The sequence below is a fragment of the Sphingobacterium sp. UBA5789 genome, assembly GCF_002418355.1.
GTDB lineage: Bacteria > Bacteroidota > Bacteroidia > Sphingobacteriales > Sphingobacteriaceae > Sphingobacterium.
The window spans coordinates 1,038,086-1,153,428 of record NZ_DIDX01000001.1 but is presented as its reverse complement, the minus strand read 5'-3'; the positions used below and the strand labels follow the sequence as shown (position 1 = coordinate 1,153,428).

At 39.3% G+C, this 115,343-nt stretch carries 96 protein-coding genes and 1 tRNA gene (2 of these 97 running past the window's edge); 50 read left to right on the top strand and 47 right to left on the bottom strand.

The genetic code is table 11. The annotated features are described in order from the left end of the window. On the top strand, positions 1-469 hold the final stretch of the coding sequence (locus B4B65_RS04950; protein ID WP_293913920.1) for a nucleoside permease. Its footprint begins 908 nt before the window's first position; only the last 469 of its 1,377 coding nucleotides appear in the window; its start codon lies off the left edge, out of view; it ends in the stop codon at positions 467-469. 256 nt (positions 470-725) lie between these two features. Here the strand turns inward: B4B65_RS04950 and B4B65_RS04945 are convergent, their stop codons facing one another. Together B4B65_RS04945 and B4B65_RS04940 are read right to left on the bottom strand one after the other, a co-directional pair. Next, a complete protein-coding gene (locus B4B65_RS04945) occupies positions 726-1,226 on the bottom strand; it encodes a hypothetical protein (RefSeq protein WP_236581812.1) in 501 nt (166 codons plus the stop codon). 138 nt (positions 1,227-1,364) lie between these two features. Beyond that, complete coding sequence (locus tag B4B65_RS04940) at positions 1,365-1,955, bottom strand: C40 family peptidase (RefSeq protein WP_293913915.1); 591 nt, start codon at positions 1,953-1,955, stop codon at positions 1,365-1,367. Between the two features lie 105 nt (positions 1,956-2,060). Here B4B65_RS04940 and B4B65_RS04935 point away from each other — a divergent pair, with 105 nt between their 5' ends. Further along, complete coding sequence (locus tag B4B65_RS04935; protein ID WP_293913913.1) at positions 2,061-2,966, top strand: EamA family transporter; 906 nt, start codon at positions 2,061-2,063, stop codon at positions 2,964-2,966. Positions 2,967-3,033: 67 nt separating this feature from the next. On the opposite strand, the gene mtaB is transcribed toward B4B65_RS04935, so the two are convergent. Next, a complete protein-coding gene (gene mtaB / locus B4B65_RS04930; protein ID WP_201678099.1) occupies positions 3,034-4,356 on the bottom strand; it encodes a tRNA (N(6)-L-threonylcarbamoyladenosine(37)-C(2))-methylthiotransferase MtaB in 1,323 nt (440 codons plus the stop codon). A 110-nt stretch (positions 4,357-4,466) separates the two neighbouring features. Between mtaB and B4B65_RS04925 the strand changes: the two genes are divergently transcribed. From B4B65_RS04925 to B4B65_RS04910, 4 genes are all read left to right on the top strand, one after another. Beyond that, a complete protein-coding gene (locus B4B65_RS04925) occupies positions 4,467-5,288 on the top strand; it encodes a thymidylate synthase (RefSeq protein WP_293913910.1) in 822 nt (273 codons plus the stop codon). 87 nt (positions 5,289-5,375) lie between these two features. Then, positions 5,376-5,870: a dihydrofolate reductase gene (locus B4B65_RS04920; protein WP_293913908.1), complete on the top strand. Its 495-nt coding sequence runs from the start codon at positions 5,376-5,378 to the stop codon at positions 5,868-5,870. A gap of 5 nt (positions 5,871-5,875) precedes the next feature. Next, a complete protein-coding gene (locus tag B4B65_RS04915) occupies positions 5,876-7,189 on the top strand; it encodes a cryptochrome/photolyase family protein (protein WP_293913906.1) in 1,314 nt (437 codons plus the stop codon). A gap of 64 nt (positions 7,190-7,253) precedes the next feature. Then, a complete protein-coding gene (locus B4B65_RS04910) occupies positions 7,254-8,504 on the top strand; it encodes a serine hydrolase (protein WP_293913904.1) in 1,251 nt (416 codons plus the stop codon). Positions 8,505-8,579: 75 nt separating this feature from the next. Here B4B65_RS04910 and B4B65_RS04905 read toward each other — a convergent pair whose 3' ends face one another. After that, entirely contained in the window at positions 8,580-9,584 is a 1,005-nt protein-coding gene (locus B4B65_RS04905; RefSeq protein WP_293913902.1) for a D-alanine--D-alanine ligase, read from the bottom strand. Between the two features lie 162 nt (positions 9,585-9,746). Between B4B65_RS04905 and B4B65_RS04900 the strand changes: the two genes are divergently transcribed. From B4B65_RS04900 to B4B65_RS04870, 7 genes are all read left to right on the top strand, one after another. Continuing rightward, the gene (locus tag B4B65_RS04900; RefSeq protein ID WP_293913900.1) at positions 9,747-10,505 is read left to right on the top strand and encodes a PASTA domain-containing protein; all 759 of its coding nucleotides are present in this window, start codon (positions 9,747-9,749) and stop codon (positions 10,503-10,505) included. An 11-nt stretch (positions 10,506-10,516) separates the two neighbouring features. Further along, entirely contained in the window at positions 10,517-11,560 is a 1,044-nt protein-coding gene (gene mltG, locus B4B65_RS04895) for an endolytic transglycosylase MltG (RefSeq protein ID WP_293913898.1), read from the top strand. A gap of 9 nt (positions 11,561-11,569) precedes the next feature. After that, complete coding sequence (locus B4B65_RS04890; RefSeq protein ID WP_293913896.1) at positions 11,570-11,980, top strand: acyl-CoA thioesterase; 411 nt, start codon at positions 11,570-11,572, stop codon at positions 11,978-11,980. Continuing rightward, positions 11,980-12,948 (top strand): YihY/virulence factor BrkB family protein, encoded by a 969-nt coding sequence (locus B4B65_RS04885; RefSeq protein WP_293913894.1) that lies wholly within the window; start codon positions 11,980-11,982, stop codon positions 12,946-12,948. The genes B4B65_RS04890 and B4B65_RS04885 overlap by 1 nt, the downstream gene beginning before the upstream one ends. A 144-nt stretch (positions 12,949-13,092) precedes the next feature. Then, positions 13,093-15,159, top strand: coding sequence for an ATP-binding response regulator (locus B4B65_RS04880; protein ID WP_293913892.1), 2,067 nt, complete (start codon positions 13,093-13,095; stop codon positions 15,157-15,159). Positions 15,160-15,292: 133 nt separating this feature from the next. Beyond that, positions 15,293-17,227, top strand: coding sequence for a 30S ribosomal protein S1 (gene rpsA / locus B4B65_RS04875; RefSeq protein ID WP_003002268.1), 1,935 nt, complete (start codon positions 15,293-15,295; stop codon positions 17,225-17,227). 109 nt (positions 17,228-17,336) lie between these two features. Then, complete coding sequence (locus B4B65_RS04870) at positions 17,337-17,912, top strand: YdeI/OmpD-associated family protein (RefSeq protein WP_293913889.1); 576 nt, start codon at positions 17,337-17,339, stop codon at positions 17,910-17,912. Between the two features lie 42 nt (positions 17,913-17,954). Here the strand turns inward: B4B65_RS04870 and B4B65_RS04865 are convergent, their stop codons facing one another. From B4B65_RS04865 to gyrB, 5 genes are all read right to left on the bottom strand, one after another. Continuing rightward, on the bottom strand, positions 17,955-19,850 hold the full coding sequence (locus tag B4B65_RS04865; protein ID WP_293913887.1) for a RecQ family ATP-dependent DNA helicase: 1,896 nt from the start codon (positions 19,848-19,850) through the stop codon (positions 17,955-17,957). Between the two features lie 2 nt (positions 19,851-19,852). Beyond that, the gene (locus tag B4B65_RS04860; protein ID WP_293913885.1) at positions 19,853-21,925 is read right to left on the bottom strand and encodes a ComEC/Rec2 family competence protein; all 2,073 of its coding nucleotides are present in this window, start codon (positions 21,923-21,925) and stop codon (positions 19,853-19,855) included. 10 nt (positions 21,926-21,935) lie between these two features. After that, positions 21,936-23,987: a ComEA family DNA-binding protein gene (locus tag B4B65_RS04855; protein WP_293913883.1), complete on the bottom strand. Its 2,052-nt coding sequence runs from the start codon at positions 23,985-23,987 to the stop codon at positions 21,936-21,938. Beyond that, complete coding sequence (locus tag B4B65_RS04850) at positions 23,977-24,780, bottom strand: DNA-binding protein (protein WP_293913881.1); 804 nt, start codon at positions 24,778-24,780, stop codon at positions 23,977-23,979. The genes B4B65_RS04855 and B4B65_RS04850 overlap by 11 nt, the downstream gene beginning before the upstream one ends. A 128-nt stretch (positions 24,781-24,908) precedes the next feature. Next, a complete protein-coding gene (gene gyrB, locus B4B65_RS04845; protein ID WP_293913879.1) occupies positions 24,909-26,867 on the bottom strand; it encodes a DNA topoisomerase (ATP-hydrolyzing) subunit B in 1,959 nt (652 codons plus the stop codon). Positions 26,868-27,060: 193 nt separating this feature from the next. Here gyrB and B4B65_RS04840 point away from each other — a divergent pair, with 193 nt between their 5' ends. Together B4B65_RS04840 and B4B65_RS04835 are read left to right on the top strand one after the other, a co-directional pair. Beyond that, the gene (locus B4B65_RS04840) at positions 27,061-27,687 is read left to right on the top strand and encodes an OmpH family outer membrane protein (RefSeq protein WP_293913877.1); all 627 of its coding nucleotides are present in this window, start codon (positions 27,061-27,063) and stop codon (positions 27,685-27,687) included. Positions 27,688-27,805: 118 nt separating this feature from the next. Beyond that, entirely contained in the window at positions 27,806-28,711 is a 906-nt protein-coding gene (locus B4B65_RS04835; protein ID WP_293913875.1) for a CorA family divalent cation transporter, read from the top strand. Here the strand turns inward: B4B65_RS04835 and tsaB are convergent, their stop codons facing one another. The 5 genes from tsaB to mscL all read right to left on the bottom strand — a co-directional run bounded on the left by tsaB (position 28,712) and on the right by mscL (position 30,868). Then, positions 28,712-29,413, bottom strand: a complete 702-nt coding sequence (gene tsaB, locus B4B65_RS04830; protein ID WP_293913873.1) for a tRNA (adenosine(37)-N6)-threonylcarbamoyltransferase complex dimerization subunit type 1 TsaB — start codon at positions 29,411-29,413, stop codon at positions 28,712-28,714. It lies immediately after the preceding gene. 11 nt (positions 29,414-29,424) lie between these two features. Continuing rightward, positions 29,425-29,679: a membrane protein insertion efficiency factor YidD gene (gene yidD, locus B4B65_RS04825; RefSeq protein ID WP_293913871.1), complete on the bottom strand. Its 255-nt coding sequence runs from the start codon at positions 29,677-29,679 to the stop codon at positions 29,425-29,427. Beyond that, the gene (rnpA, locus tag B4B65_RS04820) at positions 29,642-30,049 is read right to left on the bottom strand and encodes a ribonuclease P protein component (RefSeq protein ID WP_293913869.1); all 408 of its coding nucleotides are present in this window, start codon (positions 30,047-30,049) and stop codon (positions 29,642-29,644) included. The genes yidD and rnpA overlap by 38 nt, the downstream gene beginning before the upstream one ends. A 62-nt stretch (positions 30,050-30,111) precedes the next feature. Next, positions 30,112-30,270, bottom strand: coding sequence for a 50S ribosomal protein L34 (rpmH, locus tag B4B65_RS04815; protein ID WP_003002285.1), 159 nt, complete (start codon positions 30,268-30,270; stop codon positions 30,112-30,114). 190 nt (positions 30,271-30,460) lie between these two features. Continuing rightward, positions 30,461-30,868: a large-conductance mechanosensitive channel protein MscL gene (gene mscL, locus B4B65_RS04810; protein WP_201678079.1), complete on the bottom strand. Its 408-nt coding sequence runs from the start codon at positions 30,866-30,868 to the stop codon at positions 30,461-30,463. 206 nt (positions 30,869-31,074) lie between these two features. Between mscL and B4B65_RS04805 the strand changes: the two genes are divergently transcribed. After that, positions 31,075-31,713 carry a response regulator gene (locus tag B4B65_RS04805; RefSeq protein ID WP_115169729.1) on the top strand — a complete coding sequence of 213 codons (639 nt, stop codon included), beginning with the start codon at positions 31,075-31,077 and terminating at the stop codon, positions 31,711-31,713. A 29-nt stretch (positions 31,714-31,742) separates the two neighbouring features. On the opposite strand, the gene B4B65_RS04800 is transcribed toward B4B65_RS04805, so the two are convergent. The 15 genes from B4B65_RS04800 to mraZ form a co-directional block, all read right to left on the bottom strand. Next, positions 31,743-32,882: a sugar phosphate isomerase/epimerase family protein gene (locus B4B65_RS04800; RefSeq protein ID WP_293913864.1), complete on the bottom strand. Its 1,140-nt coding sequence runs from the start codon at positions 32,880-32,882 to the stop codon at positions 31,743-31,745. 98 nt (positions 32,883-32,980) lie between these two features. Next, a complete protein-coding gene (locus tag B4B65_RS04795; protein ID WP_201678077.1) occupies positions 32,981-33,166 on the bottom strand; it encodes a histone H1 in 186 nt (61 codons plus the stop codon). A 165-nt stretch (positions 33,167-33,331) separates the two neighbouring features. Further along, positions 33,332-35,023 (bottom strand): cell division protein FtsZ, encoded by a 1,692-nt coding sequence (ftsZ, locus tag B4B65_RS04790; RefSeq protein ID WP_293913860.1) that lies wholly within the window; start codon positions 35,021-35,023, stop codon positions 33,332-33,334. Between the two features lie 138 nt (positions 35,024-35,161). After that, complete coding sequence (ftsA, locus tag B4B65_RS04785; RefSeq protein WP_003002291.1) at positions 35,162-36,538, bottom strand: cell division protein FtsA; 1,377 nt, start codon at positions 36,536-36,538, stop codon at positions 35,162-35,164. A 46-nt stretch (positions 36,539-36,584) separates the two neighbouring features. Then, a complete protein-coding gene (locus tag B4B65_RS04780) occupies positions 36,585-37,406 on the bottom strand; it encodes a cell division protein FtsQ/DivIB (protein ID WP_293913856.1) in 822 nt (273 codons plus the stop codon). Beyond that, on the bottom strand, positions 37,396-38,754 hold the full coding sequence (gene murC, locus B4B65_RS04775; protein WP_293913854.1) for a UDP-N-acetylmuramate--L-alanine ligase: 1,359 nt from the start codon (positions 38,752-38,754) through the stop codon (positions 37,396-37,398). Before murC ends, B4B65_RS04780 begins: the two co-directional genes overlap by 11 nt. A 4-nt stretch (positions 38,755-38,758) precedes the next feature. Continuing rightward, complete coding sequence (gene murG / locus B4B65_RS04770) at positions 38,759-39,856, bottom strand: undecaprenyldiphospho-muramoylpentapeptide beta-N-acetylglucosaminyltransferase (protein WP_293913852.1); 1,098 nt, start codon at positions 39,854-39,856, stop codon at positions 38,759-38,761. Between the two features lie 17 nt (positions 39,857-39,873). Continuing rightward, positions 39,874-41,073 carry an FtsW/RodA/SpoVE family cell cycle protein gene (locus tag B4B65_RS04765; RefSeq protein ID WP_003002296.1) on the bottom strand — a complete coding sequence of 400 codons (1,200 nt, stop codon included), beginning with the start codon at positions 41,071-41,073 and terminating at the stop codon, positions 39,874-39,876. Positions 41,074-41,111: 38 nt separating this feature from the next. Then, on the bottom strand, positions 41,112-42,485 hold the full coding sequence (gene murD / locus B4B65_RS04760; protein ID WP_293913849.1) for a UDP-N-acetylmuramoyl-L-alanine--D-glutamate ligase: 1,374 nt from the start codon (positions 42,483-42,485) through the stop codon (positions 41,112-41,114). A gap of 3 nt (positions 42,486-42,488) precedes the next feature. Continuing rightward, entirely contained in the window at positions 42,489-43,733 is a 1,245-nt protein-coding gene (mraY, locus tag B4B65_RS04755) for a phospho-N-acetylmuramoyl-pentapeptide-transferase (RefSeq protein ID WP_003002298.1), read from the bottom strand. A gap of 11 nt (positions 43,734-43,744) precedes the next feature. Next, positions 43,745-45,199 carry a UDP-N-acetylmuramoyl-L-alanyl-D-glutamate--2,6-diaminopimelate ligase gene (locus B4B65_RS04750; protein WP_201678070.1) on the bottom strand — a complete coding sequence of 485 codons (1,455 nt, stop codon included), beginning with the start codon at positions 45,197-45,199 and terminating at the stop codon, positions 43,745-43,747. Between the two features lie 7 nt (positions 45,200-45,206). Then, positions 45,207-47,333 carry a penicillin-binding protein gene (locus tag B4B65_RS04745; protein ID WP_201678069.1) on the bottom strand — a complete coding sequence of 709 codons (2,127 nt, stop codon included), beginning with the start codon at positions 47,331-47,333 and terminating at the stop codon, positions 45,207-45,209. Between the two features lie 16 nt (positions 47,334-47,349). Next, on the bottom strand, positions 47,350-47,760 hold the full coding sequence (locus B4B65_RS04740) for an FtsL-like putative cell division protein (RefSeq protein WP_115169736.1): 411 nt from the start codon (positions 47,758-47,760) through the stop codon (positions 47,350-47,352). Positions 47,761-47,777: 17 nt separating this feature from the next. Further along, positions 47,778-48,689 (bottom strand): 16S rRNA (cytosine(1402)-N(4))-methyltransferase RsmH, encoded by a 912-nt coding sequence (gene rsmH, locus B4B65_RS04735; RefSeq protein ID WP_293913842.1) that lies wholly within the window; start codon positions 48,687-48,689, stop codon positions 47,778-47,780. Continuing rightward, positions 48,682-49,155 carry a division/cell wall cluster transcriptional repressor MraZ gene (mraZ, locus tag B4B65_RS04730; RefSeq protein WP_293913840.1) on the bottom strand — a complete coding sequence of 158 codons (474 nt, stop codon included), beginning with the start codon at positions 49,153-49,155 and terminating at the stop codon, positions 48,682-48,684. The genes rsmH and mraZ overlap by 8 nt, the downstream gene beginning before the upstream one ends. Positions 49,156-49,673: 518 nt before the next feature. Between mraZ and aspS the strand changes: the two genes are divergently transcribed. The 4 genes from aspS to B4B65_RS04710 all read left to right on the top strand — a co-directional run bounded on the left by aspS (position 49,674) and on the right by B4B65_RS04710 (position 54,919). Further along, a complete protein-coding gene (gene aspS, locus B4B65_RS04725; protein WP_293913838.1) occupies positions 49,674-51,437 on the top strand; it encodes an aspartate--tRNA ligase in 1,764 nt (587 codons plus the stop codon). A 106-nt stretch (positions 51,438-51,543) separates the two neighbouring features. After that, positions 51,544-52,941 (top strand): LutB/LldF family L-lactate oxidation iron-sulfur protein, encoded by a 1,398-nt coding sequence (locus B4B65_RS04720; RefSeq protein ID WP_293913836.1) that lies wholly within the window; start codon positions 51,544-51,546, stop codon positions 52,939-52,941. Positions 52,942-53,052: 111 nt separating this feature from the next. Next, positions 53,053-53,631: an RNA polymerase sigma factor gene (locus tag B4B65_RS04715; RefSeq protein WP_293913834.1), complete on the top strand. Its 579-nt coding sequence runs from the start codon at positions 53,053-53,055 to the stop codon at positions 53,629-53,631. Then, positions 53,618-54,919: a carboxypeptidase-like regulatory domain-containing protein gene (locus tag B4B65_RS04710; protein ID WP_293913832.1), complete on the top strand. Its 1,302-nt coding sequence runs from the start codon at positions 53,618-53,620 to the stop codon at positions 54,917-54,919. The genes B4B65_RS04715 and B4B65_RS04710 overlap by 14 nt, the downstream gene beginning before the upstream one ends. Before the next feature lie 30 nt (positions 54,920-54,949). On the opposite strand, the gene B4B65_RS04705 is transcribed toward B4B65_RS04710, so the two are convergent. Beyond that, positions 54,950-55,930, bottom strand: coding sequence for an endonuclease/exonuclease/phosphatase family protein (locus B4B65_RS04705; protein WP_293913830.1), 981 nt, complete (start codon positions 55,928-55,930; stop codon positions 54,950-54,952). A 236-nt stretch (positions 55,931-56,166) separates the two neighbouring features. Here B4B65_RS04705 and B4B65_RS04700 point away from each other — a divergent pair, with 236 nt between their 5' ends. From B4B65_RS04700 to B4B65_RS04690, 3 genes are read left to right on the top strand one after another with little or no spacing between them, the layout of a single operon-like run. Continuing rightward, complete coding sequence (locus B4B65_RS04700) at positions 56,167-57,345, top strand: glycosyltransferase (RefSeq protein WP_293913828.1); 1,179 nt, start codon at positions 56,167-56,169, stop codon at positions 57,343-57,345. Continuing rightward, complete coding sequence (locus B4B65_RS04695; RefSeq protein WP_293913826.1) at positions 57,345-58,346, top strand: lysylphosphatidylglycerol synthase transmembrane domain-containing protein; 1,002 nt, start codon at positions 57,345-57,347, stop codon at positions 58,344-58,346. The genes B4B65_RS04700 and B4B65_RS04695 overlap by 1 nt, the downstream gene beginning before the upstream one ends. Continuing rightward, complete coding sequence (locus B4B65_RS04690; RefSeq protein WP_293913824.1) at positions 58,321-59,472, top strand: glycosyltransferase family 4 protein; 1,152 nt, start codon at positions 58,321-58,323, stop codon at positions 59,470-59,472. Before B4B65_RS04695 ends, B4B65_RS04690 begins: the two co-directional genes overlap by 26 nt. Positions 59,473-59,498: 26 nt before the next feature. Here B4B65_RS04690 and B4B65_RS04685 read toward each other — a convergent pair whose 3' ends face one another. Next, positions 59,499-60,380, bottom strand: coding sequence for an energy transducer TonB (locus B4B65_RS04685; protein WP_293913822.1), 882 nt, complete (start codon positions 60,378-60,380; stop codon positions 59,499-59,501). 182 nt (positions 60,381-60,562) lie between these two features. Here B4B65_RS04685 and B4B65_RS04680 point away from each other — a divergent pair, with 182 nt between their 5' ends. Further along, entirely contained in the window at positions 60,563-61,519 is a 957-nt protein-coding gene (locus B4B65_RS04680) for an energy transducer TonB (protein ID WP_293913820.1), read from the top strand. A gap of 45 nt (positions 61,520-61,564) precedes the next feature. Then, positions 61,565-62,431, top strand: a complete 867-nt coding sequence (locus B4B65_RS04675) for a hypothetical protein (RefSeq protein ID WP_293913818.1) — start codon at positions 61,565-61,567, stop codon at positions 62,429-62,431. A gap of 20 nt (positions 62,432-62,451) precedes the next feature. Here B4B65_RS04675 and tsaD read toward each other — a convergent pair whose 3' ends face one another. Continuing rightward, on the bottom strand, positions 62,452-63,453 hold the full coding sequence (gene tsaD / locus B4B65_RS04670) for a tRNA (adenosine(37)-N6)-threonylcarbamoyltransferase complex transferase subunit TsaD (RefSeq protein WP_293913816.1): 1,002 nt from the start codon (positions 63,451-63,453) through the stop codon (positions 62,452-62,454). 111 nt (positions 63,454-63,564) lie between these two features. Between tsaD and B4B65_RS04665 the strand changes: the two genes are divergently transcribed. Then, positions 63,565-67,899, top strand: a complete 4,335-nt coding sequence (locus tag B4B65_RS04665; protein WP_293913814.1) for a translocation/assembly module TamB domain-containing protein — start codon at positions 63,565-63,567, stop codon at positions 67,897-67,899. Positions 67,900-68,099: 200 nt separating this feature from the next. On the opposite strand, the gene tig is transcribed toward B4B65_RS04665, so the two are convergent. Then, the gene (gene tig, locus B4B65_RS04660) at positions 68,100-69,425 is read right to left on the bottom strand and encodes a trigger factor (protein WP_293913812.1); all 1,326 of its coding nucleotides are present in this window, start codon (positions 69,423-69,425) and stop codon (positions 68,100-68,102) included. Positions 69,426-69,504: 79 nt separating this feature from the next. Further along, a tRNA-Leu gene (locus B4B65_RS04655) sits at positions 69,505-69,586 on the bottom strand. 160 nt (positions 69,587-69,746) lie between these two features. Here B4B65_RS04655 and B4B65_RS04650 point away from each other — a divergent pair. The 5 genes from B4B65_RS04650 to B4B65_RS04630 all read left to right on the top strand — a co-directional run bounded on the left by B4B65_RS04650 (position 69,747) and on the right by B4B65_RS04630 (position 74,986). Then, entirely contained in the window at positions 69,747-70,364 is a 618-nt protein-coding gene (locus tag B4B65_RS04650) for a hypothetical protein (protein WP_002996640.1), read from the top strand. Then, entirely contained in the window at positions 70,364-70,666 is a 303-nt protein-coding gene (locus B4B65_RS04645; RefSeq protein WP_293913810.1) for a winged helix-turn-helix domain-containing protein, read from the top strand. Before B4B65_RS04650 ends, B4B65_RS04645 begins: the two co-directional genes overlap by 1 nt. 50 nt (positions 70,667-70,716) lie before the next feature. Next, on the top strand, positions 70,717-71,244 hold the full coding sequence (locus tag B4B65_RS04640) for a Coq4 family protein (protein ID WP_293913808.1): 528 nt from the start codon (positions 70,717-70,719) through the stop codon (positions 71,242-71,244). Continuing rightward, on the top strand, positions 71,234-72,685 hold the full coding sequence (gene creD / locus B4B65_RS04635) for a cell envelope integrity protein CreD (protein WP_293913806.1): 1,452 nt from the start codon (positions 71,234-71,236) through the stop codon (positions 72,683-72,685). The genes B4B65_RS04640 and creD overlap by 11 nt, the downstream gene beginning before the upstream one ends. Before the next feature lie 201 nt (positions 72,686-72,886). After that, positions 72,887-74,986, top strand: coding sequence for a S9 family peptidase (locus B4B65_RS04630; protein ID WP_293913804.1), 2,100 nt, complete (start codon positions 72,887-72,889; stop codon positions 74,984-74,986). A 105-nt stretch (positions 74,987-75,091) separates the two neighbouring features. Here the strand turns inward: B4B65_RS04630 and B4B65_RS04625 are convergent, their stop codons facing one another. Continuing rightward, positions 75,092-76,039 (bottom strand): MlaD family protein, encoded by a 948-nt coding sequence (locus B4B65_RS04625; RefSeq protein WP_201678049.1) that lies wholly within the window; start codon positions 76,037-76,039, stop codon positions 75,092-75,094. Positions 76,040-76,108: 69 nt separating this feature from the next. Then, positions 76,109-76,963: an N-acetylmuramoyl-L-alanine amidase family protein gene (locus B4B65_RS04620; RefSeq protein WP_201678048.1), complete on the bottom strand. Its 855-nt coding sequence runs from the start codon at positions 76,961-76,963 to the stop codon at positions 76,109-76,111. 216 nt (positions 76,964-77,179) lie between these two features. Between B4B65_RS04620 and B4B65_RS04615 the strand changes: the two genes are divergently transcribed. The 3 genes from B4B65_RS04615 (at position 77,180) to B4B65_RS04605 (ending at position 82,542) form a co-directional block, all read left to right on the top strand. Then, positions 77,180-79,765 carry a putative LPS assembly protein LptD gene (locus B4B65_RS04615; protein ID WP_293913800.1) on the top strand — a complete coding sequence of 862 codons (2,586 nt, stop codon included), beginning with the start codon at positions 77,180-77,182 and terminating at the stop codon, positions 79,763-79,765. Between the two features lie 38 nt (positions 79,766-79,803). Next, the gene (locus B4B65_RS04610) at positions 79,804-81,063 is read left to right on the top strand and encodes a competence/damage-inducible protein A (protein ID WP_293913798.1); all 1,260 of its coding nucleotides are present in this window, start codon (positions 79,804-79,806) and stop codon (positions 81,061-81,063) included. Positions 81,064-81,159: 96 nt separating this feature from the next. Beyond that, the gene (locus B4B65_RS04605) at positions 81,160-82,542 is read left to right on the top strand and encodes a dihydrolipoamide acetyltransferase family protein (protein WP_293913796.1); all 1,383 of its coding nucleotides are present in this window, start codon (positions 81,160-81,162) and stop codon (positions 82,540-82,542) included. 81 nt (positions 82,543-82,623) lie between these two features. On the opposite strand, the gene B4B65_RS04600 is transcribed toward B4B65_RS04605, so the two are convergent. Then, positions 82,624-83,991 (bottom strand): MATE family efflux transporter, encoded by a 1,368-nt coding sequence (locus tag B4B65_RS04600; RefSeq protein WP_293913794.1) that lies wholly within the window; start codon positions 83,989-83,991, stop codon positions 82,624-82,626. Positions 83,992-84,172: 181 nt separating this feature from the next. Between B4B65_RS04600 and B4B65_RS04595 the strand changes: the two genes are divergently transcribed. Then, a complete protein-coding gene (locus B4B65_RS04595; protein ID WP_293913792.1) occupies positions 84,173-84,676 on the top strand; it encodes a Sec-independent protein translocase subunit TatA/TatB in 504 nt (167 codons plus the stop codon). An 89-nt stretch (positions 84,677-84,765) separates the two neighbouring features. Beyond that, the gene (locus tag B4B65_RS04590; protein ID WP_293913790.1) at positions 84,766-87,003 is read left to right on the top strand and encodes a Tex family protein; all 2,238 of its coding nucleotides are present in this window, start codon (positions 84,766-84,768) and stop codon (positions 87,001-87,003) included. 260 nt (positions 87,004-87,263) lie between these two features. Here the strand turns inward: B4B65_RS04590 and B4B65_RS04585 are convergent, their stop codons facing one another. The 6 genes from B4B65_RS04585 to B4B65_RS04560 form a co-directional block, all read right to left on the bottom strand. Continuing rightward, positions 87,264-88,055 (bottom strand): GLPGLI family protein, encoded by a 792-nt coding sequence (locus B4B65_RS04585; protein ID WP_201678042.1) that lies wholly within the window; start codon positions 88,053-88,055, stop codon positions 87,264-87,266. A gap of 14 nt (positions 88,056-88,069) precedes the next feature. Next, the gene (locus tag B4B65_RS04580; RefSeq protein ID WP_293913787.1) at positions 88,070-90,835 is read right to left on the bottom strand and encodes an outer membrane beta-barrel protein; all 2,766 of its coding nucleotides are present in this window, start codon (positions 90,833-90,835) and stop codon (positions 88,070-88,072) included. Positions 90,836-91,256: 421 nt separating this feature from the next. Further along, entirely contained in the window at positions 91,257-93,026 is a 1,770-nt protein-coding gene (locus B4B65_RS04575) for a RagB/SusD family nutrient uptake outer membrane protein (protein ID WP_293913785.1), read from the bottom strand. An 11-nt stretch (positions 93,027-93,037) separates the two neighbouring features. Continuing rightward, positions 93,038-96,361 (bottom strand): SusC/RagA family TonB-linked outer membrane protein, encoded by a 3,324-nt coding sequence (locus B4B65_RS04570; RefSeq protein WP_201678039.1) that lies wholly within the window; start codon positions 96,359-96,361, stop codon positions 93,038-93,040. Between the two features lie 22 nt (positions 96,362-96,383). Beyond that, positions 96,384-97,415: a FecR family protein gene (locus tag B4B65_RS04565; RefSeq protein ID WP_293913782.1), complete on the bottom strand. Its 1,032-nt coding sequence runs from the start codon at positions 97,413-97,415 to the stop codon at positions 96,384-96,386. Positions 97,416-97,454: 39 nt separating this feature from the next. After that, complete coding sequence (locus tag B4B65_RS04560; RefSeq protein ID WP_293913780.1) at positions 97,455-97,985, bottom strand: sigma-70 family RNA polymerase sigma factor; 531 nt, start codon at positions 97,983-97,985, stop codon at positions 97,455-97,457. Between the two features lie 262 nt (positions 97,986-98,247). On the opposite strand from B4B65_RS04560, the gene B4B65_RS04555 reads away from it, so the two are divergent. The 9 genes from B4B65_RS04555 (at position 98,248) to trpA (ending at position 105,945) form a co-directional block, all read left to right on the top strand. Continuing rightward, complete coding sequence (locus B4B65_RS04555) at positions 98,248-99,618, top strand: dipeptidase (protein WP_293913778.1); 1,371 nt, start codon at positions 98,248-98,250, stop codon at positions 99,616-99,618. A gap of 94 nt (positions 99,619-99,712) precedes the next feature. Further along, positions 99,713-100,456, top strand: a complete 744-nt coding sequence (locus B4B65_RS04550; protein ID WP_293913776.1) for a lysophospholipid acyltransferase family protein — start codon at positions 99,713-99,715, stop codon at positions 100,454-100,456. A 25-nt stretch (positions 100,457-100,481) separates the two neighbouring features. After that, on the top strand, positions 100,482-101,240 hold the full coding sequence (locus tag B4B65_RS04545; RefSeq protein WP_002996703.1) for an ABC transporter ATP-binding protein: 759 nt from the start codon (positions 100,482-100,484) through the stop codon (positions 101,238-101,240). A 136-nt stretch (positions 101,241-101,376) separates the two neighbouring features. Continuing rightward, the gene (locus B4B65_RS04540) at positions 101,377-101,598 is read left to right on the top strand and encodes a DUF2795 domain-containing protein (protein ID WP_002996718.1); all 222 of its coding nucleotides are present in this window, start codon (positions 101,377-101,379) and stop codon (positions 101,596-101,598) included. Positions 101,599-101,692: 94 nt separating this feature from the next. After that, positions 101,693-102,142 (top strand): hypothetical protein, encoded by a 450-nt coding sequence (locus B4B65_RS04535; RefSeq protein WP_293913714.1) that lies wholly within the window; start codon positions 101,693-101,695, stop codon positions 102,140-102,142. A gap of 230 nt (positions 102,143-102,372) precedes the next feature. After that, positions 102,373-103,359, top strand: a complete 987-nt coding sequence (gene trpD / locus B4B65_RS04530; RefSeq protein WP_293913712.1) for an anthranilate phosphoribosyltransferase — start codon at positions 102,373-102,375, stop codon at positions 103,357-103,359. Beyond that, the gene (locus B4B65_RS04525; RefSeq protein ID WP_293913710.1) at positions 103,359-104,003 is read left to right on the top strand and encodes a phosphoribosylanthranilate isomerase; all 645 of its coding nucleotides are present in this window, start codon (positions 103,359-103,361) and stop codon (positions 104,001-104,003) included. The genes trpD and B4B65_RS04525 overlap by 1 nt, the downstream gene beginning before the upstream one ends. Next, the gene (gene trpB / locus B4B65_RS04520) at positions 103,984-105,168 is read left to right on the top strand and encodes a tryptophan synthase subunit beta (protein ID WP_293913708.1); all 1,185 of its coding nucleotides are present in this window, start codon (positions 103,984-103,986) and stop codon (positions 105,166-105,168) included. The genes B4B65_RS04525 and trpB overlap by 20 nt, the downstream gene beginning before the upstream one ends. A gap of 3 nt (positions 105,169-105,171) precedes the next feature. Next, the gene (trpA, locus tag B4B65_RS04515; protein WP_293913706.1) at positions 105,172-105,945 is read left to right on the top strand and encodes a tryptophan synthase subunit alpha; all 774 of its coding nucleotides are present in this window, start codon (positions 105,172-105,174) and stop codon (positions 105,943-105,945) included. A 243-nt stretch (positions 105,946-106,188) separates the two neighbouring features. On the opposite strand, the gene B4B65_RS04510 is transcribed toward trpA, so the two are convergent. Both B4B65_RS04510 and B4B65_RS04505 read right to left on the bottom strand, forming a co-directional pair. Continuing rightward, on the bottom strand, positions 106,189-106,623 hold the full coding sequence (locus B4B65_RS04510; RefSeq protein ID WP_293913704.1) for a PepSY-like domain-containing protein: 435 nt from the start codon (positions 106,621-106,623) through the stop codon (positions 106,189-106,191). 28 nt (positions 106,624-106,651) lie between these two features. Continuing rightward, positions 106,652-107,098 (bottom strand): PepSY-like domain-containing protein, encoded by a 447-nt coding sequence (locus B4B65_RS04505; RefSeq protein ID WP_293913702.1) that lies wholly within the window; start codon positions 107,096-107,098, stop codon positions 106,652-106,654. 149 nt (positions 107,099-107,247) lie between these two features. Between B4B65_RS04505 and B4B65_RS04500 the strand changes: the two genes are divergently transcribed. Together B4B65_RS04500 and B4B65_RS04495 are read left to right on the top strand one after the other, a co-directional pair. Continuing rightward, entirely contained in the window at positions 107,248-107,703 is a 456-nt protein-coding gene (locus B4B65_RS04500; protein ID WP_293913700.1) for a hypothetical protein, read from the top strand. Between the two features lie 83 nt (positions 107,704-107,786). Then, complete coding sequence (locus tag B4B65_RS04495; protein ID WP_293913698.1) at positions 107,787-110,987, top strand: carboxypeptidase-like regulatory domain-containing protein; 3,201 nt, start codon at positions 107,787-107,789, stop codon at positions 110,985-110,987. A 22-nt stretch (positions 110,988-111,009) separates the two neighbouring features. Here the strand turns inward: B4B65_RS04495 and B4B65_RS04490 are convergent, their stop codons facing one another. Beyond that, on the bottom strand, positions 111,010-111,591 hold the full coding sequence (locus B4B65_RS04490; RefSeq protein WP_293913696.1) for a Maf family nucleotide pyrophosphatase: 582 nt from the start codon (positions 111,589-111,591) through the stop codon (positions 111,010-111,012). A gap of 3 nt (positions 111,592-111,594) precedes the next feature. Continuing rightward, positions 111,595-112,113: a KdsC family phosphatase gene (locus tag B4B65_RS04485; protein WP_293913694.1), complete on the bottom strand. Its 519-nt coding sequence runs from the start codon at positions 112,111-112,113 to the stop codon at positions 111,595-111,597. Between the two features lie 750 nt (positions 112,114-112,863). Between B4B65_RS04485 and B4B65_RS04480 the strand changes: the two genes are divergently transcribed. From B4B65_RS04480 to B4B65_RS04470, 3 genes are all read left to right on the top strand, one after another. Continuing rightward, positions 112,864-113,865: a helix-turn-helix transcriptional regulator gene (locus B4B65_RS04480; protein WP_293913692.1), complete on the top strand. Its 1,002-nt coding sequence runs from the start codon at positions 112,864-112,866 to the stop codon at positions 113,863-113,865. 33 nt (positions 113,866-113,898) lie between these two features. Next, on the top strand, positions 113,899-114,909 hold the full coding sequence (locus tag B4B65_RS04475; protein WP_293913690.1) for a helix-turn-helix domain-containing protein: 1,011 nt from the start codon (positions 113,899-113,901) through the stop codon (positions 114,907-114,909). Between the two features lie 274 nt (positions 114,910-115,183). Continuing rightward, on the top strand, positions 115,184-115,343 hold the beginning of the coding sequence (locus B4B65_RS04470) for a helix-turn-helix transcriptional regulator (protein ID WP_293913688.1). The gene runs 818 nt beyond the window's last position; only the first 160 of its 978 coding nucleotides appear in the window; the start codon lies at positions 115,184-115,186; its stop codon lies beyond the right edge, outside the window.

The following is a 115,343-nucleotide window of genomic DNA, read 5'->3' as shown; positions in this document are numbered from 1 at the left end:
TCCTCAGGATGGATTATGGATGATTATTCTTTCCTGTATTGTGTACGGTATGGCTTTTGATTTCTTCAACATTTCAGGCTCTCTGTTTGTGGAAACTTCTACCGATTCCAAAATCCGTTCTTCGGCTCAGGGATTGTTTATGATGATGACAAATGGCTTTGGAGCGGTATTAGGCAGTCTGATCTCCGGTTGGGTGATCGATCACTACTTTACGATGTCTTTTCAGGATATCAGTCAGCTCGCTACTTTTCTGCAATCAGAAGTAACGAATATACATTTTGTAGCCTTTTTAAAAGATAAAGGTGTCGCTATAACCGCTACAGGGGCATTCGAGAAACCGTTACATCTTAAGGACTGGCATCATATATGGCTGGCTTTTTCTGCTTATACGCTTGTTATTGCTGTATTATTCGCTTTACTATTCAAGCATAAGCACGACCCGAAACAATTAGAGAAAACGTACCATTAAGACATAAAAAAAGGTAATCTGGCGATTACCTTTTTCCATCTTAAAACAAACTATGTTATGAATGTGTTTCGCAACAGATCTCTAACAATTTTAACCCTAACATTGGATATAAACAAAAATTACTCTGACACAAATGTAGAGAGCGGATATTAAGTGAGGATTAAGACCCAATTAAATGATTATTATTTCGCACTTATTACTTCATAAAAAAAGGTCACTCATGAGTGACCTTTTTTTATGAAGTATATTTTTCGTATTATCTGGCTTGTGCTTCGGCGATCATTTTAAGGATTTCATCGACAACGGTCTTAGCTGCATCTTTCATCTTCGGGTTGCCGGGATAATCCGCATCAAGTGTGACCTTTTTAGATTTGTCTTTATAATTGTACTCCACATAGTAACGCGGAATTTCTTTACCTTCATTTGCGTTTGCTCTTCTGGTCGTCATGTCATCATCCAGATTCCAGAACCCTAGCTCCATTGCTTTACGGTGCAGGTACAATAAATCATCTTTACGAAGTTTTAAGGTATCATTGATCAATGAATCACGTTTATCCAGATATTGGTAATGGTGAGTTTTGGAATTGAATTCATTAACCATATGATCGGGTTCTCCATACTTAATGACAATCGATTCGAAATCTGAAAATCTGTATGGAGCATTCTTAACCATATTAGAATAGTAATACACACAGTACAATAAAAACGGAACTACTATACATAGTCCAATAAAGATCTTTCTACTATTTAAACTCATTTCTAAATTCTAAAATTTTGACAAAAGTACAGAATATAATAAGGAATCGTCAAACTTTGGATGTCAAAACAGGAAAGAGTCAACTTTTATTGCTATAAGTTGACTCTTTTCATTGTAAACCGGAGCTTACTATTTCTATTATAATTTAATCGGACCAGCTCCGGTAAAATATTTTGCATACCATGAATCCGTCAGATCTGAAATAATTACTCCCTTTCGGGTAGATACGTGTACAAATTTATGGTTGTGAAGATATACGCCAACATGGTCTATAGCTCCTCCCCCAAAGGAAAAAAACACAAGATCTCCTTCTTTGAGCTGGCTTTCTCTCTTATTGTTTACAAGTGCTCCCATGTCTCTTGAGGTACGGGGAATTATCTTACCGTACACATCTTTATAAAGAATTCCCACAAAACCGGAGCAATCTATTCCACTCTTGGTCTGTCCTCCCAGACGATGCGGACTTCCCATCCAGTCATTAATAAATCCATAGAGATAGCGGTTGTTGAGATCTCTGACACTTACATTTAACAATTTGGCATAATTTTCCAGATTAGAACCCGTCAGATCAACTCCTCTTGCCGAACTGGCATCTGATAATACACCATTTGTACGACCTTCTCCTTTGTAGCCACCACCTACCAATACTTTCTTTTTACTGGAACAGGAGGAAAGGACTAAGAAAACAAGACATACTGAAAAAGCTAAGTAAGAGGATATTCGCTTCATAAAAAGATAAGTTGCTGTTATACAAATGTACAAAAAACGTCATATGACGACAATATATTAACGCTGCTGTTGCTTAATTCGTACATTTGCCAGGAATTTTAGAATATGGAAAAATTAAAGGGTGCTATAGCAGTTTTTTTAGGAGCAAGTAGTTTTGGTATATTATCCACCTTTGTGAAAAAGGCATATGCTCAAAACTTTACACTGGCAGAGGTAATCGGTATGCAGGTACTTTTCGGAATGGTTATTTTGTGGGCTATTTACTTTGGGGTGAGAATATTCAATAAAGCCAGATTGGATAAATATCCGAAGAAGACCAAAGTCTGGACAATATTAATCAGTGGTTTTTCAACTGGTCTCGTCAGTATTCTATATTATAAATGTGTATCTCTCGTACCGGCTTCACTGGCTATTGTTTTACTGATGCAGTATATCTGGATCGGTGCATTGATAGAATTTATTCTTTTCCGTTCCAAGCCATCCCGAAAACAGGCTATCGGAATAGTTGTCATTCTCCTCAGTACTTTATTAGCAACAGGTCTGCTCGATAAAGGAATTGCATCTTTTGATCTGGTAGGAATAGGGTACGGATTGCTTGCCGCTACAGGGTATGCATCTTTCCTTATCGTCAACGGACGTGTCGGAAACGATTATCCGCCCATCCAGAAAAGTGGCCTGATGGTAACCGGATCATGTATATTGATCTTTATTCTTTTTCGTCCCTTTTCCTTATTTACAGGGGAATTGGGCGACGGGATTTGGTACTTTGGATTGATTCTCTCTGTATTCGGAACGGTATTACCTCCTCTCCTGTTTGCTTACGGCATACCTAAGATCGGAGTTTCTCTGAGCAGTATTTTAAGTGCTGCAGAGCTACCTGTAGCTGTGTGTATGTCTTACTTCGTATTGACCGAACATGTCACTTTACTTCAATGGATCGGAGTCGTGATCATACTTTTGATCGTAGTATGGATGAATCTCAATAAAGAGAAGGCTGCTGAAACAGCCTGACAATATTAAAAAAGACCGACTGGAAATCCTGTCGGTCTTTTTCGTTTTATATGTTTATGTTTCCTTGTTAGGCGTGAATAAATACTTCCGGTAATTCTTCTATTTCCACCTCTCCCGTCTCTGTAATCGAAGTGAATCTTACCGGAATCACTTCATTCACCAGAAGAGGATCATATGCGGTTCTCACTTTTACATAATTTTTGGAGAACCCATGCATGAAACCTTCTTTTTCATCACTTTCAAACAGGACATCTCCGATTTTACTCAATTGATTTTCATAAAATGCCCGGCGCTTTTTTTCAGAAAGGATATGTAACATTTTACTGCGATCACTACGCTGTGCTCCTGGTACAGCACCTTCCATCTGTGCTGCAATCGTATTTTCACGCTCTGAATATGTAAACACATGCAGATACGAAATATCCATCTCATTCAGAAAGTTGTACGTATCCAGGAAATCCTCGCGGGTTTCGCCTGGAAAACCCACAATCACATCAACTCCGATACAACAATCCGGCATCAGCGATTTTATTTTAGCGACACGTTCAGCATACAATTCACGCTTATAACGACGACGCATCATTCCTAATATTTTATTATTTCCAGACTGTAACGGCATATGAAAATGTGGAACAAAACGTTTGGATTGTGCTACAAATTCAATAATATCATTCGCCAACAGATTTGGTTCTATAGACGAAATACGAATACGATCTATTCCTTCAACTTCATCCAGTGCCTTTACCAGATCCAGGAAGCGATCCTGACGCTCTCCGTCGCGGACACCAAAATCTCCGATGTTGACACCCGTCAATACTATTTCTTTTACTCCTGACGCAGCGATTTCTTCTGCCTGACGAACGATGTCCTCAATCTTGCCGGATCTGCTGGCTCCGCGAGCCAGTGGAATCGTACAAAATGTACAGGAGTAATCACAACCATCCTGAACTTTCAGAAATGTTCGCGTACGATCACCAATAGAATAAGCAGATACGAACTGATTCGTTTCATCTATTGGTGCATTATGAACAATCGTCTTTTCCTGCTTTGTAAGATCATTGATATGCGCTATGATATTGAATTTTTCAGCAGCACCCAATACCATATCCACACCTGGTATATTAGCGATCTCCTGAGGTTTCAATTGTGCATAGCAACCTACAATAGTGATGTAAGCATTCGGAGAATACTTCAATGCTTCTTTGACGACTTTTCTACATTTCTTATCTGCATGATCGGTAACGGAGCAGGTATTGATAACATATACATCTGCCTGACTGTTGAAAGCTGTGGTTTCATAGCCGGCATCTTTGAATATACGACCAATAGATGAGGTCTCCGAAAAATTCAGTTTACATCCGAGGGTATAGAAAGCTACTTTTTTATTCATAATAATTTTGCAAAAATACATAAAAACTTGCAAAATGTGAGTTGTTGAAAAATTGTGACACTCTAATGGTTCTAAATCCCTTATCTTCGTATGTCTTTTAAATAAAAATCATGAAACAGTATTTAGATCTCCTTAAGCACGTATATACCAATGGTGTAACCAAGACTGACCGTACAGGCACAGGTACAAAGAGTGTGTTTGGCTATCAGATGCGTTTCAATTTAAAAGAGGGATTCCCTTTGGTTACGACAAAAAAACTACATCTGCGTTCCATTATCCATGAGCTGATCTGGTTTTTGAAAGGAGAGACCAATATTCAGTATCTAAAGGAAAATGGTGTGAGTATCTGGGATGAATGGGCAGATGAGCAGGGCAATCTTGGCCCGGTATATGGTTCGCAATGGCGTTCATGGCCAACCCCTGCCGGACAACACATTGATCAGATCGCTCAGGTGATCAAGCAACTCAAAAATACTCCGGACTCACGAAGAATAATTGTCTCTGCATGGAATGTAGCCGAAATAGAACATATGGCTTTGCCTCCTTGTCATGCTTTTTTCCAGTTTTATGTTGCTCCGGCACAGCCGGAAGCCGGCATTATGAAGCCACAATTATCGTGTCAGCTCTACCAACGCAGTGCTGATATATTCCTGGGTGTACCTTTTAACATTGCGTCCTATGCGTTATTAACCATGATGGTTGCACAGGTTTGTGACATGGAAGCTGCAGAATTTATTCATACACTGGGTGATGCTCATATATACAGCAATCACTTTGAACAAACTGAATTACAGCTGAGCAGGGATCCAAAACCGCTTCCGAAAATGATCATCAATCCCGATGTTCGTGATATATTTGATTTCAAATTCGGAGATTTTGAACTTGTAGATTACGAATCTCACCCGCACATCAAGGCACCAGTAGCCGTTTAGCAATAATCTCTAATACCGGAAGAAGAATTTAAGAACAGTCACATACAAAAAGAAAAAACAGTTCTAACCGACTACATCAATACGTACATGTCACATTTAAAAATAACACTCATCGTTGCCGCAGCTGAAAACAATGTCATTGGTAAAGACAATCAAATGCCCTGGCATTTGCCGAATGACTTTAAATACTTCAAGAAAAATACGCTCGAACACAGTGTCATTATGGGACGTAAAACATTTGAAGCCATTGGTAAAGCTCTACCAGACCGTCGTAATATTGTAATCTCACGCAATCAGGATTTTCATCATCCGGATGTAGATACAGCCAACAGTCTGCAGGAAGCAATCTTATACTGCCGGGATGAGAGAGAAGTATTTGTGATCGGCGGAGCGAATGTATATGAGCAAACCCTTCCTTTTGCACATAAAGTGTTGTTAACACGTGTACATACTACTATTGAAGGTGACGCTGTATTTCCTGTATTAAACCCTGAAGAATGGGTACTGGAAAGTGAAGAGAAGCACTTTGCAGACGAGAAACATGCCTTTGATTATACATTTCAGGTTTTCAACCGTAAGTAACAGCTATGCCCGTGTTACCAACAGCAATATTTTGGTTTCGACGAGACCTGAGACTGGAGGATAATCACGCTTTATTCCGTGCCTTAAATTCTGAATCAACGGTACAGCCTGTTTTTATATTTGATTCCACCATACTGACGCGGCTGGATGATCCTGCAGACGCAAGAGTAACATTTATTTACGAGCAGCTTCAACTTTTACAGAAACAACTGAAGCCTTACGGAAGCAGTATAAGAATATACTATGGAGACCCGGCAACGGTGTGGAAAGAAATATATGAAGAATATAAACCTTCATCGGTCTATGTAAATTCGGATTATGAGCCGGCTGCGATTACCAGAGATCTTCTTATACGGGGAATTTTACAGCAATATGAAGTCGATTTTAACACATTCAAAGATCAGGTTATCTTTGAAAAAGCTGAAATCGTCAAAAATGACGGACTACCCTATACGGTATATACTCCTTATAAAAACAAATGGCTCACAACGTTGGAGGAACAACTTCCTCTACCGTCTTATAGTTCCGAACAACTCCTGAATAATCTTCGCCAAGCGGATTATACACTTCCTTCTTTAGCGGATTTTGGTTTTTCTCTGTCCACAATTCCATTTCCTGAAAAAACTTTCTTTACAGGAATAGCTGATTATGCAGACACAAGAGATATACCAGGCCTTGAGAACGGAACTTCTCATCTGGGTGTACATCTGCGCTTCGGAACGATCAGTATACGAAAATTAGTAAGCTGTGCGTACTCATCACCGGAGAAGACCTACTTGCATGAACTTATCTGGCGCGAGTTTTTTATGATGTGCCTGTGGCATTTTCCTTATACTGTAAATCAGGCTTATTACAGCAAATATGATCATATCAGATGGGAAAATAATACCGATCACTTTGAAGCCTGGTGCAAAGGACAGACCGGATATCCATTAGTGGATGCCGGAATGCGGGAGTTAAATACAACCGGATTTATGCACAATCGGGTACGGATGCTGACAGCCAGTTTTCTCTGCAAGCATCTGCTGATCGACTGGAGATGGGGAGAGGCTTATTTTGCACAAAAATTATTAGATTATGATCAAAGTGCAAATATTGGCAACTGGCAATGGGCTGCAGGTTGTGGCATGGATGCTGCACCTTACTTCCGTATTTTTAATCCTACTCTGCAGACCAAAAAATTTGATCCTCAATTCATTTATATAAAAAGATGGGTTCCTGAATTTCAGGATTTCAATTACCCTTCTCCCATTGTCGAACATGCATGGGCGAGAGACCGGGCGCTGGCCCGTTATAAAACCGGTTTTCAGCTTTCATAGCAAAACAAAAAATGCGCTTTTGTGCAATTTTTAATTAACTTCACTTAAGAATTGTCTGCAAATTATGAAAACAACCATTTTTATTATTCTGAATCTATTCGCTATGCATAGTTTTGCGCAAAAAACAGATACAACTTATCTTCAAAAACTACTCGAAAGCCATCCTGAATTATTCGGAGAGATTCTAAACCATCCTACACATCACGAAGTACAGATTATCTATACACAGATCAACAGGGATAAAAACAATATTCCGCATTTCAAATCATTCAGCTACAGACTCAATCCGCATTGGTATTTCTATCCGGCGAGCACTGTTAAATTGCCGACTGCAATCCTGGCTTTAGAAAAGATTAACGAGCTGAATATAAAAGGACTGACAAAAGACACTCCTCTGAAAATAGATTCTGCATTTGAAAAGCAAACCCGTGTAGATAAGGACTCTTCTGCAGAAACCGGACTCCCTACTGTCGCCCAGTACGTACGAAAAATCCTCCTGACCAGTGACAATGATGCGCAAAACAGACTGTTTGAGTTTATTGGCCGCGAAGAATTAAATAAGAAACTAAAGAAATACGGAACCCAAAATAGCCGGATAGTCAACCGTCTTGCCATTGGCGATAAAGGTATCTGGGCAAAACATACGAACCCTGTAACATTCTATGACGGAGACAAGACATTATATCATCAGGAAGCACGATATGATGCCAATGAGTACCCAATGAATCTGAAAAACACTATACAGGGAAAAGGATATATGAATGATAAGGATGAAATTGTAAATCAGCCATGGAGTTTTGAAGGTCTTAATGTATATACACTTGAAGATCAGCAACTCATCATGAAAAAATTGCTTTTTCCGGAAGCTTACACCTCTGCAGAAAGATTTAAATTATCAAAGACAGATTATGATTTTGTATATGATTATATGTCCCGCTATCCTTTCGAATCAGCATATCCAAAGTATGATGAAAGTGAATTTTGGCCAACATATAGTAAGCTTTTATTCTATGGCCGGGATAAGCAGGCTGTTTTGAATCCGGACATCCGTATCTATAATAAATATGGCGATTCCTATGGATACAATATTGACAATGCTTATATCGTAGATTTCAAAAACGGAGTTGAATTTCTGCTAGCAGCCGTTGTCCAGTCTAATGAAGACGGGATTTATAATGACGGGATTTATGAATACGAAACTGTAACTTATCCATTCTTAAAAAATCTGGGCCAACTGCTTTATCAGGAAGAATTAAAAAGGCCTAAGAAAGTAAAACCTGATCTGACAAAATTTGATTTCAGAAAGAAGCATTAAAAAAAACGCCATTTGGAAAAGATACGCGCTGTGTATTTTTTTCCAAATGGCGGTATAGTGCGAAACAGTATAGATTTATTTCTTTAATGCAACCTCAATCAGCTCTCCGTAGAAATCTGTTTCCTTCATTCCTGCAGCGCGTACCTGTTGAGGAATAAAACTCTGAGCTGTCTGACCCGGAATCGTATTGATTTCAATAAAGTAGAATTTGTCTGTATCTTTTTCCAGAAAAAAGTCAATTCTGACCATTCCTTTACAGTTTAGCCGGATGTATACTTCTCTGAGTAAGGCTGCTATTCTGGACTGTTGCTCTTCGGTAAGATCCGCCGGTGTAATCTCTTCAGTCAATCCTGGGGTATACTTTGCTTCATAATCGAAAAATTCACGTGTAGTTTTCACTTCAGTTGCGGGAAGAACAGTCAATAAGCCTTCTACATTTCTATAAATACCCTGTGAAAATTCCCTTCCGGTCACAAATTCTTCTACTATAACCTGCTTTCCTGTATTTTCTGCGTCAAATGCTTTATCAATTGCTGTAGCTAATTCCTCATTAGTTTTAACCTTTGTCATACCTATACTACTTCCTCCGGCATTCGGTTTTACAAAATACGGAAGTGACAGATTCGCTTGTACAGTTGCTACAGCATCTACCCGCTGTGCTTCAAACAACAATACAGATTTTGCCATATGCAAATCCGCAATACCAGCAAGGACCGCTTTGGTATAACCTTTATTCATCGTCAGTGAAGAAGTCAGTGCATCACAGGAAGTATAAGGAATATCAAGCATATCAAAATATCCCTGCAAACGCCCGTCTTCACCGGGAGATCCGTGAATCAGAATAAAAGCAAGATCAAACAGAATAGTTTCATGGTCAAGAGGAAGTGTAAAGTTTTCACGGTTGACCGTAAATTTAACGCCCGCTTCATTAACATGAAACCAATGGTCTTTAGTAATGGTAATCAGGTAGACATCATATTTATTGTGATCCAGCTGACTATACACGAATGCAGAACTTTTAAAAGAAACTTCTGCTTCTCCTGTATAACCTCCGGTTAATAATGCTATTTTTGCTTTCATAAAATTTAGTGATTCTTATTAGCAAATATAATTTGCTATGCACGGAAAAACGAATAATTTTGTTTTAATTATGGTATAATACTTAACTTAAAACCAAAGCGTGGCTTCAAGTTTGTATGTACTTTTTTGTTTATACTCAATATAGGGTCTTAGATTATTAAAATGTCAAAAATATTCACCTACTTAAGGACTGATACCTTCAGAAAGAATTTATTGTTAGCAATTGCCTTTTTTGTTGTCCTTTTTCTGGGCATTTACTTCGGATTAGGTATTTATACAAAACATAATGAAGCGATTCCGGTACCAAAGGTCAAAGGAATGATAATCGAACAGGCTATTGATGCATTAGACAATGCCGGACTGGATTATCAGATCGATTCTGTTTATCAGATGGATGCCAAGCCAGGTCTGGTCATTGAACAGGACCCTGAGCCCAATTTTCATGTTAAGAGCGGACGTACGATTTATCTGACAATTATTTCCAAGACTGCACCTGAGATTGATTTTCCAAATATCATTGACAAAACGCTTATTGAAGCTTCTGCAATTCTGAAAAATCATGGGTTCCGTCTGGGTGACACAACCTATATTGCTGATATTGCCAAGGATGTAGTATTAGATGTAAAGTTTGCCGGGCAAAAGCTAAAACCCGGTCGTATGGTACCAAAAGGCTCACGTATAGAACTTGTATTGGGTGACGGTCGCGGGGAAGATGAGATAAATATTCCGAATCTGCTAGGGCTGACCTTAACAGAAGCTAAATTTGCATTACAGGGTGTAGGACTAAATGTCGGCGTAGTACAATACCAGGGGACAATAAGTGATTCTACAGCAGCACGTGTCATCAGTCAGACTCCGGACACAACTGTAGGTTTGGTGAGTTTAGGAACTCCTATCAACCTTTCACTTTCTCAGCAATAGAAAATATAATCATGGAAAAGAAAAACAGAAAAATGCCTAAATGGCTGGGAAATATAATTGTCTTAATCTTAGTAGTAGGAGGTTATTTCGGATGGAAATATTACCGTGCTTTTTTTGGATCAAGCGTCACGGCTAATCAGGAATATCTTTATATCCGTGACAATGCAACCTATGAGCAGGTTTTACAGGATATAAAGGAAAAGAAAATCGTTGATAATCCGGACCTGTTCGATTTTGCAGCAGCACAAATGGATTATAAAACCAGTGTAAAACCCGGCCGCTACAAGCTGACACCGGGAATGAATAACCGCCGTCTAATCGGAAATCTTCGGGGAGGTTATCAGGATGCTGTCAAGTTCAGGTTTGAAACGGTACGCCTGAAAGAAAACTTTGCGGCTTTATTAGCTAAAAATTTTGAAGCGGATTCTGCTACTTTCATTCAGTTACTGAATAATGATACATTGGCGGAAAAGTACGGATTTACTCATGACAATTTTTTCACAATGTTTATTCCTAATACATACGAGATCTATTGGAATACGGCTCCGGAAAAAATTATTTCCCGCTTCAATGACGAGTATAAAAAATTCTGGAATACAGAGCGCCTGGAAAAAGCTAAAGCTCTTGAACTGACTCCTCAGGAAGTCAGCGTACTCGCTTCTATTGTAAAAGGCGAAGCACTGCACAAAAATGAAATGCCTAAAATCGCAGGATTGTACATCAATAGATTGCGCAAAGGAATGTTGTTGCAGGCAGATCCTACAGTTATATTTGCTAATCAGGATTTCACTATCCGCAGAGTACTGAACAAACACCTTCGGGTGGTATCACCATATAACACTTATCTTAACAGGGGATTGCCTCCGGGACCGATTAGTCTGCCTACCATTGCTTCTATTGAAGCTGTATTAAATTATGAACATCATGATTTTATTTATATGGTAGCAAAAGAGGATTTTTCAGGATATCATAATTTTTCCAAAACTGAAACAGAACACTTAGCATATGCCCGTAAATATCAACAGGCATTGAATGACCGAAATATTAAGAAATAATCAGAAATAATGTTTGTATTTGAAAACCAGTTACGTGTACGATATGCAGAAACAGATCAAATGGGATACATGTATTACGGTAATTATGCTGCATTCTATGAAGTAGCACGAACAGAAATGCTAAGAAGCACAGGCATCTCTTACAAAGAACTGGAAGACATGGGCGTCATGTTACCTGTGCTGGAGTTAAACTGCCGTTTTATGAAACCGGCACGTTATGATGAACTGATCACTATCAAAACAACAATAAGAACCAAACCCGGTATTCGTCTAAAATTTGAACATGAATTGTATAACGAAGCAGGCGAACTGATCAATACCGGATCGACACAACTGGTATTTGTAGATATCAAAAAGAACAAACCGTGTATGCCACCGGCTATTTTTCAACATAAAATGGCTGCTTATTTTGGAGAGTAATGAACAAATTTCACCGAATATTACTAACATTCAAGCCATACGATAATCTTATTGAATGGACTAAGTCTGTAATACTTCCGGGATTCGGTTCTCTGCCCTTATACACTGTTGGCATTTTCTTTTTTCAGGAGATCGCCAGAGAATCCATTTTAAATAAAGCTTCTTCTCTGGCCTATAATTTCCTGCTGGCTATGTTTCCGGCTATCATCTTCCTATTTACGATGATCCCTTATATTCCAATTGATAATTTTCAGGAACAATTACTGGAATTCCTAAAAGTGATTATTCCACACAATGCCTTTGGTGTTATCCAGACGACTCTGGAAGATATTATCAAAAATCAGAACGGGGGTTTGTTATCTTTTGGTTTTTTGCTGGCGGCATTCTTCTCTACAAATGGAATGCATACCCTCATGTTAGCCTTTAATAAAGCCTCCCTTACCACTGAAAACCGCAGCTGGGCAAGACAGCGTCTTGTGGCGTTAGCTTTATCCTTTACCATCATTGTTGCACTCACGGTTGGAATGGGTATCTTTACATTTGCCGGGATTGTAATCAATTATCTCAAGTCAAATATTTCAGTAGATGTCTCCTGGTTCTGGACTTTTATTATCAAAGCCGCCAGATGGATTATCTTATTCGGAATCTACTTTTTCACTGTAAGTTGTCTTTATAAGTTCGGACCAGCCTCCAATCAAAAATGGAAACTATTTAGTCCGGGAGCTACGCTGGCTACCATTCTTGCGATTCTCACTTTTTCCGGATTCGCTTATTATATCAATCACTTCGGAGCTTACAATAAATTATACGGATCTATCGGAACCATAATCGTGATCATGATCTGGATGTATCTAAACTCCTTAATATTACTGGTCGGATATGAACTTAATGCCAGTATAGCTCTCTCCAAACAAAGCATAAAAATAGTAAGACCACGTACTTACAATTCTTTTAAGCCTGTAGATTAGGCTCTACAATTTTCAATATTAAATAATAATTAACACAAGAAAAGCCTTTATTTTGTGCTGGATTTATTTTGAATGCGAAAATCGATTGTCATACACCAAAACAGTAATCGGGTAAGAAAGATTCTTCTTTTTTCTACAATTGTTTTGTTTGTAATTATATCATTAATATTTCTCATATCCATTCAACAGTACAAAAACATCCAGAAAAGACTTGAAAATATCTATCTCTCTATTAATGAAGAGAACAATGATTTTTCTGAAATCCTCACCAAATATAATGAAGCTGAAAACTACTTCAGGCTCTTCTCTATTGATTTTGATATAGAAAATTATACTAAATATGAACATAAACTTTTAGAGATCAATGGAGCTATAGATTCCATGTTACTTTCTTCCAATCCAGAGACAAATTCCTCTAAATCTTATAATGAAAACATCGGAAAAAGGAAAGTAATAGCTGACGATTTTGTATTGTTACGGCTCCGGATTTCAGAAATTCTGAATTATTCGGACACGCTAAAGCAATATCCTCAGATGTTATCCGAAAGTGAGATCTTTAACGTTCAGCCAGTTCCACATTCGGGATCCATAAAAAAAAACGACGTCAAAGATTATATTGTAGTAAGAAAAAAGCCTTTTTTCAAGAGAATATTTGACGGCAAAAATGACACTATATCTCTTCAACCCTTCGTTACCAATGAAATCAAACAGAAGGAAATCCAACTACAAAAACAATTAAATACTAACGCGACTAACAGTAGAAGTAAGCTGGCTACCCTTAAAAAATCATTCTTTGATTTACGCCAAAAAGAACGGGAATTGTTATCCACTAATTTCTCACTTTTGTATGACCTGAACAAAATAATCAGAGATATCCATGAAAATCAGGTTCTTCAGAAACATATAAACTCCAGTAACGAAACAAAAACACTATTCGAAAGAACCAGTCAATTTAAGTGGACAATGATCAGTTGTCTGTTTTTTATGTTTATAATGATCTGTATGATTATCTATTACCAGTTATACAGCAATTACTATGAGCGTAAGCTTATCGAAGAAAAATTGTATGCCAATAAACTGGCAGAAGAAAAAACGGATACCTTAGCCGAAATAACACATGAGATCAGAACACCAATCAACTCTCTGATAGGCATTATTGATTTATTAAAAAAGAAAGAAAACCTCTATACAGATAAAGATAAACTACTTCTGGAATCTGCATATTCAAGCATTCAAAGTACCTCAAAGACTATTAATGATATCTTAAATCTCAGCAAAGTAGACGATTCCAGTAATAACCTGTTGCTGAGCAACTTTGATATCAACGAATTGCTGATGGATGTAGCTGAGCAAAATCGTAATCAGGCCGAATTAAAAAATCTACAGATAAAGTATATTAAGGAAAAAGGATTGCGAACGATTGTATATTCCGACGAATTCAAAATCAGACATATCTTAAATAATCTGCTCTCCAATTCAATTAAATATTCTCAGAAAGGAACAATTACAAGTTCTGTTGTGATTGATATTAAAAACAGTCAGTTGATCTTAACAGTGGAAGATCAGGGCATTGGTATATCTGCAGATCTTGAAAAAACCATTTTCAGAAAATATTTTACCGTCAATAAGAACAATAAGGTTGAAGGTGGAGTTGGCCTGGGCTTGTTCATACTTAAAAAACTTGTCAATAGTCTGAATGGCAAGATTAGCTTCACTAGCCAATCGAATGTGGGAACCACATTCATAATAACGATCCCTATTCCACCTCCAAAACAACCTAAGCCCGGAGATACCGAAAAAGTTACGTCTGTAACTGAATTACGTAAAGATATTTCCTGGCTTATTGTAGATGACAACGCGCTTAATCTACTGTATATGAAGCACTTTTTTGCTTTACATCCTCATGTAGAAACAGCCACTAACGGGGCCGAAGCATTGGAAGTGTTACAAAAAAAGAAGATCGATATTATCATAACAGATATTAATATGCCGGTGATGACAGGTGATGAAGTACTCATGCATATTCGTAAAAATCCGAAATACAACGATATTCTTGTGATCGCAACCTCTTCTGATAATGAACAGGTAAAATCGCTGGAAATCAAGCATAATCTATGCTTTAACGGCATTTTGATTAAACCTTTCAACGAAAAGAAATTAATAGAAGTGATCTGCAACACGCTAAATTCCTGCGAGAAGGCTTCTCAATAAGCACAATCTCAAGGTGTTTCCACAAATATTTTCAAAGAAAGTCTATATTTTTTTTCACATAAATACTTGTTAATAAAAGTTTTTCGTATTTTTGCAGTCCCAACTGAGTTGGGAAAAGGAGATAAATTAATTAATGGCAAAAAAACAAGAAGCAGAAAAAGAGTTAGCGGCGAAAAACGCAGAGCTACAAGGTGCTGACACCAAAGTGGTGAAAGACACTGAAAAAATTGAATCAGAAGCTGATTCAAAATTAATCGACGAAATCAAATCTAACGCTTGGAGCACCCCTGAAGGTGAATTCGACTGGGATCTTGATGAGAAAAAATTCGGAAGTTACAGTGAAGCTGAGCGTTCTAAATTAGAAGAGCAATACGCTGGAACTTTCAACCAAATCAACCAAGGCGAGATTATTGAGGGTGTTGTAGTATCTGTAAACAACAAAGACGTTGTTTTGAACGTAGGTTTCAAATCTGACGGTCTTGTTTCACTTTCTGAGTTCCGTGATCTTCCTGATTTGAAGGTTGGTGACAAAGTTGACGTTTTCGTAGAGTCGCAAGAAGATGCTAACGGTCAGTTAGTATTATCTCGCAAACGTGCTAAAACTCAAAAATCTTGGGAAGCTATCAACGAAGCATTGGAAAATGATGCAATCATTGATGGTTTTGTTAAGAGCCGTACTAAAGGTGGTCTTATCGTGGATATCAAAGGTGTTGAAGCATTCTTACCTGGATCTCAAATCGATATCAAACCAATCCGTGACTACGATATATATGTTGGTAAAACAATGGAATTCAAAGTTGTTAAAATCAACCACGAATTTAAAAACGTTGTCGTTTCACACAAAGTGTTGATCGAAGATGATTTGGAAAACCAAAAATCTGAAATCGTAGCTAAATTAGAGAAAGGTCAAGTATTAGAAGGTACTGTTAAAAATATCACTGACTTCGGTGTGTTCATCGACTTAGGTGGTGTTGACGGATTACTTCACATTACAGATATTTCATGGGGTCGTATCGAGCATCCGAAAGAAGTTTTGGCATTGGATCAGACTATCAACGTAGTTGTATTAGACTTTGACGATGAGAAAAAACGTATCGCATTAGGCTTGAAACAATTATCTGAGCACCCTTGGGAATCTTTAGATAAAGATCTTGTGATCGGTTCTAAAGTAAAAGGAAAAATCGTAACAGTTGCTGATTACGGTGCTTTCTTAGAAATCATCCCGGGAGTAGAAGGATTGATCCACGTATCAGAAATGTCATGGTCTCAAAATTTACGTTCTCCGCAAGAGTTCCTGAAAGTAGGTGACGAAATCGAAGCTGAAATCCTGACTCTGGACAGAGAAGAGCGCAAAATGAGCCTTGGTATAAAACAATTGACTCCAGATCCTTGGAAAAACATCACTGAGCGTTACCCTGTTGGTTCACAACAACAAGCTGTTGTTAAAAACATGACTAACTTCGGTGTATTTGTTGAACTTGAAGAAGGTATCGACGGATTGATCCACATCTCTGATCTTTCTTGGTCTAAGAAAATCAACCACCCTAACGAATTCACTAAAGTTGGTGAAACATTAGACGTAGTTGTTTTAGAACTTGACGAAGAAAACAGAAAACTGAGCTTAGGTCACAAACAATTAGAAGAAAACCCTTGGGATACTTTCGAAACTATCTTCACCATTGATTCAATTCACGAAGGTACTGTATTGAAAGTTGGAGACAAAGGTGATATCGTAGCTTTACAATATGGTGTTGAAGGTTTCTGCCCTTCTAAACACTCTGTAAAAGAAGACGGTTCTTCATTGAAAGTTGACGAAGTTGCTCAATTCAAAATTATTGAATTCAACAAAGAGAACAAACGTTTAGTAATTTCTCACTCTCGTATCTGGGAAGATGAAAGAGCTGAAGCTCGTGTTGAAGAATTCAACGCACGTAAGAAAGAAGCAAAAGCTGCTACTTCTGCTGTGAAAAAAGTGAAAGATTCAGTTGAGAAATCTACTTTAGGTGACTTAGACGTTCTTGCACAATTGAAAGAGCAAATGGAAGGTGACGAAAAGAAATCTAAATAATCTTTAGATTCTCCCACATATTCCGAAACCCTGACGATATCGTCAGGGTTTTTTTGTTTATATTCGGATATCAAATTGCAAATTTTATCTTTAATCAAACAATAACGGAATGGATAAAACCAATAAATGGATAGAAGAACTTGATCTGCTGACACAGATTATTCAACAGTTTCCTCTGGAACAGACAACCAAGTGGGGTGGTCCGGTATTCACCTATCAAAATAAAAATATTCTCTCTTTCGCAGGATTCAAAAATCATTTTGCGCTTTGGTTTTATAACGGATCACATCTAACAGATCCTTATCAGGTATTGAGTGCTACACAAGGTGAAAAGACCAAAAACCTCAGACAGTGGCGTTTCACTGACCGCTCACAGATAAACAATAAACAGATCGCTGAATATATTACAGAAGCAATAGAAGTTGAGAAAAAAGGCCTGAAAGTAGTACCCGGTAAAAAAGAGTATATGCTTATGCCCCAATTACTGAAAGATGAGCTGGAAAAAGATAATATTCTGAAGGAAGCTTTTGAAAAACTAAGTCCTGCAAAGCAAAATGAATATAATGAATATATAGCAGAAGCGAAACAAACTAAGACACAAGTCGCCAGGATTGATAAAATTATTCCTAACATTATGCAGGGCTACAGCTTACATGAACAATATAAAAAGACAAAGAAAGTATAAAATTCCATTAATTACCATTAGAATCGCCTAAAGTTACTTAGCCTAAAAAGCATTCACCCAGCTATACTGTTCGTCTTTGACTTCAATTTGTCCGTCGTCCAGAAGCTGACGAATCACTTTTAAACGAATCGCTTCATCTCCAATAGTTAACTGATCCACCAGACTGTGAAGATCCAGTGTATCGTCAATCAATAGTATTTTGACTTCTGCTATGATCTTTTGTTCCTGATTGGCACGATGCTGCCGTATAAGACACAGATCACATTCTCCACATGGAGTGGCGTCCTTCTCTCCAAAATATTCACGAATGGAAATACTTCTGCAATTCTTCGTATCAAGATAAGCATATATCGCCTTGACTTGTTCTTCTTTAACTCCTCTCCTCTCCCTGATAAACTGTGTATCAATATATAGATTTTTATAGTCTACCCTGTTTTGCAAAAATTGCAGTTGCGGAGCATCTGTATGAGGCAGATAACTGGCTACCTGTTGTTTTTGCAGATTCTTCAGCATTTCCACAACTGTTCCATAGGAGATCTTAAGTTTTTTAGCAAACTCATATTCATTAATATGAATATAAAAATCAAAAGCTCCGCCATATGAACGCAGGATTGCTTTTATCAAACCGTCATACTTTGCATTACTGATCTGGAATTTGTACAATTCCTGATAGTCTATTTCAAACTTGAACCGGGCTGGTATAAAAACGGCTTCAGAGAGCGAAAGCCATCCATCCCGTTCCAGAAATTTCAATGCACTCATTGTTGCCAGAAGATCTATTTTATACTTTTTGGCGAACTCCACGACATCAAAATCAAATACTGCTCCTTCACCTGCTCCGTAAGCGATCTGAAAATGATTGCAAAGGTGGTGATACAGCTGCTGAATAAAGCTAACTTCCGGAAATCCGGACTCCATGTTATTCCATAACCTCTCCCGATCTTCCTGTTGATACAGCAGTACAGGAAATGCTTTCTTTCCATCCCGACCTGCTCGGCCAGCTTCCTGATAGTAGGCTTCCAGCGCATCAGGAATATCAAGATGGATAACAAAGCGTACATCAGCTTTATCTATACCCATCCCAAAAGCATTTGTTGCTACGATAACCCGAATCTGATTATTCATCCAGGCATCCTGTTTCTGAGAACGGGCAACTGTATCCATACCGGCATGGTAAAAGTCGGCCGGGATACCGTGATTCAGCAAATGACGGGCAATTTCCTGTGTCTCTCTTCTGTTTCGGACATAGACCACTCCAGATCCTCCCTGCTTCTTGATAATGCGGATCATACGTCCTATCTTATCTTCTTCATGCAAGGCCATATATCCCAGATTTTTGCGCTCAAAGCTCATGCTGAATACCTGAGGAACTTTAAAATTCAGCTTTTCCTGGATATCCTCAACGACTCGTGGTGTGGCAGAAGCTGTAACAGCTAAAAAGGGGATAGCAGGATGCAATTCTTTCAGCGCAGTTAACTGTAAATAGGAAGGTCTGAAATCATATCCCCATTGAGAAATACAATGCGCTTCATCGATGGCAAAGAGGTTGACTTTCATATAACGGATACGCTCTCTTACCACCTCACTATACAACCGTTCGGGAGCAAGATACAGAAACTTTATTTTACCAAAAATACAGTTGTCTAATGCAATATCTATTTCTCTTGGACTCATGCCGGAGAAGATCGCAATAGCTTCAATACCTCTTTTTCTTAACTGCTCCACCTGATCCTTCATGAGTGCGATCAGAGGGCTGATAACAATACAGATACCTTCTTTCATCATAGCCGGTATCTGATAGCAGAGAGACTTACCTCCTCCAGTAGGCATCAGTGCAAGGGTATCTCTTTCCTGTAAGATAGAATCAATGATTTCTTCCTGCAAAGGGCGGAATGAATCATATCCCCAATACTGCTTTAAAATAACCTTACTTGTCATAGTTAATCTCCAACCCAAACATAAGCAAAATTATCCTTCAAGCAATAATGGGACACTTTCAAAATATCAAGTTCCTTTTTATAATCTTCAATTTTACTGTCGGTATTAGAGCCGTCCATAATGACCAGACGAGGTCGTATAACAGGAATAATTTCTTTCAGATTGCTTCGGTTATTTTTCCTCATTACCAGTATTTCAGCCGGGAACAACTTATCTGCGGCTATAAATTTTTCTAAAACAATAAGGGATACATCAGACGTTGACAGTTGCAGATTCTTTCGGTTGCTGTCGTCAGCAACTTTTTGAAAATGAAAGTCGTTCTGATTTGTATAACGTATCAGATCCGGCAATACACTATAAGAGATCACCGGGTGAGTCAATGAATCCATATTAGTGAATAAAAAAACTTTGCCTTTATTAATATGCGCAATGGCAAGATGCTTTTTTACATTATAGATCCGAAGCCCTACATATTTCTTCATTTTTATATGATCCATAAATAACAAAATCTGAACGATCAAAACACAGGCCATCCCCATTTTAAAAGCCAGTTTCATTCGGTAATGAAAAGCTATGGATAAGAAAAATATGGCTAAAAAAAGCAGGATGACCTGATCTATAGAAAACATAAGACCTTGAATTAATGATCCCGGAAGACGATCCAGTATATGAAGTCCCTGCCACATAAACTGAATAAGCCATTCCAGTATTTCTCCCATGGCCTGACTCAGTGGATCTATAGGAATAAAAGCCAATATTAATCCTACATACATCATACATGTAGAGGGTAAAGCAATAAATATATTTGCAATCAGGAAATAATTTGGGAATTGTCCGAAATAATAAAAAACAAGTGGCAACGTGAATAACTGGGCAGCAATGGATATATATATGTATTCCATTAAAATCTTGAAATATTTGCGTTTCGGCAGATATAATCTATTCAATAACGGCAACACCGTTACAATACCTAAGACAGCGAGATACGACAGCTGAAATCCCAGATCTGCGCATGTTTTAGTATCTATAAGCAGCATGAAAAATGCGGAAGCAGCAATTGTATTATATGCCTTGAGATCTCTGCCGGTCATTTTTGAAATCACAAAAAAAGAAATCATCAGCCCAGCCCTTAATGCTGAGGGAGAAAGTCCGGTCAGAACGACATACATCCATATGAAAACCAATAAAATGATATACTGAATGCTGCGACCTGCTTTCCATCTCCTCAGACCTTTTAACAAGAAAGATAAAATCCAGAATACCAATCCGACATGCATCCCGGAAACACTCAATACATGAATGGTACCTGTGTTACTAAATGCTGTTATAGTTTCTTTATCCATTTCCGACCGGTAACCTAAAATAATAGCAGTAGCAATCTGAAATGCGGTATCATCGTGAATATATTGTCTGAATTTATTTACGATCCTTTTACGTATTGCAAGAGCAAAACTCAGAGCTGTATTCCCCTGCTGATGCTCCAACACCTTATATTGTGAGGAGTCTAAAAAGCTATATTGCCAGATATTCTGATAAGAAAGATAAGATTGATAATCGAATTCTCCGGGATTGAAAGGAGGAGATACATCTTTTATACTGGTCTGCAAGATCAGTTTATCCCCATATTGCAATCCTTCAGCTAATGGCCCTTTTTTAACAGTCACAAGCAGCTTACCGGATCTCCTTTCTGATCCTGAATTATTTATACCCGCTATTATGCGAACAGGAAAACGGACAATCTGATTCTTAACGACTATTTCATCTGCAATAATTCCGACCAGTTGCTGATCGTGATAAACTGAAAAATGATCAGGTATATGAAGAGGGTTATCTTTAACCGTTTTCCATAATCCAAACAGACAGATCAAAACATATAGTCCCCCCATATACACATATCTGAAACGATGGGAGTTCCGAAAAATAAAACTGAGGATGGTTATCAAAAGAAACAACATCAACATCAATTCCAGGTAAAAAATAGAGAAAACTATATTTTCCATACCAAACCCCAGACTGATCCCTGTCAAAAACAAAAGCAACAGTCTTACAAACGGTATATGTTGAGGATCATACATGATCATGACTTTAAAACTGGATCCTGCCTTGTATTTTAATATCAGATTTACGGTTGCCCGCAATCTGTTCAAGCCCCGATCCTATTACATCTTTATCCGGATAAAAAGTGACAGCATATTTAACCCACAAATCTATATTCTTACGGACTCGCCATCTTCCGTTTGCATAGGAACGGTAGCCTTTATCAAAATATGCTGGAAAAGAGGAACTGTATAACACGTCATTTTCGTACGTATATATCCGGGAATTAAATCCATCTGTATGAAAATAGGCTATTCGCAGATTGACACTTACACGCTTGTTACGGGAAGACCAGAAGACATCCTGAGCGCCTAACCACCCTTTCTCCAGGACATCAAATTCTTTGGTATATCTTACAACCTCTGCCCGGCTTCTGATCATCCACTGATTTGTCAGCTTATATTCGAATTCACATCGCAACTGACTCCTTCTTAGCTCAGCAAGTATCTGTTCAGCGAACTCTATGCCTGAGGAATTTTCTTCTCTAAACCGGTGGCGAAAACGGAGAGCCAGCTTCCCCTTTTTATACCATCGATAGGTAAATTGTGAAAACACTTCATATCCTTTTGTAGGCGCATCAGCCCTAAATCTTAGCCATGGAAATTTAAAAACATCTACATAACTGACCCACTCTATTTTACGGGAAGGATGGTATACTGCACCTCCATACAGACCGCTTTCATTGTTAACAGTCCCACTCTCTCCGATTCCCTGTGCAAAGAATTGATGGTAATCTCTTTGATAATACCGGTGTAATAATACTAACGAAAATGTTGGGTGAAGACTACTAACCATACCATTTACAAGAGCAATTCCACTCCCTGCACTTTTGGCTATTTCACCGAAAGCATAGGTATTTCTGAATGTATATTGATAATATGTACTCATATTTGTTAACGACTGACCTCTAAATACGAAGTGGTTTCGTAATAGTTCTGGTGGTTTTATAAATCCGTTATATGTAGTATTTATAAGATTTAGACCTACAAGAAGCCGGTCTACTCTAAAATTTATATTACTGCCAAGTACATATTCACCAATTGCATAGCGCTGCCTTTGTTCTGTAAGTGTACGATGTAATCCGGAAAAAGAAAGAGATTGAATAATGTTTCCTGAATCTGTTTCTAAAACATTCCCACTTCGTCTTTTTATGGATATAAATGGTATCACCTGTATCCTTCCCATCGTTACTGTACCAGCCACACCCCTAAAAAAATTGGTTTCATTAAAAGAAGTATAGGGTTTCAGACCTATACCTTGCCGGGCTACACTGCTCACCCAGGAACCTTTCCCAAAGGCCAGACCGTTCCATACCACCAAACCCTGACCAAATTGGAGAGAATAGTCTCCAACAATAACTTCCTTTAACTTATCATTTACTCTGACAGAAAGACTTCCTGAATAAAAGTCGAAGCCGGATCCTTGTGCATATTTAAAAAAAGGTTCTCCTGCATCCTTCTCCATGTTTAGAGAAAGTCTTACAGCATCCTTATAATTCAACCTGTATCGTACCATGTAGCGGTCCGGATTACCAAGATATCTGGACCTGGACGTATCTCCTATCAGGTAACCTCTCGCCTGTTCCAGCCCTCTTCCATAACGAAACATATATTCATGTGTGGATGTACTTAATAATTTATTAAGTGTAAAATGCTCAAATACCGAGGTCTGTCCGATTTTCACAAACGGCAAAATACGCGCAACTGTTACTTCATCAAATCCATCTATTGCCTGAAGTTCAAATACCGATAGCATTCTTCCGGATCGCCTTCTGTGATCCAAGAGATTAGTAATCTGAATGGGAGTCAGAAACAAAAGTTCGGACAGCTCCCTTCCGTCTGTCTTATTGAGGTCGATAGGATTTTGGAGGAAATACCTCAGTCGTTCTGTATATTCACTGACATCTACATCTTCCGGAGTCGCTTCATTTATTTGCTCTATAAGCTCCTCTTCCAGCTGTTCTAATTCCTGCGCAAAAGCATAAAAACAGAGGGATAGCAATATCACCGTTATTACTATCCGGATCGGATCACAAACCATAGGCTAATGCTATTTGGGGAGATGTACCCAGATAGGGATGAAAAGATGAAGATAGATCGATCCTTACCCTTGGGAGTACAAATCCTATTCCTGCAAAGTATTCTATTGGATTAGAAGATACTCCTCCTCTGACCACCAGACTCGGATGTAAGCGGTATTCCAGGCCACTCCTTACAAACCACCGCTCCTGAAGATCAGATATCAGATCAACGTTCACCATAAGACCGGAAGATATCCGATAGTTGGTTCCCGCTCCTATTTCCTGAACTATGCGATCTGTTACAGCTCCCTTTAAGACTGCATTTGTAATATTCTTAAATATAAATCCAACTGTAAGCGATGGATTACAGGCATACTGCAGACCCAGATCGAATGACATTACCTGTTCTCCTCCGTATTTTGCTACAGACTTCCGATGATAATTTAAGGAGACAGAAGTGGATAAAATATCTGCAAAATTGCGGGCATAGGAAATATTTGTCCTTAAAAATGAACTTAATGATGGTATTCCGTAACTATGAACAGAGAAACCAATAGCGCCCAATTCTTTGAGAGGAAGAGCAAAATAAGCTGCCTGCGTCTGAATATCCTGCATAAGAAAATACTTTTGGTAGGCAACCGCTACATTCAGTTCATCTATTTCCACAAGACCGGCAGGATTATTCGTCAGACTGTAAATTCCTCCTAAAGCAATACCCGTATTTCCAATTCCCTGAAAAGGTGCAGCATTGAAGGGTTGAGATACTGCTTTAAGAGAAATTAACATTAAAAATATTAATTTCTTTAATTTCATAATTTATAATAATTGATCCAATATTTCTTGAAATTAAACAATTTATTTCTAAAAGAAAACAAAATAACATAAAAAAGCCTGTTGAAAATTTCAACAGGCTTTTAAACTTTATATTGATTTCTTAAAAATTAAGCATCAATTTTCGCATAACGGGCATTCTTCTCAATAAATTCGCGACGTGGAGCAACCTCATCCCCCATTAGCATGGAAAAAATACGGTCACATTCAGCAGCATTATCAATAGTCACCTGACGGAGCGTACGATGTTCCGGATTCATGGTTGTATCCCATAATTGTTCGGCATTCATCTCTCCAAGACCTTTATATCGCTGTACATGTACGCTGTCCTCTTTACCTGCTCCCTTAAGACGTTGAATAGCCTGTAAACGCTGATCTTCCGTCCATGCATACTGAGATTCTTTACCTTTCTTCACCAGATATAAAGGAGGTGTAGCTATATATACATATCCATTTTCGATCAACTCCTTCATATATCTGAAGTAGAATGTCAGAATCAGTGTAGCAATGTGGCTTCCATCCACATCGGCATCCGTCATGATTACAATTTTATGATAACGAAGTTTTTCAAGATTCAATGCTTTCGCATCATCTGCAGTACCAACACTAACACCTAGTGCAGTAAACATATTCTTGATCTCTTCATTTTCGTATATTTTATGTTCCATTGCCTTTTCTACGTTCAGAATTTTACCTCTTAACGGCATAATGGCTTGAAACTTACGATCGCGTCCCTGCTTGGCTGTTCCACCCGCAGAATCTCCCTCGACAAAGAAAATCTCACACTTGTGCGGATCATTGTCAGAGCAATCCGCTAATTTTCCCGGAAGTCCGGATCCGCCCATTACTGTTTTGCGCTGTACCATCTCCCGCGCTTTACGGGCAGCAGCACGTGCCTGAGCTGCGATAACAACCTTCTGCACTATAATCTTCGCCTCACGGGGATTCTCTTCCAGGTAAGTACTTAAAATCTCTCCTACAGCTACATCCACAGCACCCATTACCTCATTATTACCTAATTTGGTCTTAGTCTGTCCCTCAAACTGCGGTTCTGCTACCTTTACAGAAATAACAGCTGTAAGTCCTTCTCTAAAGTCATCTCCCGCAATCTCTACTTTCAGATTTTTTAATAATCCTGAATCCTCAGCATATTTTTTCAAGGTACGTGTAAGTCCGCGGCGGAAACCTGCTACGTGTGAACCACCCTCAATTGTATTAATATTATTCACATACGAGTGAACGTTCTCCGAATACGTATCATTATACTGCAGGGCAAGCTCTACCGGAACGCCTTGCTTAATACCTTCTACATATATTGGATTAGGAATCAGAGACTGACGGTTTCCATCTAAGAATTTAACAAATTCCTGCAATCCTCCTTCAGAGAAGAAAACATCTTTTCTAAATGATCCGTCATCCAAGACTTCTCTTTCATCAACAATAGTTAAACGAATTCCTTTATTCAGGAAAGCCAGTTCACGAAGACGATTAGACAAGGTATCATAATTATATACCGTAGTCATCGTAAAGATTTCCGGATCCGGGAAGAAGGTAACAGTTGTACCTGTGCGCTCACTTTCTCCGATTGCCTTTACATCGTATTTAGGTTTCCCTTTTTCATATTCTTGTTTAAAAATCTGACCATCACGGTGTACTTCTGCAATCAATAAGGTTGAAAGCGCATTTACACAGGATACCCCCACACCATGCAGACCACCGGAAACTTTATAAGTATCCTTATCAAATTTACCACCGGCATGTAATACGGTCATGACCAACTCCAAAGCAGATTTATTCTCTTTCTTGTTGATACCTGTAGGAATACCACGTCCGTTATCCTGTACAGAGATTGAATTCCCTTCATGGATAGTAACCAGAATATCGTCACAATACCCGGCTACAGCCTCATCTATAGAATTGTCTACTACCTCATAAACCAAATGGTGTAACCCTTTTACCCCTGTATCACCAATATACATGGATGGACGTTTACGAACTGCTTCTAAGCCTTCTAATACCTGAATATTATCGGCTGAATATGTAGATGTATTTTTCTTTTCTTCGCTCATGTAAAGATTGTGCTATGATTAAGTTTTACATTCAAAAATACGAAAAATAAGCCACAAAAACAAGTATATTCCGTACTCAGAAAATGTATTTAAGCACACTGATAACAAGCAATTTAAAAGATTTGCTTCATAGATTTATTCGCAAAGAGAAGCGGATTTTAAATTTTTTATAGTAGGTTTGTTACTTTAAAATATGACAACCACAAAACGAATGAATAAATTTATTACAACTTTTTCGAAAGCAACACTAGGTGTTATAATCGCGACAGCTGCTATTTCATGTAATCAAAACGCCTCCAAGCCGGCAGGTTCGGGTGATTCAACTGGAGCAAAAACCAGTTCATCATCTGTCTCTGAGAAAATTGTTTACATCAATTCGGATACGCTTTCGGAGAAATACGAGTATTTCAAAGACATTAAGTTAAAAATGGAGGCGAAAGTAAAGAAAGCACAAACGGATCTTCAATCCAAAAGTCAGGCTTTCCAACGCGAAGTAGCTGAATACCAACAAAAAGCTGCAAGCATGAGTGCTTCAGAACGTCAGGCAACAGAAGAAAAATTAGCCCGCAAACAAGACGAATTAGGCCGTTTGGATCAGAATGCTTCTGCTTCTATTCAACAAGATGAAGCTACTGAGTTCAACAACGTTTACAAAACAATCACAGAATACCTGAAGAAACATGCTACCGAAAATGGTTATACATTGGTATTGACTTATTCGAAATCAAATCCTACGGTTTTGTATGCAGATTCTAAACTGGAAATTACCAAAGAAGTTGTAGAAGCTCTGAATAAAGAGTACAAGGCGACTAAAAAATAAAAACAAGATTTTAAGAAACCACATACAAGGGTCAGCAAAATTTGCCGACCCTTTTTTGATAGCTGAAATTTGTAATTTCAGCCTATGCTGTTTATATTGTACAAACAATACAACCACAATGATAGAAGTTCTGATAGAAGATGACTGCATCCCCTTTGTATGGATTGATATTTCAAATCCAAGCAGAGAAGATTTTAAAGATCTCGCTCCGCGCTATAATCTGAATGAAGCATCTATAAAAGACTGTCTGGAAATCGGACACCTCCCCAAAATTGAGGAGTTTGACACCTATCATTTTCTGATCATCAGATCCGTTGCTAATTCATTTGAGGAAAACTCAGACAGCATGACTGATATCACGGATCGTGTTTCCATTTTCTTTAATGAGAAATTTGTCATTACCGTCCACCGCAATGAAGTAGAATATCTCAATAACATTAAGAAAGCGGATCGTAAAGGAAAAAAATTCGCCAGTACAAAAGCGTTAATGAATTTTATTACTTCCGAATCCTTAAAGACATTTGAAAACCTGGCCATGAACGGCCTTTCCGAACGGCTGGATGATTACGAAGGGATTGTATTTTTACACAGTAAACGGAAGCTTTTCCTAAAACGCCTTTACTATCTGAAAAGACAGATTGACGTGATCCGCAATATTCTGGCTATATGCAAGGATATTGTAGATTATTTTCATATGCCCGAATACAAAAATATATATACGCAAGATCTGAGAGATTTATACCTTCGGAATTCGACTCTCTATCGCAACCTTTCCGAAAACACCAGCCAGCTGCTGTCTGTATACTTCAATATTGAATCTAACCATACCAATGAGATTATGCGTACGCTGACCATCATCTCTGTATTCTTTATGCCGCTGACATTTATTGCTGGAATATATGGTATGAACTTCAAAAATATGCCTGAGCTCGAATGGTATTACGGATATCCTTTATCCTTAGGAATGATGGCTTTTGTGGCAGCGGTGATCTATGTTTGGTTCAAACGTAAAAGATGGATGTAACTATCTTTTTTTAGGTGTAGTCGCAACAAAATCTTTAAGATAATAGGGTTCGAAATAAGCGACATCTTCGAAAGACTCGTTGTTCATCTTTTCAAAGGCCTGATGCGTCATATAAGCTGCTGAATTGGAAAAATCATCGTATACACGAATCAAAGGATTGGCTTCAAATAAAGCCTTGAATTTAGGCGCTCCGGAGCCAAACAAATGCAAATGATATCCGTCTGCTTCGTATGTATGAAAAAAATCCTGATCTATTACATTCGCTCCAACCGGAACGACCTGATGACCATTCTGATCATACAAAGCAGAATAGACTTCCATTCTTCTGGCATCAATCATGGGACAGTATAGAACTTTTTTATCTTCCTGTATTCCCTTTTGCAAAAATCCATTGAACATAGCGGACAAGGTATCAATGGCAATAAGTGGTATATCCAATGCATAACATAATCCTTTTGCCGCAGAGACACCAATCCGTAGACCGGTATAGGATCCGGGCCCCATACTGACAGCTACTGCTCTTAAATCCTGAATAGTAATACCCGCATCCTGTAAGGCTTTTTCAATAAAAACGGTAAGATGTGTTGCATGAATATTATTTTCTTCAGCTCCTACTGTTGTGATAACATGACCATCCAGACTGACTGCTACTGAACAAGCCGGAGTAGCGGTCTCTATCTGCAAAATATAGTTTTTATTCATATACAAGATTATTAGGGAACAGGGTCATGCCCGTGTCCTCCCCATGGATTACATCTTAAAATTCGTTTGATTGCCAGCCAGCCACCTTTAAAAGGACCGTGTTTTTTAATCGCCTCCATACCGTACTGTGAACATGTAGGTGTGTAGCGGCAGTTCGCCCCCAGTAATGGAGATATAAACAACTGATAAATACGGATAAGGAGAATAAACAAAAACCTGAATGTTCCTTTAATGATCTTTTCCCAAATAAAGTTGAGTGCTTTCATTTTTCAGTTTATTCAATGCTAATGCTAATTTCACTTTCATCTCCGAAAAGGGCAGTTCTGTCTTTCCTACATACTGTATAGCTACCAGCAAATTTAGGTGATGATCTTCAAGAAAAGAATAAAGGATTTCTTTTTTTTGTGTACGATAAGCCTCCCTCATCCTTCGTTTGAGCAGATTACGGGTTACTGCTTTCTTATATCTCCTTTTGGAAACCGAAATAATGACCTGTGCAGGTACAGTTATATCAGTGGCCGGACAAAATACAATCCGGAAAGGGTATAAAACAAAAGAAGAACCACTATGAAAAAGGCTATCAATAAGCCTTTTACTGCATAATCGTTCTTCTTTTGTAAAAGTATTATTATTCATATTCGATGACCCGTACAAGCCGGCTATAAAGCTCGGTCTATCTTGCCACCGGCAATGTTTAATTATCCTTTGTGACGGTACTCGTCAGATACTGTTAAGCGTTTTCTACCTTTTGCTCTACGGGAAGCTAACACTCTTCTTCCGTTTGCAGTGCTCATACGTTCTCTGAACCCGTGCTTATTTCTTCTTTTTCTTTGCGATGGCTGAAATGTTCTTTTCATGGCGCTTATGCTATGTATTTAATATTTTTAATTCGTATTATACTCTAAAAGAGGAATGCAAAAGTAACGTTTATATATGAAACAAACAAAATTTATTTCCAATATTTTTATTAAACCTTCTATACAAAAGTGCTCCCGGCATCTTTTATACCGGGAGCACAAATACTACGCTACTTAGAGCAGAAGTCTATTACTTATTCTTCAGAATATCACGAATTTCAGTCAACAGTGTTTCTTCTTTAGTCGGAGCAGGAGCAGCTGCAGGCGCCGGCTCGTCCTTACGTTTCAATGAATTGAGACCTTTTATCACAAGGAAAATACAGAACGCAACAATCAGAAACTGAATAACGATGTTAATAAAGTTACCATAATTTATGGCTACTTCTTTAATTTTATTAGCTTCATCCCCGGCCGTAAGTACATACTTCATATCCGAAAAATCAATTCCACCTGTAACAAAACCAATCGGAGGCATAATGATATCATCGACCAACGATGTAACAATTTTACCAAAGGCACCACCGATAACAACACCGACAGCTAAATCAACAACGCTCCCGCGCATTGCAAATTCCTTAAATTCTTTAATAAATCCCATTTTTCATCTGTTTAATAATTCATATAAGTATAACAAAAATGATGCTTAAAATTATAGTTTTCGCAAAAAAAAAGCATTTCACAAAAAAATGAAGCATTTTTTATATTTTTGATGGAAGTAGTAATTTGTAATTATTATATTTATCAAAATCTCACTTCACTACGAACAGCCAACTTGAGTATATTTATTATTAATAGTATCTATTCATGAAAAAAATATTAATTGCTGACGATCATAGTATTGTAAGACTGGGAGCGTCTGTCATTATTAAAGGGGTTATTGAAAATGCGAATATAACACAAGCGCAAGATTACAGCGAGATTACCAAATTATTGGACGCTAATCGCTATGATCTGCTCTTGCTTGACATCAATATGCCTGGGGGAAATAACATTAAAGTTATTCATGAAATATTGGCAAAACAAACGGACTTAAAAATACTGGTATTTTCTTCTTATGATGAATCCTTGTATGCGTTACGCTATATTGAAGCTGGTGCTGTAGGTTATCTAAATAAGAATACAGCTATGTCCGAACTAGGCAATGCTATTCAATGCATTATTTCAAGAGGAAAGTATATGTCCGATGTTGTCACAGACCTGTATCTGAAAAAACTGACGCAGAGCAAATCCAGTCTTCAAAAAGCAAATCCACTGGCAAAGCTCTCTAACAGAGAAATGGATGTAGCCAAACACCTGACTCAGGGTCTGGGTATCCTGGAAGTTTCCAATGAGCTCAAACTGAGCGCATCTACTATCAGCACATACAAAAGCAGGGTATTTGAAAAACTGGGGGTAACGAATATTCCGGAACTTATTCAATTATTTAATTTGCATTCCACCTAATGCCTAGCTGGAATGCAAATTACTGTATACTATAACTGGTCTATAGTTACAACAGGAATGTCTTCTACACGAACATTATTCAACGCGCTCTCATTGCGGTATTTATAACCTTCCTGAACATCGAGATCCCATAGCATAGGTGCAAGAAAATTAATACAAGTCGCAAACCCCTGATTGGTCGCTGCAAAATTACCAGTATCCTTAGAATTTTTAGCTTCATTTTCAATCTCAAAAGGACCAGTATAGCCTCTCTCTTGCAGGGTATCTACAAAACCTCTCCAATCCATACTGTCCGAACCTCCGAAGCCAGGGAGCATAGCTTCATAGTGATGTCTGTCCCAATCATGCTGAGGCACATCAACACCTGCAGCCTGCGCCAAAGACGCATCCACAGTCTGCATAGGATACATACCTCCCCACTCTACTCTTGCTCTTGTAGACAAATTGCGGGTTGTCTTTACATGAATACGATGTAATCTGCTGATATCGGTCAGCTTCATAACTTCTACAGGATCCGTATTCTGCCAGACATCATGTGAAGGATCGTAAATTTCACCATGTGCTTTACTCGGAATCATTGCATACATAAGCTTACGTGCAGCCAATGTAGCAGGCAGGTTGTTATATGTCGAAGTAAATCTGGATGATCTCCAGCCTTCCATAGGGCAGTTCTCGTATAGTATAGTCACCCCCAGAGATTCTGCATACCTGACAATAGGTTCGAATACTTCTTTATACTTCTCCAGGTTTTTCTGAAATCCGTCTATCTCATTACCTAATTCATGGTTATAGCCGACGAAAGTACCAACCTTTACATTATTAGCATCACCTCCTAATAGATAAGCGATACGGATCAGCTTAAGCAGGTGATTCTGATTCTTTACGCGTTGCTCCGGATCTCCGCCTATCATATTTTCAAAAGCTCCCAGGGAAAGCTGCAGGCCGTTAGCATTAAACTGATCGATTAATCGGCTGGCACTTTCCGGTGTAAATTCATCATATTCCAAATGAGTGGCGGTATGATCCTCACGCGTACCGTCTTTTCTGAAGACACAGAGATCAATACCTTGAGCGCCTACTTTCACAGCAGTCTGAATCAATTCTTCCAGAGATAGTTTATCATACGCAGAACTCATTACCCATATGGGATTATTAAGCTTATTAGACATGTTATTTCCTTTATTTAAATAGATATGGTGTAGGGTAAAGATAATAAAAAAAGCCCTTATTAAAGGGCCTTCTCTATGACTTATGGGTGCAGGACACTCTATTTAGAGTTTTTCAAATCCTGAACTCCTAAACGAAGGGTTTGAGCATGCGTCTTAATATCTTGCAATGTTTTTCTTACACGCGTACCTGCTGCACTATTCCCTTTGTTAAAGAATTTGTCTGCATCACCTTCAAGACCATCGATTAGAGCCTTTAATTCTTTGAATTTATCAATACTTGCCATAATTTAATTGTTTGAGTTTTTTATAATTAATTATCAATCACTGTATAACATAAAAATAACATCTATTTTTTGAAAAAAAAAATTTTGTCTTTCTTTTTACGTGTTTAACAAAAAAAGCGGCATGAATCACTTCAAGCCGCCTTCCATATAAATAGAGTTGTATGACTAGTCTACATTATCATGTAAAAAAGAATTGTTAGGACGGATCTCTGTTTCGCCTTCGTCAAAAGATAACGTAAAACGAGACACTGCCGACTGCGATGAGTGCGGAAGATCTTCCAATGATTTTTGCTTACGTTTATAAGCAGGTTCGTTTTCAAGCTCCTGCAAACCGTTTGAAGACTTCAGTTTCATACTTAATTCTTTCAGACGCAGGATGCGCTCTTTAGTCTTAAGCAACTGATCTTCAAAGCTTGCCGGCTCTTCAATATGTGTCGATATGTTTGATTCTTCCACTGTATTATTTACTTCCTCAATAGGATTAACAGAAGCATGTTGATAAGCATCAAACACTGTTGGTAACTCAAACTGGAATACTGAAGGTGAAGTTTTCAATTCAAAACCATCGTTTTTAACTTCTTCTTCCTGTTTGATAACCGTCTCGTTTACTTCAAGCGTATGACGCACGACAGTTTCAGTTTCAGTCTTAGTTGTCTGCGTATATGCATTTGTTGTATTTCCGTTTGTTTTTGGAGAGAACAAGTCTACCTGAGGCTGTGCTACTGTATTTGTCACCTGATTTTCGGGTTGTTGAACAGGATTAATGACAGATGGAGCAGCTTCTCTTGGGACAAACTGATTTTGTGAAACAGGCTTTACAAAAGGATTTGCATTATTCTCCGGAGTCAGAGGTAAAGCAATTTTTTCATTCTGTTTTTCCTTTACACGTTGTTCACTTGTCTGAAAACCTGTAGCAATGATTGTAACAGACAATTCATCTTCCAGCGTATTGTCAATACAGTTACCCCAGATCAGATCTGCAGAAAGTCCTGCTTTATCCTGAATAAAGTCTGTAATAATAGCAACTTCATCCATTGTCACTTCCATTGTACCAGAAGTAATATTTAATAAGATATAACGTGCACCTTCAATTTCATTATCTTTCAATAACGGAGAAGCCAGAGCACCAGTCACTGCTTCCAGAGCACGGTTATCACCTTTAGCTTTCGCATTACCCATGATGGCAACACCACTATCATTCATGACTGTACGAACATCTTTGAAATCGACGTTGACATAACCAGGAATAGTGATAATCTCTGCAATACCTTTTGCAGCAGTTGTCAATATATCATCTGCTTTAGCAAAGGCTGCGGTCATAGTCAGGTTGCCGAAGATCTCACGAAGACGATCGTTAGAGATCACTAAATAGGAATCTACATATTTACGTAATTCTTCCAATCCTTCTTCTGCCTGTGCACGACGTTTTTTTCCTTCAAATGTAAAAGGTGTAGTTATAATCGCTACAGTCAGAATACCAAGTTCTTTAGCAGCTTTTGCCAATACCGGACTTGCTCCAGTACCAGTACCACCGCCCATACCTGCTGTTATAAATAACATTTTGGTATTAGTACCTAACATGCGTTTGATATCTTCAATACTCTCAATAGCCGAATTTTCACCCACATCAGGATCAGCACCTGCACCCATACCTTCGGTAAGACTTGCTCCCAATTGCACCTTATTAGGTATCGGGCTCAATTCTAATGCCTGTGCATCAGTGTTACAAACTATAAAATCTACTCCGCTGATTCCCTGATTATACATGTGGTTGACGGCATTGCCCCCACCTCCACCAATCCCGATAACCTTGATTATCGAAGACTGTTCCTTTAACATTTCAAACTGTATTGACATAACTTTTCCCTATTTAACTATTGCTGAGAGACTTATATTTTACAAAAACCTTCAACAATTCTAATGTAATAATACCAATTTCTTAACAACAGTTTTCCACATTTGTTAGAATGTGGAAAAATCACTGATTGTTGAAAACTATTTCTTCCCTATGAAGGTATCATCATCAATTCCCGCGTCGTCCTTGATAAATTCGGTCAAAAACTTTTTTAACCAACCTTCTTTCTTCTGCTGCTTTTCAGCAATATCTTTTACTCCCGGAGCGCTTGCTGTTTTAGGCGTACGTTTGATCGAATCTTCATGCTCAGAAGCCTCTTCATCTTCAATAGCCTGAATACCCTTAATCAACAAACCAATACCTGTAGCATACAACGGGCTCTTCAGCTCATCAAACAACTGCTTGTTGAGCAGATCAGTTTTTGCCAGATACTCATTCGGATATCCGATACGGCAATCGATACCGGTTATATATTCTACCAGTTGCACCAAGTGTTTCAATTGTGCACCACCACCAGTCACTACAATTCCACCGATCAGTTTATCTTCATAACCTGAAGATTTGATTTCGTAGTATACGTGTTCGATGATCTCTTCCATACGAGCCTGGATGATATACGCCAGATTTTTCACTGAAATCTCTTTCGCTTCTCTTCCGCGAATGCCCGGTACACAGATGACTTCATTTTCTTTATTCTCGTCAGCTAAAGCTGATCCATATCTGACCTTTAATAATTCAGCCTGATTACGCAATACTGAACATCCCTGACGGATGTCTTCAGTCACAATATTACCACCCAAAGGAATAACAGCAGTATGACGGATAATTCCCTCATGGAAAATCGCCACGTCGGTAGTACCACCACCGATATCAACTAATACAACACCAGCATTTTTTTCATCTTCATCCAATACAGCTTCGGATGACGCTAAAGGTTCAAGCACTAATGACGACACCTCTAATGAGGAATAATCAACGCATCTTTTGATATTTTTAATATCTGTAACACGTCCGGAAATAATATGAAAATTCGCTTCTATACGACGACCCGCCATACCCACAGGCTCTTTGATACCCGGTTCGTTATCGATAGTAAATTCCTGCGGAAGTACATGGATAATTTCCTCTCCCGGAGGAAGTACCAATTTGTACATATCAGAAATCAATCTTTCGATGTCTCTTCTTCCGACTTCATCATCATCGTTTTTGGTCAGAATACCCCGATGCTGAATACTCTTGATGTGCTGTCCGGCTATACCTACGTTGACCACTTTGATGTCTACATTTGACAAACCTTCTGCCAATGCAACTGCCTCTTTAATGCTGGTAACGGTTTTTTGGATATTGGCCACGACTCCACGGTTTACACCTGCAGACTCCGCTTTCCCTACTCCTAATAATTCGATTTTATTTGTCCCGCTACGACGTCCTACGGTCACACAAATCTTTGTGGTACCGATGTCAAGACCAACAATAATTGGATTCTCCTTTTCGCTGTCTGTTATTCTTGGTTTCATATTGCTGTGTATTAATGCTGTATATTAATAATATTATTTCCTGTATTTACTTTTTAACGATAGCCAGACTATCAATAGTCCAACTCCCCTTTCGTTCGCACACAATCTGGTGTGCATATTTTACATTTATTTTATTGTATGCCTCTGTTCCTACTCTGGGTAAAATCTGATTGTAAAAAAGCTTTAAACGATCAAACTTACTTTCCAGTGAATCCGCATTCCCGATAACCAGATCCTGACTACCTACACGGGGAATCAATTCGATATCCTTATCATCGTTTACATACAACTGAACGACCTGATTGCCCCAGAGCTCATCATTATTTACATATTTGACGACTTCAAGCAAATTTTTCAATGTCCCGGACTCAATCGTATCGAGCGCCTGCTTATAGCCTTCTGAAATATTACCAGTCGCCACCAAAACCCTGGGAACATATTTAAGGGTAACCGGAATCTTCAATCCGGTTGGATCCACATAAAAGTCCTTTCCCGCTTTATTGATTACACGCATGATGACTTCACGTTGGCTAACTTTTACCTGCATCACCCCATCCATATCCATATGCACCTCTGCGGAGGATACATAGGGTAATTTTTCGAGTGTCAACTCTATCTTATGCAGAGGTATACTCGACAGTTGTTTACCAGCAACTGATCCGTATGTCTTGTTGATCAGATTGGAAATATCCTGCTGATCAATAAAGGTTTCTTTACCTTCAATAATAACATGTAAGTCTGTACATACCTGAGCATTGTCCTTTTTTCCGACTAAGGACATAAGCATCCCTACTCCGGCTAAGGCCACAATACCAAGCACGGCATATAATACCGCACTCCATCGTATGTTACGCAACTTATTGAGCATTGTCCAATATTGCTTTTAATGGTTTTATCAATCTATCAATATCTCCGGCTCCAACTGTTACCACCAGCTCCGGTTTCTCCTCTTTGATAATAGTTAATACTTCCTGAGGTGATACTACACGTTTGTTGTCTAATTTTATCTTATCCGCCAGCCATGTGGATGTAACTCCTTCTATCGGCAACTCTCTCGCCGGGTATATCTCCATTAGCAACAGCTCATCTGCCATCGCCAGTACTTCAGCAAAGCCGTCAACAAAATCCCGGGTACGACTAAAAAGGTGAGGCTGAAAAACAACCGTTAGCTTCTTCGTCGGATATAATTTGCGCATCGAAGAAATAAATGCTCTTAACTCTTCCGGATGATGTGCATAATCATCAATGTATATAGTCTGCGGATTACGAACGATATATTCAAATCTGCGTTTCACTCCCTTGAAAGTGCTCAGGGCGTTTACAATTTTTGCATCAGCAATACCCAATAGCCGTGCTGCTGTAATTGCAGCTACAGCATTTTCCACATTGTGAATCCCCGGTATTCCTAAATGAATATCACTTATCTTACCCTCCGGATGCACATAATCAAAGTAAAATTCTCCCTCTCTGACATGTACATTTTCCGCATACACATCTCCTTCCCCTTTTCCTGAATAACTGATCTGCCCTTTAAACGGCAATCCGGTTTTCACTATACGTGTCCCATCTTCAACTACACGATCCAGAAACAGGGAAAAGGATTCTATTAAATGGCTTTCGTCTCCATAAATATCCAGGTGATCAGCATCTGCTGAGGTCACAACCGCAATATTCGGGTGTAGTGTCAAAAACGATCTGTCGTATTCATCAGCCTCTACAACGACTGTATTATTCGAACCAAACAACACATTAGAATCATAGTTAGAACTAATTCCGCCAAGGAACGCCGAACAGTCATATCCGGAATCTTTCAGAATATGTGCAATCATTGTAGAAGTAGTAGTCTTACCATGTGTACCAGCTACCGCAATGGTAAACCGGCTGGCACTGATAAAGCCTAAAACCTGTGAACGCTTATACAGCTCATGCCCAAGATTACTGAGGTAATTTTTGATCTTCAGTTCTTTTGGAACAGCCGGAGTATAGATAATCAAAGTGTCCGGGCCGGTATGCATAAATGATTCCGGAATAGCATCTGTGTTATCTTCATAGATGACCGGAATTCCTTCCTGTACCAGTGTATCAGTAAGATCGGATTCGGTCTTATCATAGCCTGCCACTTCACATCCCAACCGATGAAAATAGCGCGCCAACCCACTCATGCCTATACCGCCGATGCCAATCAGATAAACCCGTTTTATATTATCGATATTCATATTCCTATTTTGCTATTTCAATAACCTGTTTTGCAATTACATCATCTGCATCAAGCAATGCCAGTTTTTTAATATTGGTGCTCAATTCTGCTGATCGCTCTGCATCATTCAATAACTGAAGAGCAGTTGTTATTAATTTCTCTCCTGCTTCTGCGTCTCTGACCAGAACTGCTGCTTTCTTATTCACGAGCGAAAGCGCATTTTTGGTCTGATGATCTTCTGCAACATTGGGCGAAGGAACCATAATAACCGGTTTACCAACCACACACAATTCAGAAATAGTACCTGCACCGGATCTGGCGATAATACAGTCAGCTGCCGCATAGGCATAATCCATACGTTGCAGAAATGCAGTCATTTTTATCTGTTCAGGCAATGTATCTTTTAATTCTTCCTGAAGGCTATCATAATAATATCCTCCACATTGCCAGATGACCTGTACATCTTTAGCCTTCAACAACTCCAGACTATTTTTCACACAATCATTTAATGTACGTGCTCCGAGACTTCCTCCTGTCACAAGAATTGTCTTTTTATTGATATCCAGACCAAATGCATTCAACGCTTCCTGTTCTTTACCTTCAACATTGACAGATGCTCGTCTGATCGGATTACCGGTTAGCAATATTTTGTCTGCCGGAAAAAATTGTTCCATTCCCTCAAATGCGACACATATCTTCGCAGCCTTCACACTCAATTTTTTATTGGTCACTCCTGCATACGAATTTTGCTCCTGAAGCAAAGTCGGAATCGCCATTCTATTAGCCATCATAAGCAGTGGTCCTGAAGCAAATCCTCCTACACCAACCGCTACATCCGGTTTGAATTTTTTTATAATTTTCCGTGCCTGCCACAGACTGCGTATCAATTTGAAAGGCAACATAATATTTTTCCAGAGATGCTGACGATTGATACCTACAATATCCAATCCTTCAATCTGATACCCTGCAGCCGGCACTTTCTCCATCTCCATTTTACCATTTGCACCGACAAACAGAATTTCTGTAGCCGGATCAAGACGCAACAAAGCATTAGCTATCGCTATCGCAGGAAAGATATGTCCTCCTGTACCGCCTCCGCTTATGATTACTTTCTTTGCCATGTCTTTTACTATATCTCTTATGCTAAAGTTCCTACTACGACCTTTTTAGGTTTCGCTTTTTCCTCCAGCTCTTCTTTTCCTTTTAATTCTTCAATATTCCGGCTCACACTCAGGATAATCCCCAATGCAACACTGGTGAAGAGAATAGATGTCCCCCCCATACTGACCAGTGGCAACGGAACCCCTGTGACCGGACCTAATCCTACTGCCACCGCCATATTGGCCAAAGCCTGTATCGTGAGACTAAAGCCTAAGCCTGCCGCCAGAAAAGCACCGAATGCCCGCGGACTCATCGTCACGATCCGTATACAACGGTACATCAATACAATGTAGAGCGTCAGTAAGATGACACCTCCTATTGTCCCGTATTCCTCTATAATGATTGCAAAAATAAAATCCGAATATGGGTGCGGCAGCACATTTCGCTGCATACTATTACCCGGACCTTTGCCGAAAACACCTCCTGTCGCAATCGCAATCTTAGCATTATTCGCCTGATAATTTTTATCATCCTGAAAGGAAACCCTTTCTTCTGTATGTACTTCTTCTGTCTTAAAGAACGATTTGATACGACTGTAATAAGTCTGACGTCTTGGACCAAACAGAATAACCAGAGACAATAAAAAACCTACACCTAAACTCACTACTGCAATCTGTTTAAAACTGATCCGCCCGATCAGTAACAGCAGAATACTTACGCCAAAGAGCATCAAAGCCGTCGAAAGATTGGCCAATGCAATCAAAACGAAGATGACACAAACCGATCCCATAATCGGGACAAAGGATTTTTTGACGTCCTTGATTTCTTCCTGCTTGCGGGATAGCATTCTCGCCAGAAAAGTAATAAGGGCCAGCTTGGCCAAATCGGATGTCTGAAAAGTCTGATTGATTACAGGAATCGTCACCCAGCGACTTGCGTCATTTACTTTACTACCAAACAGCAAAGTATAGAGTAACAAGGGTATCGTAATTAACATCAATAACTTGGATATACCAGCATAATACCTGTAATCCACTTTATGTGAAAAATACATTAAAACAAAACCAATGGCTATTATGGAAAAATGTTTCAACAGGTACATTTCTGTCCCTTTCCCCTCTTTGTAGGCTAATGTTCCGACAGAACTATATACGGCCAATAATGACCAGCCAGACAAAATGAGGACTATAATCCAAATCCAGCGATCGCCTTTTGCTTTAGAAAATAGTTGTTCCATACTCCGTTTTATTTAAATGTTGTTTACTTCTGTTCTTTCTACAAAGCCATTACAGCTTCTTTGAATTTGTCTCCACGCTCTTCATAGTTTTTGAACCAGTCAAAACTTGCACAAGCTGGCGATAATAATACGGTATCTCCTTTTTGCGCAATATGTGAAGCAATCTCTACAGCATCTTTCATAGAAGAACTGTTGACGATTACATCTGTATCTTCTTCGAATGATTCATGAATACGTGTATTATCTTTACCTATACATATGATAGCACGAACTTTAGAGCGTACCAGATCACGAAGCATTTCGTAATCATTTCCTTTGTCCACTCCCCCCATGATCAAAACGATCTGTGGTGAAAAGCTTTCTAATGCATACCATACAGAATTGACATTAGTCGCTTTGGAGTCATTGATATAATTCACGCCTCCGATACAAGCCACATGCTCCAACCTATGCGGGATATTAACGTATGAACTCATGCTTTCCTGCATAGAGCGGTTACGTAATTCCTGAACTTTCGCTACTAATCCTGCCGCCATGTTGTTGTACACATTGTGCTTGCCCTGTAATGACAAATCTTCCGTATTCATAATAAATTGCTCTCCTTTAGGGGTGTTGATTATAATATTCTTCTCTTGATCTAAATATGCGCCCGGGTTGATCACCTGTTCCTGTGTCATAGGCCAAATCGTTGCCTTAGTATGGTGTCGTTCCAGTCCTTTTACTGTCTCTTCATCATCCAGACAATAGATGAAATAATCATTTGCTGTCTGGTTGCGGATCATCCTGAATTTGGAATCCACGTAGTTTTCCATTTTATGGTCGTATCGGTCTAAATGATCCGGTGTGATATTAAGGATCACGGCTACATCTGCACGGAACTGATACATATCATCCAGCATAAAACTGGAAATTTCTAATACATAAACATCAAATTGCTCCTGAGCAACCTGAAGGGCAAAGCTGCGGCCAATATTTCCCGCAAGACCTACATTTACCCCTGCTTTCTGCAATATATAGTAGGTCAACATAGTAGTTGTTGACTTGCCGTTTGAACCGGTAATACAATAGAGCTTTGCATCTGTATATTGTGCTGCAAACTCTATCTCCCCGATAACAGGAATTCCTTTTTGTTTTAATGCCACCACCAATGGTGCTGTCTCCGGAATACCAGGACTCTTGACAACAAGGTCTGCATCCAGAATAAGTTCTTCAGAATGACGGCCCGACTCATAAGCAATGCCGGCATTCTCTAACTGCTGCTGATATTTTTCGGCAATGACTCCTTTATCGGAGACCAGCACCTCAAATCCTTTTTGCAGCGCCAATATTGCTGCCCCGACACCGCTTTCACCGGCACCGAGAACAATCAGCTTGCCACTTTGAGGATAATATGTCTGCGCTATATTTGCCATTTTTTATCTCACTTTTAAAGTAACGATTGTCAATATTGCCAATAGAACTCCCACAATTACAAATCGTGTCACGATCTTAGCTTCGTGATACCCTTTCTTCTGATAATGGTGATGCAAAGGAGACATCAGGAAAATCCGGCGTCCCTCTCCATATTTCTTCTTGGTATATTTAAAATATCCCACCTGCATCATCACGGATAGATTCTCTATCAGAAATACACCACACAGTACGGGTATCAATAATTCTTTTCGGATCAGAATAGCAAAAGCAGCAATGATTCCTCCGATCGCCAAACTTCCTGTATCTCCCATAAATACCTGAGCCGGATAAGCATTGTACCAAAGAAATCCTGTACAGGCTCCGATAAATGCTCCTGCGAAAATCACAAGTTCTCCCGAATTGGGGATATACATGATATTCAGATAGTCCGAGAAGATCACGTTACCGGATACGTATGCCAGTATGGCTAGTGTGATACCGATTATAGTAGATGTACCTGCTGCCAGACCATCTATCCCATCTGTAATATTAGCACCATTGGAAACAGCGGTCACAATCACGACTACCATAACCAGAAAAACCATAAAGGTGATCATGTCTCCCCTAAGGCCAAACATGGTCAGTACCTTTGCGTAGTCAAATTCATTGTTCTTATAAAATGGGATGTTTGTCTTGCTGGACTTCACATTCTCCGTATAATATTTCTCACCGGTCTGACTATTAATAGATACTTCCACCGGTTTGAGTGAGCCCGGATGAGCTACCTGCTGACGAACAACTATTTCCGGATGGAAATACATTGTCACTGCTATGAACACGCCTAATCCGACCTGACCAATTACTTTGAACTTCCCTTGTAATCCTTCTTTATTCTTCTTAAAAACCTTAATATAATCGTCCAGAAAACCGATCGCGCCCATCCATAATGTAGTCACGATCATCAGAATGATATAGATGTTATCTATCTTCGCAAACAATAATGTAGGTACCAGTATACCTGCAATGATGATCAGACCGCCCATTGTTGGGGTACCTTGCTTCTTCTTCTCTCCCTCCAGTCCCAAATCACGAATGGTCTCACCGACCTGCTTATTATGCAGTATGCGTATCAATCTGCTACCATATACGGTGGTAATTATCAATGAAAGAATAACCGCCATTGCCGTACGGAATGAGATGTACTGAAACAACCCCGCTCCCGGAATGTGGATATGTTCATTTAACCATGTAAATAAGTAGTATAACATCTCTTCTGGTATTATTCATTAAACGTTTTTTCCAATTCTTCACGATCATCAAAATGATGTTTCACACCATTGATGTCCTGATATTTTTCATGCCCTTTACCTGCGACAAGAACAATGTCGCCTGGCTGAGCAAGATGACATGCTGCACGAATCGCTTCTTTACGATCTGTAATCGAGAATACATTTTTCTTTCTGTCTGCAGGAATGCCCGGCTCCATATCTTTGATAATCTGTACCGGATCTTCGGTGCGTGGATTATCGGAAGTTATAATCACTTTGTCACTCATTTTGGCAGCAACTTCAGCCATCTCCGGACGTTTTGTTTTATCCCGATCGCCTCCGCAGCCCAGCACTGTGATAATCTGCTGTTCTTTTTTGCGTAGATTGTTAATGGTGCTCAACACATTTGCAACCGCATCCGGCGTATGAGCATAGTCCACAATACCAATCACTCCGTTTTTAGATGTGATTGCTTCAAAGCGTCCTTCCGCACCTGTAATCTGGCTAAGGGCAGTCAGGACTTTTACCGTCTCCTGCTCCAGTAAGATTGCAGCTCCATATACTGCCAGAATATTATAAGCATTGAACTCACCAACCAGCTTAACCCACACTTCATGTCCCTCAATATTGAGCAGCATACCATCAAAATGGCTTTCAATAATTTTGGCTTTAAAATCAGCCACACCTTTTAGTCCGTATGTTTTCTTATGCGCAAAAGTATTCTGTAGCATGACAGAACCATTCTTCTCATCTCCATTGGTCAATGCAAATGCGAAGCGATCCAGATCATCAAAAAATTTCTTTTTCGCTTTTATGTAATTATCAAATGTCTTATGAAAATCCAGATGATCGTGTGTGATATTGCTGAAAATACCTCCGGCAAAGCGAAGCCCCGCAATACGCTGCTGTACGACAGCATGCGAACTGACTTCCATAAAACAATAGTCACAGCCTTCATCTACCATTTCCCGGAGCAATGCATTCAATGCTACCGGATCCGGAGTCGTATGTGTGGCAGGAATAATACGGTCTCCGATCTGATTCTGAACGGTAGAAAGCAAGCCTACATGATACCCAAGAGCTGTAAACAGATTGAACAGTAATGTTGCAATCGTGGTCTTACCATTTGTACCTGTCACCCCGACCAGCTTCAATTCACGTGAAGGATTTCCGTAGAAATTACCGGCAGCAATACCCAATGCATAAGCGGTATCTGCAACCATCATATAAGTAACCCCTTCGTTCTTTTCCTCCGGCATCTCTTCCACCATAATGAGAGTACAACCTTGCTGAATAGCCTTTTCGATAAACAAATGTCCGTCTGTATGCACGCCACGAACAGCAACAAAAAGACTACCCTCATTCGCCTGACGGGAATCAAAACATAATGAAGTCACCTCAACATCCAGCTGACCCACCACTTCCTGTACCGGAATAGCATGCAATATGTCTTTTAGTTTTATCATTATCTTTTTAATTCAATACAATTGCTACCTGTGTTCCAAACTTCAACTTTGAACCGGGAATAAGTGATTGTTCAATAACTTTTCCCTTTCCCGATACATATGTTTTAAATCCTGCATTCTCCATGGTATACATGGCATCAATCAGCCCCATTCCTTTTACATCCGGCACTACACCTTCTTTGACTCTCACATCTACAAAAGGAACTCCGCGACTCGAAGTATCAACGACACCCTGTGCTACGGCATTCCAGTCGAAAGAGCGTATACCTAAAGCTTCATAGACTTTCATCGATGCTTCCCTTGATCCTTTTAACGTCAACGGCGTCTTACCTCCGGCCGGATTTACCTTGCGGGAGCTAAATGTTCCATGCATAGACAAATCATTGGCAAAGACCATATCCGCAAGTTCCTTAAATACCGGACCTGCAGTAGATGCTCCGTAATATCCCTTTCTGGGATTACGTATCACGACAATCATCGAGTACTTCGGATTTTCCGCAGGAAAATATCCGGCAAACGAAGATTGATACTTCCGTTGTCTGTATCCGCGCGCTCCATCAGCGATCTGTGCTGTACCTGTTTTACCAGCGGAGGTATACAGCGGATTACGAAGAGTTTTACCTGTCCCCTCTATCATTGTGCCTTCCATCATTCCCCTTATTTCGGAAAGGGCATGTTCTGAAGCAATTTTATCTTTGATAACACGTGCCTGAAAATGTTCGACAGTATTCCCCAGATGCCTGATTTCTTTTACGAATACAGGCGCTATCATTTTTCCGTCATTTGCTACTGCATTATACAGTGTCAATGTCTGAAGCGGAGTCATGAGCAATTCATAGCCATAAGCCATCTGTACTAAAGAGAGCTTACTCCAGGACTTCGCCTTAGGTGTCTTAATCTTGGGTTCTCCTTCTCCAGGAATCTGCAATTGCAGTGCTTTACCCAATCCCATGCTGTACAGCTTGTCTGTAAACTTTGACGGATCATCTTTATAATGTGTGTTGACCAACTTGGTAATCGCCACATTTGAAGACTGTTCGAAAGCGTATTTTGCAGACATAATAGATTTCCGGGGTGCATGCGAATCTTTTATCGTATGTCCCGGCACCTTATAAGTTCCATTACCTACATCGACTGTTGTCGAAGAATCTATTTTTCCGTCATCAATCAATGCCAGATACGAAGCCAGTTTGAATGTAGATCCCGGTTCAGCAGAAAGTGCAATCGCATAGTTAAATTTCTCCCTGAATACCCCTTCTTCATCTCTTGTGAAATTGGCTACAGCCCTTACCTCTCCTGTCTTCACCTCCATCAGAATCACACAACCGTTATCTGCATCTACAATCTGCAATTGTTTCTCCAGCGCCCGCTGAGCCATATCCTGCATATTGACATCTATCGTCGAAATAATATCAGAACCGTCTACCGGAGCCACCTCCATATTACGGTTGATCGGCACCCATACACCACCGGCAATACGCTGTACTAATCTTTTACCACTTTTACCGTCGATGTAGTGTCCATATGCACCTTCCAGCCCCACTCGCACTGTGTCAATTCCCTTTGTGTTTTTGTAACCGATGGTACGTGCTGCCAGATTGGTAAAAGGAAGAATCCTTTTATTATGCCGCTCCACAATCAGGCCACCGGAATATTTATCTTTATCGACCTTAAAGGATTTGAACAATGGAAAATCCTTTACTTTTTTCAGATCCTGATGCGTTACTTCACGCATGATCATCACATACCTTTGTTTTTTACTTCTCGCCTGCTTAAGCAATCCCAAATACTGTCTTGCAGATCTGTCTTTGAAAAAACCAGCCAGCTTATACGCCAGAGAGTCTACTTTAGAATTAAAAATATCTTCTTCCTCTTCCGGAATAGCCATTGCATCAAAACGCAAATCATACTCAGGAATAGAAGTTGCCAGAATACTACCGTCATTTGAATAAATATTCCCTCTCGCAGCCTCTACCTCTCGCTCCTGTATGGTCAAACTATCTGAAATTTCTCTCCACTTACCCCCGTCTACATATTGAAGATGCACCAGTTTTGCAAAAACAACCAGCGCCCCCAATACCATCAGGCCGAATGCGAGATACACTCTTAGAAGTATGGATTTTCTAATATTCATGCCTGGTTACTTTATTTTATTTTTTGTCTTCTTTTACAACTTCAATTTTAATTGGCGGCTCCTTTCGCTCTTTTAGTCCCAATGTATCTGCCCGTTTTGCTATTTCAGACTGAGTGGTTCTCTTCATCAACTCTGCAGAGAGCGATTTATAATCCCAACTCAACTCTTTAACTTCCTTGCTCAACCGGTCTATCTGCCGAACTGTCCGCTCCGCAAGGTGCCGGTTAGAAATATACAAAAGCGCCAAAAGAGCGATAAAAGCTACAAAAGGAAGATTCTTTACAACGGAATAGGTCGTTATCTTTTGCGGAGAAAAGACCGATTTAATAAAATGCTTGGTCTCTTCCGCCTTCTCTTCTACCGTATCCTGAAGTTCTTCCTGAACTTCTTCACTTAACTCTTTTTGCTTTATTGTATTTCTCTTCATGCCGATCTCCCACGAACTTATAGCTCCTTTTTCTCGGCAACCCGTAGTTTTGCACTACGAGACCTGTTATTTGTACTCAATTCTGCTTCAGATGCTGTAATCGCCTTACGCGTAATCACCTGAAAAGGCTTTATTTCATTTCCAAAAAAATCCTTCTCCACTTCCCCCTTAAATTTACCTTTAGCCATAAAATTCTTGACAAGACGGTCTTCAAGAGAATGGTAAGACATCACCACAAGCTTTCCGAAAGGCTTTAACGTGGAAACAGTCTGCAACAAAAATTCCTGCAAAGCTTCCAACTCCTTATTCACCTCTATCCGCAACGCCTGAAACACCTGCGCATGGTATTTATGTTCTTTACCTTTTGGAACTAACTTCCGGATTACCTCTTTAAGCCCTGCAACAGTCTCTATCGGAGCACTCAATCTCGTTGTCACCACCGTTTTTGCAAGTGATTTAGCATTCATGATTTCTCCGTACATTCCGAATATGCGATGCAAATCCTCTTCAGCATAGGTATTAAGAACTTTTTTAGCATCCAGATCAGATACCTGATCCATACGCATATCCAGATCCGCATCAAAGCGAATGGAAAATCCTCTGTCGGCAGCATCAAACTGATGCGAGGAAACACCCAAATCTGCTAAAATGCCGTCAACCTCTTTGACTCCGTTCAAGCGGAGATTATTTTTCAAAAACCTGAAGTTTTGATGAATTAAAGTAAATCGTTCATCTGCAATGGTATTTTCCAAAGCGTCGGGATCCTGATCAAAAGCGAACAATCGCCCTTTAGGCCCCAGATGTTTCAATATCTCACGGGAATGCCCCCCACCACCAAATGTCACATCGACATATACACCATCAGGCTTGATGGATAATGCATCAATGCATTCTTTCAGCATTACCGGAACATGGTAAACATTACTCATTCATTAATCCTCCAAAATCCATTCCGCCCATCACCTCTTCTGCCAACGTAGCAAAATCATCACCTAAACCATCATTCATCAATGCTTCGTACCCTTCCTTCGACCAAACCTCTATTTTGTTAAACTGACAGGCAAGCACAACTTCAGCGCCGATGTTTGCATATTCCAACAATCCTTTTGGTAAAAGTACACGACCAGAAGCATCCAGTGTCAACTCTGTAGCACCACGCGTAAAAGCACGGACAAACATCCTGCTCTTCTCGTTAAACTGATTCAATTTTGACAACTTAGCTGTGATAGTATTCCACTCTTCACGTGTATAGAAAACCAAATGTTTCTCGAATCCTCGGTTCACAACAAGCCCGTCACGCTCCACATGCGGCAACTGCCGCTTGAGCGCTGCCGGCAACACCATTCTTCCTTTGGTGTCAAGCTTGCATTCAAATTCTCCGATTAAATGATTCATTTAGCTAACTATCCTATTCTAATTTGATGTAAAAGTATACACTTTCCCCCACTTTCCCCCACAATATACCACAAAAAAGTTTTCCACATCGAAAAATCGCTACAAACCCAGTTAAAAAACACAACCCTTAAAAACATAAAAACTTACTTTACAACTATTTAAATCAAATTTTTGAACTAAAATAAATTTTGGTTCAGCATTAAAAAAGAATCTACATTTTTTGAAATTATTTCACTTTTTAGCTTGAAAAAGAAGTAAAAAAGGACTGATTTTACTAAAAAACTAAAAGCAAGTGGGGTAAAGTGGAGCATTTTTCAGGCATTCTGCAACAGCTTCTATTTTCTTTGGTTTTTGTACAAAAACAGCTCCTCTCTCTTCTGATTCTAGATACAAAAAACAACTATCCTGCTAGTAAAGTGATCTAATATTTCTTTCAGAATTTTGATTTAATATCCGGTCTAAGATTCGTTATTCTCCTTGGAAACAGATATTTTTGCAGGATAAATATTTTAGTCGAAATGCACAGAACACATACCTGCGGAGAGCTTAGGATTTCAGATCTTGGCAAGTCCGTAACTTTAAGTGGTTGGGTACAAAAGTCGCGCGATCTGGGAGGAATGACCTTTATCGATGTCCGCGACAGATATGGAATTACACAGTTGACTTTTAACGCAGATGACAACGAGCAGCTGCGCGCTTCTGCACGTGAATTAGGGCGTGAATACGTAATAAAAGTAGAAGGACAGGTTATTGAACGGTCAAGTAAAAACTCAAAAATCCCGACCGGAGATATTGAGATCAAGGTTTCTTCTTTAGAAATACTGAATGCTTCCAAACTGCCTCCTTTTACTATTGAAGATGAAACGGACGGTGGCGATGATCTGCGTATGAAATTCAGATATCTGGATCTGCGCCGTAATCCTGTAAGACAAAATCTTATTCTTCGCCACAAACTGGCGCAGGAAATCCGCAGATATCTTGATGAGCAGAATTTTCTGGAGGTGGAAACACCTGTTCTGATTAAGTCAACTCCAGAAGGAGCCCGCGATTTCGTGGTTCCAAGCCGTATGAATGCAGGAGAATTCTATGCGTTGCCGCAATCTCCACAGACTTTCAAGCAGTTATTGATGGTATCCGGATTTGACCGTTATTTTCAGATTGTCAAGTGTTTTCGTGATGAAGATTTACGTGCAGACAGACAACCTGAGTTTACGCAGATTGACTGTGAAATGTCCTTTGTAGAACAGGAGGATATTCTGAATATGTTTGAAGGATTGGCTAAACACTTGTTCAAAACTGTAAAAGGATTTGAGCTAGGTTCAGTACCCCGTATGACTTATGCCGATGCTATGCGTCTTTATGGTTCTGACAAACCAGACACCCGTTTCGGAATGCAATTCGTTGAATTGAATGAGCTTACAAAAGGAAAAGGTTTCCCTGTATTTGATCAGGCTGAACTGGTTGTCGGCATCAATGCAAATGGCTGTGCAGGTTACACCCGTAAACAACTGGATGCACTGACGGACTATGTAAAACGTCCGCAGGTAGGAGCAACAGGTCTTGTATATGCCCGTTATAATGAAGACGGAACCCTCAAATCATCTGTAGATAAATTTTATACAGAGGAGCAGCTTAAAGAATGGGCTGTTGCGTTTGACGGTAAACCCGGCGATTTATTTTTGATAATGGCAGGTCCTACAGATAAAGTACGCAAACAACTGAATGAGCTTCGGTTGGAAGTGGGTAATCAGCTCGGTCTTCGTGACAAAAATAAATTTGCACCTCTTTGGGTATTAGATTTCCCGTTACTGGAATGGGATGAAGAATCGGGTCGTTATCACGCTATGCACCATCCGTTTACCTCTCCAAAACCGGAAGATATCCCATTACTGGACACGAATCCGGGAGAAGTAAGAGCAAATGCTTACGATTTTGTCCTTAATGGCAGCGAAATTGGAGGTGGGTCTATTCGTATTCATGACAAAGAATTGCAATCGCTTATGTTCAAGCACCTTGGTTTTTCTCCTGAGGATGCACAGAAACAATTCGGTTTCTTAATGGAAGCATTTACCTACGGAGCACCTCCACATGGCGGATTGGCCTTTGGATTTGACCGTATGGTGTCTGTATTTGCAGGTCTGGATACCATCCGTGATGTCATTGCTTTCCCTAAGAACAATTCGGGAAGAGATGTGATGATCGACGCTCCTGCAACTATAGATCAGGCGCAGCTGGATGAACTGAATCTGGCTTTGAATCTTAAGTCTTCAGAGAAGAATTAACATTATTCCGCAAAATAGATTTCAACAATTAACGTTATATTTATAAAGTTGGTAATTCATTACCAACTTTTTTACTTTTGTAATAGCATAAATCCAAAACTAATCCATGTCTGATACAATCGCTGATAAATTCCTTAAAGAAAGCTCGACAAAATCTTTTGACCAAAAACATCGGGACATTATCAATACCAATATTGATAAGTACAATGTTGCTTTTGAAAAAGGGAAAAGTAAGTTTTTTGATCTGGAAAATTCCAAAACCAAAGCGAACCTGATCAAATGGAAGGTGATGGAGAATCTGGATAAATTACTTCCTGAATTTGAAGCAAACTTTACTTCCAGAGGAGGTAAAGTAATCTGGGCCAATGATGCTCAGGAAGCTCGGGAAGAAATCTGGAAGATTATGGAACAGCATGGCGCAAAGAGTGTCATCAAATCCAAATCTATGGCTACGGAAGAAATTGAACTTAATCATTTTCTTGCAGAAAAAGGTATAGAAGCTGTTGAAAGTGATCTGGGTGAATTCATTATCCAGCTGTTAGGACAAAAGCCTTACCATATCGTTACCCCGGCCATGCACCTGAGCCTGGAAGATATTGCAAAACTGTTTCACGAAAAATTTGACACGCCACTTACTGCTACAGCAGAGGAATTGACAATGAAAGCCCGTGAATTGTTGCGGGACAAATATACTTCCGCTTCAATAGGCATCTCCGGCGCTAATTTTCTGGTAGCGGATACGGGAAGTATAGCTATTACGGAAAATGAAGGAAATGCCCGACTGACCACTACATTTCCGAATATTCACATTGCGCTGGTCGGGATAGAGAAGATTATTCCCAGTATGCTGGATCTGGATCTTTTCTGGCCTTTATTATCCACACACGGAACAGGGCAGAATCTGACCGTATATAATACCATTCTGAATGGTCCCCGTCAGGAAAATGAAAGCGATGGTCCGGAAAAGATGTATGTCATCCTGCTGGACAATGGCCGTACCAATCTGCTTGCAGAGAAAGATCAGCGCCAGGGTTTATATTGTATACGATGCGGTGCATGCCTGAATGTATGCCCTATTTACCAAAATATCGGTGGACATACCTACGACACGACGTATTCCGGACCTATAGGCTCACTTATATCGCCGCATCTCAGCGGAATGAAAGAATTCAAGCACCTGAGCTATGCTTCCAGCTTATGCGGAAAGTGTACAGAAGTGTGTCCTGTAGGTATTGATATCCAGAAGCAACTGTTGTTGAATCGCAGAGATTCTGTACAGGAAAAACTGGCTACTCCAATGGAACAACGGGCCTGGAAAGGATTTACCTATTTTATTAAAAAAAGAAAACTCATTGATCTTTTTGGTGGTAAATTTAAAAATTTCATCCTCCGTAATTTCTTTAAAAAAGCATGGGGCAATAACAGAGAATTACCGCATCTGGCAGATAAATCATTTGCACAGCAATGGAAAGAACAGCAAAAGGAATTGAATAAGGATAAGTAGAAAAAGGATACTTAAACGGAACTTTTCTATATTTGAAGACATTCTATTTCAATTATCCCGGCAATTTTAATTTCCATTAACAAGAAAAATAATCTATTTTTCGGGTATCAAATGAATTATTCTGCTCCATCATATCCTACCGAACCAAGTGACGAACAGCTTTTGTTGCTGTATCGTGATACCGGCGATCTGAATTACCTCGGAAAGCTATATCAAAGTCATTCGGAAATGGTTTACTTCGTATGCTTGCGCTACTTGCAGGACAGCGAACGGAGTAAAGATGCGGTCATGAATATTTTCGAAGAGCTGATCAGCAAAGTAAATAAGCAGGAAATTCATTCTTTCGGAAAGTGGCTCTACGTGCTCTCCCGCAATCATTGTCTGATGCAATTAAGGTCTGCAAAAAATAAACAACAAATTTCTATTGACGAATTTGTGGAATTTCCAGGGTCTCTGCATCCGGATGATGATCATGAAGATAAAGAGCAAAAATTGACTTCGTTAGAGCATTGTCTGGAAAAACTACCGGAGAAACAAAAGAAGAGCATAGATTTATTTTTCCTTAATGAAAAATGCTATAATGAAGTCTCTGAAATAACAGGATATAGCCTCAAAGAGGTGAAAAGCTATATTCAGAATGGGAAAAGGAATTTGAAAAATTGTATGGAGGGAACCCATGAACAGGAATAGACCGGATTTGGAGTATATTCGTCGCTACCACAATGGAGAGCTTTCTCCACGTGAAATGTACGAATTGGAACGACAGGCACAGGACGACCCCATGCTTATGGATATTATTATGGGTGTAGAGTTTAGTGACAAGGAGCAGGTAAGCAAAGATCTCTCCGATATCAAAAAGCGAATTACCCAACGGGTATCTGAAAATACAATAAAACAAATGCCCGTATGGAGAAAATGGGCTGTTGCGGCTTCTGTACTTTTTCTCTTGTCGATAGGCGCATTACTGATGATCAATCAGCAGCCCGCAAATAAAGAAATCGCAAGTACCACCCTGCCCGAGCTTTCATCTCCAGTTACTCAGGATTCAGGAACAGATGCAGATGTAACGGATAATACATCAAAACAGGCTTCTCCTACTCCTTCTGCTACACAAACAGATCGTCTGGCTAATGTAATTACGAAAAAGAAGCAACCAGCAGAAGATATTGTAACGCAATCCGAGCAATCAGATATCAGTGATGAAAAATCAACTCTGGCTGCTGTACAGCCAAAATCTCCTGGAGTCAGAGTACATATTTCGGAGTCTTTAGCCAAAGATTCTACATTAGTTCTGAGAGGATTATCAGACGACAAACTCGCTGTCAACTCTCCGAAGGAAGAACTATCAAGAGCTCTTGCCGGAAAAGTCGCTGGCGTCCGCATACGGGGAATGGCCAGCAATTCCACGGTGAATAATGTCATCAGTGGACAGGTGATGGATAAATCGACAAATTTACCGTTGGAAGGCGCAATTTTAAAGATAAAAAACACGGATCTGACAGCAGTAACCGATTCAGCCGGACAGTTTCAACTCTTGTCAAGTGGTTCAAATACACAGGTAGAAGTACAGGCTATTGGATATGAAACACAGCAGGTTCCATCTAATCAGCTGGCCAATAATCAGGTTAAACTAAGTCCTGCACATGCAGGATTAGAAGAAGTCGTAGTAACAGACTATGCCAGCAAGAAGAAATCTGTAAAACAGATAACAGGACCTGAAGGCGGATGGAAAGCTTTTGAAAAATACATCAAAAAAGAAATCAGACGAATCGGAACATCTGCTAAAGGAAAAGTAGAGTTATCTTTCATAATCGACCCGAATGGAAAACCATCACATATTCAGGTGATATTGGGAATTGACAAAGTAACGGATCAGCAGGCTGTCCGTATGCTGGAGAACGGGCCAAAATGGAAGACCGGAGAAGATCAGCAGGAAAATAATACAACCTTCGTCACCATAAATTTTAACGGAGAATAAAAAGCCGGTACATTTTCCGGCAAACTGCCTCTACTGACATAGTTCCCATGAAAAAGACAAACTTACTGCACAATGGTCAGAAAGAGGCGCTCCCGACTTGTCTGTAAACAGCCTGTTTTCAATCGCATAGCTTTCAGGAATAAAATGCAGGTCTGCACTGTTACGAAACATGATCTTATCTATAGATTCTCTGTCCTTTCGAATAGCCAATATATCACCTGCTGAATACCTAGGATCAATATGCGGTATCATACCTTTATTTTCCAGATAAACCCAGGTGTCTATCATTTTGGTTTCTTTTATAAAATTGCGGACATTATCCAGTTCGAAGCTGTAATGCGCATTAAAGTCTCCCATTAACAGTACGGCTTTATCTTTAGAATGTTCTTTTATAAAAGAGCCTAACTGATCCATATTTTTACCGCGGGCAACTGCTGCATCCGGCGTATCCTGTGCATTAGCATGGATATTATACAGATCTACAAATACATCTTTTGCCAACTGTAAACTGACTACACTAAATCCCTTGGGCGTGAGACAATCTGCTCCGGTACAATCTTTCCATCGGATACGCTGAATATCTGAAATCGGATATTTTGATAATGTATTAAGCCCGTCACTAAAAGGTACTTTGCCCATTGTCTCCGTTCGGAAAGGGTGTTCATTTCCATTACTGTACAGTTCCCTGTTGTAATTAAAATCTTCCTGCACATTGACCACATCATACCTGTTTATTTTCATTCCGATATCTGCAATACTGCTTGCACGCGGAGTCACAGCACTCGAGATTGGCTCCGGTAATCCGGCAATATTATACGTCAAAACTGAAAAACTTCCGGTGTTTGAAGCCGGAAGTTCCAATATTGATGCGGTAGCAACCTTATCACCTCGATTGAAGTTTAACGTTATCCGTGAGGTGCGAATCATATTCCATCCGAGGAAAGAAAGTGATATCGGAATCAATAAGTAGATCCATCGTTTCTTTGGCAATTTGGGATATTGTAGGTACATCGTTCCTTAGTTTTGTCCTGTTAAAATTAGGCAAGCAGTATAACCTATACCCTAATTATTTATTAAACTTTTATTTCTAAAACTTATCAAAACCTCAACTTATCAACTGAAAGACAACACGTTAATAACAATACAATGATGATTAATTAAAGATAACCAAACAAACAGATAACCGGAACTTAACAATTAAGCCACATCCGTTTGTTAGTATTGAAATACTACTAAAAGTATAAAATATGATTAAAGTGGCTTTCTTTGCCGAGATGATGATTGAAGACTTTGACGGAGCTTCCCGCACGATGTTTCAACTGATCAACAGGATCGATTCTACAAAATTTGAGTTTCTGTTTATCTACGGAAATGGTCCCGAACAGATCGATGACCATCTGTCTCTGCGCATTCCCTATTTCCATATCCCATTCAACAGAAACTATACAATGGCTGTACCGGCTATTGCAAAAAAGATGCTGAAACAGCAGCTCAAGGAATTTGATCCGGATGTCATCCATATCGCCACGCCGTCTATGTTAGGCAGCTTCGCCTTAAAGTATGCTGAAAAACACAATATACCTACCCTGACTATTTACCACACACATTTTATCAGCTACATAGATTATTACCTCAAGAATACACCTTTCCTGATCAAACCCACCAAAAAAGAGTTTATCAAACAGACCGTGAGGTTTTATAATAAATGTACAAAAGTATATGTACCCTCTGTATCGATATCCAAAGAGCTGAAGCATTTGGGAATACAACCGGATAAGTTAACGCTTTGGCAGCGCGGGATTGATACGGAACTTTTTTCGCCTAAGAAAAAAGATAATAACTACCTTCGAAAAGTAACAAAAAACAAGAAACAGAACATCTTATTTGCCAGCCGGCTGGAATGGGAGAAGAATCTTGTCACACTAATCGACATCTACCATAAGTGTAAAGAAAGAGATATAGACTGCAACTTTATTATAGCCGGAGACGGCACTGCGAAAGCTGCATGTATGGAACAAATGCCGGATGCCTATTTTTTAGGTAAATTATCACATAAGGAGCTGGCCATTTGTTATGCCTCTTCGACTTTATTTCTCTTTCCTTCGATCACTGAAACATACGGAAATGTTGTAATAGAAGCAATGGCCTCGGGACTCCCCTGCGTTATTTCAAATGACGGAGGAAGTGCTGATTTTATTATTGACGGGGAGAATGGTTTCAAATGTAATGCGGAACAGGCAGAAGATTACGTTGACAAAATACAGCTTCTGTTATCAGATAAGAATCTACGTAAAAAGTTCAAAAAAGCTGGATTAAAATACAGCAAACAACATAATTGGCAGCATCTTTCTGAAATTTACTTCAGAGATATCAGTGATTTTGCAGATATGACGATATCTTCTCAAACGGCTTACCAGTTTGCATAATGACTGCAAAAGTTTTTAAAATCCTTGGAATTATAATTGTCGTCGGCTGTCTGGTTCTTTTTTTAGTACAGACAGATTTTAAGATGCTGGCGAACACCTTAAATCAGGTGGGGTACCGGTTTATCATCTTGATTTTGATAACTGGAATAGCTTATATTCTGGGAACTGTTGGCTGGTATTATTGTATGGCACCATCTGGTCAACGGATTTCACTGTGGAGACTGTTTTTTGTTAGACAGGTTGGGGAGACAATCGGACTTTTTAATCCCACTAATGTTATAGGAGGAGATCTTTTTAAGGTACATATGCTTCGAAGCGAAAATCTTTCTAAAGATGAGGTCACACATTCTGTTTTTTTATCCCGTGTCATGGCCATTCTGTCACAGCTGTTTCTTTTGGCGGCCGTACTTTGCTGGTATAGTCTGAACCTCATGCAAAATAACGGAGCTACGGTAATCTATATGGCAGGTCTGATCCTGACTGTACTTATTCTCGGTGGGATTGTATCCTCTCTGCTATATATTACAAAAAAAAGATCTTCCGGAACGCTAACCGCAGAACCTGTCGCAAAATTGAGCTTTTGGTTGAAGATTAAATCCCGCATTACCCATACGCTGCACCAGACTTCTGTATTTTATCAACTTTATCCCGCTTACTTTTGGTATTCCTTTTTCTGTTTCACCCTACACTGGATCGTTGGTTCACTGGAGTTCTATGTCATTCTTAGATTATTAGGGGCAAATGTATCTCCTATGGACGGACTGTTTATCGATATGGGTGTTATTATTGTGAAAAGTCTGGGGGCTTTTATTCCAGGGCAGATTGGCATAGAAGAACTTGGAAATAAAATTATGTTATCCGGTATCGGACTTACGGGCATAGCCGTATGGATAAGTGCCAGTGTCCTGCGCCGTGCAAGACAACTGGTATGGACATTTATTTCACTTATCTGCTATTTCCTATTTTATAAATTCAATGGAAGTCTTATTCGTCAGTCATAAATATCCGCCCAGTACAGGGGGCATGCAAAAGCAAAGTTACGAACTGATCACAGGCATGTACAGACATTGCACCGTTCACCAGATTGTTTTTAAAGGGGACGAACATATCCTTCATTTTTTTCTGATGCTGCAGCGAAGAATTTTACAGAAATGCCAGGAGCACCCGGCTATTTCTGTTATACATTTTAATGATGGATTACTAGCCGCCTTCTGTCTGTTTCACCGCAAATATCCGTTTCTGAAAAAATCATTGACCTTACACGGATTAGATGTAGTCTTTCCAAATAAACTGTTCCAGAAGAAAATATTACCAAAATTCAACCGCTACCATCAGTTTATAGCTGTGAGCGAAGCAACTGCCACAGCCGCAATAAACCGGGGATTGGATCCCAAGAAAATGATTGTGATTGCTAACGGAGTAGATGACCGGACGCCTGCAGCTCCTGTACAACAGGCGGACTCCGGAACAACAACGCTGCCTACCTATATAATCGCACTTGGACGTCCGGTCAAAAGAAAAGGATTTTCATGGTTTATCAAAGAGGTACTCCCGCACCTGCATCAATCCATTGAACTCATCATAGTTGGTCCGTTTCAAAAAAAGAAACCATTTTTAGAAAGTCTACTGGCTGTATTTCCAAAAAACCTGAGTGAACAGATTTTATTATTTCTAGGGTATCCTTCTGATGAAAGTACCATCCGTAAACTTTCTTTGGAAAGTAACAGTACCAAGAGATTCCGGCACCTCGGCAAGCTCCCTTCTGAAGAATTAAAACAGTACCTTAACCGTTCTCTGGCTTTTGTCATGCCGAATATTCCGGTAGTAGGAGATATGGAAGGCTTCGGACTGGTCTGTCTGGAAGCCTGTCAGGCCGGTACTCTGGTAATAGCCGCAGATATTGATGGTATACCTCAGGCGATACAGCATCAGAAAAATGGTTTGTTATTATCTCCTCAGGATGCTGATGCGTGGATTCAACTGATCAACTCCCTTCATCATAATCCAAAAAAGCGAGATCAGATGATCCCGCCTTTTCAGACTTTTACATCCCAAAATTATGGATGGGATATTATGGTACAACATTATTTTAAAGCCTTTCAGTCTCTTGATTCAGCAAGTAATTAATCTGTATCTGATGTACCGTTATCTGTTTATTGCTGGATAGTATTCAGGCGGATCGGAAGCGAATAGGCAACCCGTACCGGACGACCATTCTGTATTCCGGGGCTCCACTTTCTGGCCTTTTTCAGTAAGGCGACTGCAGCATCTCCGGTTCCGAAATTCAGATCGCGCCCTACTTTAATATCCGTCAGACTACCATCTTTCTCAATCACAAAGGACACCATCACTACACCATTGACACCCTGTTCAAGTGCTGCAGAAGGATACTGATAATTGTCTCCAACCCATTTCATAAAAGCTTTGATACCTCCTACTGGTTCGGGTTGAATTTCCAGAGCCACCATATCATGTACTTTATCGTCTCCCCCGCTCAGTGTACCTGATCCTTTTCCTGTTATCTCGCCATCTTTTTTCTTATCGCCAAACTCTCCTCTTGCGATAGCCGCTCCGCCAGGCATTGCTTTCAATGTAAGACGTGCAGGCGATTTCTTATCGTCTTTAAAGTCGTCCTGAGAAGCTACATCTTCTTTTGCTTTTCTGGCATCTACTACCGTCGGTTCCGGAAACCGGATCAAATCTACAGCCGGAGGGTCCTGAGCGATCTGTTTAGGCTGATTTTCTGCCGGAAGCGGATCTTCAATCTTTTCCTCCGGAATCTTTTCAACCAAATCATCAAGCGTCACAGGAGTAACTTCCACCGCAGGTGCAACATATTGCTCCCGGGGCATATGATCATAAGCGAATTTGCCCATACTACATAACAACACAACTGTAGACACGATTGCAATTCCATAATTTGTAGCCCTTGGAGACAACTGACGAAGCTCGTAAGCACCATAGGACTGATTCCGACCTTGAAAGATCACTTCCAGCCATTCCTTTTTGTAAATATTTAATTTAGATCCTAACATAACACAACGTTTAAAGTAAAACCATTTTATACGTTGATGCAATACGTTAAATCATTCCATAAAAACTTATCAATCTTTAGAAAAATAATTGCCACATTAAAAAAACGTTAATTCCTACAGCAATCTTTAAATAGATCATTATAATTATTAACTTTAAAAACCATATCAAATAAAGAAACTTTATGAAATTATTACTTGCTCTATTTTTCGTGTGTTGTTATTCTGCGGTTAATGCGCAACAGAATTTAGTTAATTATTTTAAGAAAAATAACGGACCGGCAAAAAAAGAAAATGCGTATTACTATAGAGTATTGAATATCCCTGAAAGCAACTTAGATACTATTTTCATAAAAGAATTCTATGTGAACGGGAATAAACCAAAATTGACTGCTAAAACAAAAAAGATCCAGAACCCGACTACCTATTATGGAAATGTGTATCGCTACTATGAAAACGGAAATCTGGCCTCTAAAGAGTATTACAGTACTGATGGTATAGCAATAGATTCTGCATTCTATTATTATCCGGAAGGTCAACTCAAAGATGTATGGTATTACAATTCGGTCTATGAAAATGATAAGACAAAAGTAAAAGACTCACTTTACATCAAACACTTTGACACTACAGGCAAGTTAGTGCTAAAAGATGGTAACGGATCTGCAACCTCCTATTGGGATAAAGATACAGAGTCAGGAGAATATGTAAATCATAAGAAAAACGGTCTGTGGAAAGGCACATTCAATGATAAAAAATACCGCTTTGAAGAACAGTACAATGCCGGTAAACTGGTAAAAGGAACAACTTATGATTCCTTAAATAATGAGACGCTTTATACACAACAGGAAATAGCTCCTGAATATCCCGGTGGTATCAGAAGTCTGATGCAAAAAGTCGCCAACACCTTTAAATATTCCCGTGAAATGATGGATAATAACATTAACGGAACTGTCATCATCTCTTTTGTGGTCAGAAAAGACGGTAAGGTTGACAATATCGAAATTGAGAAAGACTTAGGATATGGATCAGGAGAAGCCGGTGTAAGAGTAGTAGAAAATCTCAGAAAATGGTCACCTGGAATACAAAGAGGAATTCCGGTCAATGTCAGATACCGACTTCCCATCCGATTAAATATACAATAACAAGAACGAATAAAAATACTATTTTAGCCCTATACATTACATTTTATGCTTAAGAATTCAATAAAATTTAGTTTAATCCTGGCTGCTGTATTCCTTACTTTCGGATGTCAGCAAAAACAAAAAACAGCAGACAGCAATACTGCAGACAGTCCTGCAAAAGACAGCATAGTTACAACTACTAATGAAGATGTAATTGCTTTTGGCTTTTTAGATTCCTTAGGCAAGCATATTCTTACACTGGAACAGGATTCTCTGCCCCATCCGGAGCAATATAATCTAGTCCTTAATGAGCAAGGAAAAGAATCTCCGGTTCAATACAAAGGATTTCAGAAGTCAACAGATGGTGATAACGGAAGACAAACTGCCGACAATTTTGATAAAAGTGCAGGTTTTCTTTATCAATTAAAAGAAAACAAATTGACCTCCTCCACCGTAGCTGTCGTGCTGACAGACAACGCCTTTCTTTCTTCCAGGAAAGTAATGATCCCCCATAATGCAAAAGATGCAAGTACTATGCCTGCTGCTGTTCAGAAATTAGTTAATGCGAAGAATCGTAAAGTTAAAAATTTCAAAAATATAGCTCAGCTTGATGAAAAAACATTAATCAGTATTGTCGAATTTGAAGTTAAAAATGATTCAGCTCTGGCAGTATTAGTTTACTCTTCACCTGAAAAGACAATCACTCAGGAATATAAAGCTAAATATGACGATATAAGCACCTGGCGTGTAGATGACGGAGGAGAATTCAATATGGATTACACCGATATCCTTTATGCATTCGTACATAATGGTAATATAGAACTCGTCCTATCGGATACGGGAGCAGAGGGCTATAATGTAACCTATCTGAAAGAACAGGCTGGCGTATTTGTTGTTGCCAAAGAATCCTATGGCTATTCCGCCCCTTTCTAAAATGAATAAGGAAATAGCGCCTACAGATGCAAACGCGCTAAAGGCGCTACTTCCTGACCTACAAAATCCTGTTTAAGATATTTGTGATAACCTGCAATAGCTATCATTGCTGCGTTATCTGTACAATATTCAAATTTAGGGATAAACACATTCCACTTGTAGCGTTCACCCATTGCCAACAAAGCGCTACGCAGACCGGAATTAGCAGAAACCCCACCTGCAATTGCTATATCTTTGATACCTGTCTGCTTTGCGGCTTTTCTGACTTTATTCAGCAATATAGAAACAATTCTGGCCTGAACAGAGGCACATACATCCTTAAGATTTTCCTGAAGAAAATCAGGGTTTTCTTTTTCGTGCTTCTGTACAAGATAGAGAATAGCAGTTTTGAGTCCTGAAAAACTAAAATTCAGATCAGCAATCTGAGGTTCAGGAAGTGCAAACGCATCCGGATTTCCTTCCTGTGCATATTTGTCTACCAACGGTCCTCCGGGGTAGGGAAGTTGCAGAATTTTGGCAGTCTTATCAAAAGCCTCTCCTGCGGCATCGTCCAGAGTTTCGCCCAGCAACTCCATTTCAAAGTAATCCTTTACCAACACAATTTGTGTATGACCCCCCGAAACGGTAAGACATAAAAATGGAAAAGAAGGTTTGGGATCTTCAATAAAATGAGCTAAAATATGAGCCTGCATATGATTGATATCAATCAACGGAATATTTCGGGCCAATGCGAAAGACTTTGCGAAAGAAGTACCGACTAAAAGTGACCCTAATAATCCCGGTCCACGTGTAAAAGCTACTGCATCTATCTCATTTTTGTGTATTTTTGCTTCACGTATAGCTTGATCTACCGTAGGAATGATATTTTGCTGATGCGCACGTGATGCAAGTTCGGGAACTACTCCACCGTATTTTGCGTGAACGGCCTGTCCGGCAATAATATTTGACTTAATTTCACCGTCTATACATATGGATGCTGATGTTTCATCACATGAAGATTCGATACCCAAAATAATGGCCATAGCTAAGGAAGTAACTTTTAAATAGGATACAAAGTTATCAAAAAAATAATTAAAATAACGCTGATCACTCTTGCAGGCATTACTGTCTTGCTTGCCTTATTTGTATTTTCTTTGCAATATAAACCCGTACAAACCTATCTTGCGAAAAAAGCAGCATCCTACCTTAGCAAAGAATTAAACGCCTCCATAACCATCCAAAGCATCTACTTTAAACCGTTCTCTTCCCTCGTACTTGAGAATCTCAAAATTAAGGACAGTATCGGACAGACTATTCTCTACACGGAGCAGTTAGCTGCAGATGTGAAACTCACGGAGCTCTGGCAGAATAAGATCACCATTGAAAAGATCTATTCCAAAAATACGTTCATTGATTTCGAAATATACAAGGACAGCACTAACTTTTCTTTTCTCATCAACTACTTTTCTCCGAAGAAAAAGCAAAAAAAGAAACCTTCAAAAAAGATGGAGCTAGTGCTCCAAAGTATTATTCTGGAAAACAATCATCTGAAAATCGTCAACAACACAAAAAAACATTACAAATACGGGGTAGATTATGGAAATCTGGATATCACAGCCTTATCCGGTACATTTGATCAGATCAAATTAGATTCAGGCGCTATGAGTGCCGTTATCCGTAAACTCAGCCTCCAGGAAAAATCAGGACTGCATCTAAAGGAACTATCGGCTAATGCCTTCTACGGAAAAAAGAGAATGGAGTTTACTGATCTCAAACTGGTAACCAACCGGTCCAGACTTACCGATTATATAAAATTTGAATACGACAGCCTCGCCGACTTCAGTGATTTCATGGAAAAGGTGCGTGTAAAAGCCCGGTTCCGCAACTCATTTGTATCTTCTAAAGACATTGAATACTTTGCTACGGACATGAAATATGTGCAATTCGATGTCCTCATTCCCCAAGCCAATCTTCATGGAACGGTAGCCGATATCCACGCCAAAAATACGCTGATGCGCATGGGCAGAAATACGGAACTTGCTGGAGATTTTACAGTAAAAGGATTGCCGGAAATCAATAAAACTGTATTTGGATTTAATTTAACCTCCTTAAAAACTAATGCTAAGGATCTAGAGAACATTATACCACTTCTGGGCAATATGAAGTCTTTCAAACTGCCGAAGATCGTTCATCAGCTTGAAAACATTGCGTATAAAGGACGCTTCGATGGATATTACAACGATTTCAAAGCACACGGATCATTTAGAACAGCATTGGGTGACTTAAAAACAGAAAGCCATATTAACCTCAAAAAAGGTCTTTCCTATGACGGCCATATACAATCTCCAGAATTTGCTGTGCACAGTGTAGTACCTGTTAAAGATCTTGGCAAAACCGGCTTTGACCTTACATTTGACGGAGAAGGAACAGACTTCAAAACGTTAGATCTAAAGGTAAAGGGTCATCTGGAACGCATAAAATTCAAGGACTATACCTATAACCGGCTAGATATTGACGGAGATATTGCAGATGAATTTTTACATATATCCGGAAAATTAGATGATCGCAATGCTACCCTGGCTTTCAGCACAGATATAGACTGGAAAAAGGACTCTCCTACTTACTTGCTGAATGCGCAGATAGAAAACACCAATTTATTCGCTATCAATCTTTTCAAAAAAGATACTATAAATATCCACAACACAAGTCTGACTACTAATCTGCAGGGCAACAATCTGAATAATCTGATCGGTAAACTGGAAGCAAAAGACATTCATTTTACCACTTCCAAAGGAACGTTCAATATTGCGTTTCTGGATTTCGACGCAGCCGGCAATCAGGAAGACCGTAATCTGGTTTTACATTCGGATGTATTGGATGTAAATCTTAAAGGTGAAATTGATCTTACGACGATCGGATCTTATTTCAGATCCCTCGCCATGCGCTATGCTCCGGCCATAGGATTTGAGACAAAGCCTTACAATAAGCAGAATTTCGATTTATTTCTGAATGTAAAATCATTCAATCCCATTGCCTCTTTCCTGGATCCGAATCTTACATTAGAGGACGGAGCCACCCTCAACGCAAACTTCTCTTCCGAAGATTATACGGCCCAGTTTCAGGCTTACAGCCCTGTGGTAAGATATAACGGAATAAAGCTCACCAATCTGATTATTGAAGAAAACGCAAATCAGGAAGCCCTGGCTTTAATGATTACGGCCGACCGTCTGAATCTCTCTGACAGCGCGTATATCAACAACATCAATCTGACTAATATCCTTTCTAAAGACAGTCTGCTCTTTAATGTCAAATTATCACAGCAGTCTTCTCCTAATTATCTGGATCTGAACGGGAATATATTATTTGCACATAATAAGCCTGCATATATAAATTTCTCTCCTTCTACAGTTCAGATCAACAGAGAAGAATGGAATATCAATCAGGATGCCCAGGTAAGGATTTCTAAAGGAAAGGTCTACATGGAAAATCTTAAACTGAGTCAGGGGGAGCAGGAGATCAAAGTGGACGGAGCGATGTCCGATGAGAACGACAAGATCAACTTCGCTTTCAATAATTTCGGATTAGCCTCACTGGACGGTTTCACAAAGCCAATGGGTATTGCGATGCAAGGTAAAGTAAACGGTAATCTGCAGATCAATTCATTATTCAAAAAACCATATTTCAATGCCGATCTCAAGACCAGCCCCATTGTATACAACGGATTGCCGATTGGCCAGTTGAAATTAATGGCAACCTATAATCCGGAGGGAAGTCTGGTCGATCTGGACGTAGATCTGGCAGACGGAATAAATAAACAGCTTAAACTGGATGGCACCTATAATATCGGGGATGATAAAAATGCAGTTGATATTTCAGGTAAACTCGTCAATACCGATTTAATTATATTTCAACCGTTTTTACGGAATCTGGTTTCCGATTTACATGGTTCTGTATCTGGAGATATCAGTGTAAAAGGCTATATCAATAAGCCGGAAATAAGTGCTGTCACACGTTTTAAAGATGCATCCTTTGTTGTTAATTATCTGAAGACACCTTACAGAGTCTCGGATGATGAAGTACAGGTGTCCAAAAATCATATCGTACTCAACAATCTGAAAATATTTGATCCTAACAATCACGAAGCAATAGCCAACGGTTATATTGATCTGAATAAACTTTCCGATCCGCGAATAGATGTAGATGTCAGCACGCAGAATTTTCTTGTCCTTAATACTACTTATAAAGACAACAATCTCTATTATGGAACAGCATATGCCACGGGAACATTTAAATTCAACGGACTCACCTCCGCTATGAAAATTGATATTCGTGCCAAGTCCAATGAGAATACAACATTTACGATACCATTCAATAGTTCGATGACTGTCTCGGAGAGCGACTTTATATATTTTATCAGTCCCGATTCAGCAGAAAACCGTAAAAAGAACCACCGCAACAACTTTCAAGGGTTAAGTATGAATATGGACCTGAATATAACCCCCGATGCAGAAGTCAATCTGCAGACAGATCTAGGTTCATTAAAAGGAAGAGGTACAGGCGCTCTGAATCTGAAGATATCCAGTCTGGGTGATTTTGAAATGTTCGGCGATTATGTAGTGAGTTCGGGCAAGTTCAACTTTACAGCACAGGATTTTATCAATAAGATCTTCGATATGAAAGAAGGTGGTACTATCCGTTGGGCCGGGAATCCGAGTGAGGCAATAATCAACCTCAGTGCCGTATATGAGCAAAGAACGTCAGTAGCTCCCCTCTATAATGCGGCAGGCCGTTCATCAACCAGAGATCAGCGCGTGCTTGCGCAGGCAGATATGATCCTGAAAGGAAATCTCACCAAACCGGATATAAGTTTTGCATTGACCTTTCCACAGGATCCGTACATCAATGACGAACTGCAGGGATATCTGACAGATGCCAACAATGTCAATCAGCAAGCTATGAGTCTTATTGTAAGGCGCAGCTTTACACCAGGATCGTCCACAGAATTTGGAAAAGAAGTGAACAACACTTTGCTATCCGCAGGAACTGAGATTGCGTTCAATCAGTTGAATACAATTATTTCGCAATCGCTGAACATCAACTTCTTTGATCTTAATATTCGTTCCCTTAATGACGCTTCGGCATCTCTGCGCTTCTTTAATGACAGACTCATCATTACAGGTGGTGTTACAGACAGAAGAAATCTGCAACTCAACGATTTGAATGTATTCTCCAATGAAGTTGCGACAGACGCTGAACTTTCCTATCGTCTGCGTAAAGATGGAAGTCTGATCCTGCGGGCATCTAACCGGCTTAATACACGAAATTTCCTTCTGTTAGGGATGGACAATGATTACATCAGCGCCGCAGGATTGGTCTACAGACAGGAATTCAACAGCTTTTCCGAATTTTTCAAACGCATGATATTCTGGAGACGATTTGAAGAAGAAACCAATCCTAAGAAAAAAGAATCTCAAAAACCCACTAAATAAGGCTCAAAGATCGGAGTCTGGCAAGCAGTATTCAATAATATAATCTACTTACAGCGGATAACTTCAAGCCGGGTAAACTTTCTGCAGCACTGCAAAGTGTAAGACTTAAAGTCGAGCCTGTTTAATTCAGCAATACAAGCTCAAAACAAAGCCGGCCTTTCGAGTAGGAAAGGCCGGCTTGAGTATATATTAAAATAAGCTTATGCTAATTTTTCAAATTTATCGTAATCGATTTTCTTTGATTTCAATTTTACAACTGTTTTCAGGTGATCGAATACTTTAAGAGCTTTTGCCTCTTCGAACAGACGGTTAGCCTGCTCTCTGTCCTGCAACATCTGAATAGCATATTGTGACAATTGCTCATCAGCAGGTTCTTCATTGATGTTATACATCTTGATTTGAGCGTAGATACGTTCTTTAGCAAGATTGATAACCTCATCATATTTTACTTCTAAGTTGTTAGCAGTAACGATACGGTTTTCAATAATAGTCCATTTCAGGTTATTGATAAAGTCAGCAAAACCTTCTTCAAGCTCTTGTTCAGTGATGTTAGGATTAGTTGCTTTCAACCATCTTTTCAGAAATTCTTCAGGGAATTTCACATCAACTTTCTCCATACCGAAAGTATAAAGATCGTTACGCAGTTTCTGAGCAGAATTTTGTTTGAACAAGTTTTCAACTTCTTCTGTTACTTTTTCTTTGAAAACTTCCTCTGTAGTTACTTCACCTGCAGGGAATAATTTATCAAAGAATTCCTGATTCAATTCCGATTCTTCAAGACGGTTGATATTTTTAACAGTCAATTCGAATTTAGCAGGTGCAATTGCTTCAGCTTCTTCTTCAGTAATACCCAAGATACGAGCTAAATCAGCTGCCTTGAAAGCTTTTTTCACATCGATCTTTACGGTATCATCTTTTTTAAGACCTGACAAAGATTTTTTGATCTTAGCGTCTTCGATGATATCTGTACGAACGGACGTAGTTTTTTCGATACCCTCTTCACCTTCTTGTTTTAACGTAGCGTACAATACATCTCCTTCTTCTGATACTTCAGGATTTGTCATTTTTCCGTAGCTGCGACGAAGATTCTTGATACGGGATTCTAATGTTTCCGTATCAGCTTTGATATCGTATTCTGTGAATTCAGTTTCTTTAGTGAAAGGAGTTTCAAATTCAGGTGCTAAACCAATTTCATAAGTGAAGTTGAACGAATCTTTGAAATCCCAGTTGTAGTTTACTTCTTCATCAATTGGAAGAGGTTGTCCCAATACTTCCAGTTTGTTTTCTGAAATATACTCTGCAATTTTATCATTCACCACCTTATTGACTTCGTCAAATAAGATTGATTTACCGTATGTTCTTCTGATATGACCAGTAGGAACCATTCCCGGACGGAAACCTGGTAATTTAGCTTTTTTAGCCTGATCTTTTATTGCCTTATCAACCTGTGGGTTGTAATCTTCTGGTGCTAAATCTACTGTGATGTTAGCGTTGATGTCGTCAATCTTCTTGTGAGAAACTTTCATACTTTATTCTAAGCGTTTAATCGCATTATTTTTTTAAAAAAAAATCCTCCCGATGTTTAATTTTCGGGAGGACATCAAGTGCGGAAGAAGGGACTCGAACCCCCACGCCTTGCGGCGCCAGATCCTAAGTCTGGTGCGGCTACCAATTACGCCACTTCCGCGGTTAGGACTTTTATTGTGGCACAAAGATAGAAACCAAAACGATATCCTGCAAGTATTTTCAAACTATTTTTTGAATATTTTTTCAATCTAAAATAAAATCAAAAAAGTTTTTTGCATAATTCATTATTATTCATTTACTTTGAAAAACAAAGTACTTTTATGAAGCAAGAAGATTTAATAAAAGATATTGCGCAAATACGCTCTTTGATGGAAAAATCAACAAAGTTTATTTCCATTAGCGGCATTTCAAGCATCCTTATTGGTATATATGCACTTATCGGTGCAGCTTATGCGTACTACGAAGTCTATGGATTCGATAGTGTGATGGGCTACAGAGATCATTATGTCAATGAACCTTCTATTATTAGTAAGCTATTAATTACGGCAGTGCTTGTCCTGGCAGCTTCTATTACTACTGGTCTTGTCATGGCCAAACGTAAAGCGAAGATCCATCAGCAATCGATCTGGAATCAGACAAGCAGATCATTATTATTTGCGGTAGCAGTTCCGTTGCTGACAGGAGGTATATTTGCATTGCTACTTATAGCAAGAGGTATGATGCTGGCGGTAGCTTCTACCCTGCTGATCTTTTATGGCCTGGCATTAGTAGCAGGAGGAAACTTCACTTTTAAAGAAATCAGGTGGCTGGGAATTTGCGAAATCGGATTAGGATTACTTGCTTTGCTGTTTCCCGGCTACGGAATTGTTTTTTGGGCTTTAGGATTCGGTGTCCTTCATATTATTTATGGAGTCATCGTCCATAAAAAATATGAATAGTGAATATCAACTTAGATTTATACGATAAAATATTAGAAAATAAAGTCCGCTTACAGATCATGAGTGTGCTGGTTGCAAATCTGGAATATGATTTCAGTTCGCTGAAAATGCTGCTGGATGTGACAGACGGCAATTTAGCTTCAAACCTCAAAACTTTGGAAAAAGAAGGATATATAGAGGTTTTCAAGACATTTATCGATCGTAAGCCTAATACACGCTACAGGAAGACGACCAAAGGACAGACGGCCTTTGAGAATCACCTGACTGCTCTTGAAAAGTTAATAAAACAACAGTACAAATAATTTTTTTACTCAACAACTTTGAATTTCAAAGTACTTTTAATAAAAGAAAAATGAAAATCAGATTGAAATTAATGGTTTGGATGTACGAGTGGACACAACTTGTTTACCGACATGTATTCAAGCGGCACAAACAGCCGTGGGGAATTAGTAAAGAGGCTTTTCTCTCCTATCCGGCAGATTCACTCGGACATCATCTTGGTCTGTTTTATCAACAGAAAGGGTTCGATATTATTCCCAAACTGGAAAACCACGATGTATTCCATCTTATCACTGAAACAGATACAGAGATTCAGGATGAAGTCAGTCTGCAGTTTCTTTTACTTGGCAACGGAAAGATCAGTCTCTATCTCTTGTGTTCACTTGTATTAGGCGTAATGGTTTATCCTGAATACGTACCGGACTATATACGACATTTTACGAAAGGAAGTAAAATGCAAAAATTCTATCACCTCGACTTTAAACAACTTTTATATATCCCTATAGCGGATATCAGGCAATCTATACATTTCGATGCCTCTTATTATTTAAAACATTATACTTTATTCACCCCTTATCACACACAACATTATGGAAACTAAAGAAGTCTCATTTTTAGAAAAAATCATGCAATCAGTTGCTGTAAAACTGATCATGATATTGGTACTTACGCTGATTATGCTTATACCTATGCATTGGATTAGTGAACTTATTGACGAAAGAAAGTACCGGGAACAAGAGGTCAATTCGGAAATCGCACTTAAGTGGGGAAAGCAACAGGTCATAGGTACACCTGTACTGGCTATCCCGTACACAAAAATCGCTGATCAGATATCAGAAAAAAAAATACAGAATACTGAAGTAAAGGTTATCGAAAAGGTAAAGCTGACAGAGTGGATATTTTTACTTCCCAACCATGTCAAGATAGACAGTAAAGTCAGTCCAGAACCGCTCAAGCGAGGTATATACAAGGTAGTGGTGTACAATACCAAACTTAATATTTCGGGAGATTTTGATTCGCTGAACCTTTCTAAATTAAAGATCGCCCCGGCAGACGTCAATTGGGATCAGGCCCGTGTGGTATTCGGTGTAGAGGATTTCAAAGGTTTGAAAGCTACACCTCAGTTTACCTGGAAAGATCAGAAATTAGAACTGGAACCTGACTTTAACAATCTGACACTTTTCAGCCAGAGTCTGACAGCTCCTGTTGCTATCGCGAATGAGAAGGACAGCAAGCAGAATTTCAATATTTCCTTTGATCTGAAAGGATCCAAGTCGCTCAACTTTCTTCCATTAGCAGCACAGACTGATATTTCCATTTCAGGAAACTGGTCTAATCCCAGCTTTAACGGCGCATTTCTTCCGGAAGACAGACAAGTCGGAGCGAATAATTTTTCTGCAAAATGGAGTATACCAAGTTTTAGCCGGAAACTTCCACAGTCATGGACCGGAACTGCTGAAACACTGTACAAATTTTATAGCGATATAGAAGAAACTCAGTACAGTGCTACCACTATGCCTGAACCAACATCGTCCACAACGTATACGCAACAAACATTGACCAATGACGATATGGTATCCGTAAACTTTTTACCGGAGGTAAATCAATATCAGAAAACAACCCGGGTAGCCAAATATGGTATACTCGTGATTCTGCTGACATTTACGGCTTTGTTATTTACAGAAATTGTAAAAAAACAACGTATACATATTATCCAGTATATTCTTATAGGAGCGGCTATGGCTCTCTTTTATTCACTTTTACTTGCGTTAAGTGAGCAGATGGGATTTAATATTGCTTATGTACTTGCAGCGCTTGCCACTGTAGGATTGATTGCTGCATTTATCAAAGGTGTCACAAAAGACAACAAGACAGCAGCAATTTTTGCAGGCATACTCAGCACATTCTACGTTTTTATTTTCGTGCTTATGCAATTACGCGATCTGTCTCTTATTGTCGGTACTATAGGCATGTTTGTCATACTGGCTGTACTGATGCGTTTGTCCACAAAGATCAATTGGTATCAATTTGACAATAAATAAAAGTGCGGTGTTTAATTTAATAGTGATGTGATTTTAGCCATTTCCTCTCTGAGGAAGTGGCTATTACATCTTTTAGCATTACAATGATTTTTTTCAAAATATATCTCACGGCTATTCATATACTGATTAGGCATAAATGATCCGTTTTATTTAAGTTATTAAAGCCTTTTAGTAACTTGCGGTTCATTTATTCTAGTATTTATGAAGAAACATATATTAGCTGTAGCTATGGTTTCGGTTTCAGGTTTTACGCTTGCTCAGTCAGGGCCGGAGTTAAAAACAGACAAATCTTTAATCGATCAACGCATGGCACATCAATCCAACACAACAGCACTTACACCGGAACTTTTATGGAAGTTAGGGCGTGTATCCGCAGAAGGACTGACAGCAGATGGTAAAACACTTATCTACGCAGTCTCGCAGTACAACTTTGAGCAGAACAGTTCGGAGAGAAATCTTTTTTCTGTAGCAGCAACCGGAGGAAAAGCAGTTCCCTTTTCTCAGGAAAAAGGAGGTGAATCAGTAGTACATATTGCGGAAAACGGAGATGTGATCTATCTTTTAAAGGGCCAGCTCTGGAAAAAAAATATCAGTGGAGGTACAGCAACACAGCTGACAAAGGGAGAGCTGGAACTGGAAAATGTTAAATTTTCACCGGACGGCAAATATATTTTATTCAGCCAGGCTGTTTTAATTAAAAAATACCACAGTCCGGATCGTTACCCTGATCTTCCAAAGTCAGATGCCTATGTATTTGACAATCTGGATTACCGTCACTGGGATACTTTCAATAATGGAAAATTCAACCATCCTTTTGTAGCTACATATGATAATGGAGTGATTGGAGAACCTGTAGATCTTTTACAGGATGAACCTTATTACAGCCCTCAGATGCCTTTTGGCGGAGCGGAAGATTTCGCCTGGTCTCCCGATAGTAAAGCAGTTCTCTACGTTTCAAAGAAAAAATTCGGAACAGACTATGCTGTCAGCACTAATACAGATATCTATCGCTATGACCTGTCCAGCAAACAGACAACCAATCTGACAGTAGGGATGAACGGTTATGATACCAATCCAACTTACAGTCCGAATGGACAGATGCTCACCTGGCTCAGCATGAAGACGGAAGGTTATGAAGCAGATAAGAATGACATTGTGTTATTTGACAAATCCAGTTCACAACGACTTAATCTTACTGCACACTGGGACGGAACAGTGAATTCATTTACATGGAGTAAAGATAACCGCAAAATTTATTTTACAGCTCCTGTCAAAGGAACAGTACAATTATTCGAACTTACAGTCCCTGCAAATTTAAAAACAAAAGCATTCCCTCAGATCCAACAAATCAGCTCAGGAGAGTTTGATATAACAGGTATAGTTGGACAGAGTGACAATGCACTGATCGTCACTTCGACTAAACTGACACATGCCCCGGAAGTATACCGTTATGATCTTAGTAAAAAAGACCTGAAGCCAGTCACCACTGTAAATGATGAGTTGTATACGGGTATTTATACGAATAAAGTGACTTCCCGTGTCACCAAGACTTCAGATGGTAAAGATTTGTTTTCGTGGGTAGTCTATCCTCCGGATTTTGATCCTGCAAAAAAATATCCGACTATTCTGTATTGTGAAGGAGGCCCTCAATCTGCCTTGACTCAATTTTACTCTTTCCGCTGGAATCTACAACTGATTGCATCTCAGGGTTATATTGTCATTGCTCCGAATCGCCGTGGAATGCCGGGTTGGGGTGAAAAATGGAATGCCGATATTTCCAAAGACTGGGGAGGTCAGCCTATCCGGGATTACCTTGCGGCAATCGATGATATTTCGAAAGAACAATATGTAGACACTACACGTCGCGGAGCTATTGGCGCAAGCTATGGCGGGTATTCGGTTTATATGCTGGCCGGTGTACACCAAAACCGTTTCAAATCATTTATTGCGCATAATGGTCTGTTTGATATGCGAAGCTGGTACGGCACCACTGAAGAATTATTTTTTGCAAATCACGACCTGGGTGGTCCATACTGGGACAAAGCAAATGATAAGACCTACCATCAGTTCAATCCTATTGAATATGCCAACAACTGGAATACGCCAATCCTGATTTTTCAGGGAGGTAAAGACTACCGTGTACCTGTCGGACAGGGCTTAGCTGCGTTTCAACTGGCACAATTGAAGAAAATAAAAAGCCGTCTGGTATATCTCCCGGACGAAAATCACTGGGTACTATCCGGACATAATGCTCAAGTATGGCAACGTGAGTTCTTTGGCTGGCTCAAAGAAACCTTATAAAAAAGTAAAAGGTCCCGAAATTTCGGGACCTTTTACTTTTTTAGACATCTGTATCAGAAATATTCATCTCATTTTCTTTCCTTCAACGGAAAGACCTCAACAGAATTATTTTGTATCTCTCTTTCCGAAAATCGAAAGTCTGATATACTTTCCAGGATGATTCTTCACATCCTTAATCAGATTATCCAGTTCCTCAGAAGCACTGTTGAGATTATTATATAACTTATCATCATTAAGTAGCAGACTGATCGAACCGTCACCATTATTTATCTTATTCGTTATATCCTGTACATCCTGCATGGCCTTATTCGCTTTATCTACAGTAGACTTGATTTCGATTTTGGCCATCTGATCAGATACATTGTCCAGGTTATTCATGATATGATCCAGTTTCTTACCGTTATTTTTAAAGTTCACGGTGATCGACTCCAGATTGGCCATGATTCTTCCCAGACGCGCCTTTTCAGTGCCTAGTAATCCATTTACTTCACCAGTAATCCCCTCTATATTCTTCATGGTTACGGAGATGCTGTGTACACTTCTCTTCACGTCTTTTTGAAAATCTTTATCCAGAATAGCATTTACCGCTACCAGCACAGAGTCCATCCGGGCGGCGATATTCTCTACTTTCTTCTGCAAAGGTTCTACCTTTTCCATCAGATTCTGCTGCACATCAGATGTCAGCGGATCACCGTCATTAGCTAAAGTGGTACTATTTCCCAAATTAAATACAATAATCTTGCTTCCCAACAGGTCTGCACTCATAATCCGGGCAACGGTATTGGAAGGAATTTCGTATTCTTTCTTAATCTTAAATTCTGTTCGGATCTGCCCGTCCGGCATTAGTGTCATTTTAGACACGCGCCCTATCTGATAACCATTGACCATTACAGGTTTTGATACAGCCAGACCATCCACATTTCCGTACACCGTATAAAATGTATTTTCACTACTGAAAACATCATTTCCTTTCAAAAAACTATATCCAATAAACAGTAACGCAATGGCAACAATTGTCAATGCCCCTACTTTGGTCTCATTTGCTATTTTCAAAATCGTACTATATTACAAACTAAAAAGAAATTAAAACTACTTCTTACAACAGTCGAAGATACTAATTGTTTAGCGTTCCACACTTCTTTTATAGGTTTTAATTGCATTCAACAGGTTATTAATTATCTCATTCTGACCTGAATCTGACATCATAAACTGTTCTTCATCCGGATTACTTATAAATCCGATCTCTGTTAATACTGCCGGCATACCCGCTCTGGCCAGTACCGCAAGACTCTTTTCCCACACCCCACGATTTGTACGTCCGGATTTGACATATTCATTTTGCATGTAAGAAGCAAGCTTAATACTTTGATCCCGGAATTGGTTTTTCATTAACGAGAAGACAATGTAACTTTCGGGATCTTTCGGATCAAACCCTTGATAGTTGTCTTTGTAATTGGACTCCAGCAAAAGCGAAGCATTCTCACGAAGAGCAGCATCCTGTTCGCCTAATCTTCCGTAACCGGACACCAGCGTTTCCGTTCCCTTAGCCGAAGAGTTCGTCACAGATGAAGTAACACGCTTACCTTTGCGATTACGGGTAGTCACTCTGCTTATACCTCCGGAGTTACAATGGATAGAAATAAAAAGATCTGCATGATTATCATTCGCATAATAAATACGCTTATAAAGTTCAACGAACTCGTCCGTCTTACGTGTGTACAATACTTTTACTCCCGGCAACTCGGATTCAATCAGTTTCCCGAGTTTCAGTGCTACCTGTAAGGCAATATGTTTTTCCAGTGTCTCCCGGCCTCTCGCTCCTGAATCATGCCCTCCATGTCCGGCATCAATGACAATCGTCTTTATTTTGTATGGAGATTTACTTTGAGATTTATTGGTGGATGGCAGAATAAGAAAAATAATAAGTAATGATAGTGCGATTAATTTTGTTCTCCCAAAAATCTTTTTTATGTCCATATGGTATCTTCTTTATTTAACTGAAATTTGACCAGCTATTTGTGATTAAACACAAATTTAACTCATTTAGCATTATTTAACATTAAAACCCCTGTTTTTTCTACATCTTTTTTGACTAATTTTGTCGCCAAGAGTTTATCTTTATCACAAAAATAATATTCATTATCCACTTTGAAGGCGTTAACGGACTTTTTAACATATTTATTACTTCTCGTAATGTGTATTTCTTTAGCATATGCTCAGGAAACTACCCCTTCAAAAGCGTCGAAGTCTACGATCCAGGATACAACAAAAAGCATTACCGATACGACAAAAATGGTAACACAGGACAGTATACGTGATTCTGTAGTTGTCAAAAATGAAAGTGGTCTGCAATCTACAGTCAGTATCGTAGCAGTAGACAGTCAGTATACGCAGGTAGATAAAAATATAACTTATCTCTACAAAGGTGCAAAGGTCAAATATCAGGATTTTGAATTATCTGCCGATTTCATCCGCCTGGATCGTAACACCAATGAACTATTTGCCAGCGGTGTAATTGACCATAACGGAAAATATGTAGGCCGGCCAGTTGTATTATTTCCAAACGAAACACCTAAGTCTGTAGATTCCCTGACCTACAATTATAAAACGCAGGAAGGTAATACCTATGGAATTATGACCGAAGTAGACGGAGGATACATACAGGCCAAAGTCGTACGTAAAAATATGTACGATGAGATGTCCATATACAAAGGTTTGTACAGTACCTGTGATTTGCCTTATCCACATACCCATTTCGGTCTACAGATTTCAAAGGGAATTGTTACCAAAAATCAAATCATTGCAGGGCCTACCTATCTGGTTGTAGAAAACATACCGGTCAAATTTGTTGCCATTCCTTTCGGTTTCTTCCCAAAACCCAACAAAAGATCTTCCGGATTTCTGTTCCCATCCTTTGGTGAGGATGCAACCCGGGGATTTACCATCAGGGACATAGGTTGGTATCTGGCTTTTAATGATTATTGGGATACTGAATTACGGGCAACAATTTTCTCCAAAGGATCCTGGGAAGCCCGTGTCAATACGCAGTATAAGGTCAATTACAAATATAACGGAGGTTTTAACCTGAGCTTCGCATCGACTAAGACCGGTGTGGAAGGAACGGACGATTACGGTTCAGACAAAGTTTTTAATGTCACGTGGAACCATACCCAGCGTCAGGAAGCAAATCCGGGAACCTCGTTCAGTGCATCCGTTAATTTTGGTAGCAGCAGCTATTATAAAAGAACAGGAGCTCTGGTCAATAATTTTAACGATCTGACACGTAATAATATGTCCTCATCCATCAGTTATGGAAAAGTATTTGCTGATGGAAAAGTCAACTTTACGTCCAGTCTGAGTCACAGACAGGAAATGGCAACCGGTCGTGTAGATTTAGAATTACCCACATTCAGTTTGAACGTAGCTTCATTCAATCCGTTTGACAGCAAAGAGCGTGTCGGAGAGCAGAAATGGTATCAACGTATTACTGTAGGGTATAGCTTACAGGGCCGTAACTCCATCTCTATCGGAGACTCCCTGTTATTTACGAAAGAAGCGCTCAATAAATTTTCGAACGGATTTCAACACTCCATTCCGATCAGTCTCTCGCTGAATGCTTTTAAACATTTTCAATTCAACACAAGTGTCAATTACACTGAGCGCTGGTATCTGCAAAGTATCCGTAAATCATTGCAGAATGAGCCCCAGGGATACAAACCTGTCACCGATACGCTTCAGGGATTCAAACGCGCATACGATTACTCCATATCTACAGGTCTATCAACCAAAATATATGGTATGTATCCTAAAATCGGAAAGATACAGAACATCAGACACGTCGTTACTCCCTCTATCAATCTGAATTACAGACCCGATTTCTCAGATCCTTCTTTTGGATTTTACAGAAATTTCATTGACGAAAACGGCAGACAATCCCGGTATTCTATTTTCCAAAACGGGATCTACGGAAGTCCGGGTTCAGGAAGGTCAATGGGAATCGGATTCTCCGTGGATAATAACCTGGAGGCTAAAGTCCTCAGCAAAAGTGACACCTCCAATAACGGGGTCAAGAAAATTCCGATCCTGCAAGGTCTGACCTTTAGTGGTAATTATAACTTTGTAGCAGATTCCCTGAAACTTACTCCGATTAGTTTCTCCGGTCGTACAGCTCTTTTCGGGGAAAAGATCAATATCAATTTCAACGGTTCATTAGATCCGTATTCTATTGACAAATTCGGAACTAAGATCAACAAATATGCTATTCAGAGTGGCAAGCTTGCACGATTGACCAGTTTTGGTTTTTCTTTTGACTATAGTTTCAATCCCAATGCTTCCAAGAGCCGAAACCAAAATATAGATTCCCTTCGCAATACCGTACAGAATATGACTCCCGAACAAGCAGAGGCACTGGCCCGTATCAGTTCAAATCCAAATGCCTTTGTAGATTTCAACATTCCATGGAATCTGGCCGGATCCTTTAGTTTTCAATACAGCAAACCGGGATTACAGTCTACGGTGACGGCAACTCTAAATGTACACGGGGACTTTAATCTGACTCCGAAATGGAAAGTACAGTTTAACTCCGGATATGATTTCAGAGCAAAACAAGTTTCCATGACCCAATTCAATATCTACAGAGATCTGCATTGTTGGGACATGTCCGTCGGATGGACCCCATTCGGTCAATACAAAAGTTACAACATCACGATCAGAGCCAAAGCCTCCGTATTGCAGGATCTTAAGTTATCTAAACGAAACAGCAGCTTTAGCGGATATTAACAATATGTCGCAACTGCTGAAACTTAATATGTAAATCAATGACAGCAGAAATTATAACTATCGGAGATGAAATTCTGATTGGTCAGATCATAGACACCAATTCTGCCTGGATCGCCAAGCAGCTCAAAAATATCAATATCTCCATCGGGCAGATTACATCTATTTCTGACAGTAAAGAAGCTATCCGGCAAACTTTACAGGAAGCAGCCGGAAGAGCGGATATTATTATTGTCACAGGGGGACTCGGTCCCACCAAAGATGATATCACGAAGATAACAGCAGCAGATTATTTCGGGACACACCTTATCCGTGATGAAAAAGTACTGGCTCACGTAGAAGACTTTTTCAAGCAGAGAGGATTGGAAATGTTGGAAATTAATCTGCAGCAGGCAGATATTTTAGCCAATTCAGAAGTACTGTTTAACGATGTGGGAACTGCTCCTGGTATGTTTGTCAGACAAGACAATAAGTACTACTTCTTTATGCCCGGAGTCCCTTTTGAAATGAAGTTTATCGTTACAAACAGGATTCTGCCGATATTATCCACACTGGATATTGGTCAGTCCATCTGGACTCAGAATATTATTACTGCAGGAATCGGAGAGTCTTTCCTGGCCAACAATATTGCGGATATCGAAGACGCACTGCCCGATTACATCAAGCTGGCTTACCTGCCTAAGTACGGTTCCGTACGCATGCGATTAACAGCAATAGGTCAGGATGCATCGGCACTCCGACAACAGACTGAAGAATTCGCAAACCGTATAGTAGATCGTGCACTGCCACATGTTATCTCAACAGAAGATCTCACTATCGAAGAAGTCATCATTAAAGAATTTGCAAAACGTAACCTTACTTTATCTACAGCAGAAAGCTGTACAGGAGGATTTTTAGCGGCACAACTAACTGCTGTTCCGGGTTGCAGTCAGATCTTTACGGGTGGCACTATCCCTTACTCCAATAAATTGAAAATGCAGCTTTTAGGAGTAACTGAAGCAACATTATCATCCTTCGGAGCTGTCAGCGAACAAACTGTGATTGAAATGGCTAATGGCAGTAAAAAGAATTTTGATACTGATTATGCAATTGCGACAAGCGGGATAGCCGGACCGGATGGTGGAACTCCCGAAAAACCTGTCGGAACAGTCTGGATTGCTATTGCCGGGAAGGAAAAAGTGATTACAAAAAAATGCCAGTTTACACCAAATAGACAGGTAAATATAGAATTGGCAACTGCTTATGCCTACAATATGCTATGGAATTTGTTTCATACGGAAAACAACTTCACAGTAAAATAAAATATTAAAAAATAGCTTTATTAAAAAATTAAATTTTGTTTGATCAATCTATTACAATTTATAATTAACTTAGTATTTTGACAACGATAAAGACGCATGGCATTATATAATTTAACACTTCCCAAGATGGGAGAAAGTGTCTCTGAAGCTACAGTAACCAAGTGGCTGAAAGAACCAGGAGACAGGATCAGTGAGGATGAAGCTGTGGTAGAAGTTGCTACTGATAAAGTAGACTCCGATGTTCCGTCCCCGGTTTCGGGAATTTTAAAAGAGAAAAAAATCAGTGACGGAGACATCGCTCAGGTTGGTCAGATCATTGCTATCATTGAAATAGAAGGTGAAGGAGAAGAAACAACTGTTGCTTCAACTGAAGTAAATGAAGTAGAAGCCAATATGATCAATCCGACTCCTGTAAAGGATGAGGAAATTATTGCACAAGAAATACAACTCCCTGATTTGGAAATCCCGGGAGTAGACCAACTGCCAGCCTCGCCAGCAGCACACAAAGAACCTATTCATAACAGCATAAGATTTTATTCTCCTTTGGTTCGCAATATTGCACAGGAAGAAGGTCTTTCCCAACAGGAACTGGACAGCATCCCCGGAACAGCCAGTGATGGCCGTGTCACCAAACAGGATGTCCTAAATTACCTGCAGCAACGCAAACAGACGGGCCAGACAAGTGCAAATCCTGCTCCGGTCAGTACACCAGTACAAGCTGCTCCTGCACCAGGTCAGTCGGCTACAAAAGCAATTGGTGTAACAGCTGCCGGAGATGAGATTATAGAGATGGATCGTATGCGTAAACTGATTGCTGACCACATGGTCAAAAGCGTTCAGACCTCTCCGCATGTATGTTCCTTTGTAGAAGCAGACGTGACAAATATGGTTAACTGGCGCAACAAAATTAAAGACAGTTATAAAAAACGTGAAGGTGAAAATATCACATTTACACCCTTGTTTATAGAAGCCATAAGTAAAGCTCTTAAAGACTTTCCGATGGTCAATGTTTCTATAGACGGAACAAATATTATTAAAAGAAAGAATATCAATATCGGAATGGCGGCAGCCCTTCCTACCGGAAATCTGATTGTACCTGTGATCAAAAATGCAGATCAGCTTAGCCTGGTTGGTCTAAGCAAAAGTGTCAATGACCTGGCTGTCAGATCACGTGCAAATAAGCTTAAACCGGATGATACGCAGGGTGGAACGTTTACATTTACAAATATTGGTGCATTTGGCAATATAATGGGTACACCTATTATCAATCAGCCGCAGGCCGCTATTCTGGCAGTAGGTACCATTACGAAAAAACCCGCTGTAATTGAGACTGAGTTTGGAGATATGATCGGTATAAGACATATCATGTATTTATCTATGTCCTATGATCATCGGGTCATAGACGGCGCTCTGGGCGGTACATTCCTGAAGCGTGTTGCAGATTATTTAGAACAATGGGATACTAACCGTGTAATCTGATCCACGGGAATATAAGCAAAACTAAAAGGCTTCTTTTCGTATAGAAAAGAAGCCTTTTTAATTATCCGATCGGGATATATCCTACCTCATCATATACGTTGACATATGCCTGCCTATTACGGCTCTGTAACGAGCATATAAGAGTAGCGAGGATGTCAGTAAACCTAATGTCAATCCATACCAAACCCCTTTCACTCCCCAATCCAATACCACTCCTAATACATATCCGACAGGTAATCCGACAACCCAATACGCTATAAACGTAATAAAGGTCGGAACATTCACGTCACCCATCCCTCTCAGAACACCCAAACCCACCACTTGTGTACCATCAAACAGCTGAAATAATCCGGCAATAATAAGTAACTGGGAGGCAATAGCTACCACTGTAACATCATCTGTAATAAGATACGGAAGATACTTATTGAAAACGGCAAATATAATCGCAGCCACAGACATAAAGATCAATACCAGATGATAGGACGATACAGCAAAACGCTGTAATCTGAAGTAATTCTTATTTCCAAAGCTATTACCCGTCTTGATTGTCGCTGCAGAAGCAATACCACTTGCCATCATATATGTCATCGCAGCCAGCGTGATCGCTACCTGATGTGAAGCCTGTGCATCCGCACTGATCTTGCCGGCAATTAAAGCTGCTCCTGCAAAAGCTCCAATCTCAAATACATATTGCATTGCTACAGGAGCTCCGATCTTAAGGATGTTCCAGAGTTTACCTTTATCCAGATAAGTAAGCTTGAAATGCTTGATATACTCCCTGAAAATAGAAGATTTCAATACATACAGAGCCATTACCACCATCATGAGGATACGGTCTATTAATGTAGCAATACCTACACCTTTGATTCCCATAGGTTTGAAACCAAACATTCCTTTCACCAGAATAATAGCCAGAAGGATATTAAAAACATTTCCCCAGATGGTAATATTCATAGCTTGCTTTGTAAATCCAAGTCCTTCTGCAAATTGTTTAAAGGTATTGAAGATCATCAGCGGGAAGATGGACAAACTCAATAAAAATAAGTAAGGCTTTGCTTCCTTTACTACACGGGGATCCTGATCCAGATGTTCTACGGCATACATAGATCCGAAATAAACAAAGCAAAACAATAATGCTCCGGAAAGTGCATTGAGCCAGAAACTGTTAGATAACAGTTTGGCACATTCCTGCTTGTTAGACCGTCCGTTTTCCTGTGCAATCAAAGGAGTCAATCCATATGCAATCCCCAGACCAATTACCAATACAACCATAAATACACTGTGTACAAGGGAAACAGCAGCCAAAGGTATCTTGCCGGCAAAATGCCCTACAATAACAGTGTCTGCCGTCTGTACCAGCGTATGCCCCAATTGGGAAACAACTACCGGACCGGCTAATAAAAATGTACTCAAATAGTACGGCTTATACGATTTTAACCTACCCAACATGTCTAAAAATTTTAGCACAAAAATAGAAAAAGTTTAGGTGGTAACGCGTCTTTAATTCGTCATAAGTAGGCGTCTGTTTTATAAAAATCACATAATAATTACAAAATCTTGTTGGCGATTACTATAATTTACACTTACCTTAGATTTACATATTAATATAACAAACAAAAAATCGTCAAATATGACACTAGCATTTTTAAACATTGGCACCCAGGAAATGATTCTGATAGTAATCGTTTTGTTGTTGCTTTTTGGTGGTAAAAAACTTCCTGAATTAGCTCGTGGGTTAGGAAAAGGGATTCGTGAATTTAAAGATGCATCTGAAGGCATCAAGCGTGAAATATCGGATCAGATCAATAATTTTGATAAGGATGTAGAAGAGAAGAAAATTGCTGAAACTCCGGCAGAACCTGTTACACAACAAACAGAAACAGAGCAAACAGCGTCTACGGATTCACCGGACAAAGAAAAAAAACTACCTCAGTTTTCAGCTCCGGAAGGCACGTATCAGCATGAGCCGGGACGTCAGCCAGACTATGATCCGAATGCAAACCATTATAATTATGGTTACAATGATCACTTTGCCAGTAATCAACAGACAGAAGTTTCTTCTGATGAGCAGGCACATGCAGCCAGCAATCAACAATCCTCTTCAGAAAATAAACCGGAACAGAAAGAAGCTTAACTTTATTCTTCTTATTTTTACAGCACAATATTATAAAGCTGTTGGTTAATTCCAACAGCTTTTGTTTTCATATACTACATTATTCATTTATGTCACACCAAATGGTTATTTCTAACGAACTGTCTATTAGTGACAGACAGGTTCGTACTACTATTGAATTATTAGATGAGGGTGCTACAGTACCGTTTATTGCCCGCTATCGTAAAGAGATGACCGGAAGTCTCGATGAAGTGCAGATCACAACCATCCGTGACAGAATCCAGCAACTGAGAGAACTGGAAAAACGTAAGGAAGCGATTCTCAAATCCATAACAGAACAAGGAAAGCTAACTCCGGAACTGGAACAACAAATCGTAGCTGCAGAGACGATGGCGAATCTGGAAGACATTTACCTTCCATATAAACCCAAACGTAAAACCCGTGCAAGTATAGCTCGTGAAAAAGGTCTACAGCCTCTGGCTGATCAGATTCTTTTACAGGATGGAAAAGATTTCGAAGCCTTAGCTTCTTCTCTTATTGATGAAGAAAAGGGAGTACAAAGTATAGAAGATGCGCTCGCAGGAGCCCGTGATATTATTGCTGAAACAATAGCTGAAGATGCCAATGTACGTGCCAGATCACGAAAAAAATTTTTAGAAAAGGGACAGTTTGTATCTAAGGTCGTTCCCGGAAAAGAAGAAGCTGCTCAAAAATATAAAGATTATTTCGAATGGTCAGAGTCGCTAAAGGATGCCCCTTCTCACCGTATACTGGCAATGAGACGCGGAGAGAAAGAAGAACTGTTGTATCTGGATATTGAATTAGCAGAAGAAGAAGTGGTGCCCGTTATTGATACACTTTATATTAAAGCCGCTAATCCCGCAGCAACCCAGGTCCGCATGGCCTTGTTAGACAGCTACAAGCGACTGCTAAAACCATCTATGGAAACTGAAATACGGGTATTGACCAGGCAAAGAGCGGATGAGGAGGCTATTAAAGTATTTGCAGATAATGTACGTCAGCTTTTATTAGCGGCACCACTGGGGCAAAAACGCTTGCTGGCTATCGACCCGGGATTTCGTACGGGCTGTAAAACAGTGGTATTGGATGAGCAAGGTACTTTACTGGAAAATACAGCTATATTCCCTCATACAGGAGCAGGTGGTGCAGCAGAAGCAGCAAAGACAGTTGAACATCTGGTCAAAAAATATGATATTCAGGCCATCGCTATAGGAAACGGAACAGCAGGGCGTGAGACAGAAGAATTTGTGCGTAAGCTTAACATTGCGGACGTAACACTGGTTATGGTTAATGAAAGTGGAGCTTCTATTTATTCGGCATCTGAAACTGCCCGTGAAGAATTTCCCAACCACGATGTCACTGTTCGTGGAGCTGTTTCTATCGGCCGTCGCCTGATGGATCCCCTGGCAGAATTAGTTAAAATCGATCCTAAATCAATTGGTGTAGGACAATATCAGCATGATGTAGACCAGAATAAACTGCAAACGGCATTAGATGACACTGTCATCAGTTGTGTGAATGCTGTAGGTGTAGAACTAAATACTGCCTCCAAACAAATTCTGGCTTATGTATCCGGATTAGGCCCCTCTCTTGCACAACAGATCGTCAATTACAGAGTTGCAAATGGTGCTTTTAAATCCAGAAAAGAACTGAAAAAAGTACCTCGCCTGGGAGACAAAGCTTTCGAACAGGCTGCAGGATTTCTGAGAATACGCAATGCCGAAAATCCCCTGGATGCATCAGCTGTACATCCTGAACGCTACAGCGTAGTGGAAAAAATGGCCAAAGATCTGGGAAAGAATGTATCCGATTTATTAACCAATGAGGAATTGCGTAAATCCATTCCTTTGAAAGCATATGTATCTGAAGAAGTCGGATTACCTACGCTACAAGATATCTTATCAGAACTGGCTAAACCAGGATTAGATCCGCGTGAACAGTTTGAAGCATTTTCATTCACAGACGGCATCAATAATATTTCTGATCTTCGCATTGGTATGAAACTACCGGGTATTGTAACCAATATTACCAACTTCGGCGCTTTTGTAGATATCGGGGTTCATCAGGACGGATTAGTCCATCTGAGCCAACTGGCAAACAGATTTGTAGCTGATCCGCACGAAGTTGTCAAGGTACAACAACAGGTAATGGTAACAGTTACAGAGGTGGATGAAAAAAGAAACCGTATCGGACTGTCTATGAAAACAGAAGAAAAAGCTGCTCCGAGACCTAAGAAACGGGAACAAACCGGACAACATAAGCAGCGTCAGCAACCCGAAACAGATATGGCAACGAAACTTGCAGCTCTGGCTAGCAAATTCAAATAATAAAGCAATTCCCTCTCATTTTTAAGGAGAACCTGTTCCGACATGTCGGAAGGGTTAGGGTGAGGTTTTGCAGTTTTATAATTAACCTCTCTGCCCTTCGGGCATCTCTCCTTTAAAAGTAGAGATAAGTTATAACAAGGTCATTACAATAGAAATGGGGCTATCCAAAAGATGGATAGCCCCATTTTTATTCACATATGAAATTCTCAAAGGGTTTGACTTGACTTTTTAGACATCGTCTTCTGACAGCTATTTCCTTGTTATAAAAGGAAATAGTCAATCAGATAAGTCACCAGATCTTTCGGTAAAAAGGTCTCTACCATTTGTCTGAATCTTATTTCTACCTCTTTGCGTGGCATAACCTTATTTTTCTTTTTATCAAATACAGAAAGGTCAAATGGTACCGTATTTGAGAACTCCACTTTACTGGCAAAATAAGAAACGTGATCATACGGCACGACTAAACCTAAAATCATTCCCGGAAGTCCGCTTATAGATTCAGGTCCTCCGCTTACAGGAATCTCATTCGTATAATAACCAATTACATACAGTGAATCCTGTGTCAATCCGTTGGCACGTCGGCATTCAAATCCTGCAATATCACGATACTCATCTGTAATCTTCCATTTAATACGAAGTACAGAATCTTTGATGACGAGATTATCACCAAAAAAATCCTGATATCGCTTATATTCCTTCGTTTTCAGATTCGTATAGACCGTACCGTCTCCCTTGATCGCATGATTTTCCATAAATGAACTGGCGAGTTCATTTATATCCGTCTTTACATATTCAAAAAGAGTTTCATCGTTATTAAACTTCAACGTGTTTTTCAGAACAACATTTCCGGGAAGTTTATTAGAGATCTGATCATACCAGTTCTTTGTCATTCCTTCGGCCTTTGCATACAATTGTTTTTTAAGCATATTTTGAAGGTAGACAGTCTTATCGTATGTAATCGTCCCTGTCTTGGGAAACATCGTATACTGTGCAAATCCGGAGCGGGCAGATAAAGCAATACTTATAAAAAGAAAAATCTTAACTATTTTCATGACTGATCGAATTCTTAATTAACAAACATTTTAGTAAAATCCCAGGATACTTTCAACATATAATATCTCCGGATGGTATCCGATCTGCGCTGTATAAAAAATGTATTAGACTGAGATCTGGTAAATCCTGTATTCTGATTAAGTAAATCATTTACCGTAAAATCAAGCATCAATGATTCATTTTTCAGGAATTTCTTACTGATACCAGGATGTACCAAAAATTGATCAAATTTCTCTTTTAATGCCTCTGTCGGTGCCTGATATGTATAGGTATAGTTTACATACAGTTTAACTTTGGCAGGGAAGTAATACGACATTCCACCGTTAGAGTTGAAGATAAAACCATCATTGTTCTGATCCGGCTGCAGGCTGGAAGACATCTTTTGGTAAGATGGAGACAAATTAATATCAAAATCAAAACCTTTCGTTGTATTCTTCGAAATGTTATAGCCTAATGAATAGTTCATATTATCATTTTGATTCAGCTTACTGTTGACCGAGTTAAAGTTTTTAGATCCGTTGATATAAAGTCTTGGGCCGTTATCAATATTAAGCTTCTTACTAAGTTTGAAAGAATAACCTCCCCATACACTAATTGATTGGTTGGTATGGTCATCCAGATTTGCCCATTTGAAGTTATTTCGACCACCATCCAGTGTTTCCACATTCTGGATCAGGGCATTATTAGTAAAACTGATATAGGCACCTATGTACATATAAGAACCGGCCAGCATTTTGGATGAATTATAATTCACATTAAAGCTGTTTGAAAATGCAGGCTTTAAGTTTTCGTTTCCTATATATTGATTAAGGGCATCCTGATTGCTTCTTAACGGCTGGATCTGATTTAAAGAAGGCAACTGATTACGTCCGCTGTAATTAAAGTACAAATTAGAGCTTTTTGTAAACCTGTATGACATCGATAACGACGGATTATAGGTCAGAAATGAACGTGTCAACTCGGAGTTTGTATAATTATTTAGCTGATGCAAACGGTCATTATTCAGGTTATTAGTAAGATTTGCCCAGATTTTTTCATTATTCAGATTCAGGGACACACGATAGCTGTTACTCAATCTGTCAAAAGCATAATCATTACTATACATCGAATCCAGAATATCGTAAGGATCCTGAGCCGATGATCTGTTAAATGAATTCAGTAATGATTTATTATCATTACGTTGCAGACCATAATTCAGCGTCAGATTCAGCTCTTTTGTCAATGGCTCCGTATAAGAGATATTTCCACCTTTTGTAGTCGATTTTTGTCTGTTATCCTTTCGCTGATCAAAAATAATGCTGTTGGCTAGCAGATTATCCTTGTAGATTTTGGTATCGGAGAACAAATATCCATCACCTGTCGATTCATTGTTATTGATACTTAATGCCATAGAAAAGGAACGTCCTTTTTTCATAAACTTTCTGGTAAAAAGGGCTCTTGCATTTATAGCTTCGACTTTCCTGTCATTTCTATCCAGCGACTCACTGGTATTCAGGGTGTCCATATTTCCGTCAAATGTCTGTGAATTATTTTTGGTTTCACCCCAGATATTATCACGGGAAGCATTTCCTGTAATCGTCAGTAACGTTAATGAATCAAACTGAAGATCATACTTCAGGTTCAGCTTCTGTCTGTCCTTGTCTGCAGCTATCTGGCGAAGGGCATTTGTATTTTGAATCTGATCCGGCAAATTGTTCTGTGAGATCGTTTCTTCCTGACCTTCATTTTCAATCTTACCATACTTATAACTCAAATTCAGCTTATGCTTACCATTCTTTGTTTTGTCCGAAAACATGATCCCGGAATTGATAGCTTTTGGTATACCGATAACACCCTCTCCAGAAAAATCATCTCCCCCATTAGTACTGTAGAATGTACTTCCATCATCCGAATAGGAAACATTGTCATTTTCGCCATACTTCTCCGTATCCTGCCAGGATAAAGAAGTAGTTGCATTATTACCCACTAACCCATATGCGGCAATTTTCTGTGAGCCTTTGAACTTATTCAACATCAGCTGGCCCATATAGTAGTCATCTGTACCACCTCCGGCCAGCGCTTTCCCGAATAGTCCGTTTTTCTTATCTTCTTTAAGTTTGACATTGATAGTTTTCACTTTCTGTCCGTCATCAACTCCTGTACGTTCAGCTTCTTCAGACTTCTTATCATACACCTGCACTTTATCAACCATATCGGACCGGATATTACGGGTTACCAGTTTCGGATCATTTCCAAAAAATTCTTCCCCGTCCACCAATACCTTTTCTACTGTTTTACCCTGAGCTGTAATTTTTCCCGACGCATCTACGGAAATCCCCGGCAATACTTTTAACAAATCCTCTACCTTAGCATTTTTTTCTACCTTAAAACTCCCCGCATCGTATTCCGTTGTATCCCCTTTTACTACAATGGGAATTCGTCCGATTACAATTGCTTCTTCCAGTAACTGAGCTTTTGTACTAAGCGCTATACTAAAATTTGCATAATTATTCTTAGCATCAATAGGGCTGTAGAAATCCCCGTATTTGGGATAACTGGATATCACCAGATAAGAACCAGTATCCGGTAGGTTTAATGTGAATTTGCCATCCTTGTCCGAACGGGTAAAGTCTACTAAAATAGAATCTTGTGCTGTCAATAGCATTACAGTAGCATTCTCCAGTTTTAACTTATCCTTTTCATCCTGTACAACACCCGAAAGTTTTTTCTGGGCAAACACAGGTTGAGAGAACATAAGTGCGATTAGGAGAACCGAAAATGCGAGTAATAGTCGCCTCATATGATTTGGTATGGTTTAAAATATTTCAAATAGGTAAATAACCACCACGAAGATATAATTATATTATCTTCCATTAATAGCCTTAACTAAAATTTAACACTGTTTAAAGCTTAAATCTTTAGTATCACAGTAAATAGATGTCATTTACAACATTATTCCACAAAAATTTTACATTTTGTTTAACAAAAAATCTTTTTTAACGGATTTCATTAACCAGATTTTTAGAAATCTGGAATACTTGCACATTTATATGAATATTAATACTACCGGAAGAGCAAATTTGGTTGGAATGTATTACATTAAGTCAGAGTGCTGACAGGTAGATTTTTCAGAAAACAGGAAAGAAAAATATCGGAATAGAGATAACATCTTTATGAAAACAAAATAGGCTGTTCAAATGAGCAGCCTATCTATATTTAGTTTATTGAATAGTCGGATCAAAACTCCCGCCCCAATCTTTATTTTGGATGATTTTCGGGTTTTTATCAATGACCGATTGTGCTATCGGAAAGAAATAGTAGGTATCCGGTACCAGATTAACTTTATTTCCGGTATTTGGCACCTGCAATACACTATATTTAAATTGATTTTCCTTCAATTGATATGCTTTTGCTAAGGCCGAAGCTTCTTCCAGATCCATTTCCGTACCACTGCTGTTGATGGCTATTGCCTCTACACCATATTTAGTGGTATTGTTCAACACATTCAGTTTTCGTGATCGTCTCAGATCCCAGAAACGATGCCCCTCAAAGCAAAACTCGATATTACGCTCAGCCAATATTGCATCCCTCATCTGTATTCTGTTTGTCGCTGTAATACCGTAGTTACCATCTGCTCCGGACTCAATTCCTGCCCGCATCCGGATTTGTTTCAGAATATCCAAAGCTGTATTAAAATCGCCTGTTTCATTTGCTGTTTCTGCATAATTCATCATGACCTCAGCAAATCGCATCAGTACATAATCGACATCATATTGAGTTTCCACCTCCGTTTGCTTAAGGGATAGCTTAGAATTCTTCAGGATAAAAAATCCGCTGTACCGGTTCAAATTCTCAGATGGAGTATTAGCTTTCGGATTTACACCAAAATTATCCAGATCAGCCGCTATACCTACTGATGTATATTGGCGTTTACCTGCTTTTCCTGACACCTCATATATTTTTCCGTTCCATACGATAGATTTATCAAATCGGGGATCTCTATTTTCCCAATAGGACTGTAAAAACACAGCATCTGATTTATAATATTTTCCTGCCGGATCTGAGAAGAGTCTGCCATCCTTCATAGGAAAAGCCTTTACAAAATCCCAGGAAGGAACTGCTCCTGCCGCTCCCCTGCTCTCTGAGCCCGGCCGGACTCCGTTATCCCAGGCAGCTACTTTATTTGGATAAGCATTTATAACAGCAAATACCACTTCAGAACCCTTTTCCTGTAACGCAATATTGGCGTAATCCGGGGTCAGACTATAACCATTCGCTTTGAGCCTGTCATACGCAGCCTTATTCGCAGTATGTGCATCTGCCCAATATCCATTGTCATATGGGTTATTCGGATTGAATTGTGGGGAAGCTTTGTACAACAGCACTTTCGCTTTAAATGCCACAGCAAAATTACCATCTATACGACCGTAATCAGCAGAACTTTTTGCAATAGTCGGTGGTAACAGCGCAATCGCTTCATCCAGATCTTTAATGATAAATTCAAAACATTCTTTTGTTGTATTCCGTGACGTTTCCAGATCGTCATTTTCCAGATCCTGCGGAACGGTAATATAGGGTATTCCACCATGATACTTCACCATATTGAAGTACATATAAGCCCGCATAAAAAGCGCCTGACTTATCATCGAATTTTTAAAACTTACAGATAAAGTGGTATTCTCTCTCACCTTCTGGATTGCCGTATTGATACGTCTTATCGTGGTATAATCCCAGGCTTTGTATGCTGTATTATTTACCGTTACTGCATCTAAAGGAAAAGCTATTCCAATCAGTTGCTCAGAATTATTATCCGCCCCTGAATTCCAGTTTCCAAACAATGGATACAGGTTAGTGACATATGCTTTCACCAGATTCGAATCGCTCCAGACTTTACTCTCATCGAGAGAATTTAAATCGTCAATATCTAAGACATTTTTACACGACCAGGTGGTCAGTACCAATGCTATAATGGGATAAAATATATTTTTCATGTTGATTTCAGTTAAAATTTAACATCCAGGCCTAATGCGAAAGTTTTCATAACAGGATAGGAATCGTACATCTTTTGCTCCGGATCATGAAATTCAGTCATCGGCGAGAATACAAACAGATTGGTTCCGTTAAAAAATACACTCACATTTTTAATTTTCATCGCATTCGTAACGGACTGCGGCAAGCTGTAGGAGATATTGAGATCTCTTAACCGCAGGTATGCCCCGTTACGTATCCAGAAGCTTGAAACTCCCGTTCCGGATTCCTGCCAATTCGACCCCACAACCCTTGGGTATGCTGCATCTGGATTTTCTGCGGTCCAGACATCGCCTGCCCAGATCGGGTAATAAGGACGGAATGTACCTCCATGCTGGCGTATACCACCACCTTCCTGATTGCTGATAACACGATCGTATGCCATGACACCCTGAAGTAAGGCGGAGACAGAAAGACCCTTCCAGCTCGCATTTAAACCAAATCCATAATTGATGCGAGGAGTATTATCATCGGAAAGGAGCATCATATCGTTGTCATCTATTTTGCCATCAGGTGTATCCGAATAATTAGCTCCCCGAATATCTTTATACAAGATCATGCCCAGATACGGATCACGGCCATAGGTCTTAAAACCCTGGTTTTTCAAAGCATCCAATTGTTCCTGTGTTCTTACCAGATCAATAGCTTCCAGTCCTACAATACGATTTTCAGGTCTCCCTACCCTCGATTCAAAATTGCGGGTTCCGCCTACTGCAAATGCAGGCTCCTCATCGTAAATATCCCAACGGTCTTTGGCATAGCCAATATTTGCAGTCAATCCGTAAGACACCTCCCCTAAGCGGTCATTCCAGTTGAGGGAAAATTCGCCTCCTTTATAACTTCTTGCTGCATAATTCTCCGGCGCCAGCTCCCGACCATAGTTATCAGGAACTTTCAATGATCTGGGACCTAAAATATTCGTTTCTTTTCTACTGAATACATCCAAAACACCGGTCAGTTTATTATTGATCAAACCAAAATCCACCCCGATATTAATACTTTTAGAAGTCGTCCAGGTTAGATTTTGAGTTGGTGTAGCACCATACGCAATACCGTTGTAGTAGCGGTCACCAAACATATAGCCGCCTGCAGGTCTGTACTTCTCCTGATAAAGAAATTGTCCGATCCGCTCTGCATTCACATTTAGATCGTTACCAGTAGTACCATAAGATGCTCTCAATTTCAGGTCGCTGAATGTATTCTTAATATCAGAGAAAAATTGTTCTTCCGAGATCCTCCATGCTGCTGACATAGAAGGAAAAAATCCCCAGCGTTTATCTCCAGGGAATAATGGAGATCCATCGTAACGGAATGAAAACTCAGCAATGTATTTATCTGCGTAATTGTAATTGGCTCGTCCGATAAAACCACGTCTGGAATTGATACTTTCATAGGCGTCTGTTGCTCTGAAAGTTCTGTCTGTCGGATAAATAAACATCTGATCGATACTAACAATCGGATTTTCAGCACGTGAAGTTACATAAGTACCTCCGGCTTTGAACTGCTCGTAGACAACCAAGGCATCAATAGCATGTTTGTTAAAACGCCGGTTGTAATTCAGGAACCAGTTGACCTGATATTCCCATTCCCGCTGTGGAGCATAATCCATGAAAGGCTGTGCCTGACTGAAAGTAAAGATATTCACTTTATCTTCCGAAGGTGGCGCCGGAATAAACCGGTTTCCATCCGGATTCAAAGAGGTAAATGTATAATTCTTCTGAAAAGTCATAAAGCGCTTGCGCATATAATCCTCCGCTAGATAACTGCCCACTACCTTTGTAGAAAGTCCCTCTATAAGCTTATCCAGTTTATAATTCAATGTCATAATCGGATTTACCTGACGCACCTTGCGATCGATATACCGGTTACCCACTACCTGATCGATGACATTCCATGCCTGCCAGCTTCCCATCGGTGTCTGAACAGGGTATTCCGTAGCTGTGTTACTCGGTGAGCCATCCTTATTCAGGTAGAATGGATACATCTTTGGCCAGTTGAATGTCACACGGTAAAAATCAGACACATCAAAATCATCATCATTGGAAGAAGTACTGAATGGCCAGTAAAACCGCTGCGAATTAATCTGATTAGCAGAGATATTGACATCTATTGTAAAATCATCTGTTATCTTAGCACTGACATTACTTCTCAAATTGAATTTTTCGTGATTTAAAGATTTATAGGAGCCATTTTCTTTACGATAACTGACCAGATTGTAATACGTAATCCTGTCACCGCCTCCCGATACAGAAATGGATTGACGGTGACTGAAAGGATTTCTCCAGATCACATCATTTACGCTATAAACCTTATCTTTAAAATAATCAAATTCCTCCTGGCCATTAGGTGCCACCCAGGGCTGCGACCTGGAGCCATTTTCCCAGAGAAATTGAGAAACTCTATTTTGGTATGTTAATTCATCTGCTGCTGTAGTGATATCAGCGAGCAACGTTTGTGTTGGTGCTCCAAAATTGTAATTACTTTGCACATTGAACACAGGCTCCTGAGCAGTTCCTTTTTTCGTAGTTACCACAACAACCCCATTACCTGCTCTTGTACCATACACCGCTGCCGTAGCCGCATCTTTCAAAAAGCTCATCTGATCAACTTCATTCGCTTCCAGTGCATCAAAGGCAGCTTTATCCCGTACTATACCGTCTATGACATACAAAGGCTCTGCAAAGCTTCCCCGAATTCTCAGACTCGATGATGCTCCGGCCATGCCCGAGGTATTCGTTACATTAATACCTGCTGCCCTTCCTGCCAGCGTATTGGAAAGATTAGAAGGTGCAATATTCTTCAATTGCTCCGCATTGACGGAGGCTACAGATCCTGTAATATTAGCTTTTCGCTGTTTTCCGTATCCTACGACCACGACCTCTTCCAGACTCGCCTGATCCTGTTCCAATGCAACCGTTATAGCTACTTTGTCCTTCGAATCAATATTATAGTTACTTAATGTCTTAGTTTTAAAACCCAGATAACTGACCGTGATAACGTATCCCTGTCCTTCAGGAATACGATCAAAAGAGAAAATTCCCTCTGTGTTCGTCGTGTTGACCTGTTTGTACTTTGTGGTCGGATTTTCAATAACGACAGTGGCTCCCGTAATCGGATTATTTTCCGAATCGCGAACGACTCCGTGCACAGAAGCAGCAGATTGTGCCAGCACAACCTGGCTGCTCACACAGAGCGCTCCTAAAATTCCCAACCGTAGTGGACAGTTAATCCGCGGGCTCTTAAACCGTAAGAGCAGCATCGTCAGCATCTGATGCTTTTTAGATAGAAAGATGTTCATAATTGTGATTTTGTTTTATTGATTAGTGTTGGAGATTGGTATAATTTATATCTGCATGATGTAGGTAGTTTAGTTCTTTAATAATTTCCTTGTACACGTGACTGCTGTTCACATAGACCCCACTGTAATACTTATCTCTGATCTTATCCTGATCGTATTGTAATTTTATATTATAGTTTTGCACCAGAAGATCCAGTACATCTTTTAAGGCTATATTCTGGAATCGGATATTTTCCCTATTCTGCACAAAGTATCCGCCCCGCCCTTTGCCTGTTGCCTTGACTTCTTCAAGGACCTTTAAATCCTTATGATCCAATGTTATCTCTTCATTAGGCTCATAGGTACGGATCAATTTTCTGGAATTTTTAACATCTTCGGCCTTTACCTCTATTTTACCTTCCAGCAATTTGATGTTTGTTTGTGTAGATCTTAGTTCATCTATAATAAAGATCGTTCCTAATGCAGTGGTAGTTACGCCATTAGAATGCACCCGAAAGGGTTTGCTTTTATCTTTAGCAACCTCAAATCTGGCTTTCCCTTTGAGATATAATACTCTTTCTTTCAGGTGTCTGAAATTTTCAGCATATTTAATTTCCGATTTGGGATATAACGTAATGACCGAACCATCACTTGCGGTCAGCGACATATTTTCATTTCCGGAATTGATATAGTAAAGATTACTGACTTCGGTACTGTCTGCAGTTAGGGTTGCTAAATCTTTCCGATCTGCAGGAAAACTTTCCTCGGAACGATTCAGAAATAAGTAGATACCAAAGAAAAAGACCAATAATGCCGCCACCCCTGATAGTTTAACAAGCATTCTTCTTCTAAAAGATATTTTTCGCTTACGTGCGATAGCAGCCAATATTTTTGCGCGAATCTCCTCCTCCCCGCTGTATTCGAGATCTCCCTTTGTTTCTTCCCATTCCTCCCGGGGTAAGAGCTGATCCAGTGATGTCCCTAAATACTGAATGTAGTTTTCCAGATATTCAGCCTCTTCAGCTGTGCATTTATTGGTTAAATAGCGATTGATTAGGTCTGTCGTAATCTTCATACATAAAGAATACTGCAGAAACGAGGCTTACCCCCAAAATTATTTTAAAAAAAATAAAATGTATAAAATGAACAGAGTCTTTTTCAATGCCTTCAGAGCTAAGGCGATATGATTTTCAACAGTTTTAGGGGAAATAGATAAGCGATCAGCAATTTCTTTATAGCTCAAGTTTTCGAGCCTGCTCAACAAAAACACTTCTCTTCTCGAGGCAGGCATACGCTCCACTGCCCGTTTGTAATTTACATTCATCTCCTTCAAACGATACAACTCTGAAGGTGTTGGCACCTCATCCTGCACGTGCCGTATTTCCACTATCATCTGTCTTTTTCGCTCTTCTTTGACGACATCCAGCAACGTCGTGCGGGCAATACAAAAGATCTGCGCCTCGATGTCGACAGCAATATTTTTATGAAAAAGGTTGTCCCAAAGCTTAATAAACACACGCTGTACTGTTTCTTCTGCAATAAATGCTGAAGAAGTTTTGCACAATGCATATTGATAAACCTTTTTATTCCATTTTTCAAATATCAGCTCAAACTCCGGTATCGAAATCAAGGTTTGGTTAGACATGGTTTAAATCAGTGTAGTCACTAATATAATAATTAATGATTATTCATGATAACATCAAATCAATTATTTTCAAAAATGAAATTCAAATTTTACAAAAGACATATATAATTAATTAAAAATTTAGAAACACATCAGTAAAAAAGCTTTATTATTTAGAAATTTTTAATACATCCATCACCTCTGAATTTGACAGACAATCTTTATCAGCGGGTTTCCAATAACCAATAGTTTACGTAATTTTGGAACCAAATACATTCATGTTATGCAAAATATAAAAGAATATGTAGAAGCAAATAAACAACGTTTTCTTGACGAACTGTTTGATTTGCTAAGACTTCCTTCAGTAAGTGCAGACCCTAAATTCAAAGGTGATGTAGAAAAAACAGCTGAATTTGTTGCTCAAAAATTGCGTGATGCCGGTGCAGATCAGGTAGAAGTATGCCCTACTGCCGGCAATCCTATTGTATATGGTGAGAAAATCATCGATCCGTCATTACCTACAGTATTGACTTATGGTCACTATGATGTGCAACCTGCAGATCCATATGAACTATGGGAGACTCCTCCGTTTGAACCTACTGTCAGAGATGGTAAAATCTACGCCCGTGGTTCTGCAGATGATAAAGGCCAGTTTTATATGCATGTCAAAGCATTCGAATACATGATGAAAAATAATGCTCTTGCATGTAATATTAAATTCATGATCGAAGGTGAAGAAGAAGTGGGATCAAAAAATCTGGGAACTTTTGTTAAAGAAAACAAGGAGAAACTGAAAGCTGATGTCATCGTTATTTCAGATACATCTATGATCAGCATGAAACAGCCTTCATTAGAAACAGGACTAAGAGGACTCTCTTATGTAGAAGTAGAAGTGACAGGTCCTAATCGTGATCTTCACTCTGGGGTATATGGCGGTGCAGTGGCTAATCCGGCAACTATTCTATCCAAGCTGATTGCTTCTCTGCATGACGAAAACAATCATATTGCTATCCCGGGATTCTATGATGATGTAATCGAACTGACAGCCGAAGAACGTAAGGCTCTTAACGAAGCTCCTTTTGAGATCGAAGAATACAAAAAAGACCTTGGCGTAGATGAGCTTTGGGGAGAAAAAGGTTATACCACTATTGAACGTACAGGTATCCGTCCTACTCTGGAAGTCAACGGTATCTGGGGAGGATATATCGGAGAAGGTGCAAAAACCGTACTTCCTTCAAAAGCATTTGCGAAAATCTCCATGCGTCTGGTACCCAATCAAAATTCTCAACGCATTACTGATTTGTTCAAAAAACACTTTGAATCCATTGCTCCGGACTATGTAAAGGTAGAAGTAAAACCTCATCACGGAGGTGAGCCTGTAGTAACTCCTACAGACAGTGTCGCTTATAAAGCTGCTGAAAAAGCGTTGAATGATACTTTTGGAGTAAAACCAATCCCAACACGTGGAGGAGGCTCTATTCCTATTGTAGCACTTTTTGAAGATGTACTGGGCATCAAAACCGTATTACTCGGCTTTGGTCTGGACAGTGATAATCTTCACTCTCCGAATGAAAAATACGGAATTGAAAACTACTTAATGGGTATATCTACTATTCCGCTGTTTCACAAATATTACGCTGAATTAAGCAAGTAAAATAACTGCACCTTAACAATATTGAAGTTAATCTTTGATTTGTTAAGGTGCTTTACTCTTGTTTAACAATAAATCCTTCATTATATTTGGTTCCATGGTTAGAATATGGAAAAAAGCCCACCGGATTTGTTATTTTAGTTCTGTTCTCTTTTTCTTTATTCTGTTTTTCCCGGTTCTTTATTTCTTTACCCGAAAACCGCTCAGGTATTATCATCAGATAGCCTATTGTCGCAAGTGGATCAGTTTACTGAGTGCCTATTGTGTCGGAATACGATTTAAAACGACATATGAAACTCCCATCGACTGGAGTAAAACCTATATTTTATGTGCTAATCATACGTCTGTATTAGACATTACCACACTCAGCCATATCTGCCATCAGTCCTTTTCATTTCTTGGAAAAGCCGAATTACTTAAAAATCCGGTAACGAGAATTTTCTTTAAGACCATAGACATTCCGGTAGACCGTAAGAGTAAAATTGCGTCCTTCAGAGCGTTCAAAAAAGCAACCCTAAATCTGCAGGTCGGCAAGTCAATAGTTATTTTTCCGGAAGGTCGTATTGATGACTCCTACCCTCCTGTACTGCATAAATTCAAATCCGGTCCATTCCGTATGGCGATAGAAAATAATATCCCGATCATACCAATCGTTATTCACAATGCATGGGATATCTTGTGGGATGACGGAAGAAGGAATGGCTCCAAACCCGGCAAAATATATTCTACGGTATTATCTCCGGTAAGCCCGGAAGGGTATACAGAGGAAAATATAGAAGATTTTCAGGAATTGATCTACGAAAAGATGAAATCCTATTGGGAAATAAAGAAATTATCGTAACTTTTGACCAATAAACAGGTTACAGATGGCAGATAACACCCTCATCCAAATAACAGATATAGGCAGGAAATACATTATTGGCTCAGAAACCATTCATGCACTTAATTCAGTTTCTCTTTCTATAAAAAAAGGAGAATTTGTTGCACTGATGGGCCCCTCGGGATCTGGAAAATCTACACTGATGAATATCCTGGGTTGTCTGGATACGCCATCAAAAGGTGAGTATGTATTAAATGGCATCAATGTAAGTCAGATGACAGAGAACGAGCTGGCTGAAGTCCGTAACAAGGAAATTGGTTTCGTTTTCCAAACCTTTAATCTGCTTCCCAAATCAACAGCTCTGGAAAATGTAGCCTTGCCCCTGATCTATGCCGGGAAATCCAAAAAAGTCAGAGATGAAAAAGCGCTGGCTACCCTGACAAGTGTGGGACTGGAACATCGTACCGATCACAAACCCAATGAACTCTCCGGAGGACAGCGCCAACGTGTAGCAGTAGCCCGTGCGTTAATCAACGATCCATCCATTATATTAGCCGATGAACCTACGGGAAACTTAGACACCAAAACATCTATTGAGATCATGGGGCTGCTGGAAGATATTCATGCCAAAGGAAACACCATTATTCTGGTCACGCACGAAGAAGATATTGCACAACATGCACATCGTATCGTACGTATGCGCGACGGATTAATTGAAGATGACTACCCGAATACCAATATTAAATCTGTATCGCCAAGATTGGCCGCGTTGAATGCTAAAGGCTCTGATTTTGAAAACATTTGAGTCTGAAAAACGGACTGATTTCTTTTCAAATAACAAACTTGTTACTACAAAAAAAATAAATTACAAACGAAAGACTTGGATAAGTCAAATTAAATATTACTTTTGCCAAAAAACGAAATTTTAAATTATCAGATATATGTATTGGACATTAGAATTAGCTTCGCACCTCGAAGATGCCCCATGGCCAGCAACTAAGGATGAATTAATTGACTATGCAATCCGTTCAGGAGCCCCTGTAGAAGTTATAGAGAATCTCCAAGCCTTAGAAGACGACGGTGAACCGTATGAGAATATCGAAGAAATTTGGCCGGATTATCCAACCAAAGATGACTTCTTTTTCAATGAAGACGAATATTAACGAATCATAAAAACGCCTTAATCTAATTAAGGCGTTTTTATTTAGCGGACTAATCTTTTGGCTCTTTTGCGAGTCAAAACCCTAAATATCTGTTATGCGAAAATATATTTTTGCACTTGGTTTGTTTTGGATCATTCCATTTCTAAGCCTTGCACAATCCTCCGATAAAGATCTTCCCTACATTCGTAAGTTTGTCCACGATTTGTCTGTAGACAGCATTGCGACAGATGTATTGCTCAGCCAGTATGTCACCGTCAATAAAGAAGTCGATGACGATTACCTGGATTATCTGGTCGTCAGTCTGGATGAAGTAAGATTAAATATTCAGAATAAGAATATAAACGAAATTGAATACCTAAACTGGAATCAGATTCCTAAAAAAGAAACCCGCGATATAGACCCAGAGGGATTGGATGTCAACAACATGTACTTTCTGAAATATAAAGGACGACAGGTCGTAGCCCTGTATCTGGAAAACGGAAAAATAGCATCTTTCACTCTTGTCTCAAAAGGAAACAGAACAGCACATTTTGTCACCTATTAGTATATTTGACAAAAACGTTTATTTTTTTTCTAACAAAAAGTTGTTTTTTTAGAAACAATGCATCATATTTGTCATAACGATAATAAAAATGAAATCAATAAGTGTAAATAAAGCATGGTGGTGGCACAACAGTTAATGTTGTGGCAACTGTCTATTGCTTGAATTATTTACATATCAAAGAATAGTGGGCTTGCCTTTTTAGGTAAGCCTTTTTTTGTTTTAAATCCTATATGAAAGAGATATTAGCACATTTATTTGAATACAAAGCCTTCACCCGCAAAGAGGCTTACGACATATTGATCAATATAACAGAAGGAAAATATGACACGCACCAGGTTGCAGCCTTCATGACTGCATACGGGATGCGCAGCATACGTGTAGAAGAACTTGCCGGATTCCGGGATGCTATGTACGATCTCTGCAAAAAACTGGATCTGAGTGCTTACCGGCTTATTGATCTGTGTGGTACCGGAGGAGACGGCAAGAATACATTTAATATCTCGACTTTAGCTTCCTTTATTGTAGCAGGAGCAGGATATCAGGTCGCCAAACACGGCAACATAGGTGTATCATCAGGATGTGGTTCTTCCAATGTCATGGAGTATCTCGGCTATAAATTTACAAATGATGAGGGAGAAATACGAAGGCAGCTCGATGAGGCTAACATTTGCTTCCTGCATGCCCCGTTCTTTCATCCGGCAATGAAAACAGTGGCTCCTATCAGACGTGCATTGGGTGTAAAAACATTCTTCAATATGCTGGGTCCCCTTACTAATCCTGCGAATCCACAGTTTCAATCCGTAGGTGTATTCAGTCTTGAACTGGCCAGATTGTATGCTTATCTATATCAAAACACGAACAAACAATACGCAATACTGCATGCTTTAGATGGCTATGATGAAATCTCCCTTACCGGAGACTTCAAAGTAATAGACAATAAAGGAGAGCATTATTATACAGTAGCACAGCTTGGATTCGAGCCAATACATCCTGAAGCAATCTCTGGCGGAGATACGGTAGAAGAAGCCGGTAAAATCTTTATGGATATCCTCAGCGGAGGAGGAAATGACATTCAACAGAATGTGGTATTGAGTAATGCGGCAATTGCCATACAAACATTTAATCCGGAGAAAACATTTGCCGACTGTTATTATGAAGCTGAAGAATCTTTATTAGGTAGGAAAGCATTGAATTCTTTCAAAAAATTAATAAACTAATGAATCATCCCGTAAAAATCAAAATCTGTGGCATGAAGTATCCGGAGAATATCCAGGAAACAGGTTTGCTGAATATCGATTATATGGGATTCATTTTTTATGAAGGATCAAAGCGTTATATAGCAAATCTGTCTGCTTCCGATATTGATGTGCCTGATCGCATACAACGTGTTGGAGTATTTGTAAATGCTTCCGCCGAGACCATCAAAAATAAGATCCGGTCCTATGGACTTCATGCAGTACAACTACACGGGACAGAATCTCCGGATCTGTGTGAAGAGTTAAAAGCATCCGGAGTCCTTGTCATCAAAGCATTCGGAATAGACAGCAATTTTGACTGGAAAACCCTTAATGAATATACAGAGGTCACAGACTATTTCCTTTTTGATACAAAAAGTGATCAGCATGGAGGTACAGGAAAAACGTTCGATTGGGATATTCTGCAGAATTACTCTTTGCAGAAGCCTTATTTTCTGAGTGGAGGATTAGGCCCTGACAATATCAGCGATGCCCTGCTAACAGATGATAAAAGGTTATATGCAATTGATCTGAATTCAAAATTTGAGTCAGAACCGGGATTAAAAAAAACAGAATTATTAAAACAAGTAGTGAAAACAATTAAAAATGAGCAAATATCAAGTTAACGAAAAAGGATACTACGGCCCGTTTGGAGGCGCCTATATTCCGGAGATGCTTTATCCAAATGTAGAAGAACTACGTCAGCAATATCTCAACATAATTAAGGAGAAAAGTTTTCAGGAAGAATTCCAGTCTTTGCTTCGTGATTATGTAGGGCGACCTTCACCTCTTTACCTGGCAAAACGACTTTCGGAAAAATATGGTGCCAATATCTATTTAAAAAGAGAAGATCTGAATCATACCGGTGCTCATAAAATTAACAATACAATAGGTCAGATCTTACTTGCTGAGCGCCTGGGCAAAAAAAGAATTATTGCAGAAACCGGAGCCGGACAACACGGTGTCGCTACAGCTACAGTATGTGCGCTCAAAGGACTGGAATGTGTCGTATATATGGGTGAAGTCGATATCGAGCGTCAGGCACCTAATGTGGCCCGTATGAAAATGATGGGTGCACAGGTTGTAGCAGCAAAATCAGGAAGCAGGACTTTAAAAGATGCAACCAATGAAGCGCTGCGAGACTGGATAAACAATCCCGTAGACACGCATTATATTATCGGATCAGTGGTCGGACCACATCCGTACCCGGATATGGTTGCTAAATTCCAGTCTGTTATATCTGAAGAAACGAAAAGACAGTTAAAGGAAAAAACAGGAAAATCCAATCCGGATTATGTACTGGCTTGTGTCGGTGGAGGATCCAATGCAGCGGGTATGTTTTACCATTATCTGGATGAAGAAGATGTAAAGATCATAGCAGTAGAAGCAGCTGGACACGGCGTTGATTCCGGAGAAACAGCTGCTACGACGGTCTTAGGAAAAGAAGGGGTATTGCATGGCAGCCGTTCCATATTAATGCAAACCGAGGACGGACAAGTAATCGAACCGTATTCTATATCTGCAGGGCTTGATTATCCCGGTATAGGCCCCCAGCATGCCTGGTTATTCAAAAGCGGACGTGGACAATATGTAAGCGCAACTGATAAAGAGGCTATGCAGGCAGGACTTCAGTTAACCCGTCTGGAAGGTATAATTCCGGCCATTGAGAGTTCACACGCACTTGCACATCTGGAGAAGATGAGCTTTGATGGTTCTGAGACAGTGGTCGTTTGTCTATCAGGACGTGGCGATAAGGATCTGGATAATTATATGAAATACTTTGGATTTTAAATTATGAACGAGAAAAAATATACATTCCCTTCTATAACAGACCAACCTTTACTTTCTATTTATTTTACAGCCGGATATCCTACGCTGGAAAGTACAGTAGAAATAGCAGAAGCTTTGGAAAAATCAGGAGCAGATTTTCTGGAAATAGGTTTCCCTTACTCTGATCCTGTGGCAGATGGCCCCGTGATCCAGCACAGCTCTGAGGAAGCATTGAAAAACGGAATGACACTGCATAAACTTTTCGAGCAGCTACGTATATTGAGAGATCGGGTCACGATACCCGTCTTCCTGATGGGTTACGTCAATCCGGTATTGCAATATGGTGTTGAAAACTTCTGCAGATCGTGTCAGGAAGCCGGTATTACAGGAGTCATTATCCCAGACCTTCCGATGTATGAGTATGAAGAACTCTATCAGGATATATTTAAAAAATACGGGATCAGCAATGTGTTTCTGGTAACACCACAGACCTCGGATGAACGGATTCGTAAAATAGACAAACTATCAACCAGTTTTATCTATCTTTTATCCTCTAATGCAGTGACAGGCAATAACCTTAATGTAGGTGATGACACTACTGCATACTTCAGTCGTATCAAAGCTTTGGAACTGGAACATCCACTAATTGTCGGATTTGGTATTTCTTCCAGAGAAGCATTTGTGCGGACAACTTCAATTGCCGACGGAGCTATAGTAGGAAGTGCCTTTGTCAAATTACTGGCTCAGGAAAACTACATGGAAAAAATTCCCGGTTTTATAAAAGATTTGAAAGCATAAAAGAAAAGCCCGGATCGGGCTTTTCTTTTTTAATACCTGATTATACTCTTTTGATTAATTTAGAGTATACCTTATATAAAGCAACTGCTGAGCTTAATAGAAGCGCGGTGCATATAAACAGGACAGTAGGATTTGTGATCAATTGTTCCATTACAGTTCAATTTTAGGTTTGCATTTTGGTTTATATTCAATGTTATAACCAATATAAACAAGACACAAAAAAATCACAAAAATCAGCCGATGCTATTTATCCACATTTTTAAACTCTCCGTTAAGATCGAATACCAGTTCTACTCCATTATTAAGCTTTATTTCCTGCTCCATTCGATCTAATTCCCATTTTACAACAAAGAAATTCTTATAATTTACAGAAACATATGTGGATAACTTTTCAGGAATAACGGAATCCGGAAGTCTTTTTGTATTACCATCAATCCCATAAATATCTCCGGCTTTGTTAAAATCCAGTTCATAACCAGTTGATAAATAGACTTCGTAATACGAATTACTATCCCCCTTATCCTGTTCTACCCTACTGATATGAGCATCAGAAAAATGTACTGCAATATAATCCTGTACTTTGGAAGGCAATTTAGTAGGATCCATTACTTCATCCTTATCACAGGCCACAAAGACGGTCAATAGTATCATCAGAGGTGCAATTATTAATTTTCTCATATTCTTGTTTTATATAGCTGTAAACTGATTAATCCAATTTTTTACTGATTACGGAACCATTTGCCCCGAATACCACATCATAATCCTGGGCATTACTTTTCAGACTCACTTTATAGGTCACTTTACCTTGCTGATCTATACGATCTACATCATCTATGCGATATCCTTTAAAGTCCTTCTTAATGGAAGCAGACACTGCTGCAGGAAGATTTTTAGCAGACAGTTCCTCCTTATGCTGATAAAGTTTTCCCTCAGGAGTGAACAATGCTGTATGATCTTTACCTGTCAGACTCGTCTTGAACTCTACTTCATACATACCATTTGATTTAATTTCCCAATCACTGAATTTAGCACTTTTAAAATGTTGCTTATATGTATTCAGGATTACTGCCGGTACCTGAGCTTCTTTGATATCCTGTGCAAATGCAAATTGCATACCACATACTACTGCCAGTGTTAAAATGATCTTTTTCATAGCCTGCTTTTTTATATTTAATTGTTTAATACTACAAAAGTATATTTCAATTTAGGAAAGAATTAGGATAAGTCTGTACAGGGATAACTTTTTTGTCACATATCTGATTTTAAGTCAGAGTTCTGATTTTTTTACTACATTTGTAAATTATGCGAAAATGGATTGCAACCTTATTAGTATTGATTTACTCGCTTACCACGAGTGGAGCATCCTTTTATTTCCATATTTGCGGTAATGATCAGGAACATATTATTTCCGTTTCAGACAAATCATCACACAAAAATTGTCCTCTTTGCACCAAGAAGTCATCTTCCGAATCAGCAAAAAAGAGTGGATCCTGTCATAAAGATTCCAAACCTGACAAGAAACATGTCTGCAAAGATGTCGTCGTTGATCTGGAAAAAGCATCAGACAACTATTACTCCAATAATAATCAAATCAAGAATTTCAATTTATTTACACCATCAATAATTACATTATTCTGGGTTTATAATTTCAATATTTTTGAAGAATTGGGGATAGAGCATCAAATTGCTCAAACTGACACCACAGCACTTGTCCGACAGCAGGACAGTTATCTCCTCCATTGTAATTTCCGGATTTAGCATTAATTGTATCTCCATATTAAACAGGTTTCTGACATAAAGAAGAACTCCTGTATTTTATTTATACAATTAATGATTAAAAAATGAAAGTATTCAATATACTACTGTTGCTGTGTGCAATGGTAACGTTGCCTGTATTTGCACAGACAGGCAAGCAGGATACCACCGTTACTTTTCAGGTAAAAGGAAACTGTGGAATGTGTAAAAAAAGAATTGAAAAAGCTGCTATTACTGCGGGAGTGCATCAGGCATCCTGGAATAAAACCAAGGAGTCAATTACGGTAACATATAACCCTGCGAAGGTCAGATTAAACAGTATTAAGCAACACATTGCGGCGGCTGGTCATGACACAGAAGGTATAAAAGCAGATCAAAAGGCTTACGATAATCTTCACCAATGCTGTAAGTATGAACGTACACAAGCTGCTCCGCCCCCCATTACCGAACCCGAGGAAATGTCAAATCACAAACAAGACAGTACAGCTACCTTTAAAGTAAGCGGTAACTGTGGAATGTGTAAGAAAAGAATCGAAAAAGCAGCCCTGACAAAAGGTGTTGAACAAGCAACGTGGGATGAAAGCACCGGAATAGTCTCTCTTCAATATGACAGTTCCAAAATAAAATTGTTGCAGATCAAGCAGAATATCGCAGCTGCAGGACATGATACGGAAGAAGTAAAAGCAGATGATAAAGTATATGACAGTCTTCATGAATGTTGTAAATATGAACGTCTCGCAGCAGAGCCTACAGATCCGGTATCCCTAGCTAATACAGGTTCTGCAGTTGGCCGCGACAGTACAATTACGTTTGCAGTAGCCGGAAACTGCGCTATGTGTAAAAAAAGAATAGAAACTGCAGCTCATACAGCAGGTGTTAAGTCAGCTGTCTGGGATATCAACACAGGTCTACTGACCGCCACCTACGATTCTTCCAAGATTAAACTGGGACAGATCAAGAAAAATATAGCAGAAGTAGGACACGATACAGAAGGTATGAGAGCAAACGATGAAGCCTACCTGAATCTCCATGAATGCTGTAAACACGATCGTCTGCAGGAAAACGGAGCGGAAAATGTATCTGTAGCAGGAAAAAGCAAAGATGAAGTAATGGGAGTCGTGGTCGAGGAAAGCAAAAATGGATCCCTGACCCCTATCCCATCGGTAAATGTGAGATGGCTGGAGAAAAAAGACAGTCAGACACTAACCAATGAAAACGGAGTTTTTAAGATCAGACATGAAAAGGGTTTAACAAAGCTTATCATTTCATTTGCCGGAATGAAATCTGATACAATAACAGTAACTGATCTGAATAAAGTTCTCGTAATACATGCAAAAGAGAATGTCCTTGCTGAGGTCGTTGTATCCCGTTCCCGTAAGACAAGTTATGTATCCAACATGAATCCCGCACGTGTGGAAGTACTGACTTCCAGAGAATTGTTTAAGGCTGCCTGTTGTGACCTGAGTGAGAGCTTTGAAACCAACGCTACTGTAGATGTAATCAGCAATGACGCTGTCACCGGAAGTAAGCAAATTCAAATGCTGGGCTTGAGTGGTATTTACACACAACTCACCGTAGAGAGCCTACCCGGTCCCCGCGGATTAGCGACTCCACTCGGATTGAATAGTATCGCAGGTCCCTGGATTGAATCTATACAGATCAGTAAGGGAATAGGATCTGTAGTAAATGGCTATGAGAGTATGGCCGGACAGATCAATGTAGAACTGAAGAAACCTCAAAATTCAGAAAAGCTTTACTTCAACGCCTACGCAAACAATATGGGACGTACAGATCTGAACCTTAACCTTTCTCAAAAAATCAGCGACAACTGGTCCGTAGGTTTGTTGTTACATGATAATTTTATGTACAATAAAGGGATGAACTTCAGCAATAACGGCTTTCGTGACCTGCCTGCCGGTAATGTGTTTTCAGGAGTCAACAGATGGACCTATCAGAATGGAAAAGGGCTTATTGCACAGTTCGGAGTCAAATATTTAAAGGATGACCGTACCGGAGGACAAATTGATTTTGATGAGAAAACAGATAAGCTTAGCACAAACAGGTATGGACTGGGATTTGACATTAACCGATACGAAGGTTTTGCAAAGATCGGTTATGTATTTGAAGGCAATTCTCATCGGAGTATAGGTTTACAGCTTTCAGGAACATACTACGATCAAAAAAATTATTTCGGAACACGCACTTATAATGCAGAACAAAAAAACGGGTATGCAAATCTGATTTATCAGGACATTATAGGTACAGTAGCCCATAAATACCGGACAGGACTTACACTGACGTATGACAATGTGGACGAGACACTTGCTGGCACAGACCGCTATCTCCGCAAAGAAGTTGTATCTGGAGCTTTTGGGGAGTACACGTATAGTCCGAATGAAAAATTCGATGCCATACTGGGTATGAGAGCTGATTACAACTCACTGTATGGATGGTTTGGAACACCACGTGCACAACTTCGATATCAGCCTGTCACAGGTACCACATTACGGTTAAGCTCCGGAAGAGGACAGCGTACTGCGAATATATTTGCAGAGAACATGTCCGTATTCGCAAGTAGCCGGGCATTGGTGATCCGATCCGAGAATCGTTTTGATAAGGCGTACGGCCTTCGTCCTGAGGTATCCTGGAATACAGGATTAAGTATAGACCAGACGTTCCGTATGTTTGGAAGAGAAGCTACGGCATCGATGGAACTATTTTCCAATCACTTCCAGAACCAGGTAGTCGTAGATTATGAAAACCCAAGAGAAATTGCCTTTTACAATCTTACGGGTAAATCATACTCCAACAGCTTGCAAGCTGAACTCAGGTTTATGCCTGCACCAAGATTCGAAACACGTATGGCTTACCGTCTGCTGGATGTCCAGACAGACTACGGAGATCAGCGGTTGAGCAAACCTTTATTAGCCAAACACAGAGGCTTTATGAATCTTGCATATACACTGGAAAGCGGATGGAATTTTGATTACACCTTAAATATTGTTGGTCAGAAAAGACTGCCTTCTACCGCAGCCAACCCGACTCCATATCAGCTGGAAGAATATTCACCTGCTTATGCCACTATGAATGCACAGATAAGCAAAACATTTGGAGCATCCAAAAACTTTGACATCTATGTAGGAGCAGAAAATTTCACCAACTATTTTCAGAAAAATCCCATCCTGGCCTATGACGATCCCTTCGGGAATTATTTTGACACCAATATGCTATGGGGACCACTTTCCGGAAGATTATTCTACACAGGAATACGATACTTTATCAAATAAAAAAAGGAGCTAAGCTCCTTTTTTATTTGATATTCTTTAATTCCTGATACAACCTTGCAGTGGGAAGCCCCACCACATTGGTATAGGATCCTTTAATCTGATCAATAGCCACTAGCCCCATCCATTCCTGTATACCGTATGCTCCGGCCTTGTCATAAGGTTTGAAATGTTCGATATAATAGTCTATTTCATCTTTGGACAGCTCAGGAAAAACCACATCCGTACGTTCTACAAAAGTACGAAGTTCTCCTTTCCACAATATAGAAACAGCCGTCATCACCTGATGTGTATAATCAGAAAGCATAGACAGCATACGAAAAGCATCATCCCGATCCTGCGGTTTACCGAGGATTTTATGATGAGCGACCACAATAGTATCTGCAGTGATAAGCAAATGATTCTCATACTCAGCATTCCTAAATGCAGTGGCTTTCTTCTCCGAAATAGATTGTACTATCTCTTCCGGTGATAATTCCGGATCAAAGGATTCATCCGTTTCTTTGACAATAACTTTAAAATCTATCCCCATTCCAGACAGTAATTCTTTTCTTCTGGGGGATTGGGATCCCAGAATGACAGGTATATTCTTTAAATTATCAAGCATGGATTATACACTTTTCACGTTCATATCATCGTACCATTTATCCTGTAGCTTGAGTGTTTTTTCGATCAGTTCGCGAACTACCCCCTTGCCCCCGCCTAAGCCGGAAACATAATGAGAGATCTGCTTTATTTCTTCTACTGCATCTGCAGGACAGGCAGCTACACCTACAGCTTTCATACATTTATAATCCGGCATATCATCTCCGATAAACATCACATCCGGCAATTCAATACGAAAACGCTGCATAATATCCTGAAGCAATGTCAGCTTATCTGCTACACCCAAATGAATTTCCTGTATACCCAATCCTTCCAGACGTCTTTGCACACCCGTATTCTTCCCACCTGAGATCACAATAATCTGTAATCCTTTTGACATCGCCAGATGCATAGCATATCCATCCTTTACATTAAAAGTGCGAAGTTGTTCCCCATGTTCATCAACCTGTACCGTACCATCTGTCAATACACCATCCACATCTATAACAATAGCTTTTAATCTAGCCAATTCCTGTAAAACCATATTTCAATCCTTTGTATCAAAAGTAAAAATTAAAAATCAGAATGCCTTACCTACAAAAGAGATTGATAAGGACATTTTATTATCCATTCAGGACAGACTATCAAATTTATGTCAAGAAATAGTTGTTGACACAACTTTATGATGAAATTATTTGGAACAATCCTTGTCTAATATGTATCTTTGCAGAAGATAATTCAGAATTATCCGTTGTTTTCAGAACAACTATTAAAATGTCTTTTCATAATTTAGGTTTATAATTGGTTAGTAACGAACCCTGGCGCCCATCGTCAGGGTTTTGTTTTTGATACCTTTCGCAAACCCCTTCTCTCTCCTTTTAAGGAGAAATCCCGATTTATCAGGAGAGAGGTCGCGCTGATCAGTAAATCAGTTAAACTCTTGTTTACTTCACCAAAGGCAACAGACATTTTTGTTATACTAAACAGCAATCCGGACTATATCACAGCTAAACAAACCACTTTAATAACAAAAAATAATATATTTTATACAAAAAAATTAATCTAAAATAAAATATAGTTTCGAAATAAAAATATTTGTAAAAAATATTCACAAATAATACCAATAGCCACAATAAGTTAATTAATCACCACAATAAGACCTATATAAGCAAATGTCCTATTGTGTTATTTAAATATCCTTTCCTTTCCTTTTACTGTTTTTAGTTAATTGAAATTTGCATATAACAAATGTAATACGCAGGAAGCTGCGCACATAACTATCAGTATAGCGTATATGAAAAAAATACAGTTAGATCTTACATATACACTTACACCTCAATGGCTACAACAATTTGGCGATCTGATTGGCATCAGACCAATTGATAATAAAATAATATATCTATCTGAGGAAATCGCTGAGGGAAGAATTTATTTTTTAGAGTTAATGCCCGGGTTATCCGTAATGTTGAGAGATATGATTGTTCATCAGCCTATACTCTTTAACCGGAAAGCAAAGGAAGATGATTTGGTGTTCGTGTATTATGACTTAAGTGAAAATATCAGTACCCATATTGTAAATGGTGTTGGCCATATGGTTGGTCTCAATTCTCCATTCGACATGGGAATAGTGGATTCATCCGTAGAAAGTACGTACATCCCTATTTTAGGTGAAAGAGTGTACTCACTGTGTATATTGGTCAGCAAAGATCTTTTAATAAAACTTTTTAAGGATCATATTCAAAAGAGTAACAAGAATATCTATTTTGACCCTGAACACAATACCTTATTATTCTATGGGCATATAGATAGCCGCAGTAAATTATTACTCAACCAGCTTAAAAGAAAATCGTATAAGGATCCGTCTTACGAACTTTTTTTCAAGAGCACCTCTTTCCGCTTGTTTGGCTTACTTATCGAAGGATTCAGCAAGGTAAGCTATCCTTCGTTCAAATTGTCGGAAGTAGAAATCAAAGGAATTCTGGCTACTCAGGAATACATATTAACACAATTATGGTTAAAATTTCCCGGAGTCGGCACTTTATCCAGGATGGCAGGAATGTCAGAATCAAAATACAAATTAGCTTTTAAAAAGATATTTAACGACACCCCTAATAACTTTTTTCTGACAGAAAAGTTATTCCTCGCTAAACGTCTGTTACTTAGCGGAGATTATAATTCCATATTAGAAATTGCTTACGAGTTAGGATATAGCAAATCCAGCTATTTCTCTGCTGTATACCGAAGCAAATTTGGCATCCTTCCAGGTAGTGTAATCGTTCGGAAGAAATCTTCCTGATTTTTTGTTATTCAAATAAAATTGAAATTAACCATGTTAAAAGTAAAATGCAGATTTAGTGTAGAGACGAATTGGAAAGAAGATTTAGCTATACAGTTAAATGGAAAGACACAGGGTAATTTTATTGAAATACCTCCCTGTATGTATCAGGGTATAAATTACTTACTAGAAGTGGATTCCAATTTTTCAGTTTGGTTTTCAAATGGGAAATATTACAAAACCATTAGCATTCAATCAGTGGAGAATACACAGCCAGACTTTTTCTTTCTTATCTTCTGTTCAGGTATGGGCACTATAACCCTATTAAACAATAATAAAAACCATAAATGGAATTATGGGTTTGCCTTATTAGACAGTGCAGACAAAAATCAATTTGTCATTGAAGCGGGTTCTGAAAATTGTGTATTCGCCGTTTTTGTAAAGAAAAAAGCACTGAACCAACTTTTCGAAACTCATACCACTGATCCATCTCAAAAATATAAGCTGGAAAACACTTTAGCCAAATTTGGCAGAGCCAATCCAAGAGCATGGAATGTACTCAACGAAATCAGACATTTATCACCTGTTTCTGTGAGTTTTGATTATTTTCTTACCGGAGCTATGTATGCCTTGTTAGGAATTATATTTGATGAAATCACAAATCAGGATAGAAGTTATGCAGATCTGGAAGATGCTGATATCACAAGAATACTGCTCACACAGGAACTTATCATTCAGCGATTAGACAAAAATTTTCCGGGGATTAAGATGCTGGCCTCCATGGCTTATATGTCCGAATCCAAATTTAAACATCTGTTCCGCAAAATTACAGGATTCAGTCCAAACAACTTTTTTATAAAAAACAAACTTGAACTTAGCAGAAAAATAATTGAACTTGAAAATTCTTCAATAGCTGAAATCGCAAAGAGAATGAATTACTCCAGCCACTCCTACTTTTCAGAACAGTTTAAAAAGCATTTCGGTTTGCTTCCAAAGGAATATCGCGCGAATCTCTTTCCTCACTATCCTCAAATTGGTGAAAACCCAAAATGTACTGATGATTAACTATAATACTAGAGCTTTGCACTAATTTTTATGCCCTGTATATTGATGGTTTTGGAATAAATAAATAAGATCTTTATAAAGGAAATCAAAAAATTACAACGCACTGTATTTCAGCTATTTAATAACTAAACAAAAGAAAATGTCATTAAAAAGTCAAAATCACCTGATTTATTCCATAAAATAGGCGCTGTAACAAAACAAATACACTATTTCTATATTACATTATTTAGTTTGAACAGTCATACTACCTTTGAAAACCAAATCAGTTGATAACATGGAAATTATTCATGAGAATGGTGTAGATCCCTACTGGATATATCCCCTTGCCCAAAAACTGGGAGGGGAAGTAGAAGGTTCATTTCTGAAGATACCGACAGAAGTACTGGAAGGCACCTGTTATTTTACAAAAGTCAGCGAATCTATATCTACTTTTA

What these genes read in the sequence shown, in the direction of transcription:
- tig (WP_293913812.1), bottom strand. Translation starts at nt 69,425, where the DNA reads ATGAAAGTTTCTCACAAGAAGATTGACGACATCAACGCTAACATCACA.
- B4B65_RS04750 (WP_201678070.1), bottom strand. Translation starts at nt 45,199, where the DNA reads ATGATAAAACTAAAAGACATATTGCATGCTATTCCGGTACAGGAAGTG.
- B4B65_RS04585 (WP_201678042.1), bottom strand. Translation starts at nt 88,055, where the DNA reads ATGAAAATAGTTAAGATTTTTCTTTTTATAAGTATTGCTTTATCTGCC.
- B4B65_RS04690 (WP_293913824.1), top strand. Translation starts at nt 58,321, where the DNA reads ATGGAAGTCTTATTCGTCAGTCATAAATATCCGCCCAGTACAGGGGGC.
- trpB (WP_293913708.1), top strand. Translation starts at nt 103,984, where the DNA reads ATGAGCAAATATCAAGTTAACGAAAAAGGATACTACGGCCCGTTTGGA.
- mtaB (WP_201678099.1), bottom strand. Translation starts at nt 4,356, where the DNA reads ATGAATAAAAAAGTAGCTTTCTATACCCTCGGATGTAAACTGAATTTT.
- B4B65_RS04675 (WP_293913818.1), top strand. Translation starts at nt 61,565, where the DNA reads ATGCTTAAGAATTCAATAAAATTTAGTTTAATCCTGGCTGCTGTATTC.
- B4B65_RS04865 (WP_293913887.1), bottom strand. Translation starts at nt 19,850, where the DNA reads ATGACAAGTAAGGTTATTTTAAAGCAGTATTGGGGATATGATTCATTC.
- B4B65_RS04485 (WP_293913694.1), bottom strand. Translation starts at nt 112,113, where the DNA reads ATGGTTTTACAGGAATTGGCTAGATTAAAAGCTATTGTTATAGATGTG.
- B4B65_RS04600 (WP_293913794.1), bottom strand. Translation starts at nt 83,991, where the DNA reads ATGTTGGGTAGGTTAAAATCGTATAAGCCGTACTATTTGAGTACATTT.
- B4B65_RS04705 (WP_293913830.1), bottom strand. Translation starts at nt 55,930, where the DNA reads ATGTACCTACAATATCCCAAATTGCCAAAGAAACGATGGATCTACTTA.
- B4B65_RS04620 (WP_201678048.1), bottom strand. Translation starts at nt 76,963, where the DNA reads ATGGACATAAAAAAGATTTTTGGGAGAACAAAATTAATCGCACTATCA.
- ftsA (WP_003002291.1), bottom strand. Translation starts at nt 36,538, where the DNA reads ATGAAACCAAGAATAACAGACAGCGAAAAGGAGAATCCAATTATTGTT.
- tsaB (WP_293913873.1), bottom strand. Translation starts at nt 29,413, where the DNA reads ATGAATAAAAACTATATTTTGCAGATAGAGACCGCTACTCCGGCTTGT.
- murC (WP_293913854.1), bottom strand. Translation starts at nt 38,754, where the DNA reads ATGAATATCGATAATATAAAACGGGTTTATCTGATTGGCATCGGCGGT.
- B4B65_RS04745 (WP_201678069.1), bottom strand. Translation starts at nt 47,333, where the DNA reads ATGAATATTAGAAAATCCATACTTCTAAGAGTGTATCTCGCATTCGGC.
- aspS (WP_293913838.1), top strand. Translation starts at nt 49,674, where the DNA reads ATGCACAGAACACATACCTGCGGAGAGCTTAGGATTTCAGATCTTGGC.
- creD (WP_293913806.1), top strand. Translation starts at nt 71,234, where the DNA reads ATGGAAACTAAAGAAGTCTCATTTTTAGAAAAAATCATGCAATCAGTT.
- B4B65_RS04605 (WP_293913796.1), top strand. Translation starts at nt 81,160, where the DNA reads ATGGCATTATATAATTTAACACTTCCCAAGATGGGAGAAAGTGTCTCT.
- B4B65_RS04575 (WP_293913785.1), bottom strand. Translation starts at nt 93,026, where the DNA reads ATGAAAAATATATTTTATCCCATTATAGCATTGGTACTGACCACCTGG.
- B4B65_RS04840 (WP_293913877.1), top strand. Translation starts at nt 27,061, where the DNA reads ATGACAACCACAAAACGAATGAATAAATTTATTACAACTTTTTCGAAA.
- mraY (WP_003002298.1), bottom strand. Translation starts at nt 43,733, where the DNA reads ATGTTATACTACTTATTTACATGGTTAAATGAACATATCCACATTCCG.
- B4B65_RS04710 (WP_293913832.1), top strand. Translation starts at nt 53,618, where the DNA reads ATGAACAGGAATAGACCGGATTTGGAGTATATTCGTCGCTACCACAAT.
- B4B65_RS04535 (WP_293913714.1), top strand. Translation starts at nt 101,693, where the DNA reads ATGCGAAAATATATTTTTGCACTTGGTTTGTTTTGGATCATTCCATTT.
- mscL (WP_201678079.1), bottom strand. Translation starts at nt 30,868, where the DNA reads ATGGGATTTATTAAAGAATTTAAGGAATTTGCAATGCGCGGGAGCGTT.
- rpsA (WP_003002268.1), top strand. Translation starts at nt 15,293, where the DNA reads ATGGCAAAAAAACAAGAAGCAGAAAAAGAGTTAGCGGCGAAAAACGCA.
- B4B65_RS04740 (WP_115169736.1), bottom strand. Translation starts at nt 47,760, where the DNA reads ATGAAGAGAAATACAATAAAGCAAAAAGAGTTAAGTGAAGAAGTTCAG.
- B4B65_RS04630 (WP_293913804.1), top strand. Translation starts at nt 72,887, where the DNA reads ATGAAGAAACATATATTAGCTGTAGCTATGGTTTCGGTTTCAGGTTTT.
- B4B65_RS04765 (WP_003002296.1), bottom strand. Translation starts at nt 41,073, where the DNA reads ATGGAACAACTATTTTCTAAAGCAAAAGGCGATCGCTGGATTTGGATT.
- B4B65_RS04500 (WP_293913700.1), top strand. Translation starts at nt 107,248, where the DNA reads ATGCGAAAATGGATTGCAACCTTATTAGTATTGATTTACTCGCTTACC.
- B4B65_RS04870 (WP_293913889.1), top strand. Translation starts at nt 17,337, where the DNA reads ATGGATAAAACCAATAAATGGATAGAAGAACTTGATCTGCTGACACAG.
- mraZ (WP_293913840.1), bottom strand. Translation starts at nt 49,155, where the DNA reads ATGAATCATTTAATCGGAGAATTTGAATGCAAGCTTGACACCAAAGGA.
- mltG (WP_293913898.1), top strand. Translation starts at nt 10,517, where the DNA reads ATGGAAAAGAAAAACAGAAAAATGCCTAAATGGCTGGGAAATATAATT.
- B4B65_RS04510 (WP_293913704.1), bottom strand. Translation starts at nt 106,623, where the DNA reads ATGAGAAAATTAATAATTGCACCTCTGATGATACTATTGACCGTCTTT.
- B4B65_RS04910 (WP_293913904.1), top strand. Translation starts at nt 7,254, where the DNA reads ATGAAAACAACCATTTTTATTATTCTGAATCTATTCGCTATGCATAGT.
- tsaD (WP_293913816.1), bottom strand. Translation starts at nt 63,453, where the DNA reads ATGGCCATTATTTTGGGTATCGAATCTTCATGTGATGAAACATCAGCA.
- B4B65_RS04545 (WP_002996703.1), top strand. Translation starts at nt 100,482, where the DNA reads ATGGCAGATAACACCCTCATCCAAATAACAGATATAGGCAGGAAATAC.
- B4B65_RS04555 (WP_293913778.1), top strand. Translation starts at nt 98,248, where the DNA reads ATGCAAAATATAAAAGAATATGTAGAAGCAAATAAACAACGTTTTCTT.
- B4B65_RS04595 (WP_293913792.1), top strand. Translation starts at nt 84,173, where the DNA reads ATGACACTAGCATTTTTAAACATTGGCACCCAGGAAATGATTCTGATA.
- B4B65_RS04800 (WP_293913864.1), bottom strand. Translation starts at nt 32,882, where the DNA reads ATGTCTAATAAGCTTAATAATCCCATATGGGTAATGAGTTCTGCGTAT.
- B4B65_RS04860 (WP_293913885.1), bottom strand. Translation starts at nt 21,925, where the DNA reads ATGTATGATCCTCAACATATACCGTTTGTAAGACTGTTGCTTTTGTTT.
- B4B65_RS04540 (WP_002996718.1), top strand. Translation starts at nt 101,377, where the DNA reads ATGTATTGGACATTAGAATTAGCTTCGCACCTCGAAGATGCCCCATGG.
- B4B65_RS04890 (WP_293913896.1), top strand. Translation starts at nt 11,570, where the DNA reads ATGTTTGTATTTGAAAACCAGTTACGTGTACGATATGCAGAAACAGAT.
- B4B65_RS04855 (WP_293913883.1), bottom strand. Translation starts at nt 23,987, where the DNA reads ATGGTTTGTGATCCGATCCGGATAGTAATAACGGTGATATTGCTATCC.
- B4B65_RS04900 (WP_293913900.1), top strand. Translation starts at nt 9,747, where the DNA reads ATGTCAAAAATATTCACCTACTTAAGGACTGATACCTTCAGAAAGAAT.
- B4B65_RS04925 (WP_293913910.1), top strand. Translation starts at nt 4,467, where the DNA reads ATGAAACAGTATTTAGATCTCCTTAAGCACGTATATACCAATGGTGTA.
- B4B65_RS04715 (WP_293913834.1), top strand. Translation starts at nt 53,053, where the DNA reads ATGAATTATTCTGCTCCATCATATCCTACCGAACCAAGTGACGAACAG.
- B4B65_RS04550 (WP_293913776.1), top strand. Translation starts at nt 99,713, where the DNA reads ATGGTTAGAATATGGAAAAAAGCCCACCGGATTTGTTATTTTAGTTCT.
- B4B65_RS04495 (WP_293913698.1), top strand. Translation starts at nt 107,787, where the DNA reads ATGAAAGTATTCAATATACTACTGTTGCTGTGTGCAATGGTAACGTTG.
- B4B65_RS04580 (WP_293913787.1), bottom strand. Translation starts at nt 90,835, where the DNA reads ATGAGGCGACTATTACTCGCATTTTCGGTTCTCCTAATCGCACTTATG.
- B4B65_RS04780 (WP_293913856.1), bottom strand. Translation starts at nt 37,406, where the DNA reads ATGCTCAATAAGTTGCGTAACATACGATGGAGTGCGGTATTATATGCC.
- B4B65_RS04570 (WP_201678039.1), bottom strand. Translation starts at nt 96,361, where the DNA reads ATGAACATCTTTCTATCTAAAAAGCATCAGATGCTGACGATGCTGCTC.
- B4B65_RS04505 (WP_293913702.1), bottom strand. Translation starts at nt 107,098, where the DNA reads ATGAAAAAGATCATTTTAACACTGGCAGTAGTATGTGGTATGCAATTT.
- B4B65_RS04850 (WP_293913881.1), bottom strand. Translation starts at nt 24,780, where the DNA reads ATGAAATTAAAGAAATTAATATTTTTAATGTTAATTTCTCTTAAAGCA.
- B4B65_RS04525 (WP_293913710.1), top strand. Translation starts at nt 103,359, where the DNA reads ATGAATCATCCCGTAAAAATCAAAATCTGTGGCATGAAGTATCCGGAG.
- B4B65_RS04905 (WP_293913902.1), bottom strand. Translation starts at nt 9,584, where the DNA reads ATGAAAGCAAAAATAGCATTATTAACCGGAGGTTATACAGGAGAAGCA.
- B4B65_RS04480 (WP_293913692.1), top strand. Translation starts at nt 112,864, where the DNA reads ATGAAAAAAATACAGTTAGATCTTACATATACACTTACACCTCAATGG.
- trpD (WP_293913712.1), top strand. Translation starts at nt 102,373, where the DNA reads ATGAAAGAGATATTAGCACATTTATTTGAATACAAAGCCTTCACCCGC.
- B4B65_RS04920 (WP_293913908.1), top strand. Translation starts at nt 5,376, where the DNA reads ATGTCACATTTAAAAATAACACTCATCGTTGCCGCAGCTGAAAACAAT.
- B4B65_RS04700 (WP_293913828.1), top strand. Translation starts at nt 56,167, where the DNA reads ATGATTAAAGTGGCTTTCTTTGCCGAGATGATGATTGAAGACTTTGAC.
- B4B65_RS04915 (WP_293913906.1), top strand. Translation starts at nt 5,876, where the DNA reads ATGCCCGTGTTACCAACAGCAATATTTTGGTTTCGACGAGACCTGAGA.
- B4B65_RS04940 (WP_293913915.1), bottom strand. Translation starts at nt 1,955, where the DNA reads ATGAAGCGAATATCCTCTTACTTAGCTTTTTCAGTATGTCTTGTTTTC.
- murG (WP_293913852.1), bottom strand. Translation starts at nt 39,856, where the DNA reads ATGGCAAAGAAAGTAATCATAAGCGGAGGCGGTACAGGAGGACATATC.
- B4B65_RS04695 (WP_293913826.1), top strand. Translation starts at nt 57,345, where the DNA reads ATGACTGCAAAAGTTTTTAAAATCCTTGGAATTATAATTGTCGTCGGC.
- trpA (WP_293913706.1), top strand. Translation starts at nt 105,172, where the DNA reads ATGAACGAGAAAAAATATACATTCCCTTCTATAACAGACCAACCTTTA.
- B4B65_RS04935 (WP_293913913.1), top strand. Translation starts at nt 2,061, where the DNA reads ATGGAAAAATTAAAGGGTGCTATAGCAGTTTTTTTAGGAGCAAGTAGT.
- murD (WP_293913849.1), bottom strand. Translation starts at nt 42,485, where the DNA reads ATGGCAAATATAGCGCAGACATATTATCCTCAAAGTGGCAAGCTGATT.
- rnpA (WP_293913869.1), bottom strand. Translation starts at nt 30,049, where the DNA reads ATGAATAATAATACTTTTACAAAAGAAGAACGATTATGCAGTAAAAGG.
- rpmH (WP_003002285.1), bottom strand. Translation starts at nt 30,270, where the DNA reads ATGAAAAGAACATTTCAGCCATCGCAAAGAAAAAGAAGAAATAAGCAC.
- B4B65_RS04945 (WP_236581812.1), bottom strand. Translation starts at nt 1,226, where the DNA reads ATGAGTTTAAATAGTAGAAAGATCTTTATTGGACTATGTATAGTAGTT.
- B4B65_RS04475 (WP_293913690.1), top strand. Translation starts at nt 113,899, where the DNA reads ATGTTAAAAGTAAAATGCAGATTTAGTGTAGAGACGAATTGGAAAGAA.
- rsmH (WP_293913842.1), bottom strand. Translation starts at nt 48,689, where the DNA reads ATGAGTAATGTTTACCATGTTCCGGTAATGCTGAAAGAATGCATTGAT.
- B4B65_RS04835 (WP_293913875.1), top strand. Translation starts at nt 27,806, where the DNA reads ATGATAGAAGTTCTGATAGAAGATGACTGCATCCCCTTTGTATGGATT.
- ftsZ (WP_293913860.1), bottom strand. Translation starts at nt 35,023, where the DNA reads ATGTCAATACAGTTTGAAATGTTAAAGGAACAGTCTTCGATAATCAAG.
- B4B65_RS04680 (WP_293913820.1), top strand. Translation starts at nt 60,563, where the DNA reads ATGAAATTATTACTTGCTCTATTTTTCGTGTGTTGTTATTCTGCGGTT.
- B4B65_RS04640 (WP_293913808.1), top strand. Translation starts at nt 70,717, where the DNA reads ATGAAAATCAGATTGAAATTAATGGTTTGGATGTACGAGTGGACACAA.
- yidD (WP_293913871.1), bottom strand. Translation starts at nt 29,679, where the DNA reads ATGAAAGCACTCAACTTTATTTGGGAAAAGATCATTAAAGGAACATTC.
- B4B65_RS04565 (WP_293913782.1), bottom strand. Translation starts at nt 97,415, where the DNA reads ATGAAGATTACGACAGACCTAATCAATCGCTATTTAACCAATAAATGC.
- B4B65_RS04560 (WP_293913780.1), bottom strand. Translation starts at nt 97,985, where the DNA reads ATGTCTAACCAAACCTTGATTTCGATACCGGAGTTTGAGCTGATATTT.
- B4B65_RS04885 (WP_293913894.1), top strand. Translation starts at nt 11,980, where the DNA reads ATGAACAAATTTCACCGAATATTACTAACATTCAAGCCATACGATAAT.
- B4B65_RS04685 (WP_293913822.1), bottom strand. Translation starts at nt 60,380, where the DNA reads ATGTTAGGATCTAAATTAAATATTTACAAAAAGGAATGGCTGGAAGTG.
- B4B65_RS04720 (WP_293913836.1), top strand. Translation starts at nt 51,544, where the DNA reads ATGTCTGATACAATCGCTGATAAATTCCTTAAAGAAAGCTCGACAAAA.
- B4B65_RS04805 (WP_115169729.1), top strand. Translation starts at nt 31,075, where the DNA reads ATGAAAAAAATATTAATTGCTGACGATCATAGTATTGTAAGACTGGGA.
- B4B65_RS04590 (WP_293913790.1), top strand. Translation starts at nt 84,766, where the DNA reads ATGTCACACCAAATGGTTATTTCTAACGAACTGTCTATTAGTGACAGA.
- B4B65_RS04610 (WP_293913798.1), top strand. Translation starts at nt 79,804, where the DNA reads ATGACAGCAGAAATTATAACTATCGGAGATGAAATTCTGATTGGTCAG.
- B4B65_RS04795 (WP_201678077.1), bottom strand. Translation starts at nt 33,166, where the DNA reads ATGGCAAGTATTGATAAATTCAAAGAATTAAAGGCTCTAATCGATGGT.
- B4B65_RS04650 (WP_002996640.1), top strand. Translation starts at nt 69,747, where the DNA reads ATGAAGCAAGAAGATTTAATAAAAGATATTGCGCAAATACGCTCTTTG.
- B4B65_RS04490 (WP_293913696.1), bottom strand. Translation starts at nt 111,591, where the DNA reads ATGCTTGATAATTTAAAGAATATACCTGTCATTCTGGGATCCCAATCC.
- B4B65_RS04615 (WP_293913800.1), top strand. Translation starts at nt 77,180, where the DNA reads ATGTGTATTTCTTTAGCATATGCTCAGGAAACTACCCCTTCAAAAGCG.
- gyrB (WP_293913879.1), bottom strand. Translation starts at nt 26,867, where the DNA reads ATGAGCGAAGAAAAGAAAAATACATCTACATATTCAGCCGATAATATT.